Source organism: Spirillospora sp. NPDC047279 (genome assembly GCF_040643285.1).
Taxonomy (GTDB): domain Bacteria; phylum Actinomycetota; class Actinomycetes; order Streptosporangiales; family Streptosporangiaceae; genus Spirillospora.
Genome location: NZ_JBEYUA010000019.1, coordinates 1 through 110,237, shown reverse-complemented (window position 1 = coordinate 110,237; position 110,237 = coordinate 1). Strand labels below are relative to the sequence as shown.

At 71.4% G+C, this 110,237-nt stretch carries 112 protein-coding genes, 1 tRNA gene, 2 pseudogenes and 1 riboswitch (1 of these 116 running past the window's edge); of the genes and pseudogenes, 50 read left to right on the top strand and 65 right to left on the bottom strand.

What is annotated here, in order from left to right; all coding sequences use genetic code 11:
- Together ABZ810_RS38195 and ABZ810_RS38190 are read left to right on the top strand one after the other, a co-directional pair.
- Window positions 1-444, top strand: partial view of an ATP-binding cassette domain-containing protein gene (locus tag ABZ810_RS38195; RefSeq protein ID WP_358411727.1) — the 3' end only. 465 nt of this gene lie to the left of the window's left edge; the window shows 444 of its 909 coding nt (coding positions 466-909); the start codon falls outside the window, past its left edge; its stop codon occupies window positions 442-444.
- Window positions 444-1,223, top strand: a complete 780-nt coding sequence (locus ABZ810_RS38190; RefSeq protein ID WP_358411725.1) for an ABC transporter permease — start codon at window positions 444-446, stop codon at window positions 1,221-1,223. The genes ABZ810_RS38195 and ABZ810_RS38190 overlap by 1 nt, the downstream gene beginning before the upstream one ends.
- A 784-nt stretch (window positions 1,224-2,007) precedes the next feature.
- Here the strand turns inward: ABZ810_RS38190 and ABZ810_RS38185 are convergent.
- Together ABZ810_RS38185 and ABZ810_RS38180 are read right to left on the bottom strand one after the other, a co-directional pair.
- A complete protein-coding gene (locus tag ABZ810_RS38185; RefSeq protein WP_358411723.1) occupies window positions 2,008-2,322 on the bottom strand; it encodes a hypothetical protein in 315 nt (104 codons plus the stop codon).
- Window positions 2,323-2,447: 125 nt separating this feature from the next.
- A complete protein-coding gene (locus ABZ810_RS38180; RefSeq protein WP_358411721.1) occupies window positions 2,448-2,858 on the bottom strand; it encodes a PPOX class F420-dependent oxidoreductase in 411 nt (136 codons plus the stop codon).
- A 384-nt stretch (window positions 2,859-3,242) separates the two neighbouring features.
- Between ABZ810_RS38180 and ABZ810_RS38175 the strand changes: the two genes are divergently transcribed.
- The gene (locus ABZ810_RS38175; RefSeq protein WP_358411719.1) at window positions 3,243-4,109 is read left to right on the top strand and encodes a helix-turn-helix transcriptional regulator; all 867 of its coding nucleotides are present in this window, start codon (window positions 3,243-3,245) and stop codon (window positions 4,107-4,109) included.
- 257 nt (window positions 4,110-4,366) lie between these two features.
- Here ABZ810_RS38175 and paaI read toward each other — a convergent pair whose 3' ends face one another.
- A complete protein-coding gene (gene paaI / locus ABZ810_RS38170; RefSeq protein ID WP_358411717.1) occupies window positions 4,367-4,912 on the bottom strand; it encodes a hydroxyphenylacetyl-CoA thioesterase PaaI in 546 nt (181 codons plus the stop codon).
- Window positions 4,913-4,995: 83 nt separating this feature from the next.
- Between paaI and ABZ810_RS38165 the strand changes: the two genes are divergently transcribed.
- The 4 genes from ABZ810_RS38165 (at window position 4,996) to ABZ810_RS38150 (ending at window position 8,205) form a co-directional block, all read left to right on the top strand.
- Window positions 4,996-5,397: a nitroreductase family deazaflavin-dependent oxidoreductase gene (locus tag ABZ810_RS38165; protein ID WP_358411715.1), complete on the top strand. Its 402-nt coding sequence runs from the start codon at window positions 4,996-4,998 to the stop codon at window positions 5,395-5,397.
- Between the two features lie 115 nt (window positions 5,398-5,512).
- Window positions 5,513-6,109: a dihydrofolate reductase family protein gene (locus ABZ810_RS38160; RefSeq protein WP_358411713.1), complete on the top strand. Its 597-nt coding sequence runs from the start codon at window positions 5,513-5,515 to the stop codon at window positions 6,107-6,109.
- Between the two features lie 79 nt (window positions 6,110-6,188).
- The gene (locus ABZ810_RS38155; protein ID WP_358411712.1) at window positions 6,189-7,205 is read left to right on the top strand and encodes a phosphotransferase; all 1,017 of its coding nucleotides are present in this window, start codon (window positions 6,189-6,191) and stop codon (window positions 7,203-7,205) included.
- Between the two features lie 97 nt (window positions 7,206-7,302).
- Window positions 7,303-8,205 carry an NAD(P)-dependent oxidoreductase gene (locus ABZ810_RS38150; protein ID WP_358411710.1) on the top strand — a complete coding sequence of 301 codons (903 nt, stop codon included), beginning with the start codon at window positions 7,303-7,305 and terminating at the stop codon, window positions 8,203-8,205.
- Here the strand turns inward: ABZ810_RS38150 and ABZ810_RS38145 are convergent.
- Window positions 8,177-8,830 carry a histidine phosphatase family protein gene (locus ABZ810_RS38145; RefSeq protein WP_358411708.1) on the bottom strand — a complete coding sequence of 218 codons (654 nt, stop codon included), beginning with the start codon at window positions 8,828-8,830 and terminating at the stop codon, window positions 8,177-8,179. The genes ABZ810_RS38150 and ABZ810_RS38145 overlap by 29 nt on opposite strands.
- A 28-nt stretch (window positions 8,831-8,858) precedes the next feature.
- Here ABZ810_RS38145 and ABZ810_RS38140 point away from each other — a divergent pair, with 28 nt between their 5' ends.
- Window positions 8,859-9,275, top strand: a complete 417-nt coding sequence (locus ABZ810_RS38140; protein WP_358411706.1) for a VOC family protein — start codon at window positions 8,859-8,861, stop codon at window positions 9,273-9,275.
- A 58-nt stretch (window positions 9,276-9,333) separates the two neighbouring features.
- A complete protein-coding gene (locus ABZ810_RS38135) occupies window positions 9,334-9,936 on the top strand; it encodes a class I SAM-dependent methyltransferase (protein ID WP_358411704.1) in 603 nt (200 codons plus the stop codon).
- 101 nt (window positions 9,937-10,037) lie between these two features.
- Here ABZ810_RS38135 and ABZ810_RS38130 read toward each other — a convergent pair whose 3' ends face one another.
- Window positions 10,038-10,478: a CBS domain-containing protein gene (locus ABZ810_RS38130; RefSeq protein WP_358411702.1), complete on the bottom strand. Its 441-nt coding sequence runs from the start codon at window positions 10,476-10,478 to the stop codon at window positions 10,038-10,040.
- 159 nt (window positions 10,479-10,637) lie between these two features.
- Between ABZ810_RS38130 and ABZ810_RS38125 the strand changes: the two genes are divergently transcribed.
- Genes ABZ810_RS38125 through ABZ810_RS38110 form a run of 4 tightly spaced genes read left to right on the top strand, consistent with a single transcriptional unit; the run spans window position 10,638 to window position 15,398 of the window.
- A complete protein-coding gene (locus ABZ810_RS38125; protein WP_358411700.1) occupies window positions 10,638-11,447 on the top strand; it encodes a hypothetical protein in 810 nt (269 codons plus the stop codon).
- Window positions 11,447-12,592, top strand: a complete 1,146-nt coding sequence (locus ABZ810_RS38120; protein ID WP_358411698.1) for a hypothetical protein — start codon at window positions 11,447-11,449, stop codon at window positions 12,590-12,592. The genes ABZ810_RS38125 and ABZ810_RS38120 overlap by 1 nt, the downstream gene beginning before the upstream one ends.
- A complete protein-coding gene (locus tag ABZ810_RS38115; RefSeq protein ID WP_358411696.1) occupies window positions 12,589-14,064 on the top strand; it encodes a hypothetical protein in 1,476 nt (491 codons plus the stop codon). Before ABZ810_RS38120 ends, ABZ810_RS38115 begins: the two co-directional genes overlap by 4 nt.
- Window positions 14,061-15,398 carry an AAA domain-containing protein gene (locus tag ABZ810_RS38110; RefSeq protein ID WP_358411694.1) on the top strand — a complete coding sequence of 446 codons (1,338 nt, stop codon included), beginning with the start codon at window positions 14,061-14,063 and terminating at the stop codon, window positions 15,396-15,398. The genes ABZ810_RS38115 and ABZ810_RS38110 overlap by 4 nt, the downstream gene beginning before the upstream one ends.
- A 140-nt stretch (window positions 15,399-15,538) precedes the next feature.
- On the opposite strand, the gene ABZ810_RS38105 is transcribed toward ABZ810_RS38110, so the two are convergent.
- From ABZ810_RS38105 to ABZ810_RS38095, 3 genes are all read right to left on the bottom strand, one after another.
- Window positions 15,539-15,916: a nuclear transport factor 2 family protein gene (locus ABZ810_RS38105; RefSeq protein WP_358411692.1), complete on the bottom strand. Its 378-nt coding sequence runs from the start codon at window positions 15,914-15,916 to the stop codon at window positions 15,539-15,541.
- 183 nt (window positions 15,917-16,099) lie between these two features.
- On the bottom strand, window positions 16,100-16,921 hold the full coding sequence (locus tag ABZ810_RS38100; RefSeq protein WP_358411690.1) for an ATP-binding cassette domain-containing protein: 822 nt from the start codon (window positions 16,919-16,921) through the stop codon (window positions 16,100-16,102).
- A gap of 134 nt (window positions 16,922-17,055) precedes the next feature.
- Window positions 17,056-17,739, bottom strand: coding sequence for an arginase family protein (locus ABZ810_RS38095; protein WP_358411689.1), 684 nt, complete (start codon window positions 17,737-17,739; stop codon window positions 17,056-17,058).
- A 290-nt stretch (window positions 17,740-18,029) separates the two neighbouring features.
- Between ABZ810_RS38095 and ABZ810_RS38090 the strand changes: the two genes are divergently transcribed.
- The 3 genes from ABZ810_RS38090 (at window position 18,030) to ABZ810_RS38080 (ending at window position 19,919) form a co-directional block, all read left to right on the top strand.
- Complete coding sequence (locus tag ABZ810_RS38090) at window positions 18,030-18,545, top strand: hypothetical protein (protein WP_358411687.1); 516 nt, start codon at window positions 18,030-18,032, stop codon at window positions 18,543-18,545.
- Between the two features lie 291 nt (window positions 18,546-18,836).
- Window positions 18,837-19,526: a hypothetical protein gene (locus ABZ810_RS38085; protein ID WP_358411685.1), complete on the top strand. Its 690-nt coding sequence runs from the start codon at window positions 18,837-18,839 to the stop codon at window positions 19,524-19,526.
- Window positions 19,527-19,703: 177 nt separating this feature from the next.
- Window positions 19,704-19,919, top strand: a complete 216-nt coding sequence (locus tag ABZ810_RS38080) for a hypothetical protein (protein ID WP_358411684.1) — start codon at window positions 19,704-19,706, stop codon at window positions 19,917-19,919.
- A 22-nt stretch (window positions 19,920-19,941) separates the two neighbouring features.
- Here the strand turns inward: ABZ810_RS38080 and ABZ810_RS38075 are convergent, their stop codons facing one another.
- Both ABZ810_RS38075 and ABZ810_RS38070 read right to left on the bottom strand, forming a co-directional pair.
- Window positions 19,942-21,813 carry a chromosome segregation ATPase gene (locus tag ABZ810_RS38075; RefSeq protein WP_358411683.1) on the bottom strand — a complete coding sequence of 624 codons (1,872 nt, stop codon included), beginning with the start codon at window positions 21,811-21,813 and terminating at the stop codon, window positions 19,942-19,944.
- A gap of 177 nt (window positions 21,814-21,990) precedes the next feature.
- Complete coding sequence (locus tag ABZ810_RS38070) at window positions 21,991-22,506, bottom strand: MarR family transcriptional regulator (RefSeq protein WP_358411682.1); 516 nt, start codon at window positions 22,504-22,506, stop codon at window positions 21,991-21,993.
- Window positions 22,507-22,594: 88 nt separating this feature from the next.
- Here ABZ810_RS38070 and ABZ810_RS38065 point away from each other — a divergent pair, with 88 nt between their 5' ends.
- From ABZ810_RS38065 to ABZ810_RS38055, 3 genes are all read left to right on the top strand, one after another.
- Complete coding sequence (locus ABZ810_RS38065) at window positions 22,595-23,539, top strand: ABC transporter ATP-binding protein (RefSeq protein ID WP_358411680.1); 945 nt, start codon at window positions 22,595-22,597, stop codon at window positions 23,537-23,539.
- Window positions 23,536-25,137, top strand: a complete 1,602-nt coding sequence (locus ABZ810_RS38060; protein ID WP_358411679.1) for an ABC transporter permease — start codon at window positions 23,536-23,538, stop codon at window positions 25,135-25,137. The genes ABZ810_RS38065 and ABZ810_RS38060 overlap by 4 nt, the downstream gene beginning before the upstream one ends.
- A 120-nt stretch (window positions 25,138-25,257) precedes the next feature.
- On the top strand, window positions 25,258-25,482 hold the full coding sequence (locus tag ABZ810_RS38055) for a hypothetical protein (protein ID WP_358411678.1): 225 nt from the start codon (window positions 25,258-25,260) through the stop codon (window positions 25,480-25,482).
- Between the two features lie 10 nt (window positions 25,483-25,492).
- On the opposite strand, the gene ABZ810_RS38050 is transcribed toward ABZ810_RS38055, so the two are convergent.
- Window positions 25,493-26,431 (bottom strand): LysR family transcriptional regulator, encoded by a 939-nt coding sequence (locus tag ABZ810_RS38050; RefSeq protein ID WP_358411677.1) that lies wholly within the window; start codon window positions 26,429-26,431, stop codon window positions 25,493-25,495.
- A gap of 89 nt (window positions 26,432-26,520) precedes the next feature.
- Between ABZ810_RS38050 and ABZ810_RS38045 the strand changes: the two genes are divergently transcribed.
- Window positions 26,521-27,105, top strand: a complete 585-nt coding sequence (locus ABZ810_RS38045; protein ID WP_358411675.1) for an ATP-dependent Clp protease proteolytic subunit — start codon at window positions 26,521-26,523, stop codon at window positions 27,103-27,105.
- 22 nt (window positions 27,106-27,127) lie between these two features.
- Here ABZ810_RS38045 and hrpA read toward each other — a convergent pair whose 3' ends face one another.
- On the bottom strand, window positions 27,128-31,084 hold the full coding sequence (hrpA, locus tag ABZ810_RS38040; RefSeq protein WP_358411673.1) for an ATP-dependent RNA helicase HrpA: 3,957 nt from the start codon (window positions 31,082-31,084) through the stop codon (window positions 27,128-27,130).
- Window positions 31,085-31,434: 350 nt separating this feature from the next.
- On the opposite strand from hrpA, the gene ABZ810_RS38035 reads away from it, so the two are divergent.
- Complete coding sequence (locus tag ABZ810_RS38035; RefSeq protein WP_358411671.1) at window positions 31,435-32,898, top strand: serine/threonine-protein kinase; 1,464 nt, start codon at window positions 31,435-31,437, stop codon at window positions 32,896-32,898.
- On the opposite strand, the gene ABZ810_RS38030 is transcribed toward ABZ810_RS38035, so the two are convergent.
- The 5 genes from ABZ810_RS38030 to ABZ810_RS38010 form a co-directional block, all read right to left on the bottom strand.
- Complete coding sequence (locus ABZ810_RS38030) at window positions 32,899-34,371, bottom strand: NADH-ubiquinone oxidoreductase-F iron-sulfur binding region domain-containing protein (RefSeq protein ID WP_358411670.1); 1,473 nt, start codon at window positions 34,369-34,371, stop codon at window positions 32,899-32,901.
- The gene (locus tag ABZ810_RS38025; RefSeq protein ID WP_358411669.1) at window positions 34,368-34,967 is read right to left on the bottom strand and encodes a hypothetical protein; all 600 of its coding nucleotides are present in this window, start codon (window positions 34,965-34,967) and stop codon (window positions 34,368-34,370) included. The genes ABZ810_RS38030 and ABZ810_RS38025 overlap by 4 nt, the downstream gene beginning before the upstream one ends.
- Window positions 34,968-35,299: 332 nt before the next feature.
- The gene (locus tag ABZ810_RS38020) at window positions 35,300-35,530 is read right to left on the bottom strand and encodes a DUF397 domain-containing protein (protein WP_358411667.1); all 231 of its coding nucleotides are present in this window, start codon (window positions 35,528-35,530) and stop codon (window positions 35,300-35,302) included.
- A complete protein-coding gene (locus ABZ810_RS38015; protein ID WP_358411665.1) occupies window positions 35,454-35,642 on the bottom strand; it encodes a DUF397 domain-containing protein in 189 nt (62 codons plus the stop codon). The genes ABZ810_RS38020 and ABZ810_RS38015 overlap by 77 nt, the downstream gene beginning before the upstream one ends.
- Window positions 35,639-36,511 (bottom strand): helix-turn-helix transcriptional regulator, encoded by an 873-nt coding sequence (locus ABZ810_RS38010; RefSeq protein ID WP_358411663.1) that lies wholly within the window; start codon window positions 36,509-36,511, stop codon window positions 35,639-35,641. Before ABZ810_RS38010 ends, ABZ810_RS38015 begins: the two co-directional genes overlap by 4 nt.
- 238 nt (window positions 36,512-36,749) lie before the next feature.
- Between ABZ810_RS38010 and ABZ810_RS38005 the strand changes: the two genes are divergently transcribed.
- The 3 genes from ABZ810_RS38005 to ABZ810_RS37995 all read left to right on the top strand — a co-directional run bounded on the left by ABZ810_RS38005 (window position 36,750) and on the right by ABZ810_RS37995 (window position 38,779).
- On the top strand, window positions 36,750-37,172 hold the full coding sequence (locus tag ABZ810_RS38005) for an ATP-binding protein (RefSeq protein WP_358411661.1): 423 nt from the start codon (window positions 36,750-36,752) through the stop codon (window positions 37,170-37,172).
- A 35-nt stretch (window positions 37,173-37,207) separates the two neighbouring features.
- A complete protein-coding gene (locus ABZ810_RS38000) occupies window positions 37,208-38,077 on the top strand; it encodes a hypothetical protein (RefSeq protein ID WP_358411659.1) in 870 nt (289 codons plus the stop codon).
- Between the two features lie 432 nt (window positions 38,078-38,509).
- The gene (locus ABZ810_RS37995; RefSeq protein ID WP_358411657.1) at window positions 38,510-38,779 is read left to right on the top strand and encodes a DUF397 domain-containing protein; all 270 of its coding nucleotides are present in this window, start codon (window positions 38,510-38,512) and stop codon (window positions 38,777-38,779) included.
- 144 nt (window positions 38,780-38,923) lie between these two features.
- On the opposite strand, the gene ABZ810_RS37990 is transcribed toward ABZ810_RS37995, so the two are convergent.
- On the bottom strand, window positions 38,924-39,778 hold the full coding sequence (locus ABZ810_RS37990) for a helix-turn-helix transcriptional regulator (RefSeq protein WP_358411655.1): 855 nt from the start codon (window positions 39,776-39,778) through the stop codon (window positions 38,924-38,926).
- 699 nt (window positions 39,779-40,477) lie between these two features.
- Here ABZ810_RS37990 and ABZ810_RS37985 point away from each other — a divergent pair.
- Window positions 40,478-41,044 (top strand): hypothetical protein, encoded by a 567-nt coding sequence (locus ABZ810_RS37985; RefSeq protein ID WP_358411653.1) that lies wholly within the window; start codon window positions 40,478-40,480, stop codon window positions 41,042-41,044.
- A 51-nt stretch (window positions 41,045-41,095) separates the two neighbouring features.
- Window positions 41,096-41,380, top strand: coding sequence for a hypothetical protein (locus tag ABZ810_RS37980; RefSeq protein WP_358411651.1), 285 nt, complete (start codon window positions 41,096-41,098; stop codon window positions 41,378-41,380).
- A gap of 5 nt (window positions 41,381-41,385) precedes the next feature.
- On the opposite strand, the gene ABZ810_RS37975 is transcribed toward ABZ810_RS37980, so the two are convergent.
- Window positions 41,386-43,137 (bottom strand): ABC transporter ATP-binding protein, encoded by a 1,752-nt coding sequence (locus ABZ810_RS37975; RefSeq protein WP_358411649.1) that lies wholly within the window; start codon window positions 43,135-43,137, stop codon window positions 41,386-41,388.
- 93 nt (window positions 43,138-43,230) lie between these two features.
- Here ABZ810_RS37975 and ABZ810_RS37970 point away from each other — a divergent pair, with 93 nt between their 5' ends.
- A complete protein-coding gene (locus ABZ810_RS37970) occupies window positions 43,231-43,638 on the top strand; it encodes a MarR family transcriptional regulator (protein WP_358411648.1) in 408 nt (135 codons plus the stop codon).
- Between the two features lie 292 nt (window positions 43,639-43,930).
- Entirely contained in the window at window positions 43,931-44,959 is a 1,029-nt protein-coding gene (locus ABZ810_RS37965) for a teichoic acid biosynthesis protein C (RefSeq protein ID WP_358411646.1), read from the top strand.
- 90 nt (window positions 44,960-45,049) lie between these two features.
- On the opposite strand, the gene ABZ810_RS37960 is transcribed toward ABZ810_RS37965, so the two are convergent.
- Together ABZ810_RS37960 and ABZ810_RS37955 are read right to left on the bottom strand one after the other, a co-directional pair.
- Complete coding sequence (locus ABZ810_RS37960; protein WP_358411645.1) at window positions 45,050-45,958, bottom strand: SDR family oxidoreductase; 909 nt, start codon at window positions 45,956-45,958, stop codon at window positions 45,050-45,052.
- Window positions 45,959-45,981: 23 nt separating this feature from the next.
- Window positions 45,982-46,749, bottom strand: a complete 768-nt coding sequence (locus ABZ810_RS37955) for an SDR family oxidoreductase (protein ID WP_358411643.1) — start codon at window positions 46,747-46,749, stop codon at window positions 45,982-45,984.
- Between the two features lie 63 nt (window positions 46,750-46,812).
- On the opposite strand from ABZ810_RS37955, the gene ABZ810_RS37950 reads away from it, so the two are divergent.
- Genes ABZ810_RS37950 through ABZ810_RS37935 form a run of 4 tightly spaced genes read left to right on the top strand, consistent with a single transcriptional unit; the run spans window position 46,813 to window position 50,259 of the window.
- Window positions 46,813-47,562, top strand: a complete 750-nt coding sequence (locus ABZ810_RS37950; protein ID WP_358411641.1) for an enoyl-CoA hydratase family protein — start codon at window positions 46,813-46,815, stop codon at window positions 47,560-47,562.
- Window positions 47,559-48,440: a CoA-transferase gene (locus tag ABZ810_RS37945; protein ID WP_358411639.1), complete on the top strand. Its 882-nt coding sequence runs from the start codon at window positions 47,559-47,561 to the stop codon at window positions 48,438-48,440. The genes ABZ810_RS37950 and ABZ810_RS37945 overlap by 4 nt, the downstream gene beginning before the upstream one ends.
- Window positions 48,437-49,201 (top strand): CoA-transferase, encoded by a 765-nt coding sequence (locus tag ABZ810_RS37940; RefSeq protein ID WP_358411637.1) that lies wholly within the window; start codon window positions 48,437-48,439, stop codon window positions 49,199-49,201. Before ABZ810_RS37945 ends, ABZ810_RS37940 begins: the two co-directional genes overlap by 4 nt.
- The gene (locus ABZ810_RS37935) at window positions 49,201-50,259 is read left to right on the top strand and encodes a nitronate monooxygenase (RefSeq protein ID WP_358411636.1); all 1,059 of its coding nucleotides are present in this window, start codon (window positions 49,201-49,203) and stop codon (window positions 50,257-50,259) included. Before ABZ810_RS37940 ends, ABZ810_RS37935 begins: the two co-directional genes overlap by 1 nt.
- Window positions 50,260-50,281: 22 nt before the next feature.
- Here ABZ810_RS37935 and ABZ810_RS37930 read toward each other — a convergent pair whose 3' ends face one another.
- The gene (locus ABZ810_RS37930) at window positions 50,282-50,896 is read right to left on the bottom strand and encodes a TetR/AcrR family transcriptional regulator C-terminal domain-containing protein (RefSeq protein WP_358411634.1); all 615 of its coding nucleotides are present in this window, start codon (window positions 50,894-50,896) and stop codon (window positions 50,282-50,284) included.
- A gap of 72 nt (window positions 50,897-50,968) precedes the next feature.
- On the opposite strand from ABZ810_RS37930, the gene ABZ810_RS37925 reads away from it, so the two are divergent.
- Both ABZ810_RS37925 and ABZ810_RS37920 read left to right on the top strand, forming a co-directional pair.
- Complete coding sequence (locus ABZ810_RS37925) at window positions 50,969-51,553, top strand: peroxiredoxin-like family protein (protein ID WP_358411632.1); 585 nt, start codon at window positions 50,969-50,971, stop codon at window positions 51,551-51,553.
- The gene (locus tag ABZ810_RS37920; RefSeq protein WP_358411630.1) at window positions 51,550-52,281 is read left to right on the top strand and encodes a class I SAM-dependent methyltransferase; all 732 of its coding nucleotides are present in this window, start codon (window positions 51,550-51,552) and stop codon (window positions 52,279-52,281) included. The genes ABZ810_RS37925 and ABZ810_RS37920 overlap by 4 nt, the downstream gene beginning before the upstream one ends.
- Before the next feature lie 25 nt (window positions 52,282-52,306).
- Here ABZ810_RS37920 and ABZ810_RS37915 read toward each other — a convergent pair whose 3' ends face one another.
- The 3 genes from ABZ810_RS37915 to ABZ810_RS37905 all read right to left on the bottom strand — a co-directional run bounded on the left by ABZ810_RS37915 (window position 52,307) and on the right by ABZ810_RS37905 (window position 55,361).
- Entirely contained in the window at window positions 52,307-53,302 is a 996-nt protein-coding gene (locus tag ABZ810_RS37915) for a zinc-binding dehydrogenase (protein ID WP_358411628.1), read from the bottom strand.
- Between the two features lie 59 nt (window positions 53,303-53,361).
- On the bottom strand, window positions 53,362-54,372 hold the full coding sequence (locus ABZ810_RS37910; RefSeq protein ID WP_358411626.1) for an aldo/keto reductase: 1,011 nt from the start codon (window positions 54,370-54,372) through the stop codon (window positions 53,362-53,364).
- Between the two features lie 131 nt (window positions 54,373-54,503).
- Window positions 54,504-55,361: a helix-turn-helix transcriptional regulator gene (locus ABZ810_RS37905; RefSeq protein ID WP_358411624.1), complete on the bottom strand. Its 858-nt coding sequence runs from the start codon at window positions 55,359-55,361 to the stop codon at window positions 54,504-54,506.
- Window positions 55,362-55,565: 204 nt separating this feature from the next.
- Between ABZ810_RS37905 and ABZ810_RS37900 the strand changes: the two genes are divergently transcribed.
- Window positions 55,566-56,963, top strand: a complete 1,398-nt coding sequence (locus ABZ810_RS37900; RefSeq protein ID WP_358411622.1) for an MFS transporter — start codon at window positions 55,566-55,568, stop codon at window positions 56,961-56,963.
- Window positions 56,964-56,995: 32 nt separating this feature from the next.
- Here ABZ810_RS37900 and ABZ810_RS37895 read toward each other — a convergent pair.
- Together ABZ810_RS37895 and ABZ810_RS37890 are read right to left on the bottom strand one after the other, a co-directional pair.
- Window positions 56,996-57,154 (bottom strand): annotated as a pseudogene (locus ABZ810_RS37895) (CoA transferase); the annotation flags it as partial.
- Complete coding sequence (locus ABZ810_RS37890; RefSeq protein ID WP_358411851.1) at window positions 57,155-58,333, bottom strand: acyl-CoA dehydrogenase family protein; 1,179 nt, start codon at window positions 58,331-58,333, stop codon at window positions 57,155-57,157.
- An 84-nt stretch (window positions 58,334-58,417) separates the two neighbouring features.
- On the opposite strand from ABZ810_RS37890, the gene ABZ810_RS37885 reads away from it, so the two are divergent.
- Window positions 58,418-59,584 carry an acyl-CoA dehydrogenase family protein gene (locus tag ABZ810_RS37885; protein WP_358411620.1) on the top strand — a complete coding sequence of 389 codons (1,167 nt, stop codon included), beginning with the start codon at window positions 58,418-58,420 and terminating at the stop codon, window positions 59,582-59,584.
- Between the two features lie 77 nt (window positions 59,585-59,661).
- On the opposite strand, the gene ABZ810_RS37880 is transcribed toward ABZ810_RS37885, so the two are convergent.
- From ABZ810_RS37880 to ABZ810_RS37800, 17 genes are all read right to left on the bottom strand, one after another.
- Complete coding sequence (locus ABZ810_RS37880; protein WP_358411619.1) at window positions 59,662-60,111, bottom strand: SRPBCC domain-containing protein; 450 nt, start codon at window positions 60,109-60,111, stop codon at window positions 59,662-59,664.
- Between the two features lie 21 nt (window positions 60,112-60,132).
- A complete protein-coding gene (locus ABZ810_RS37875; protein WP_358411617.1) occupies window positions 60,133-60,588 on the bottom strand; it encodes a metalloregulator ArsR/SmtB family transcription factor in 456 nt (151 codons plus the stop codon).
- The gene (locus ABZ810_RS37870; RefSeq protein WP_358411615.1) at window positions 60,585-61,046 is read right to left on the bottom strand and encodes an SRPBCC family protein; all 462 of its coding nucleotides are present in this window, start codon (window positions 61,044-61,046) and stop codon (window positions 60,585-60,587) included. The genes ABZ810_RS37875 and ABZ810_RS37870 overlap by 4 nt, the downstream gene beginning before the upstream one ends.
- A gap of 73 nt (window positions 61,047-61,119) precedes the next feature.
- Window positions 61,120-62,583, bottom strand: a complete 1,464-nt coding sequence (locus ABZ810_RS37865; RefSeq protein WP_358411613.1) for an aspartate aminotransferase family protein — start codon at window positions 62,581-62,583, stop codon at window positions 61,120-61,122.
- Window positions 62,570-63,907 (bottom strand): MFS transporter, encoded by a 1,338-nt coding sequence (locus ABZ810_RS37860; protein ID WP_358411612.1) that lies wholly within the window; start codon window positions 63,905-63,907, stop codon window positions 62,570-62,572. Before ABZ810_RS37860 ends, ABZ810_RS37865 begins: the two co-directional genes overlap by 14 nt.
- Entirely contained in the window at window positions 63,904-64,497 is a 594-nt protein-coding gene (locus ABZ810_RS37855) for a TetR/AcrR family transcriptional regulator (RefSeq protein WP_358411610.1), read from the bottom strand. Before ABZ810_RS37855 ends, ABZ810_RS37860 begins: the two co-directional genes overlap by 4 nt.
- A 9-nt stretch (window positions 64,498-64,506) precedes the next feature.
- Window positions 64,507-65,346, bottom strand: a complete 840-nt coding sequence (locus ABZ810_RS37850; RefSeq protein WP_358411608.1) for a MaoC family dehydratase N-terminal domain-containing protein — start codon at window positions 65,344-65,346, stop codon at window positions 64,507-64,509.
- Window positions 65,343-66,485: a CoA transferase gene (locus tag ABZ810_RS37845; RefSeq protein ID WP_358411607.1), complete on the bottom strand. Its 1,143-nt coding sequence runs from the start codon at window positions 66,483-66,485 to the stop codon at window positions 65,343-65,345. The genes ABZ810_RS37850 and ABZ810_RS37845 overlap by 4 nt, the downstream gene beginning before the upstream one ends.
- Before the next feature lie 102 nt (window positions 66,486-66,587).
- Window positions 66,588-67,301 carry a DUF5995 family protein gene (locus tag ABZ810_RS37840; protein ID WP_358411605.1) on the bottom strand — a complete coding sequence of 238 codons (714 nt, stop codon included), beginning with the start codon at window positions 67,299-67,301 and terminating at the stop codon, window positions 66,588-66,590.
- A gap of 72 nt (window positions 67,302-67,373) precedes the next feature.
- Window positions 67,374-68,528: an acetyl-CoA C-acetyltransferase gene (locus tag ABZ810_RS37835; RefSeq protein ID WP_358411603.1), complete on the bottom strand. Its 1,155-nt coding sequence runs from the start codon at window positions 68,526-68,528 to the stop codon at window positions 67,374-67,376.
- A 12-nt stretch (window positions 68,529-68,540) separates the two neighbouring features.
- Window positions 68,541-69,170: a TetR/AcrR family transcriptional regulator gene (locus ABZ810_RS37830; protein WP_358411602.1), complete on the bottom strand. Its 630-nt coding sequence runs from the start codon at window positions 69,168-69,170 to the stop codon at window positions 68,541-68,543.
- Between the two features lie 16 nt (window positions 69,171-69,186).
- A complete protein-coding gene (locus ABZ810_RS37825) occupies window positions 69,187-69,969 on the bottom strand; it encodes an SDR family oxidoreductase (RefSeq protein WP_358411600.1) in 783 nt (260 codons plus the stop codon).
- Window positions 69,966-71,201, bottom strand: a complete 1,236-nt coding sequence (locus ABZ810_RS37820; protein WP_358411598.1) for an acyl-CoA dehydrogenase family protein — start codon at window positions 71,199-71,201, stop codon at window positions 69,966-69,968. The genes ABZ810_RS37825 and ABZ810_RS37820 overlap by 4 nt, the downstream gene beginning before the upstream one ends.
- Window positions 71,202-71,255: 54 nt before the next feature.
- Window positions 71,256-73,307: a SpoIIE family protein phosphatase gene (locus ABZ810_RS37815; protein ID WP_358411596.1), complete on the bottom strand. Its 2,052-nt coding sequence runs from the start codon at window positions 73,305-73,307 to the stop codon at window positions 71,256-71,258.
- A 142-nt stretch (window positions 73,308-73,449) separates the two neighbouring features.
- The gene (locus tag ABZ810_RS37810; protein ID WP_358411594.1) at window positions 73,450-74,733 is read right to left on the bottom strand and encodes a glycosyltransferase; all 1,284 of its coding nucleotides are present in this window, start codon (window positions 74,731-74,733) and stop codon (window positions 73,450-73,452) included.
- Window positions 74,717-77,644 (bottom strand): CDP-glycerol glycerophosphotransferase family protein, encoded by a 2,928-nt coding sequence (locus ABZ810_RS37805; protein WP_358411593.1) that lies wholly within the window; start codon window positions 77,642-77,644, stop codon window positions 74,717-74,719. The genes ABZ810_RS37810 and ABZ810_RS37805 overlap by 17 nt, the downstream gene beginning before the upstream one ends.
- Window positions 77,645-77,860: 216 nt before the next feature.
- Window positions 77,861-78,631: a CHAP domain-containing protein gene (locus ABZ810_RS37800; RefSeq protein WP_358411591.1), complete on the bottom strand. Its 771-nt coding sequence runs from the start codon at window positions 78,629-78,631 to the stop codon at window positions 77,861-77,863.
- Between the two features lie 12 nt (window positions 78,632-78,643).
- Window positions 78,644-78,795, bottom strand: a riboswitch (cyclic di-AMP (ydaO/yuaA leader).
- A 334-nt stretch (window positions 78,796-79,129) separates the two neighbouring features.
- On the opposite strand from ABZ810_RS37800, the gene ABZ810_RS37795 reads away from it, so the two are divergent.
- The 5 genes from ABZ810_RS37795 to ABZ810_RS37775 all read left to right on the top strand — a co-directional run bounded on the left by ABZ810_RS37795 (window position 79,130) and on the right by ABZ810_RS37775 (window position 84,041).
- Window positions 79,130-79,708 (top strand): DUF6069 family protein, encoded by a 579-nt coding sequence (locus tag ABZ810_RS37795; RefSeq protein WP_358411589.1) that lies wholly within the window; start codon window positions 79,130-79,132, stop codon window positions 79,706-79,708.
- Between the two features lie 3 nt (window positions 79,709-79,711).
- The gene (locus ABZ810_RS37790; RefSeq protein WP_358411587.1) at window positions 79,712-80,989 is read left to right on the top strand and encodes an ion channel protein; all 1,278 of its coding nucleotides are present in this window, start codon (window positions 79,712-79,714) and stop codon (window positions 80,987-80,989) included.
- 153 nt (window positions 80,990-81,142) lie between these two features.
- Entirely contained in the window at window positions 81,143-82,150 is a 1,008-nt protein-coding gene (gene galT, locus ABZ810_RS37785; RefSeq protein ID WP_358411585.1) for a galactose-1-phosphate uridylyltransferase, read from the top strand.
- 63 nt (window positions 82,151-82,213) lie between these two features.
- Complete coding sequence (locus ABZ810_RS37780; protein ID WP_358411583.1) at window positions 82,214-83,599, top strand: aminotransferase class I/II-fold pyridoxal phosphate-dependent enzyme; 1,386 nt, start codon at window positions 82,214-82,216, stop codon at window positions 83,597-83,599.
- Entirely contained in the window at window positions 83,559-84,041 is a 483-nt protein-coding gene (locus tag ABZ810_RS37775) for a GNAT family N-acetyltransferase (RefSeq protein WP_358411581.1), read from the top strand. The genes ABZ810_RS37780 and ABZ810_RS37775 overlap by 41 nt, the downstream gene beginning before the upstream one ends.
- Here ABZ810_RS37775 and ABZ810_RS37770 read toward each other — a convergent pair.
- On the bottom strand, window positions 84,023-84,583 hold the full coding sequence (locus tag ABZ810_RS37770) for a hypothetical protein (protein ID WP_358411579.1): 561 nt from the start codon (window positions 84,581-84,583) through the stop codon (window positions 84,023-84,025). The genes ABZ810_RS37775 and ABZ810_RS37770 overlap by 19 nt on opposite strands.
- Before the next feature lie 449 nt (window positions 84,584-85,032).
- Here ABZ810_RS37770 and ABZ810_RS37765 point away from each other — a divergent pair.
- Window positions 85,033-85,106, top strand: a tRNA-Pro gene (locus ABZ810_RS37765).
- A gap of 428 nt (window positions 85,107-85,534) precedes the next feature.
- A complete protein-coding gene (locus ABZ810_RS37760; protein WP_358411577.1) occupies window positions 85,535-86,059 on the top strand; it encodes a hypothetical protein in 525 nt (174 codons plus the stop codon).
- A gap of 46 nt (window positions 86,060-86,105) precedes the next feature.
- On the opposite strand, the gene ABZ810_RS37755 is transcribed toward ABZ810_RS37760, so the two are convergent.
- From ABZ810_RS37755 to ABZ810_RS37740, 4 genes are all read right to left on the bottom strand, one after another.
- Window positions 86,106-86,822 carry a recombinase family protein gene (locus ABZ810_RS37755; protein WP_358411849.1) on the bottom strand — a complete coding sequence of 239 codons (717 nt, stop codon included), beginning with the start codon at window positions 86,820-86,822 and terminating at the stop codon, window positions 86,106-86,108.
- Window positions 86,823-87,169: 347 nt separating this feature from the next.
- Entirely contained in the window at window positions 87,170-87,571 is a 402-nt protein-coding gene (locus tag ABZ810_RS37750; protein WP_358411575.1) for a VOC family protein, read from the bottom strand.
- 26 nt (window positions 87,572-87,597) lie between these two features.
- A complete protein-coding gene (locus ABZ810_RS37745; protein WP_358411573.1) occupies window positions 87,598-88,206 on the bottom strand; it encodes a dihydrofolate reductase family protein in 609 nt (202 codons plus the stop codon).
- A 471-nt stretch (window positions 88,207-88,677) separates the two neighbouring features.
- Entirely contained in the window at window positions 88,678-89,109 is a 432-nt protein-coding gene (locus ABZ810_RS37740; protein ID WP_358411571.1) for an ABC transporter permease, read from the bottom strand.
- Window positions 89,110-89,248: 139 nt separating this feature from the next.
- Here ABZ810_RS37740 and ABZ810_RS37735 point away from each other — a divergent pair, with 139 nt between their 5' ends.
- Window positions 89,249-89,953 carry a response regulator transcription factor gene (locus tag ABZ810_RS37735; protein WP_358411569.1) on the top strand — a complete coding sequence of 235 codons (705 nt, stop codon included), beginning with the start codon at window positions 89,249-89,251 and terminating at the stop codon, window positions 89,951-89,953.
- Between the two features lie 7 nt (window positions 89,954-89,960).
- Here ABZ810_RS37735 and ABZ810_RS37730 read toward each other — a convergent pair whose 3' ends face one another.
- Window positions 89,961-90,833: a M56 family metallopeptidase gene (locus ABZ810_RS37730; protein ID WP_358411567.1), complete on the bottom strand. Its 873-nt coding sequence runs from the start codon at window positions 90,831-90,833 to the stop codon at window positions 89,961-89,963.
- Window positions 90,830-91,195: a BlaI/MecI/CopY family transcriptional regulator gene (locus tag ABZ810_RS37725; protein WP_358411565.1), complete on the bottom strand. Its 366-nt coding sequence runs from the start codon at window positions 91,193-91,195 to the stop codon at window positions 90,830-90,832. The genes ABZ810_RS37730 and ABZ810_RS37725 overlap by 4 nt, the downstream gene beginning before the upstream one ends.
- 192 nt (window positions 91,196-91,387) lie before the next feature.
- Here ABZ810_RS37725 and ABZ810_RS37720 point away from each other — a divergent pair, with 192 nt between their 5' ends.
- The gene (locus tag ABZ810_RS37720) at window positions 91,388-92,467 is read left to right on the top strand and encodes a GNAT family N-acetyltransferase (RefSeq protein WP_358411563.1); all 1,080 of its coding nucleotides are present in this window, start codon (window positions 91,388-91,390) and stop codon (window positions 92,465-92,467) included.
- Between the two features lie 168 nt (window positions 92,468-92,635).
- On the top strand, window positions 92,636-94,018 hold the full coding sequence (locus tag ABZ810_RS37715; RefSeq protein WP_358411561.1) for a xylan 1,4-beta-xylosidase: 1,383 nt from the start codon (window positions 92,636-92,638) through the stop codon (window positions 94,016-94,018).
- Between the two features lie 54 nt (window positions 94,019-94,072).
- Here ABZ810_RS37715 and ABZ810_RS37710 read toward each other — a convergent pair whose 3' ends face one another.
- The gene (locus ABZ810_RS37710) at window positions 94,073-94,564 is read right to left on the bottom strand and encodes a chromate transporter (protein WP_358411847.1); all 492 of its coding nucleotides are present in this window, start codon (window positions 94,562-94,564) and stop codon (window positions 94,073-94,075) included.
- A gap of 35 nt (window positions 94,565-94,599) precedes the next feature.
- Between ABZ810_RS37710 and ABZ810_RS37705 the strand changes: the two genes are divergently transcribed.
- Entirely contained in the window at window positions 94,600-95,223 is a 624-nt protein-coding gene (locus ABZ810_RS37705; RefSeq protein WP_358411845.1) for an ABC transporter permease, read from the top strand.
- Window positions 95,224-95,267: 44 nt separating this feature from the next.
- On the opposite strand, the gene ABZ810_RS37700 is transcribed toward ABZ810_RS37705, so the two are convergent.
- The 3 genes from ABZ810_RS37700 to ABZ810_RS37690 all read right to left on the bottom strand — a co-directional run bounded on the left by ABZ810_RS37700 (window position 95,268) and on the right by ABZ810_RS37690 (window position 96,639).
- Window positions 95,268-95,558 carry an IS3 family transposase gene (locus ABZ810_RS37700; protein ID WP_358411560.1) on the bottom strand — a complete coding sequence of 97 codons (291 nt, stop codon included), beginning with the start codon at window positions 95,556-95,558 and terminating at the stop codon, window positions 95,268-95,270.
- A gap of 23 nt (window positions 95,559-95,581) precedes the next feature.
- Window positions 95,582-95,773 (bottom strand): helix-turn-helix domain-containing protein, encoded by a 192-nt coding sequence (locus ABZ810_RS37695; RefSeq protein WP_358411558.1) that lies wholly within the window; start codon window positions 95,771-95,773, stop codon window positions 95,582-95,584.
- Window positions 95,774-95,931: 158 nt separating this feature from the next.
- Window positions 95,932-96,639 (bottom strand): FCD domain-containing protein, encoded by a 708-nt coding sequence (locus ABZ810_RS37690; protein ID WP_358411556.1) that lies wholly within the window; start codon window positions 96,637-96,639, stop codon window positions 95,932-95,934.
- A gap of 102 nt (window positions 96,640-96,741) precedes the next feature.
- Here ABZ810_RS37690 and ABZ810_RS37685 point away from each other — a divergent pair, with 102 nt between their 5' ends.
- Window positions 96,742-97,098 (top strand): cupin domain-containing protein, encoded by a 357-nt coding sequence (locus tag ABZ810_RS37685; protein WP_358411554.1) that lies wholly within the window; start codon window positions 96,742-96,744, stop codon window positions 97,096-97,098.
- Here the strand turns inward: ABZ810_RS37685 and ABZ810_RS37680 are convergent.
- The 9 genes from ABZ810_RS37680 to ABZ810_RS37640 are packed head-to-tail and all read right to left on the bottom strand — an operon-like array spanning window position 97,039 to window position 107,602.
- Window positions 97,039-98,487 carry a carboxyl transferase domain-containing protein gene (locus ABZ810_RS37680; RefSeq protein ID WP_358411552.1) on the bottom strand — a complete coding sequence of 483 codons (1,449 nt, stop codon included), beginning with the start codon at window positions 98,485-98,487 and terminating at the stop codon, window positions 97,039-97,041. The genes ABZ810_RS37685 and ABZ810_RS37680 overlap by 60 nt on opposite strands.
- Window positions 98,484-99,680: a CoA transferase gene (locus tag ABZ810_RS37675; RefSeq protein ID WP_358411551.1), complete on the bottom strand. Its 1,197-nt coding sequence runs from the start codon at window positions 99,678-99,680 to the stop codon at window positions 98,484-98,486. Before ABZ810_RS37675 ends, ABZ810_RS37680 begins: the two co-directional genes overlap by 4 nt.
- Window positions 99,677-101,158, bottom strand: coding sequence for a CoA-acylating methylmalonate-semialdehyde dehydrogenase (locus ABZ810_RS37670; protein ID WP_358411549.1), 1,482 nt, complete (start codon window positions 101,156-101,158; stop codon window positions 99,677-99,679). The genes ABZ810_RS37675 and ABZ810_RS37670 overlap by 4 nt, the downstream gene beginning before the upstream one ends.
- Entirely contained in the window at window positions 101,155-102,012 is an 858-nt protein-coding gene (locus ABZ810_RS37665; protein WP_358411547.1) for a fumarylacetoacetate hydrolase family protein, read from the bottom strand. Before ABZ810_RS37665 ends, ABZ810_RS37670 begins: the two co-directional genes overlap by 4 nt.
- On the bottom strand, window positions 102,012-102,869 hold the full coding sequence (locus tag ABZ810_RS37660; protein ID WP_358411545.1) for a dioxygenase: 858 nt from the start codon (window positions 102,867-102,869) through the stop codon (window positions 102,012-102,014). The genes ABZ810_RS37665 and ABZ810_RS37660 overlap by 1 nt, the downstream gene beginning before the upstream one ends.
- Window positions 102,869-103,678 carry an alpha/beta hydrolase gene (locus ABZ810_RS37655; RefSeq protein ID WP_358411543.1) on the bottom strand — a complete coding sequence of 270 codons (810 nt, stop codon included), beginning with the start codon at window positions 103,676-103,678 and terminating at the stop codon, window positions 102,869-102,871. The genes ABZ810_RS37660 and ABZ810_RS37655 overlap by 1 nt, the downstream gene beginning before the upstream one ends.
- Window positions 103,678-105,234 carry a bifunctional 3-(3-hydroxy-phenyl)propionate/3-hydroxycinnamic acid hydroxylase gene (locus ABZ810_RS37650; protein WP_358411541.1) on the bottom strand — a complete coding sequence of 519 codons (1,557 nt, stop codon included), beginning with the start codon at window positions 105,232-105,234 and terminating at the stop codon, window positions 103,678-103,680. Before ABZ810_RS37650 ends, ABZ810_RS37655 begins: the two co-directional genes overlap by 1 nt.
- 44 nt (window positions 105,235-105,278) lie before the next feature.
- A complete protein-coding gene (locus ABZ810_RS37645) occupies window positions 105,279-106,235 on the bottom strand; it encodes a cyclase family protein (RefSeq protein ID WP_358411539.1) in 957 nt (318 codons plus the stop codon).
- Window positions 106,229-107,602, bottom strand: a complete 1,374-nt coding sequence (locus ABZ810_RS37640) for an amidohydrolase family protein (RefSeq protein ID WP_358411537.1) — start codon at window positions 107,600-107,602, stop codon at window positions 106,229-106,231. Before ABZ810_RS37640 ends, ABZ810_RS37645 begins: the two co-directional genes overlap by 7 nt.
- A 256-nt stretch (window positions 107,603-107,858) precedes the next feature.
- Between ABZ810_RS37640 and ABZ810_RS37635 the strand changes: the two genes are divergently transcribed.
- The gene (locus ABZ810_RS37635) at window positions 107,859-108,272 is read left to right on the top strand and encodes a hypothetical protein (RefSeq protein WP_358411535.1); all 414 of its coding nucleotides are present in this window, start codon (window positions 107,859-107,861) and stop codon (window positions 108,270-108,272) included.
- Entirely contained in the window at window positions 108,269-109,963 is a 1,695-nt protein-coding gene (locus ABZ810_RS37630) for a glycoside hydrolase family 43 protein (RefSeq protein ID WP_358411533.1), read from the top strand. Before ABZ810_RS37635 ends, ABZ810_RS37630 begins: the two co-directional genes overlap by 4 nt.
- Before the next feature lie 77 nt (window positions 109,964-110,040).
- Here ABZ810_RS37630 and ABZ810_RS37625 read toward each other — a convergent pair.
- Window positions 110,041-110,237, bottom strand: a pseudogene (locus ABZ810_RS37625) (xylose isomerase); the annotation flags it as partial.

Here is a 110,237-nt window from a genome sequence, read left to right as displayed (position 1 = left end):
AACGGCCTCGACCCGGACGGTGTGCGGTGGATCCGCGAGCTGATGCGGTCGCTGGCCGCCGACGGCCGCACGGTCCTGATCTCCAGCCATCTGATGACGGAGATGGAGCTCACCGCCGACCGGCTGATCGTGATCGGGCGGGGCCGGCTGATCGCCGACACCTCCGTGCGCGAGCTCGCCGAACGGTTCGGGCGCGGAATCGCCGTGCGCACGCCGCGGGCCGCCGATCTCACCGGCGTGCTGGCCGCGGCGGGCGCCACGGTGGGCTCCGAGCCGTCCGGTGGGTTGTCGGTCCAAGGGCTCGCAGCCGACCGCATCGGCGAGCTGGCCGCGGCGCGCGGCATCCCGCTGTACGAGGTGATGCCGCGCGCGGCCTCTCTGGAGGAGGCGTACATGCGGCTGACCTCAGGCGAAGCCGACTACCGGGCCGAAGGAGCCGCCTGATGTCCGATGTCATCGCGGCCGAGTGGCTGAAGCTCCGGTCGATCCGGTCCACCTATTTCACGCTCGCCGTCCCCGTCGGATTCGTGGCCATGGCGGTACTGCTGGCGATCTACGCGGTGAACGTCTGGGACGGTCTGTCCCCGGCCGATCGCGACCATTTCGCGCTCTCCTCGCTCGCCACGTTGAACGCCGAGGTCACGGGGATCTGCGTCGCCGTCCTCGGAGTGCTGGCGATCACCGGCGAATACCGCACGGGCATGATCCGGACGACGCTCACCGCCGTTCCGCGGCGCCGGGTCCTGCTCCTCGCCAAGGCGGGCGTGGTCGGCGCGGTGAGCCTGGTGACCGGCCTGGTGGTCGTGTTCGGCACGTTCTTCATCACCGTGGCGATCGTCGGCGGGCGGCCGATCCGCGGCCAGCCGTCCGGCGTGGTGAGCGAGCTGCCCGAACTCTTCGCGCGCGTAGGCGCGGTGCCGGTCTTCGCGCTGTTCGGGCTGGGCCTCGCCGTCCTCCTGCGGTCGACGGCCGGCGCGATCGTCACCGTCTTCATGCTGGGGTACGTGGTGCCGATCCTGACCTCGCATCTGCCCGGCCCCTGGAACGAACGCCTCGGATCGTTCCTTCTCGGCGCGCTGCCCGGCCAGATCGTCGGCGGTGACAACGAGAATTCCGTCTACGGAGCCGTCCTGCCGCCTCCGGTGGCGCTCCTCGTCCTAGCCGCGTACGCCGCGCTCCCACTGACCGCAGCCGCCCTAACCCTCACCCGCCGCGACGCCTGACCCCGGCCCGTGCACCCCGGCCCGTGCACCCCGACCCGCACACCCTCTGACCCGCGTATCTCAGCCCCACAGCCCTCGGCCCGCATGCCTCAACCCGCACCCCTCGGTCCGCATGCCTCAACCCGCACCCCTCGGTCCGCGCACCTCCAGCCCGGACTCTCAGTCCGCGCACTCCAGCCCGTGCCTGAGGGGCTCGCGCACCCCGACCCACGCACCCGAGCGCGCGTCCCGCCCCGCGCATGCCAGCGCGTACCCACTCAGCTCGCACGAACCTCAGGCCCGCACACCCCGACCCACGCTCCCCAGCGTGCACTGCCAGTCCACGCATCCCAAACATGTACCCCGGCCCGCGCAAGTATCCAGCCCCGCGCGGATCTCAGCCCTGTGGGCCCTGGACCCGCGCGGGCCCACCCCGTGCACACCCCAGGCGTCACCCCGCCAGCGCACACACCTCTGCGTACGTACTTTTTCATCTGTGCGCCCCAATGCATGCACAACTGCCGCACAGACAGCTGGCGTACGGACGGTTAGCGCGACGGGGCCACGCGAACGGCGGAACGCCGACAGCGGGGCGCAACCGGCGCGGCACGGACGGCGCAGCGCGGACGGGTGCGGCGCGGACGGGCGTTGGGGTTGCTGTGAGTGTCGGGGGCGGCGGGCGGGGGCTGGCGGGGTGTTTGTCAGCAGAAGGGCGCGTCCCTGGCTGGGCCAGGGACGCGCCGTTCAGGGGTGCGGTCCGTGGGCTGGTCGGTGCCAGGGGACGCGCTGTACTGGTCGGTCCGGGTCAGCCGGCGCGCCGGTGGGCGATGCGGACGGCCAGCCGGTCCTGGAGCAGGCGGACGGCTTCGGGCAGGGTCGGCCCGGCGGCCTGTGCGCGGAGACGCCGGCCGTCGAGATCGACGACGACCTGGGCGAGCGCGGGCCTGGGCAGGGACGGGTCGTCGACGAGGCTCAGCGTCACCTGCGCCGAGGCGGCCTCGCCGGATGTCTCCGACAACGTCGAACGGACCGCCTCTTCGGCCGCCGAACGGTCGCTGTCAGTGACGTCGCCCGAAGTCAGGAAACGAACCTCGGGGAGCTCACGGATGTTCGAGTGCATGTTTTCCCCCAGTAACACGGTGGTCACTTAGAACAGGCCGCACCGTCACCGCGCGGCACTTCAGTCCCAATAAATAAGACTTCGCCGTGATTCCCTGGGTTGACGTCAGAGAGACGAGAGCTTCGTCACCCCGAACGCAGCGGCCCCCGGTTGTAGATCACGTGCTCGGGCGAGACGCGCACGTTGATGCGCCGCTCCCCCGGCCGGCGCCCCGGGTAGGCGTCCAGGCCGAGGTACTTGCGGGCGAGCCCGTCGATGACGGCGTCGGCTCCCTCGGTCTCCAGCCGCGCGGTCCCCGACACGTTCACGAAGTGGAACGCGTCGTCGGGGTCGAGAACGCTGACGGACACGCGTGCGTCGGCGCGCAGGTGCCGTTCCTTCGCACGTCCGATGGCGGTGTTGAAGATGACCTCGTCGCCGTCGACGTCCGCCCAGACGACCGTGCCGTGCAGTGACCCGTCCGGGCGCACGGTGGTCGCCCAGGCGAGCACCGGCCGGCCGATCAGCGCCTTCGCCTCGTCGGAGAGCTTGCCCACGGTTTCCTCCTCCGCTAGTGATCGATCGACTCCTGCAGTGGCAACCCCGTCATCCGGCTGCGCGTTCCCGCGACGCGAAAAATCGGCGGACGCGGTCTGCCATGGTCTGCGGATAACGCGTACGGTTACGTCGTCGGCCCCGCCCGATTAGTGACCGCCCGGTCGTTCGAGCGTGGTCCGTTAACGGTGGCAGAGGCGCATACCATGGATGTGTCAAGATGCCGAGAGTAGTTTTTTCATTCTTCCCAAATAGAGGGGCTGATCCTCTAACATGAGGACCGTTCCTCCGCCCGCGTGCGGGCCCGTCGACTGGCCGGGTGAGCCTTGCCCCAGGACGTAGCAGCCAACATCCCTCGGACCGAGGGCGACCCCGAAACCGGTCAATTGATCGAGTATCCGCGCCGTGGCGGTCCCACCGTGCTGCGCATCCTTCTCGGTTCCCAGCTGCGCCGCCTGCGCGAGGCCTGCGGGATCTCCACCGAGGAGGCCGGGTACGAGATCCGCGGCTCGCACTCCAAGATCAGTCGGATGGAGCTCGGCAAGGTCGGCTTCAAGGAACGCGACATCGCCGATCTGCTGACGTTGTACGGCGTCGACGACCCGGCCGAACGCGCCCCGCTGCTGGAGCTCGCCCGCGAGGCCAACACGCCCGGCTGGTGGCACCGCTACGGCGACATCCTGCCGAGCTGGTTCGAGGTCTACCTCGGCCTGGAAGAGGCCGCCTCGCTCATCCGTACGTACGAGGTCCAGTTCGTTCCCGGTCTCCTACAGACCGCCGAATACGCTCAGGCGGTCGTGCGGCTCGGATTCGCGGAAGCCTCCGAGGACGACGTCCAGCGCCGCGTGCGAGTACGAATGACCAGGCAGGAACGTTTCACGGCGCCCGGGGCCCCCACCCTGTGGGCGGTCCTCGACGAGGCGGTGCTGCGCCGCCCGCTCGGCGGCGGCAAGGTGATGCGCGGCCAGATCGAGCACCTCATCACGATGGCCGAGCTGCCGAACGTGACGCTCCAGGTCGTGCCGTTCGGCGCGGGCGGGCACGCCGCGGCGGGCGGCCCGTTCACCATCCTGCGGTTCGGCGAGCCCGGCCTGTCCGACGTCGTCTACCTCGAGCAGCTCACCAGCGCGCTCTACCTCGACAAGCCGGCCGACGTCGACATCTACATGAAGGCCATGAACAACACCTGCATCACGGCCGCCCGCCCCGACGACACCGTCGACATCCTCACCGGCATCCTCCGCCAGACCTGACCCACCGGCCCTCGCACGCCGCCCCCTTCGTACGCCCCACTCACCCGTGTGTCCCTCACGCATGTCTCGTCGGCCGGTGAGCGTCCACTCCGCCCCCATGCGTAGCTGCCATGCGCGTTCGTGCGTGGCTGCCATGCGCGTTCGTCCGTAGCCGCCATGCGCGTTCGTGCGGCTTGCTGGCGTTGGTCCGGCTGATTGGCCTGCGGCCCCGTGTGTTCGTGAGGGTTGTACGGGCTTGGCGTGGGAGTGGGTGGTGGTCATTGCGGGAGAACGGGGGCGGGGCGGCTGCGGCTGGTGCCTCGGAACTCGGCTATGACGGCGTTGTCGGAGGTTCGGCGGACGGTGACGTCGTAGAGGCCACTGCGGCCGAAGCGGGTGCGCTCGACGGCCGTCGCCTCCAGGACGTCGCCGGCGCGGGCGGGGGCCACGAAGACGACGTCCGCTGCGGCGGCCACGGTCACCGCGTCGTAGGTGTTGCAGGCGTAGGCGAACGCGGTGTCGGCCAGCAGGAAGAGGTAGCCGCCATGAGCGACGCCGTGGCCGTTCACCATGGCCTCGGTGAGGGTCATGCGCGCCTGGGCGCGGCCCGGTGCCACGCCGCCGATCTCGATGCCGAGGTGGTGGGCGGCGGTGTCCCGTTCGTACATGGCCTCGGCGCAGCGCCGCGCCACGTTCGCTGCGTCCGCCACGTTCGCTGCGTCCGCCGCGTCAGCCGCGTTTGGCGTACCGGTGCCCGCGTCGGCGGCCCCGCCGTCCTCCCCTTCGGGCGCGTCGGTGGGCGCGGGGTCGGGTGGGTCGGTCATCTGGTCAGCGTATTGATCGACGGCTGGCGGGGAAGGACCTTCCGGGCATCCGTATTTCGGGACCACGAAGGGAACCACCGGCGATGTTGTTCGGGCAGGAGCACGTCAAGCGGTACCAGGAGACCGACGGCGCGGAGGGGCACGACTGGCAGGGGACGACGACCCTGCTGCTCACCACGACCGGCCGGCGCAGCGGCAAACGGCGGACGACGCCGCTGATCTACCAGGAGCACGGCGGCGAGAACCTGGTCGTCGCCTCCAACGGCGGCTCCGACCGGCCGCCGGCCTGGTACCTGAACCTCCAGGACGACCCGGAGGTCGAGGTCCAGGTGAAGGGCGACAAGTACAAGGCCCACGCGCGTACGGCGACGCCCGAGGAGAAGCCGGAGATGTGGCGGACGATGACCGCGACCTGGCCTGAGTACGACAACTACCAGAAGAAGACTAAGCGGGAGATTCCGGTCATCGTCCTCGAGCGCGACTGAGGCATCGTCGAACGAACCCGAGAAAAGTTCGGGAGGCGTGTCGAGAAGGTGAGGACGGCTCCGACCAAGGGGTGAGAGGCGCCGCAGGGGCGCCGATGCCGAAGGAGCGGTCGAAATGAGCAAGGTCACCTGTGACATGGGCGTGTCGGTGGACGGATACGTGGCGGGACTCGGCCAGAGCCTCGACACCCCGTTCGGCGAGGGCGTGGGCGACCGCCTGCACGAGTGGATGTTCCAGCAGCCCGAGGAGAACGCCGAGGTCATCACGGAGATCACGAACGCGGGCGCCTTCATCATGGGCCGCAACATGTTCGGCCCCGACCGTGGCGACTGGGACCTGGACTGGACCGGCTGGTGGGGCGAGGAGCCGCCGTACCACGCGCCGGTCTTCGTCCTCGCCCACCGCCCGCGCGAGTCGTTCGCCCTGAAGGGCGGGACGACGTTCCACTTCGTGACCGGCGGGATCGAGGACGCGCTGGCCCGGGCGCGGGAGGCGGCCGGGGAGCGCTCCGTGTCGATCGCGGGCGGCGCCCACACGGTCAACCAGTACATGGCGGCGGGCCTGATCGACGAGCTGCGGCTGCACGTCGCGCCCGTCGTGCTCGGCCGGGGCGAGCGCCTCTTCGAGGGCGTGGGCGACGTCAGCCTGGAGCAGGTCTCGGTCCAAAGCACCAGTCTGGTGACGCATGTGACTTACCGGCCCGCGCGTTGAGGCGGTTCTCTTTTGCCGGAGGCGCGCGGACGTGTACGGTCGGCTGGTGAACATTCGTTCGAACGGATGAGGTGCCGAGGTGCCGACGTCACACAACGCCCGCGTGCTGCGGCGCTGGGACATCGGGGAGCCCGTGGCGGTGACTCCGCTGGAGGGCGACCGCAGCTGGCGGGTCGACACCGCGGACTCCTCGTACTTCCTCCGGGAGTACGAGGAGTTCGACCGGCGCGGCCTGCTCTTCCGGCATTCGGTGACCGCGGCGCTCGACGCGGCGGGGCTGCCCGTGCTCGCGCCGGTGCCGACGCGGGCCGGGCGCACGCTGGCGACCTCGGACGGGCGCGGCTACGCGCTGCACCCGTGGGTCGCGGGACGTCGCCGGGACGGCCTTGAGCTGACGTTCGGCCAGTGCGAACGGCTGGGCGGGCTGCTGGGCGGCCTGCACGCGGAGCTCGACCGGCTGACGGCGCCCGTCCAGCAGAGCCTGCTGATCCCGACGCCGTGCGCCGGGGACGCGGTGGCCGCGGTGGACGAGATGCTCGGGTCGCTGCCGGGCGAGGGCACCGACTTCGAGGCGCTGAGCGAACGGCGGCTGCTGGAGCGGCGGGCGCTGCTGGAGGAGCTGGCCGACCATCAGCCGCCGGAGATCGAGATCACCACGGTCGGGCATCTGCACGGCGCGTTCGGCGCGGGCAACCTGCGCTACGGCGGCGCGGGCAACGTCACCGCGGTGCTGGGCTGGGACGCGCTGACGACCGGGCCGCTCGCGGGTGAGCTGGTGCGCGCCGCGGCGGGCCTGTTCGCCCACGACGACGACCGGGGGCTCGACCTCGAGCGCGTGCGGGCGTTCGTGGCCGGGCACCGCGCGGCGTTCCCGCTGGACGCCGGGCAGATCCAGGGGGCCGTGCATCGCGAGTGGTGGGAGCGGCTGTGCGACGTCGAGCCGCTCCGGCACCGCTACCTCGGCCAGGGCCGTCCGCCCGCGCCCGGCCTGGTCACCTGGTGGTCGGCGAATCTGGAGCTGACGCTGGACGTCTTCGCGGCGCCCTACACCGAGCTTCCCGCCGACAACGGCGCCCTCAGCCCCGCCTACGGCTGAAATGATCTTCAAGGACATGGCCGGTACGCCCGCATCTCTTCACGCGACGCGGGGAAGGGACAGCTGACGACAGGTCTCTCGTCAGGGGAGTGAGAACATGCCCACCGTCGCTCTGCTCGGCACCGGGATCATGGGGGCGGCGATGGGCCGCAACCTCCTCAGGTCCGGGCTACAGGTGCGGGCCTGGAACCGTACGCGCGCCAAGGCCGACGCGCTCGAGGCGGACGGCGCGACCGTGACCGGATCTCCCGCCGAGGCCGCCGACGGCGCCGACGTGGTGATCACCATGCTGAACGACGGGCCCGGCGTCCTGGCGGCCATGTCCGGCGCCGTGCCGGGCCTGCGCGCGGGCCAGGTCTGGGCGCAGATGAGCACCGTGGGCCTCCTCGCGCTGGAGCCGCTGGCGGGGTTCGCCGCCGAGCACGGCCTCATCTTCGTCGACGCGCCTGTTCAGGGCACCAGGCAGCCGGCCGAGCAGGGCGAGCTGCTCGTCCTCGCGGCGGGCCCGGAGGACGCGCGTGCCGCGCTGGCGCCGGTCTTCGAGGCCGTCGGCAAGAAGACGATGTGGCTCGGCGACGACGGCGCGGCGGGCAACGCCACCCGGCTCAAGCTCGCCGCGGTCAACTACGCCATCGCGCTGACCGGGATCATCGGCGAGTCGCTGGCCCTGACCGAGGCGCTCGGCCTCGACCCCGCGCTCTTCGGCGAGGTCGTCACCGGCGGGCCGCTCGACAACGTCTATCTCCAGGCGAAGATGCAGGCGATCCTGTCGGGCGACTTCACGCCGAGCTTCGCCGTTCGCAACGCCGAGAAGGACACCCGGCTCATCGCCGAGGCCGCCGCCGTCGCGGGGGTCCGGGTCGACATGACCGAGGGCGTGGGCGAACGGTTCCGGCGGGCGCTCGCCCTGGGCCACGGCGACGACGACATGGCCGCGGCCTACTTCGCCGGCTTCACGCCGGACGGCCCCGTCACGCCGGGCGGCCGCTCGGGGCGGTGAGGTGGACGGTGGACCCGATGACCACGCCCGCGCCGTGACCGCCCGCCAGGCGGAGCTCGGCGATGGTGCCGTTGGGCGTCGCACTGTTGATCATGAACGTCCGGAACGACTCCATGTCGGCGTGGTCCGGCGCGGAGACCCCCAGTTGCAGCGACCAGAGCAGAGCGCGCATGAAGATGCCGTGGGTGAACACGGCGACCAGGCCCTGCTCCGGGCGCGCGGCGAGCCGGTCGACGAACTCCCGGCCGCGCGTGATCAGGTCTTGGAACGACTCGCCGCCGCCGTTGGAGTACGCCGGGTCGCAGCGCGTCCAGTACTCCTCGACGTGCGGGCGGCGTTCCTCGGCGGTGGTGCTGGGCCCGTGCAGGCTGCCCAGATAGGTGAACTCCTGAACGGGCCACTCCTCGTACGGGACGTCGGGGAACCGCTCGCGGGTCGGCCGCGCGGTCTCCCTCGCGCGGACGAACGACGACGCCACGATGAGGTCGGGCGGCCCGTCGAACGCCGCCGCGACACGGCCGGCCTGCTCCCGTCCGAGCCCGGTGAGCGGCGACGCCCCCGGGCCGTTGGTGGGCAGTCCCGCGTTCGATTCGCTCTCGCCATGCCTGATCAGCCATACGCGCACGAGAGCCAGGTTACGAGAGGATGCGTGCATGGACGTACTCAGCAGCCGGATCCTGCTCCGTCCCCGCGATCTCGAGCGCAGCCGCCGCTTCTACCGCGACGTGCTCGGGCTGGCGGTCTACCGGGAGTTCGGCCCACCGGACTCCCCCGGCATGGTGTTCTTCCTCGGGCCGGGCTTCCTTGAGATCTCCGGTGGCCACTCCCCCGGAACGGACGCCGTCCCGGAGGCCCCGGCCGACTCCGAGGGGCCGATGATCTGGCTTCAGGTGCGCGACGTGCGGGCGGAGCACGAACGGCTGGCGGCGGCGGGCGTGACGATCTCCCGCGGACCGCGCGAGGAGCCGTGGGGGCTCATCGAAATGTGGATCACCGACCCGGAGAGCCTGCGCATCGTGCTGGTCGAGGTGCCCGAAGCCCACCCGCTACGCCGAGACCAGCGCACCTGACCCGCGTACGCAGCGCGCGTCCAGCCCGTGTCACCAGCCCCGCGTACCAGGGAGACAGATGTCCGGCGACTACTGGAACCACAACACGCACTACCACTCGGTGGTGCTCGGCGCGGTTCCGCGGGGCTGCGGCCGGGCGCTGGACGTCGGCTGCGGCGACGGGCTGCTGGTCCGCAGGCTGGCCGGGCGGGCCGCGCACGTCACGGGGCTCGACACGTCGCCGGAGATGATCGCCAAGGCGCGGGAGCTCAGCGCGGGGCAGGCGAACGTCGAGTTCGTCGAGGCCGACCTCCTCACCTGCGATCTGGAGCCCGCGAGCCACGACTTCGTGTGCAGCGTGGCGGCCGTGCATCACATGGACTTCGGCGCGGCGCTGCGCGCCATGGCGGGCACGCTGCGGCCCGGCGGCAGCCTGGTCGTGATCAGCCTCGCCGCCAACGCGGGCGTGCGCGACCGCGCGCTGAGCGCGGCCGGGCTGCCGGCGCACTACTACCACCGGCTGCGCGAACGCGGCCGGGCGGGCGATCCCGGCGCGCCGCTCGTCGACCCGGCCATGACCTGGAGCGAGGTACGCGACGAGGCCCGGCGGCTCCTGCCGGGCGCGGTGTTCCAGCGCCACCTGCTGTGGCGCTACTCGATCACCTGGCGCAAACCCCGCTGACCACGCGCCCCACGGTGGCGGCGCGCCCCTGCCGGCAGGGGCGCGTGGGCGGGCACCTGGGCGGCGCGGCCGGGCGACGCGGCCGGGCGACGCGGCCGGGCTTACCGGGCCTTGGCGCCGTTACGGCTGGGGGCGTAGACGTTCTCGACGAACCGGGCGAGCTGGTCCTCGGGCAGGTGCTGGGCCAGGTCCGCTTCGCTGATCATGCCGACGAGGCGCTTGTCGTCGATCACGGGGACGCGGCGGATCTGGTGGCGTTCCATCATCCGGACGACGGCGTCGGCGTCGTCGGTGGCGCTCACCAGGTGCAGCCGGTCGGTGCCCATCTCCCCGGCCTTGACCTGCGCCGGGTCGCGTCCCTCGGAGACGCACTTCACGACGATGTCGCGGTCGGTGATGATGCCGTGGAGCCGGTCGTCGTTGCCGCAGATGGGCAGCGAGCCGACGTCCAGGTCGCGCATCTTCCGCGCCGCCGACAGCAGGCTCTCGTCCTCGTTGATGCACTCCGCGCCGGCGTGCATGATGTCGCGTGCCGTGGTCATGGAAGGTTCCTCCCCCTCGAAGATTCCTCGCAGATCAGACAGTTCCCCAGGTCAGCGGGCACTACGGCAAAGACGGGACCACGGAATGCCTAGGTCGGGCAAAGCCTCCGAAACTGGAAATCACTGGAAGTGTCAGGAGCTCACGCTACAGTCGCGCGCATGATCGACGCCCCCACTCCCGACGCGCTCGAGGCGCACATCGGGGATCTGCGGGCGGCCGTGCGGCGGGCGATCGCGAGCGGCGACCGGGAGGCGGCGCGGGTCCTGCGCAGCCGCCTGCGCCAGGCCGAGGAGGCCTGGGACCGCGCGGTCCTCGGCTCCCCCGGGCCCCCCGAGGAGGCGCCGCGGGGGCTGGTCCCGGTGCGCGAGCAGGTCCACCAGGCGCTGACGCTGCTCGAGGTGCCCGCGGCGCCGCGGCTGATCTCCTCGGTGTACGCGGCGTTCTTCCCGGGTGAGATCCCGAACGCGCGGCTCACGAGCCTGCGCCGCGACGAGGAACGTTCGTTCCGCACGGCCCCCTACGCCCGCCCGTTCTACCTCTGCGCGGCGCTGACGGCCGACCTGCTCTCCCCCGCGCGCGGGCTCCTGACGGTGAGCACGTGGCCGGCGGCGCGGCGCGTCGTCGGGCCGCTCAGCGCGCGCACCGACTTCCTCACGGCCGCGATCCGGCTGGCCGAGCATGCCGGACGCGGCGAGACCGGCGATCCGGGCGTCCAGCGGCTGCTGTGGCGTTTCGCGGCCAACATTCCCGGTGCGGCGGAGGGGTCGGTCGGTACAGTCGATCCGGCGGTGCTGGCCGGGGCCGCGCGGGCGGAGCTGGACGTCCATCAGGAGGCCGACCGGCGGGAGCGGGACCGGGCCGCGGAACGTGCCCTGGCGCGGCTCGACGATGCGGGGCGGCTGTTCGGCAACCGGCTGCGGGCGGTCCGGCGGGCCGCCGGCGAGAGCGACACAGAGATCGAGCGATGATGCACGACAGCGATATGCAACGGCTGCGCGGCGGTGCGACGCCCCGCAACCACGACGCCCGGACGATCGCGGCGCTGACCGCCAATCCCGGCTGCGCCCGGCGCGGGGTCATGGACGCCGCGGGCGTCGACAAGGACGCGGTCGCGCGGCGCCTGGGGTTCCCCGCGCCGTTCGGCCAGTCGCAGTTCGCGATCACCCGCGGCAACGCGTTCGAGGCCCAGGTCAAGGCCGACGGCTGCGCCGAGCTGCTCACCCTGCTGCGCGACCGGCTCGGCCTGGACGTGCCGGAGGTCGCCTACGACGACCTCGAGGTGGTCGGCGGCAACGAGAGCCGCGAGGTGCGGCACGCCCGCACCCGGCGCCTGGTCGAACGCGCCCTCGGCGGCGAGGGCACGCTGTTCGACCATCCGCTGCTCCGGCTGGAGATCGCCGGACAGACCGCCTATCTCGAACCGGACGTCATCGCCTTCCAGCTGGGCGGCCGTTTCCACATCATCGAGATCAAGTCGTTCGCGGTCATCGACGGGCAGGCCGAGCCCGAGCAGGTCGCGGCCGCCGCCCGCCAGTCGGCGGTCTACGTCCTCGCGCTGCGCCGCCTGCTGGAGGAGCTGGGCGCCGACCCCGGCCGGGTGTCGCACGAGGTGTTCCTGGTCTGCCCGGAGAACTTCTCCAACCGGCCCGCCGCCACACCGCTCGACGTCCGGCCCCAGCTGGCGGTGCTCGAACGTCAGCTCGCTCGCCTCACCCGCGTCGACCAGATCGTGGGCGGCCTGCCCGACGACCTGACGTTCGACCTGGAGGACGCGGCGCTGCCCGAGGCGGTGCGCACCGTCGACGCCCGCTACGCGCCCGAGTGCATGGCGACCTGCGAGATGGCGTTCTTCTGCCGCGACGAGGCGCGGGCCTGCGGCGCCACCGCAACGCTCGGCAAGGCCGTCCGCGACGATCTGGGCGGCGTCGACGCGATCGGCACCGCGCTGGCCCTCGCCGACGGCTCGCTCACCCCGTCGGCCGACCTCGCCGAGACCGCCGAACGGCTGCGCACCGCGGCCCGGCTGCGCCGGGAGGCCCTGGCCGCCGCGACGGCCGCCGGCGGGCCCGCGACCGCCGAGTCCGCGTACGCCGTGATCCCTGCGACCGCATGAGCGCGCTGACCTCACTGGCACAGCTCGAGGCGGTGGCCACCGGCCGCGCCCAGCCGCTGGCCACGGTCCGGCACTGCCACCTCGCCGCCGAGCCGCTGGTCATGGTGCCGCTGAAGCTCGCCGGCGAGGCGGCCGCGCCGCTGGCGGTCATGCTCGGCACCCGGGCCGGCGACCCGGTCCTGCTCGCCGTCCCGCAGCCCCGCAACCGCGACCTGCGGTTCGCGTTCGCCGCCGACCTGGCCAAGCTGGTGCTGGAGCACGTCGAGGCGAGCCGCGGCCGGACCGAGGAGCTGCCGCCGGCCAAGGACGGCGAGGAGCGGATCCGCTACGGGGACGCCCCGCAGATCCTGGTGCCCAACCGCGCCGGGGTCGGGTTCCTGCGCATGCTCGGCCGGTCCACCCGGTTCCGGCGCACCGAGGGCCCGCACGCGGTCGACCCGTCGGTGCCGCGGCTCGGGCGGTGGCTCACCTGGTACGCCGACCGGCACGACAGGCCGGGTTCCTGCCTGCTGATGACGATGACCGAGACGTTGCGGCTGCACTGGGCGACCGGCCAGAGCTCGCTCGAGGACGGCAACCTCGCCGCGCTGCTGGGCTGGATCGACCCGCCCGAGGGCCTGGACGGGCCCGCGGCGGCGGCCCGCGCCGAAGACCCCGTCGAGTCCCCGCCGGCCGGGCCCGCCACCGACCCCACGTTCGACAACGAGGTGCTCGCCCCGGCGATCGCCGCGTACGACCGCGACGGCGGCGACGGCCGCGCCGAGGAGCGGGTACGCGACGTGCTGGCGGCCCAGCTCACCCCGACGTGGGACCTCATGTGGCGCGCGGTCGGCCTGCTGCGCGCGCTGCCCGAGGGCGCCGCCGTCGGCGGGCGCTGGGAACGCGACCGCGACGCGTTCACCTGGTACCACTCGACGTTCGACGACGGGCATCCGCAGGCGCGGCGCGACCCCGCCGTGCGGGCCGCGCGCCGCCTGCACGACCTCGAACGCGCACAGGACGCCTACGACGCGCAGCGGGCGTTCGACGACCCGCTGGTCATGGCCGAGCACCGGCTGTCGGGGCAGGCGTTCGGCGGCGTCGTCACCGAGAGCGACCCGGCCCGGCTGGACGAGTCGGGCAAGCGGCCCAAGCTCCGCCCGCTCCTGCGGGTCAGCACCGAGGACCCGCTTCAGCTGGACGTCGGCGCCGCCGTCTGCAACGCCGCGCGCCCCGCGCTCAAGGGCAAGATCGTCGAGATCGGCGCGGCCGGCGGCGTGCTGCTGGAGCTGACCGGCGGCATGGGCCGCAAGCTGGTGCCCGAGCCCGGGGTGGTGCCCGAGGTGGGCGAACGTGTCTGTTTCACCTCGCTCGGGGTCGGCTCGTGGGGGGCGGCGAAGTTCCCCGAGGCCGAGGACACGCCCTGGACGCACGGCGGGCCGCCCGCCGAGTACGTGCCCACCGACGACGACGCGGCGGAGGACTGGTCATGATCGACACCGGGGCGGCGCCCGGACCGGACACCGGCCCCGGGGCGGCGGCGGACGCGGTCGTCGGCGCCGTGCTGGCCGACCTGTCCCGCGGCCACCGCGGCGTGGTGGTCGACTCGCCGCCGGGCGCCGGCAAGTCCACGCTGGTCGTCCGGGCCGCCGCGCACCTGGCCGCGGCGGGCGAGCGGCTCATGATCGTGGCGCAGACCAACGAGCAGGTCGACGACCTCATCGAACGCATCGCCGGCAAGCACCCGGACGTGAGCATCGGCCGGCTGTCGGCCTCGACGTACCTGCCCGCGGCGCGCGTCACCGCGCACGCCTCGGTCCGCGTCGCGACCAAGGCCGACGATCTCGCCGACCGCACGGTGGTGATCGCCACCGCGGCCAAGTGGGCCACCCTCACCGACGGCACGTGGCCGTGGGCGATCGTCGACGAGGCCTACCAGATGCGCTCGGACATGCTGCTGCGCATCGCCGGGCGGTTCGAGCGGGCGCTGTTCGTGGGCGACCCGGGACAGCTCGACCCGTTCTCCACGGTCGAGGTCGAACGCTGGGCCGGCCTGACGTGGGACCCGATGCGCAGCGCCGTGTCGGTGCTGCTCGCGCACAACCCCGACCTGCCGGTGCACCGGCTCCCGGTCTCGTGGCGGCTGCCCGCGTCGGCGGCCCCGGTGGTGTCGGACGCGTTCTACCCGTTCACCCGTTTCCGTTCCGGCACGGGGCCGGGCGACCGGCGGCTGGAGTACGCCGCGGGCGGCATGGGCACCACCTACGACCGTGCGCTGGACGAGGCGGCGTCCTCGGGATGGGCGCTCTACGAGCTGCCCGCCCGGCACGCGCTGCGCACCGACGGGCAGGCGATCCAGGCGACCGCCGCGCTGGCGGTGCGCCTCCTGCAACGCGGCGGCGTCGCCCACTCCGAGCAGGGGTCGGCGCCGGTCGGCGCCGACCGGATCGCCGTCGGCGCGGCCCACCGCGACCAGGTCACCGCGATCCGCGCCGCGCTGGGCGAGCACGGCGCGAGCATCACCGTCGACACCGCCAACCGGCTGCAGGGCCGCGAGTACGACGTCACCGTCGTCCTGCACCCGCTGTCGGGGCGGCGCGACGCGACCGCGTTCCACCTGGAGTCGGGCCGCCTGTGCGTCCTGGCGTCGCGGCACCGCCACGCGTGCGTCGTCGTCGCCCGCGCCGGCATCCCCGAACTGCTCGACGCCCACCCGTCCACCGACCCGGTGCATCTGGGCGTCCCGGTGAAGTTCCCGGACGGCTGGGAGGCCAACCAGTCCATGCTCGCCCACCTGGCCCGCCACCGAGTCCGCGCGCACGATTAGCGCCGCCCGACGGGGCGGCTTGGCACCGGCCGGGCTCTGCCACGGCTCGGCCTCTTGCGAACGGCTCGGTGGACGGCGTACGCGTCCTGCCGGATGCCCCGGAACGCAGAGCGCACGCCGGAACGCAGAGCGCACGCCGGTCAATGCCCGTCAGGCTGGTCCGGGGCGAAGGGCCACTCCTCGAACCTGACGCAGCGGCCGTCGGCGTCGAACCGCAGAATCCACAGGTCGCGCCAGCGGGACGGGTCGTCGTGCAGGTAGTCGACCCAGATCCGGACCACCGCGGTGTCGCCGTCGACGGCGACGACCTCGGTCGTCAACGTGAACGGTTCCTCGGGGCCGTCGCGCTCGGCGTCCCACCACAGGGCGAGCCGGGACAGGCCCACGATCGGAGACGCCCACGGCGACGGCAGGTACGACACGTCCGACGAGAACAGCTCGGCGAGCGGCTCGGGACCGGGCGTGCGCCACGCCCGCTCGTACCCGGCGACCCAGCTTGCGACGGCATCCCTGTCCACACCGCCATGCTGCCAACCGCGCATCCGGCGCGCCAGCGCCCAACGCTCCCTGACGGTTCCGAGCCCCGGGGGCGACGGCGTTCAGCTCATCGTGGACAGGTCGCCGTCGTCGGAGCGGCGCTGACGATGCCGCCGTGCGACGGGACTGACGATGCGCCACCGTCGCCGTCCCTCCGGCCGGGCTCAGGCCTGCGCGCTGGGCCGGACGGCGGCGGTCGCGGTCCAGCGGGCGTTGGCGCGGGTGATCGTCACCGGGTGGTCGAAGCAGGCGCTGACGAGCTCGGTGGTGAGCACCTCGTCCGCCGGGCCCGCCGCGAGCACGCCGCCGTCGCGCAGCAGCAGGGCGTGGCTGGTGCTGGCGGGCAGTTCCTCCAGGTGGTGGGTGACGAGCACGGTCGTCAGCTCCGGACGGCTCTGCCTGATCTCGTCGATGCTCGTCAGCAGGCGTTCCCGGGCCGCGAGGTCGAGGCCGGTCGCGGGCTCGTCCATGAGCAGCAGGCGCGGCTCGGGCATCAGCGCGCGGGCGATCAGCGCCCGGCCGCGTTCCCCCTGCGAGAGGTTCGGCCACCGCGCGCCGGTGATCCTGGTGAGCCCCATCAGCTCGATCAGCTCGTCGGCGCGACGCAGCTCGTCCTCGGCGGGCGTCCAGCGCGGCACCAGCTCGATGGTGCCGGTCGCGCCGGTGAGGACGATCTCCCGGACGGTGCGCGCCGACTCCAGCGGATGCCGCGGATTGACCTGGCCGATCAGCGCGCGCAGGTCGTGCACGTTCACCCGGCCCAGGCGGTGGCCGAGGATCTCCGCCGAGCCGCGGGTCGGATGGGTGTAGGCGCCCAGGATGCCGAGCAGCGTGCTCTTGCCCGCGCCGTTGGGGCCGAGCAGCGCCCAGTGCTCCCCGGTGAGGACCGTCATCGAGACCTGGTCGAGCAGGAGCCGCCGCTCGCGGACGAGATCCACCTTGTCGGCGTTGAGCACGATGTCGGTCGGCGCGGGCGTGAGGGACAAGGGGACCTCCCGTTCGGGTTTCACGGCACGGGGCGGCGCGAACGGGGGTGGCGCGGCGGCCGGCGTGCGGCGGACGTGGCGTACGACGACGGCCGGGATCACCGGGACGCGAGCGTCAGAACGGCTCGTTCACGTTATCCGAGCCCGTGGAGCAGCCTGGGCACCAGGGTCCGCAGCGTGTCCTGGTCACGCTCCCGGAGCGGCCGGTACTCGGTGATGCCGAGCCCGGCGAGCTCGAAACGCGCGGTCAGGGCGCGTACGGCCGCCTCCAGCGTCTCGGGGGTGATGCCGCCGGGCTCGGGACAGCTCTGCGACCCGAACGTTCCCGGGTCGAGCACGTCCAGGTCGACATGGATGTAGACGGCCTCCGCCCCGGTCTCCCCGACCGCCGCCACCACGGCATTCGTGGCACCGTTCGGAGGTTGGGCGGTGAGGGTTCGGGGTGAGAGCCGGCGAAGGCCGGTTGCGGTGGCGTAGGACTGTTCGGCGGGGTCGAGGGCTCGGACGCCTGCCAGCACGACCTGGTCGGGACGGAGCGGGCGGGCGGGGAGGAGTGCCTGCGGGCCGTCGCCGAGCAGGGTCCTGAGGATCATGCCGTGGAACGCGTGGGACGGCGACGACCCGGGGGTGTTGAGGTCACCGTGCGCGTCGAACCAGACGACCGCGAGCCCGTCGCCGTACCGTTCGGCCGCCGCGGACACCGGTGCCAGCTCGACCCCGCAGTCACCACCGACGGTGACAATAAGGTCACCGGCACGCTCGGCCACCGCCCTGCGCGCCCCGTCCGCGATCTCGGTGAGAACGTCCAGACCGCGCACCTCTCCAGGGCCCGGAGCTGCGGGAACACCGGGGTTTTCGGGTACCGGCACGGTCCGGCGGCGGATCGCGGGTACGGTGTCGGCCAGGAGGGCCGCCCCGGTGGCGAGATCGCGAGCATGCGCAGGTGAACGGCTCGAGCCCTGCCATTGCGGGATTTTGATCACCGAGATGTCCACCATGTGGCTATCTTTACCATCTGTAACGGCCCTCCCTCGCGCGGGCCGGGTGTGAGGCGGGCCCGCCGCCGGATACTGTGAGATCCGGTGCCACAGCGATCACCGGAGGGGGCATGGAGGAGATCGGCTTCATGTGCGCCCGCTGCGGCGGTGAGGTGCACGACGTGACGCACAACCGGGAAGGCTCGCTGGACGGGGTGGGTTATCGCCACAACCAGCGGGTGGAGCCCTGGGACCACGAGCTCGAGCTCGCGGTGGGCACGGCCGCGCCGCGGGACCAGGGTTGCGACTTCTGCGGCGGCGAGGGCCCGAGCTGGCTCTACTACCCGACGCTCGACCCCGAGGACACCGACATGTTCGAGGTCGAGCTCGACACCACCCAGCTGTCCGACGACGACACGGCCGTGGCCGTGCTCAACATGCTCTACCCGTGGTACTCCTGCGACACGTGCTCGGTCCTGGTCGCCGACCGCAAGATCGACCTGCTGATCGCGCGCGCCCTGGAGCTCACGCCCGTGCCGGCGGAGGGGCCGGTCGACGAGGAGACCGTGCGCGCCCGCCTCAAGGGTTCCTTCTCGGTCTTCTTCACCACCCGCCCGGGACGGCCGCAACCGTCCCGCGCCCTCTGAGCGCCCGCCCCGCGCCGCGGCGTTCCGAGCACCCCGCCGTGTCGACGTCCGCGCCCGCGTCCGCGCTCGCGTCGGCGTCCGCGTCGATGTCCGCGCCCAGGTCGGCGCCCAGGTCGGCGCCCGCGTCGACATAACAATCCGGCGGATGTCCGGCGGGCCGGGCACTTCGGCTGCTTCGCTCCGTACACAAGGTGAGGCGCTCTGTTCGGCGGGGGCCGGGGAGTGGAAACGTCCGAGCGCCTCAATATGATCTATCGCGTTTTGGGCGGATTCAGTACTCCGGGGGTAGAGATGTTCATCGAGACGCGGTTCCACGGCCCTGACGGCTCGGCCAACGGCGGCTACGCCGCCGGGCTGCTGGCCGGGCACGTCCCCACCGACACGGTCACCGTCACGCTGCGGCTCCCGCCGCCGCTGGGCATCGGGCTCGCGGTCACGCAGGAGGACGACCGGGGCCACGACGTGCGGCTCTGGGACGGCGAACGGCTGATCGCCGAGGCCCGTACGGGGGCGATCGCGGTGCCTCCCGTGCCGCCCGTGCCGTTCGAGCAGGCCCTCGAGGCCGCCGAGAAGTTCCGCCGCAACAAGGAGCACCCGTTCCCGCGCTGCTACGTGTGCGGGCCCGAGCGCGACGCCGGCGACGGCCTCCGGCTCGAGCCCGGCCTGGTCGGGGACGGGATCGTCGCCTCCCCCTGGGAGCCCGTCGGCACACCGGACGAGGCGACGGTGTGGGCCGCGCTCGACTGCCCCGGGGCGTGGGCGTTCGACTCGTCCGGGCGCCCGATGGTGCTCGGCACGATGACCGCTCAGGTGACCGGTCTCCCGGCGGAGGGTGAACGCTGCGTGGTCATGGGGCTGGCGCGCAGCCGTGAGGGCCGCAAGCTGCATGCGGCGACCGCCGTCTACGGTGCCGACGGGCGGCTGCTGGGGCGCGCGGAGCAGATCTGGATCGAAATCGACCCCGAGCGCTTCGGGACGTGAGGCACAGGTCCCGGACTCCGCAGGACGGAAGTCCCGCTGATCTGATGCCGTTAGACCCATTTTGAGGTGCCGGCTCGAAAATGTGTCGCATGACGCGACCCGCCCGCGGGAGCATTGCCTTCAATACCTAGCGATGCCATCAGTCTGAGCACCCACGGCCAATGGAGGTCGGGTCAGATGAGCGGAAGCGGATTCCTCATCCTCGGCGTGGCGGCGCTCGCGGCGTACATGGGCACTTCATGGGAGCGTGCCCGCCGCGCCCTGTTCGACGTGCGCGTCGGACGGCAGCGTGTCTCCAACCTGCGGCAGGCCGCCGCACGGGAGCGCCTGCACGCCCTATTGATCGTCAGCCTGTCGCTGCTGGTGATCTACCTGATCGCCCGGGCCCGCTGAGCGGCGGTGCCCGGCGGCCCCGTCACGGGCCGGCGAAGAGCGGGTCCTCGCGGTCCAGCGTGAGGTCGCCCGCCCGGTCGGTGCGCGGGGCCGGGTCGCCGCCGCTCATCGGGTAACTCCCGCTGGTCGGGGGCTGCCCGAGAGCGGACGGCGCGTTCGACGGCGGGGGCGGCGGCGCCGGGAACGCCGTCGGCCCGGTCGACAACGGAAGGTCGCCCGGCCTGCCGTGCTCGCCGGGCTTGCCGTACTCGCCGGGCCTGGGGTACTCGCCGGACGGCGCGTAGTCGGCGGACGGGCCGCGGTCGGCGGCGGGCCCGTAGTCGCCGGGCTTCCCGTACTCGCCCGGCTTGTAGTCGCCCGGCTTGTAGTCGCCCGGCTTGCCGTAGTCACCGGGCGTGCCGTAGTCGCCGGAGGAGCCGTACTCACCGGGCTTCCCGTAGTCGCCGGACGGGCCGTACTCGCCAGGCCGCGGGTAGCCGCCGCTCTGCGACATGCCGCCGGCGGACGAAGGCGGGGGCGCTCCCAGCGGCGACATGGCGGTGCCGTGCGCGGGCCGGCCGGACGGCTGGGGCATCCCGCCGCCCTGCTGCGGCACCCCGTTGCCGGGCAGGCCGCCCGGCAGGCCGACGATCATCGGGCCGGAGGGCGCCGACGAGGGCGGCATGTTGGACGACAGGGTGTTGTGCGTCAGCTGGTCGATCTGGCGCCGGGCCCGGTCGGCCTCGGCGCGCGCCGCGTCGCGTTCCTCGGCGAGCGCGGTCAGGGCGGCCTGCTGCTCGGCGACCGACTGCGACAGCTGCCGCAGCTGGATCGCCTGGTCGTTGACCGTGCTCGACAGCTCGTCGCGTTCACCGGCGGCCTGCTGCGCGAGCGTCTGCGCGGCGTCGCGCTCCTTGACCGCCTCCTCGGCGCGGGCGACGGCGCGGGCCGCCTCGGCCTCGGCCTCCGACTTCGCGCGCACGGCGGCCGTGCTCTCGGCCTCGGCCTTGCTGGCCGACTGCATCGCCCGCTGGCGCTGCGCCTCGGTGTCGCGCATGGCGGTGCGCAGGTCCTCGGCGCCCTGGCGGGCGACCGCCGCCTCGACGCGCAGTTTCTCGGCGGCCCCCTCGGTCTCGGCGACCTTGGCGTGCAGGGTGACCATCTCGGCGCGGCCGGCCTCGAGGGCGGCGAGCAGCTCGGTCTCGCGGGCGGCGATGCGGTCGCGCTCGCTCTCGGCCGCGAGCTTGGCCGAGACCGCCTGCTGGGCGATCTGGTGCGCCTCTTCCCAGGCCTGCTGCGCGGCGTCCCGCTTGGCGGTCGCGCGCTTGGCCTCGTCGCGGGCGCGGGCGGCCTCCTTCTCGGCGCTCTCGGCGCGCTGCCGCGACGACGCGGCCTCCTGGTAGGCCTCCTCGGCCTGGCGCTGGGAGGCGTCGCGCTCGTTCTGCGCGATCGCCAGCTCGCGCGCGGCCTCGGCGCGCACCTCGGCGACGCGCTTCTCGACCCCGGCGACGCTCAGCTCGGACGTCAGCGACTCGGCGAGCAGGTCGGCCGAACGCTCCAGCCGTTCGACCATGTCCCAGGTGGCGGCCACCTGCCCGGTGAGGCCGGGCGCCTCGCGGCCGCGTTCGCGGCGCTCCATCGCCTCGCGGGCGCACGCGCCGTCGTTGTCCTGGCAGAAGCGGATGGCGCGGACGCTGCCCAGCGGCTGCGGCACCGGACGCCCGCAGTTGGCGCAGGGCCACACCGCGACGGGGTCGCCGACACGGGCCACCGCCGTCTCCTCCTTGGGCGACGGCGCGACGGCGTCCCGTCCCGGACCGCGGGGTGCGTGGCCCTGACCTGCGGATCCGTTCACCTGCGGGGGCACGGCCCTCTCCTTCGGGCCGTCATTGTCGCGCTCATCGCTGTTAGGCATGGAATGAACGATACGCACACTTAAGCGAGGCTGCAGTGACTTGGGGGGTATGTGGGGACCCCCACGCCGATATCTATCGTCAGGTGTCAATACCTGGCCCGGCCTCGGCCTCTCCCCGCGCAGACCTCGCCCTCACCCTGCGCAGACCCTCGCCCCCACCCCGTCCCGCCCCGCGCCTCACCCGGCCCCGGCGCCAGCGCCGCCCTGACCGTCCGTCGCCTTGTACTCGCGCCAGCGGTCCATCAGCCCGGCGAGTTCCGCGCGGACGAACTCGAAGAACTCGGACGCCTCGGCCAGCCGCCGCCCCGCCACCGTGTCCTCGCCGACGAGTTTGGACCCCTCCGCGAGGCCGGAGGTGTAGTGCGCGAGGAGCGCGTCGCGGCTGGCCAGCGCGTCCTGCCAGGCGTCGTTGCGCACGCGGAAGATGTCGCGCCGCGAGCCCGGCTCCCGTTCGCGCGAGGCCAGGCGGTACGTGGTCAGCCAGCGCACGGCCCCGGACACCGCCGCCGGGCTGACCTGCAACGTCCGGCCGATCTCGGCGGCCGTCAGCGAACCGGAGTCGGTGACCATCAGGACCACGAACACCCGGGCGGCCATACGCGGCCAGCCACTGTCGGCCAGCATCGCGGCGAACCTCTCGACGTACTGCAGGACCGCCACGTCGTCACGCACGTTCGGGCTCGGGTCGGTCACTCGACATCATCTCCCCAGGTAGAAGGCCTCCCATTTTAACGTATTCATAAGATTCACGAATTTATGAAACTAGTGTATGTTGTGAATCATGAACACCGCCATCTCGGTGCGCGGCCTCGTCAAGACGTTCGGCCGCACACGCGCACTCGATGAGCTCGACCTCACCGTCACCAGCGGCGAGGTGCACGGTTTCCTGGGCCCGAACGGCGCGGGCAAATCGACGACCATCAGGGTCCTCCTCGGGCTTCTGCGGGCGGACGCCGGCCAGGCGGAGCTGCTGGGCGGCGACCCGTGGCGCGAGGCCACCGAGCTGCACCGCAGGCTCGCCTACGTGCCGGGCGACGTCACGCTCTGGCCCAACCTGACCGGCGGCGAGGTCATCGACCTCCTCGGGCGGCTGCGCGGCGGGCTGAACCAGCGGCGGCGCCAGGAACTCTTGGAACGTTTCGAACTGGACCCCAGGAAGAAGGGACGCGCCTACTCCAAGGGCAACCGGCAGAAGGTCGGCCTCATCGCCGCCCTCGCCTCCGACGTCGAGCTGCTGATCCTGGACGAGCCGACCTCGGGCCTGGACCCGCTGATGGAGGAGGTCTTCCAGGAGTGCATCCAGGACGAGCGCAGGAGCGGCCGCACCGTGCTGCTCTCCAGCCACATCCTCAGTGAGGTCGAGGCGCTCTGCGACCGCGTCACCATCATCCGCAAGGGCCGCGCGGTCGAGTCCGGCACGCTCACCGAGCTGCGCCACCTGACCCGCACGTCCATCCAGGCCGAGCTCGCCTCGCCGCCGAACGGCGTGTCCTCGCTCCCCGGCGTGCACGACGTCGAGATCGACGGCAACAAGGTCAAGCTGGAGGTCGACACCGACCGGCTCGACCCGGTGCTGAAGCAGATCGTGCAGTCCGGCGTGGTGAGCCTCACCAGCCAGCCGCCGACCCTCGAGGAGCTGTTCCTCCGGCACTACGAGGACGACCTGCACGCCGAAGGCGCGGGCGCCGGCGCGGGGGGCGAAAGCGCGGAGGGGGCCGCGCGATGAAGCAGCTGACGGGCACCGGCGGGCTGGCCCGCCTCGCACTGCGGCGCGACCGGGTGATGCTGCCGATCTGGACGGCCCTCTTCGTGCTGACGGCCTCGTCCACCGCCTCGTCGACCAAGGGCCTCTACCCCACCGTCGAGGACCGGGTGGAGCTGGCCTCCAGCACCAACGACACCCCCTCGCTGGTCGCGCTCTACGGCAAGGTCTACGACCCGACGTCGCTCGGCGCGGTGTCGATGCTGAAGATGAACGTCTTCGGCTCGCTGATGGCGGCGATCCTGACCGTCATCATCGTCGTCCGGCACACCCGGCAGGAGGAGGAGACCGGGCGGCTGGAGCTCCTCGGCGCCACCGTCGTCGGCCGCCGCGCGCCGCTGACCGCCGCCCTGGTGGTCGCCGGTCTCGCCAACCTGGCGATCGGCCTGCTGGCCGCGCTGGGCCTCGTCGCCGCGGGCCTGCCCGTGGCCGGCTCGTTCGCCTCCGGCCTGGCCTGGGCGAGCGTGGGCATCGCGTTCGGCGCCGTCGCGGCCGTCATCGCCCAGCTGACCGAGAGCGCCCGTACGGCCGTCGGCTTCTCCATGGCGGCGCTCGGCGCGTTCTACCTGATCCGGGCCGTCGGCGACACGTCCGACGCGAACGGGCCGCAGTGGTTGTCGTGGTTGTCGCCGATCGGCTGGGGCCAGCAGTTCCGGCCGTACGCGGGCGACCGCTGGTGGGTCGCGGGGCTCACGGTCGTGTTCGCGGCCGTGATGATCGGCCTCGCCTACGGTCTGGTGGCACGGCGCGACCTGGGTGCCGGGCTGTTGCCCGACCGGCCGGGTCCGGCGACCGCGGGGCGGAGGCTGGGCAGCCCGTTCGGCCTGGCGTGGCGGCTGCAGCGCGGCTCGGTGATCGGCTGGACGATCGGCGGGTTCGCCGGCGGCCTGCTGTTCGGCAGCATCGCCACCAATGTGGACGACATGGTGTCGGGCGGCAACGCCAAGGACTTCATCGAGAAGCTCGGCGGCAACGCGCAGAACCTCACCGACGCCTTCCTCGCGACCGAACTCGGCTTCGTCGGGGTCTTCGTCGCCGCGTTCGGGGTGCAGTCGGCGATGCGCCTGCGCACCGAGGAGACCGCGCAGCGTGCCGAGCCCGTGCTGGCCACCGCGGTCGGGCGGGTCTCCTGGGCGCTCAGTCACCTGGTCATCGCCCTCGCGGGCGCCGCGCTGATCCTGGCCGTGGTCGGCTTCGGCGCCGGGCTGTCGTACGGCGGCGCGACCTCCGACATGGGCGAGGTGGGCCGCCTCACGGGCGCCGCGCTCGTGCAGATCCCGGCCGTCTGGGTCATCGTCGCGATCGTGATCGCCGCGTTCGGGCTCGTGCCGCGGTTCGCGGTCGCGGGCTGGGCGGCGCTGGTCGCGTTCCTGCTGCTCGGCGAGCTCGGGCCGCTGTTCGAGCTGCCGGGCTGGCTGATGGACGTGTCGCCGTTCGCGCACACGCCGCGCATGCCGGGCGGTGACCTGACCGCGGCGCCGATCGCCGGGCTGCTCGCGGTCGCGGCGGTGCTGATCGCGGCGGGCCTGTACGGCTTCCGCCGCCGGGACCTCACCGCCTGACCGCGCCTGAACGCGCCAGGGCCGTCCGATCGCGGGCGCGGCGATCCCTTGGGAGCGCCGCGCCCGGTTCGGCGTGTCAGCCGTCGTCCCGTCCGAGATTCAGGCCGCTATGCTCCGCTGATGTCTGACATGGCGTGCACGCAGTGCGGCTCTCCGGGGCTGGAGCCGGGGTTCATCGAGGACTCGGGCGAGTCCTCCCGGGGGTACGCGCGCTGGATCGCCGGGCCACTGCAACGCGGGATCTTCGGCGGGGTCAAGCGCATGGGCAAGCAGCGCTGGCGGGTCGACGCGTTCCGCTGCACGCGGTGCGCCCACCTGGAGCTCTTCGCGGGCGAGGCCGTCTGACCGGGCGTCCTCAGGCGAGGCGGTAGGGCTCGGGGAGCCAGTACGCGGGGTCGTCGCGCGCGGGCAGATCGGGCTCGCCCAGCAGCCGCAACATCCGCCGCAGCTGCGGGTTGCGGTTGTCCCGGTGCCAGACCACCGACCACGGCGCCAGCGGGACGGGGGCCACCAGGCGGATGCGGTGCAGGCCCGAGCCCCGCGGCACCTCGATGCTCTCCTCCCCCAGCGCCACCGCGCGCCCCTCGCGGCTGACGATCTCGCCGTAGTGGCGCTGCCCGACGGCGGGCTCGGTGAAGCGGATCGGGATGCCGAAACGGCCGGCGAGCCGCGTGAGGAACCCGCGCGCCTCGGTCGCGTCGCCCGGGTCGGGCATCACGATCCCGGCGTCCCTCAGCTCCTCCGGGCGCATCTCCTCGCGTCCCGCCAGCGGGTGCGCCGCGCCGACGAAGGCGTGCATGGGCCGGACGTGCGACAACCGGTGGGTCAGCTCGGGTGGCGGCGGCGCGCCCAGGTCGTGGACCTGCCCGAACGCGGCGTCGATCTCCCTGCTCTGGACCGCGGGCAGCGCGTTCGCCAGCCCCTGCCGCATGCTCGGCTCGATCCGGAGCCCCGGGTCGCGGTCGAGGAGCCCGCGCAGCACGCCGAGCGGGCTGAAACGTTCGTCGAAGACGTCGACGCGCAGCCGTCCGCCGCGTTCGCGGACGGCGTCGACCGCGGCGTCCACCGCCGCCAGCGCCTCCCGCGCCCTGGGCAGCAGCCGGCGCCCGGCGGGGGTCAGCTCGACCCGCCGCGTGGTCCGCTCGAACAGCGGCTGCCCGAGCGCCTCCTCCAGCCGCCGCACCCGCTTGGAGAGAGCCTGCTGGCTGAGGTACAGGCGTTCGGCCGCCCGGCCGAAGTGCATCTCCTCGGCGGTGGCCACGAAGGCGCGCAGGCCATGGAGATCCACGTCCATGCCCTCAGGGTGAATTAACAACCTCCGGTTGTCAAAACGGCGTCAACGGCTGTTGGACACCCCGCCTGAACAGCGGATTTCCTGAAGTCATGAGCAACGAGCCCCTCCCTTCGGCCGGCGAGCCCGTGTTCCAGCGGCTGCTGCGGCAGCGCATCGTCTTTCTCGGCCAGGAGGTCGACGACACCATCGCCAACCGGATCTGCGGCGAGATGTTGCTGCTGTCCGCCGAGGACCGCACCCGCGACATCCACCTCTACATCAACTCCCCCGGCGGCTCGGTCACCGCCGGGATGGCGATCTACGACGTGATGCAGTACATCCCGAACGACGTGGCGACGTTGTCGCTCGGCTTCACCGCGTCCATGGGCCAGTTCCTGCTCTGCGCGGGCGCCCCCGGCAAGCGGTTCGCGCTCCCGCACGCGCGCATCCTGATGCACCAGCCGTCCGGCGGGATCGGCGGCACCGCCTCCGACATCGCCGTCCAGGCGGAGAACATGCTCTTCACCAAGCGCACGATGCAGCGGCTGATCGCCCATCACACCGGGCAGGCGGTCGAACGCATCGAGGCCGACTCCGACCGCGACCGCTGGTTCACCGCCGAGGAGGCCAGGGACTACGGCTTCGTGGACGAGGTGGTCGGCAGCGCGCCCCGGATCCCGGCGGTCACGGGCTGACGTTCTCGCACCATGGCCGCCGTCACGGGGTGAGGGCGGCCATGGCCTTGCGGATGCGCTTGTCGGACACCGGGTAACGCGTGCCGAGCTGCTGGGCGAAGAGGCTGACCCGGTATTCCTCCAGCATCCAGCGGATCTGCCGGGCCGCCTCGTCGTCGCGCCGCGCCGGGTGCAGCCGCTGGAGCGTCCGCTGGTATTCCTCTTCGAGCACCGCGACCTGCTGCGCCAGCTGGCGGTCGCGGCCCGGGTTCTCCGGGAGCTTGTCGAGGCGGACCTGGAGCGCGCGCAGGTAGCGGGGCAGGTCCGCCAGGCGCTGCCAGCCGGTCTCGGTGACGAAGCCGGGCCGGATCAGCGCGTTGAGCTGCTCGCGGACGCCGGTCAGCGACGGGACGAGCGTGAGGCTGGTGGTGCCGCGCAGCCGCCGGTCGATCTCGTGCGACTCGGCCAGGACACGTTCCACCTGCGCCACGATCGCGGCCGTGGCGTCGTGCAGCTCGGCCCGTACGTGGTCGTGGAGGCGGGTGAAGCCCTCCTCGTCCCACGCCGGCCCGCCGGCCTCGGCGATCAGCCGGTCGGCCGCCGCGGTGACGCAGTCGTCGAAGAGCGCCTGGACCGAGCCGTGCGGGTTGTGGCTGAGTGCGAGCTTGCCCTGGTTGGACAGGCGCGCCTGGACGAGCTTGACCGGGGACGGCGCGTTCATCAGGATCAGCCGCCGCGTGCCCCGCCACATGGCGCGGCGCTGCTCGGCCTCGGTCTCGTACATCCGGACGGCGACGCTGTCGCCCTCGTCGGTGAGCGCCGGGTAGGCCCTGACCTCGTAGCCGGACTGCTTGCGCTCGTACGTGCGCGGCAGCTCGCCGATCGTCCACTCGCGCAGGCCGCCGCGTTCGAGGCCGCCCGCCGACGCCGCCTTGGAGAGCGTGCCGCGCACCTTGCCCTTGAGCGTGCGCTTGAGCGCGTCCAGGTCGCGGTCTTCGCCGAGCGTGCGCTCGCGGTCGTCCACGACGCGGAACGTGAGATGCAGGTGCGCGGGGAGCCGGGACTGGTCCCAGGCCTCGCGGGCGACGGTGACGCCGCTCATCGCCGTGAGCTCGCGTTCGAGCGCGTCCAGCAGCGGCTCGGTGCGCGGCGACACCCGTTCGAGGACGCGGCGCGCGAAGTCGGGCGCGGGCACGAAGTTGACGCGCAGCTGCTTGGGCAGCGACCGGATCAGCTCGGTGACCAGCTCGGTGCGCAGGCCGGGCACCTGCCAGTCGAAGCCGTCGGGCCGGACCTGGTTGAGCACCTGCACCGGGATGTGCACGGTGACGCCGTCGGCGTCGGTGCCCGGCTCGAACTGGTAGGTCAGCCGGAGCCGCAGCGGGCCGTGCTGCCACACGTCCGGGTAGTCGGCCTCGCTGACGTCGTCGGCGCTCTCGTTGATGAGCATCGACTTCTCGAAGCTGAGCAGGTCGGGATCGGTGTGGCGGGCGCTCTTCCACCAGGCGTCGAAGTGGCGCCCGGAGACGACGTCGTCAGGCACGCGCTCGTCGTAGAACTCGAAGAGCGTCTCGTCGTCCACCAGGATGTCGCGGCGCCGGGCGCGGTGCTCCAGCTCCTCCACCTCGTCCAGCAGCGCGCGGTTGTCGTGGAAGAAGTGGTGGCGGGTCTCCCAGTCGCCCTCGACCAGCGCGTGCCGGATGAACAGCTCGCGCGCCAGCTCGGGGTCGACGCGCCCGTAGTTGACGTTGCGCTGCGCGACGATCGGCACGCCGTACAGCGTCACCTTCTCGTACGCCATCACCGCGGCCTGCTTCTTGGACCAGTGCGGCTCGCTGTAGTTGCGCTTGACCAGGTGGCCGGCGAGCGGCTCGACCCAGTCAGGCTCGATCTTCGCGTTGATGCGCCCCCAGAGCCGGGACGTCTCGACCAGCTCTGCGGCCATGACCCAGCGCGGCGGCTTCTTGAACAGCGCCGAGCCGGGGAAGACGGCGAACTTGGCGCCGCGCGCTCCCAGGTACTCGTGGCCGCGGCGGTTGCGGGGGCCGTCGTCCTTCTTGTCGGTGTCCATCAGGCCGATGTGCGACAGCAGGCCCGACAGGAGCGAGACGTGCACGCGGTCGGGGTCGGCGTCGGTGCTGTTGAGCGTGATGCCGAGCGTCTTGGCGACCTGCTTGAGCTGGGAGTGCAGGTCCTGCCATTCGCGGACGCGCAGGAAGTGCAGGAACTCGTTCTTGCACATGCGGCGGAACGCGCCGCCCGACAGCTCGCGCTGCTGCTCGCGCAGGTAGTTCCACAGGTTGAGGTAGGCCATGAAGTCGGACGTGGGGTCGGCGAAGCGGCGGTGCCGCTCGTCGGCCGCCTGCTGGTGCTCGGCGGGGCGTTCGCGCGGGTCCTGGATGGACAGCGCGGCGGCGATGATGAGCACCTCGCGGACGCAGCCGTTCTTGTCGGCCTCCAGGACCATCCGGGCCAGGCGCGGGTCGACGGGCAGCTGGGCGAGGCGGCGGCCGAGCGGGGTCAGCCGCTTGCGCGGGTCCTGCTCGGCCGGGTCGATGGCGCCCAGCTCGTGCAGCAGGTCGACGCCCGCCTTGACGTTGCGGCGGTCCGGCGGCTCGACGAACGGGAACGCGGCGATGTCGCCGAGGCCGAGCGAGGTCATCTGCAGGATGACCGACGCCAGGTTGGTCCGCAGGATCTCGGGGTCGGTGAACTCGGGCCGGGACTCGAAGTCCTCTTCCGTGTAGAGCCGGACGCAGATGCCCTCGGACACGCGGCCGCATCGGCCCTTGCGCTGGTTGGCGGAGGCCTGGGAGATCGCCTCGATGGGCAGCCGCTGCACCTTGAGCCGGTGGCTGTAGCGGGAGATGCGGGCGGTGCCGGGATCGACGACGTACTTGATGCCGGGGACGGTGAGCGAGGTCTCGGCGACGTTGGTGGCCAGGACGACGCGGCGGCCCCGGTGGGCCTGGAAGACGCGGTGCTGCTCGGCGGCCGACAACCGCGCGTACAGCGGGAGCACCTCGGTGGCCTGGCCCTTGCGGCCGCGGAAGTGCTTTTCGAGGGCGTCGGCGGTGTCGCGGATCTCGCGTTCGCCGCTGAGGAAGACCAGCACGTCGCCCGCGGGCTCCAGGGCCAGCTCGTCCACGGCGTCCAGGATCGCCTGGATCTGGTCGCGGTCGGGGTCGGCTTTGGGGTCCTCGGGGTCGATGACGGGCCGGTAGCGGACCTCGACCGGGTACGTGCGGCCGGACACCTCGACGATCGGCGCGTCGCCGAAGTGCTCGGAGAACCGCTCCGGGTCGATCGTCGCCGAGGTAATGATGATCTTGAGGTCGGGACGGCGGGGCAGGATCTCCTTGAGATAGCCCAGCAGGAAGTCGATGTTGAGGCTGCGCTCGTGCGCCTCGTCGATGATCAGCGTGTCGTACTGGCGCAGCAGCCGGTCGGTCTGGATCTCGGCCAGTAGGATGCCGTCGGTCATCAGCTTGACCAGCGTGTCGTCGCTCGACCGGTCGGTGAACCTGACCTTGTAGCCGACCGCCTCGCCCAGCGGCGTCTTCAGCTCCTCGGCGATCCGGTCGGCGACGGTGCGGGCCGCCAGCCGCCGCGGCTGGGTGTGGCCGATCGCACCCTGGACGCCGCGGCCCAGCTCCAGGCAGATCTTGGGCAGCTGGGTGGTCTTGCCGGAACCGGTCTCGCCCGCGACGATCACCACCTGGTGGTCGCGGACCGCGGCCAGGAGGTCGTCGCGCTTCTGGCTGACGGGCAGCTCGGGCGGATAGGTGATCGCGGGCATCGCGTCCCGGCGCCGGGCGACCCGCCGCTCGGCCGCCTCGACGTCGGCGGCGATCTCGCCGGTGATCTTGTCTCGCCGCTTGGCGTCGCGCATCTGCTGCGTGCCGTCGATACGGCGGCGCAGCCGATGCTGGTCACGCAGCATCAGCTCGGGCAGGCGCGCGCGCAGATCGGCGAGCGGCGATTTCACAGGCGTCCTCATACGTTCGCTAAGGATAGGGTCGCGGGCCGTCAGGCCTGGTCGGCGGGCGGGGACGCACCGGCCGGGCGCCCTGGGCCCGGCACCGATCCCGCCGCAACCTACGCACCGTAGCCGCCGCGGGCGTCCCGCGGCGATTCATTTTCCGGCGGCACGGCCGGACGGAAAGAGCCGGACGGCCTCGGGCCTGATACGTCCAACATCGGCCGCCGCGAGTGAATTCCGAGGATATATCGGCGCTGGTCTTCTGCCTGACCTGGGGTGGTCTGGTGCCGAGGGTACGGCGGACGTGACAAGTCTGATCCCTCGAAAGGACTCCCGGAAAGGGACCGCATCATTCATCATGGGCGTCCATGGAGACTCCGCGGGCGGCCGGACGCTACCGGATCGACAGGCTCCTGGGCTCCGGTGGTTTCGCCGCGGTCTGGCTGGGCCACGATGCGGAGCTCGACGCGCCGGTCGCCATCAAGATCCTCGCCGAGCACTGGGCGCAGCGGGAGGACGTTCGCGAACGATTCGTCCAGGAGGCCCGGCTGCTGCGCTCGGTCGACTCGCACCGGCTGGTCGAGGTCTTCGACATCGGCGTGCTCGACAACGGGCGGCCGTACTTCGTCATGAGCTACGCCGACCGCGGCACGCTGGAGGAACGCCTCGCGGCCGGGCCGATGCCGCTGAACGACGCGCTGAGCGTGGCCCGGGAGGTCGCCCGTGGCGTCGAGGCCCTGCACGCCCGCGGCATCGTGCACCGCGACCTCAAGCCGTCCAACGTGCTGATCCGTTCGACCACCGACGGCGACGAGCGAATCATGATCTCCGACCTGGGCATCGCCCGGACCGACGACCGGCTGTCGAGCCTGACGCTCCCGGCCGGCTCGCCCGGATACATGGCGCCCGAGCAGACCACGATCGACGGCGCCCCCGACCGGCGTTCCGACGTCTACGGCCTCGGCGCGCTGACCTACCACATGCTCACCGGCGAGCCGCCCGGCGAGCGCCGGCCCATGCCGAGCGAGCTCCAGCCGACCGTGCCGCACTCCATCGACGCCGTGGTGGCGCGTGCCCTGGAGCCCGACCGCGAACGCCGCTGGCCCTCGGCGGCCGACTTCGCCCAGGCGCTCTCCCGGACGGTCGGCAAGGTCGACACCGACCCGATCCTCCCGTCCCGCCCCGCCGCCCAGACCCGCCGCAACCGCCGGCGCCGCCACCTGGTCCTCGCCGTCGGCGCCGTGGCCGCCGCGCTCGCCCTGCTGACCGGCGGCGCCGTGTTCGCGCTGGCGGGCGGTGAGGAGGGCGCGCCGGTCGCCGCCGGCGACGCCCGCAAGCAGCACGGCGCGTCCATGGGCGACCCCGACGGCCGCTGGCTGCGCACAGACCAGGACATCCCGCCGCAGTACCGGCGCTTGATCGTGCGCGCGGGCACCTGGTGCGAGCTGAAGGGCCTGAGCCCGGCGCTGATCGCGGCCATGCTCAAGACGGAGAGCGACTTCGACCCAGAGCTCTCCGATCCCCGGCTCAACGAGTACGGCATCGCCCGCTGGACGCCGACCGGCCTGATGCGCTGGCAGCCCGGCGGCGCCGGCAACGCGGCGCCGCGGCCCGCCGACATCACCCCCGAGCTGTCGATCGCGGCGATGGGCCGGTTCCTGTGCACGCAGGGCCGGCAGATCCAGAACGTGCCGGGCGACCCCGCCCTCAACCTCGCCGGGCTCTACCGCACCAGCGTCGGCAAGGTGAGGCAGGCGCAGGGCGTCCCGCCCGGCTCCAGGCCGTACACCCGGAAGGTCGACCACTTCCTGGACGCCTACAGCCCCCGCTGATCACTCGCGCGACTCCTTCGGGACACGCTGGACGAGCCGGAGCGCCAGCCCCGGGCACATCGCCACGGCCTTGCGCGCGTCCGCCTCGAGCCGCACGGGGATGGGGTCGGCCGGGATGACCGGATAGTTGTGCTCGTCCATCCGCACCGTCCCGCGCAGGATGTCGGCGCACAGCCCGTGCCCGTCGCAGCGGCTCCAGTCGACCTCCAGCCGCGACTGCGCCTCGGTCTCGGCGGGCAGCACCCCGAGCACCGGCCGCCCGCACCCCCCACGTTCAACATGCTCGGCGATGTCGGCCTCGAAGACGTCCAGCGCGGACAGCACGAACCGCGACACCCCGTCCGGGTGCGCGCACGCGCCCCGGCCGACCACCATCCCCGCCGACCGCCGTACCCCCTCCAGCGCGGCCGCCGCGTCCCGCCCCGCGGCCAGCGCCGCCAGCCCCCCGGCCATGTCGGGGAGCCCCAGCCGGCACGGCCCGCACTGCCCGGCGGACTCGGCCGCCATGTACCGGGCGACCCGCGCGACCTCACCGATCGGGCACGTGCCCCGGCCGAGCGGCATCACGATCCCCGCCCCCAGCGTCCCGCCCGCCTCCTCGAGGCTCGCCCGCGACACCTGCGTCCGGGTGGCGATGTCGCCGCTCAGCCAGGCCCCGTGGTAGCCGCCCACCAGCACCCCCGAGCCCGCCCGGCTCCCGCACAGGTCGAGCAGATGCGCCAGCGGCGCCCCCGCCGCCGTCTCCACCACCGCCGGGAACCGCGCCGAGCCGCCCACCGTCAGCAACACGGTGCCGGGCTCGTCCGCAGTCCCGACCTTCCGGTACCTCGCCGGCCCCAACCCGGCCAGCACGGCCAGCTGCGCGAACGTCTCCGCGTTGGACAACAACGTCGGCAACCCGTCGACCCCGCGCGTGGACGCGTGGCCCTTACGCCCCGGCGGGATCGGCCGCCGCCCGTTGATCCCCCGGACGAGCGCCCCGCTCTCCCCCGTGATGAACCGCTCCGGCAGCCGCACCACCCGGGCCCGCTCCCCGATCCCCCGTTCCCGGATCGCCAGCTCCACCGACGCGGCGGTCCCCGGATCGGTGACCCCGACCACGATCTCGACCGACCCCAGCGCCGTGGCGGCCAGCGCCGCCCCGTCCAGCACCAGATGCGGCGCGCGCCCCAGCAGCACCTTGTCCTTGGCGCTGCCGGGCTCCCCCTCCGTCCCGTTGACCACCACCACGGTCCGCCTGCCCCGCCGCACCGCGCTGTTGACCACGGCGCGCACCTTGATGGCGAACGGGAACCCCGCACCGCCCCGCCCGCACAACCGCCCCGCCTCCGCCAGCGCGATCAGCTGGTCCGACTCCAGCGGCCTCAGGACGGCATGCAGCTCCCGGTGCGCCCGATGGTCCAGGCGCCCACCGCCTTCGAGCCCCCGCGTGAGCCAGGGCGGCCCGACCTGCCGTACGGCGATCTCGGTCATGACGTCCTCCCCCGAAGGAACGGCCGCACGATCAGCGCCAGCGCCACCGCCACGAAGCACCCCGCGTACGCCAGCTTCACCCACACCGCCGCCTCGCGGCCGGCCGTGAGCCCATGCCAGATCCCCATGGGCCACGCCACATAGGCCGTCAGGTGCAGCACCCGCCACACCCAGGGCCGCCCCGTCAGCGCGAACCTCCCCCGCAGCACCCCGCTGGCCACCGCGAAGAGCAACAGGTAGAACGCCACCGTCCCCAGCGCGAACGTCAGGGACGACGGCATCAGGAACGCCCCCACCACGCCCACCCGATGCCGCAACATCTGCGTCGCCAGATGCGCGACGAGCATCGCCACCGCCACGAACGCCAGCGCCCGATGCACCACCTGCGCCCGCACCCGATGCCGCGCCGTGAGGATCACCCGATCGGTCGCCAGCAACCCCACCATCACCGCCAGCGACAACGCCACCAGCGCGAACACCCCGCAATAGAGATCAAGGAACCGCCCCACCGCACCGACGACCGGCCCGCCCCATCCCATCCCGATCGCCATCCCGAGGACCCACACCACGACCGCCGCCGGAACGAGCCCACCCACCAGCCCGCCCCGGACCCGCCGCCTCCGCCGCCCGGACCTCGACCCCGTACCCACACCGAACCCACGCGTGCCCTCATGCGCGAGCCTGCGATGGTCGGGGGCCATCTCGCCTCTCAAGTGGTACGTAGCGAACTGACTCTGGTCGGTAGGACGCCCACAGTCCAGAGTCAGTTCGCCGTACCGATCAGGCACTCCTTGATCGGCTGACCGTGACCGGCCCCGCTCGGTCCGTCATGGACACGCCCGCTCGGCGCTGGGCAGCTTCCCGGGCGGGCATCCGTTCGTCCACTCGGCCTTAAGGGTCACCCAGGAAAAGAGCGCCTGGCCCGGCTTCAGCCGACCGGTGGCCGGGCCCGTCTCGTGGGACCACCACCAGCATCCTTGCTGTCTCGGATGCCGACCACGCCGTCGACAGACCGACCTACTTCGACGCACTCACCGCCGACCTCACTGTGGCGAGACTTGCGCCAGCCCCCTCGTACCGAGTCAGCTGTTGCGGACCGCCCGTAGGAGTGCGGCCCACTCGCTACCGGTGAGTTCGAGGATGGGACCACCGTCGGCATCCTTGCTGTCTCGGATGCCGACCAGGCCATCGAGAGAGCATGCGACCTCAACGCAGTCCCCGTTCGGTGTGCTTCGACTGGACTTCTGCCAAGCCTCGTAACGGAGGTTCATGCCTCTGATCCTGCCAGGCGCTCGGCTGCCTCCTCCAGGTACGTGAGACTCCTGACGGCCGACAGCGAGGCAGCACGCAATCGCTCGTACACCTCGACGTAGCGCGCCACGTCAGGAGGTTCTGTGTGGACGACGTCAGCATTCACGGTGTCGGCTACCGCCATGGGCCGATCGTCCGGATCGGGGAACGTGTAGAGGACGAACGTTGACTTCGCCACAAATCCCCCCTCGATGCGCGCATCAAGAGGCAGGACACGCACAGCAAGCCTGGGCTCCGCGGACACCGTCCCAACCAGATGCCGAAGTTCTGCGCCCATCACCCCAGCTGGGACCGCCAACCGCCGCAGGAGATACTCATCCACGATGAGTTCGCAGGAAGGGCCTTCTGGTCCGAGCGCCACCTCCTGCCGCTTCAGTCGGGCCTCCACCATGCGTTCCGGCCGATAGTTCAGCGGACCGTCAGCCCTATCCAGGTCGATCAGCGCACGAACGAAATCCGGCGTTTGCAGAAGCCCGGGCAGGGCGACCTGGTAGTAGCCACGGATCGTCCGCGCACCAGACTCGATGTCGGCGTAAAGGCGCTGGCGGGCACCCATGGCGTCGCCGTAGCCGTCCCACCATCCGCGTTCGGCCGCGTCGCGGGCGATGAGGATGATCTCGTCCCGCTTGCGTCCAGTGACCCCCAGCAGATCGAGGATCTTCATGATCTCGGCGAGGTCCGGCCGGATGTGGGCGTTCTCCAGCTTCGAGATCTTCATCCGCGACTGATGCAGCAGCCCCGCCAAACGCTCGGCGGTCAGGCCTCGCTCCTCACGCAAATTACGCAGTTCGGCGGCCAGTCGGCGGCGTCGGACGAACGGGCTGGTCACCGGGTCCTCCTCAGGGGCGGATCGTCTACACCGTGTTACCACCCCGCCACAGGACACGTCCGTGGTTACGGAAGCCCTCGACACGCGTTCGGAAGGCGAACGTGCCACTCGTGAACGTTCGCGCCGAGCACGTGCCAATCACCGAACGGACCACCTCACCACCTTCAAGCCCGTGCCTGGTCGACCACCGGCTGTGACGATGAAGTCCCCCGAACCGTTCTGATCCCGCGAGGTGCCGATGCCGCTCACCCAGACGCCGCTCTACTGGCAACGCGACTTCCCCGGCACCCCGGCTCAGGCACGCACGGCCCGTGCGTTCGTGACCCATCTCCTCCCGCACCACCCACGCCTGGACGACATCCTGCTGGTCCTGAACGAACTGGTCGTGAACGCGATCCGGCACACCGAATCCGGCGAGCCAGGCGGCACGTTCACCGTGGAGATCCTCACCGGCGACAACGGCGTGGCCGTCTCGGCAGCCGACCAGGGCGGCCCCAACGAGCCGACCACCAACCCCACCCACGACCTCCAGGAATCCGGCCGCGGCCTGCACATGGTCTCCCTCACCGCCGAAACCTGGACCTGGCACGGCAACGAGGACGGCCGCCGCGTGACGGCCGTCTTCATGAACGATTCCGCGCCCCAAGAGCGTTCGATTTGACTACTCAAAGTGTCCATGGTGTAGCTTTCCGCAACATGCCATCCCCCCGGCACGATGCCCTCACCAATCTCATCCGCGACCGGCCCGGATTCGCGGCGGAGATCCTCACCGATCTCCTCGGAGTCGATCTGCCCGACCGCAGCGCGATCCGCCTGGGCGACACCGAACTGAGCGACCGGACGTCCAAGGACCTGAAGCCCGACGCCGTCGTCCTCACGGGTCCGCGACAGGCCCCCACCCACGCCATCGTGGTGGAGATTCAGCAGCAGACCTCTGAGAGGAAGCGCCGTCAACTGGCGCGGTACGCCGCCGCGGTGTGGCTGAGCTTCGACTGCGAGGTCACCGTCCTGGTCGTCTGCCCGACCAAGAAGGCCGCCGCCTTCTACGCCGAGCCGGTCCGCACGACGCTGGCCGACTACACGCTCCGGCCGCACGTGCTCGACCCCGACCACATCCCGGTCATCACCGACCCCTACCAGGTCGCCGACAACCCCTCCATGGGCACGCTGTCGGTCACGACGCACGGCCAGGACCCCGCCGTGCTCCAGGCGTTCCTGACAGGGATCCCCAAGGACGAACACGGTCCGGATTACTATGACTACGCATGCAGTATCGCCGCCCCACCGATCCGACAAGCCCTGGAGGCAAGGATGGCCGACTACACGACCTGGCCCAGCGACGCTCCCCTTGCCCGCCACTTCCACGGCCGGGGCAAGGCCGAGGGCCGGGTCGAAGGCAAGGCCGAAGGTGAAGCCAAGATGATCCTCATGGTGCTCGACGCGCGGGGGATCCCGGTGACGCCGGAGACCCGGGACCGCATCGCGAACTGCGGCGACGTCGAGCTGCTCGAGTTGTGGGGCCGGCGCGCCGCGACCGCCGAGACCATCGACGACCTCTTCCGCTGACCCCGCGCTGATCGCACCGCCGAGGTGTCTGGCCGAGTCCGGCCCGTGTCTCCGTCGGGCATTCCCTCACCCCTAGGCTCAGGCCATGGACGACGTGAGCCTCGACAACGTTCTCGTCGTGGCGCACACCCCGCACCGGGACGTCGAAGTGCCGCTCAACGTCATCCCTCCGCGCCCCCGCAACGAAGAATCAAGGGACGCCATCCGACGAGGCCTGCCCTCAGCACCCTGGGCCCCGCCCTCGCCCCATCCGGAACGTCTCTGATCACCGCCACCGGGCTGAGAATTTCACCGGATCGACATCGATCCCCACAAATTATCTGGATAATACACAAGTGCTGAATTCTCCGATCAAAAGGCTGGACTACCCTCCCGAGGTCACACCAGTTACTCGCCCTGGTAACAGATGCATGTATCCTTCACTCACTCAGAGTGACCATCGGGGGCGTAGTGGTAATGATTGAACCGGCCGGTATTCCGATCAAAAGGGTCGGTTACATGCGTTCGGCAGCAGGCGTCATCCAGGAAGTCGCCTGGCACAAGGCTTCCGCCAGCGCAAGCTCAGGCTGCGTAGAAGTCGCCGCGATCGGCACTGCCATCTTTGTCCAGGATTCGAAGAATCCTGACGGTGGGCCGGTTATCAATCTCTCGGCGCGGGCCTGGGCTGGGCTTCTCGACGCGATCCGTCACCGCCAGCCCTAACTCGGGGGAACCCCGGAAGGGGACCACGGGACGACCTCGGGCCGACCCGGTCGGCTCGGACGCGCAACACGCGGGGGCTCACCAGTGAACACCGGCGAGCCCCCGCGAAGATGGTTTCCCGGCGACCCGCTCGCGCGTACGCGCTCACCGCATGGAGTCGATGATGCCCTCGATGAACGGGATCGTCTCGTCCGCCGGAAGCACCAGGTCATGAAGGTTCTCAAAAGCGACCCGGTAGTCGGCGATCCTGGCCCCGCGGGCGCTCACCTCGTCCCCTGACAGCGCGTTCTCCAGGAAGAGAATCTCCTTGAGCCTGCTGTCGGTGAATTCCAGAATCGTGAAGTCCCCCTTCATGCCGAAATGGGCGCCCCGCGCAAAGGGGATGACTTCGATCGAGATATTCGGCTCCGACATCATCGCGATGATGTGACGTAGCTGGCGCGCCATGATAGTCCGGTCCACCTGACCCCCGACCTGCCGCCGCAATGCCGCCTCATCGACGATCACGAACATCTGAGGCGTGTCGGGTTCACCGAGGACGGTTTCCTGTCGATGCATGCGCACTTCGACGACGATGTCACGGTTGTGCGTCGAGTCTGTGATGAATTCGATGGTGAGCGCGTTGGCATAGTCTTCGATCTGAAGAAGCCCCGGTATCACCAGGGGCTCGAAGGTGCGGATGGTTGACGCACCGGCCTCGTAGCCGATGAACTCCAGATACTCCTGGGACAACTCGTTTCGGTAAAGGTCCCACCAACCACGCTGCCGACTGTCGCGGCCGAGCTGGGTCAGCATGCCCACCTGAGGGTCGTCATCGGGCATGCCGTAGAAGCGCAGGAGGGCGTGCAAATCGGTGGTCGATATCCGAACCACACCCCCTTCGATGCGGATGAGCTTGGACAATGACCAGTCGAGGGCCGCCGCTACCTGCCCCTGGGTTGATCCGTGCGCGAGACGGAGCCGCTGGAGTTCGCTGGTCAGAATCGCACGCTGGACCACCGGCCCAGGTCCGGGAGGCATGCCCATATCGGTCCCTAACTCTTGGGGTAAAGATCGACCAGGGTTCCTCTGCAGACGGACACTTCGCTGTTAGCCGCCTTTCGAGATGCCTTGATTAAATCAGCGACTTAGCAGGGTGCCAACGCCCACCATCAGGCCCAGGCAGACGGCGAGCAGGACATGCGTACATTGTCCGAACGCCATCTGGCAGATGTCCTGATCGCGTCAGGTCGGCCGCCCAAGGCGCACCGCCTCTCACCGAGACCACTCTGGCCACAATCAGGGAAATTCATCACAGAGATCACGCGCGCCATCCGGCGTATCACTCTTCACCGGCCTACCCGTGGAACGCGGCAGGACGCCGTCTATCACTGTGCCAGCTATCGAGGTGAGAGGTAATCGACGGCTTTTTCCCATCTGCTTTACGGCACATCAATCTCAGCGAAATGCCGCAAAAGTCCATCGGATAATACGGAGCAGTCGAGAAGAGCGCAGGAACAGCGCCGGCGGGAACCCCGTCGACAGGGGCCCAGCCGGGAGGAACGCCATGACCCGTCGTCAGGAGGGCTCCCGAGTGAGATGAGCATTCGACTCTCTGGTCCCCAGGCACCATCCGAAGCCGAGGCCTGGCCGCGTCCGCCGACGCGCGTCGGGCCGACCCCAGCGCCACAAGTGACCGCACCTCGTAGTTACACATGCATGCTCGGCGTGGACATAGTCTCGTTCGGCGCGCCGCAGCGTGACGAAGGGATCCAGCGCAGGCTGCGACAGGTCATGTACACCGCGATGCAGGACACCTTCGCGATCACCTGCCTGCCCTGGGCGGAGGCGCACAAAGAGGATCGCGGGGACGGCATCATGATCGTGCTGCCGCCTGACGTGCATTCCTTCCTGCTGCTCGATCCGCTGGCGCATCATCTGAACGCGGTGCTGCGGCGGCACAACATGATCCTCAGTGAGGCGGCGCGGCTCCGGCTGCGGGTGGCCGTGCACGCGGGATACATCTTCGTGGACGAGTTCGGGGTGGGCGGTCACGCACTGAACCACCTCTTCCGCCTGTTGGAGTCCCGGGACTTCAAAGAAGCGATCGCGCTTGAGGGAGCGGATCTCGGGCTCATCGTCTCCGACTCGATGTACGGGGACGTCCTGGGCGGGGGCGTCTACATCGATCCCACGGGCTATCGCTCGCTGCGGGTGAAATGCAAGGAGACCGTGGCGGACGCGTGGCTCTGGTTGCCAGGCCAGGGCCGGTGCGAGTGCGGTTAGGCCGGGACGGGTCCGGGAGTGCCGTCCGGGGAGCCGACGTAGCATCGCGGGATGGACGAGGGGGACCTTGATGATGTGATCGTGGTTGTCGGGCATCCGTATGCGGATGTCGAGGCGACGCTCAGGGCTTGGATGGAGATCGGGCCTGGGCCTCGGGCTCGTGTGCGGCCCAAGCGGGCGTTCCGGGAGTCCACGGGTGAGGCATTGCCGTTGGCGGTGATTCCGTTGCGGTACCGGAATGACGTGGAGTCGCGGAACGCGATACGGCGGGGGCGCGTGGAGGATCCTTGGCCGCATCTGCCGGGGCGGCCCAAGGTGGGCGAGCCGGACGAGTGACCTTCTCAGGCGGGGACGAGGGTGGTGTCTCGGGCTACCAGGGCGGCGTAGGGGCCGTTCTGGGCTAGGAGTTCGGAGTGGGTGCCCCGTTCGGCGACTCGGCCCTTGTCGAGGACGATGATCTGGTCGGCGTCTCTCACGGTGGAGAGGCGGTGGGCGATGGTGATGGTGGTGCGGCCCTCGGCCAGGCGGTCGATGGCCTCCTGGACGGCCTGTTCGGTCTGGGTGTCCAGGGCGCTGGTGGCCTCGTCCAGGACGAGGATGGGCGGGTTGCGCAGGATGGTGCGGGCGATGGCCAGGCGCTGCTTCTCGCCGCCGGAGAATCGGTAGCCGCGTTCGCCGACCATCGTGTCGTAGCCGTCCGGCAGGCTCATGATGTGGTCGTGGATCTGGGCGGCGCGGGCGGCCTCGTGGAGTTCGTCGTCGGTGGCGCCGGGCTTGGCGAAGCGCAGGTTGTCACCGACGGTGGCGTGGAAGAGGTAGGTCTCCTGGGAGACGACGCCGACGGCTGAGGAGAGGTCGGCGAACGAGAGGCCGCGGACGTCGGTGCCGTCGATGGTGATCCGGCCGGTCGTGGTGTCGTAGAGGCGCGGGACGAGGTAGCCGAGGGTGGTCTTGCCCGAGCCGGTCTCGCCGACGACGGCCAGGCTCGTTCCGGCGGGGACGGTGACGTCGATGTCGCGCAGGGCGATGGAGTCGTCGTCGTAGGAGAAGCCGACGTGGTCGAAGCGGACCTCGCCGCGGGGGCTGTTCAGGGGCGTGGGCTTCTCCGGCTCCTCGATGTCGGGGCGCAGGTCGAGGTACTCGAAGATGCGGGCGAAGAGGGCGAGGGAGGTCTGCACCTCGACGCCGGTCTGCAGGAGCTGGACCGTCGGGCGGAACAGGGCGCTCTGGAGGGTCGTGAACGCGACCAGGGTGCCGATGGAGACCAGCGGGGTGCCGTTGGACGCGGTCAGGCCGGCGGCGAAGTAGATGATCGCGGGCATCGCCGACATGACGATGCCGATGGTCGACTGGCGCCAGCGGCCGGCCATGTTGGAACGGATCTCCAGGTCGACCAGGCTGCGCGACTCGGCGGCGAAGTCGTCGGTGAGGGCGCGGGAGCGGCCCATGGTGCGGCCGAGGAGGATGCCGCTCACGGAGAGGGACTCCTCGACGATGGCCGACATCGAGGCGAGCTGCCTCTGGCGCTGGGAGGTGATCCGCTTGCGCTCCCGGCCGACGCGGCGGCTGATCCAGACGAAGATCGGCAGCATGGCCAGGGAGACGAGGGTCAGCCGCCACTCGAGGGCGGCCATGGCGATCACGGTGGCGACCACCGAGGTGAAGTTGGAGACCAGGGACGTCGCCGTGGAGGTGACGGTCGACTGCATGCTGCCGATGTCGTTGGCGATGCGCGACTGCACCTCGCCCGTGCGGGTCTTGGTGAAGAACGAGAGCGGCATGCGCTGCAGGTGGCCGTAGACGGCGGTGCGCAGGTCGTGCATGACGCGCTGGCCGACCCCGGTGGAGATGTAGGTCTGCAGGACGCCGAAGACGCTGGTGGCGACGGCGACGGCGATCATTCCGAGGACGAGGGCCGACAGGAGGCCGGTGCGGCCCTGCGGCAGGGCGACGTCGAGGACCTCCCGGAGCATGAACGGGGAGGCCAGCGCCACCAGTGACGACAGGCCGACGAAGGCCCCGACCAGGAGGAGGCGGGCACGGTACGGGCGGAAGAGCCGCAGGATGCGGCGTGTCTGTGCAGGGGCTTCCATGGGCGGCTCCTTAAGGAGGGATCCAGAACACGGACGTTATAACTGAGCCAAGCTCACAGTTATTCCATTGAACAATGAGCTAGGCTCGGGAATATGGAGCACGACCTGGTGGACCTGTTCGGCCGGGCCGCACGGAAGATCCGCCGCAACCAGATGGAACGGCTGGCGCCGCTGGGCCTCACGCCCGGCCAGTCGCGGGCGCTGCGAGTGATCACGGGGGCCGAGGAGCCCCTGCGCATGGGCGATCTGGCCGAGCGGCTGGACGTGGTACCACGTTCGGCCACGACGGTGGTCGACGCCCTGGAGGAGGCGGGCCTGGTCACCCGGGCCCCGGATCCGGAGTCCGGACGGTCGATCCTGGTCATGCCGACCGACAGGGGCAGGACGGTGCGCACCCTGATGGGCCAGGCGCGCCGGGAGGCCGTCGAAGAGGTCTTCGCCCCGTTGAACGCGGAGCAGCGCGAGCAGCTCCGCGCGCTCCTGGCCCTGCTCGACACCTAGGGCTTCCGCCGCCCAGCGCCCCGCGACCGGGCGGCCCGGCGCGCGGCGGCCCCGTCGTGGACGGCGGGGGCGGCCGGGATCGGCCACGACGCGGAGGGCGGTTGCCGCGGGCGGCCGGGGCGAGCAAGGTGGAGGCGATCATGAACTCCGCAGGCCCCGAGGCGATCCCCGGATGATCGTCTCGACCGCGTTCACGGTCGTCCCGAAGCTCACACCCGGGGATGACGCGTGGCCCCGCGAAGGCCGCTAGCGTTCCCCCGTCGGGGAGATCGCGTTGGACGAGGTGGTCCGGATGCACACGAAGCGGTGGAGCCGTCGCCGCGTGCTCACGGCGGGCGCGGGGGCGCTCGTCCTGGCCCCGCTCGCCGGCCGCGTCCGGGCCGGCGGCGGCCTGGACACGCCGGTCCTCCCGCCCGCGGGCAACGTCCCGGTCGCCAACACCGTCCCGCTCGCGGGGCGCTTCGACCTCACCGGGGCGGCGCGTCCGCTGTTGTGGAACGCGACCGTCCAGCCCGGCACCATGATCCAGTCCTTCGGGTTCGACGACGCGCGCGGCCACATCTACTTCGCCCAGGCGCTGGCCGAGAAGGGGGCGCCGGCGGCCGGGCGGCTGCGCCTGACCCGCACCGACCTGTCGGGCCGGGTGCTCGGCTCCATGGTCCTGCGCGAGGCGGGCGGGCGGGGCTGGGGGCACGGCACGACCATCGCGGTCGAGGCGGGCCCGGCGGAGGTCCGGCTGTGGGTCGAGGTGGACGGGCCGGTGCTGCGGCGCGGCGAGAGCACCGGCCGGGCGCTCGCCCGCATCCCGTTCACCGACGGCGCCACGCTCACCCCCGCGTCGGGCGTGGTCGAGCGGCACCGGCTGGTCCCCGGCGCCGCCCACGTCACCTGCGCGATCGACCCGGTCGAGGGGCGCCTGATCCAGCGTTTCCTGGCGGGCCGGCGGTGGCGCTACGCCGTCTACTCGCTCGCCGACGTGGTCGCGCACCGCTACCACCCGCTCGCGTGGTTCCCCGAGCCGCCGCTCGACGCCCCGGGTCGGCCCTTCGCCGAGTCCCAGGGCTTCACCGTCCACGGCCGCTACCTGTACGTGCTGGCGTCCGGCGCCGGCGGCGGAACGCACATCACCACGATCGACCTGCGCAGCGGCGGGATCGTCCAGCAACGCGACGCCGCGACCGGCCATCCGCGCATCTTCCAGAAGCCGGAGGGCATGGCGGTCCAGCGGGCCGGCGGCTCGGCGCGGCTCTGCTACGGCTACGCCGGCGGTGCGCTCGGCGCGCGCACGACGACCCTGATGTACCTGGGCGACCTGATCTGAACGCCGGGCACGCCGCCTCCGGACACCGGGCACGCCGCCTCTGAACGTCCGGCGGCGCGCCGGGCACGGCCGCCGGCGACGGCCGGGAGGTCAGCCCGCTCCGTACACCGGTTCCGGGTCGGCGGAACGGGCGAGCAGGTCGGTGACGACCGGGGTGAGCTCGGCCGGGTCCCAGCGTTCGCCCTTGTCGATGGTCGGGCCGTGCCGGAACGCGTCCATCACGCAGATCTTGCCGCCCTCGGCCTCGAACACCCGGCCGGTGATGCCGCGCGACTCCGCCGAGCCGAGCCAGACGACCAGCGGCGAGACGTTGTCGGGGGCCATGGCGTCGAACTCGCCCTCGGCCGGAGCCGCCATGGTCTGCGCGAAGACCTCCTCGGTCATGCGGGTACGGGCGGCCGGGGCGATCGCGTTGACGGTCACCCCGTACCGGCCGAGCTCGGCGGACGCGACCAGGGTCAGGCCCACGATGCCCGCCTTGGCGGCCGAGTAGTTGCCCTGGCCGACGCTGCCGAGCAGGCCGGCGCCGGAGGAGGTGTTGATGACGCGGGCGTCCACGGCCCGCCCGGCCTTGCTCTCGGCCCGCCAGTACTGCCCGGCGTGCTTGAGCGGCAGGAAGTGCCCCTTGAGATGCACGCGCATCACCGCGTCCCACTCGTCCTCGGACAGGTTGATCAGCATGCGGTCGCGGAGGAAGCCGGCGTTGTTGACCAGGACGTCCAGCGCGCCGAACGCCTCGACCGCGGTCGCCACCAGGGCGGCGGCGCCCTCCTCGGTGGCGATGTCGTGCGGGCTGGCCACGGCGGTCCCGCCGAGCTTCTCGATCTCCCTGACGACGTCCTGCGCGGGGCCCTCGGTGGCGTCGCCGCTGCCGTCGCGGGCGACGCCGAGGTCGTTGACGACGACCTTGGCGCCCTGGCGGGCGAACTCCAGCGCGTGCGCCCGGCCCAGGCCGCGGCCCGCGCCGGTGACGATGACGACCCGGTCCTTGCAGATCATTCGGTCCTCCGACTCTCTCAGCGTTACTCGCGGTTGGCGGTCGCGGCGTCCAGGAACGCGGGGCGTTCTCCCCCGCCGTGCATCAGCAGGGCCGATCCGCTGACGTAGCCGGCGAGATCGGACGCGAGGAAGGCGCAGGCCGCGCCGATGTCGTACGGGTCGGCCATCCGGCCGAGCGGGATCGTGCGCTCCACCGCGGCGATGCCCGCCTCGTCGCCGTAGTGCAGGTGGGACTGCTCGGTGCGGACCATGCCGAGGGTGAGCGAGTTGACCCGCACCCGCGGTGCCCATTCCACGGCGAGCGAGGTGGCGAGGCTGTCCAGGCCGGCCTTGGCGGCGCCGTAGGCGGCGCTGCCGGGTGAGGGCCGCACGCCGCTGACGCTGCTGATCATGATGATCGAGCCGCCGCCCTCCTGGGCCTGCATGCGCGCGTTGGCGGCCCGCGACATGATCAGCGCGGACGTCAGGTTCAGCTCGATGATCTTGGCGTGGGTGCGGATCTCGCCCTCCGCGAGCGGCAGGAACGGGGTGCCGCCCGCGTTGTTGACCAGCACGTCCACCCGGTCGAGACCGTCGAAGAACGCCTGGACGGCGGCCTCGTCCCGGACGTCCACCGAGGCGAACGTGGCGCCGCGCCCGGCCGCCTCGGGCAGCGACCCGGGCTCGCGGCGGGCGACCGCGACGACGTCGGCGCCGGCGTCCAGGAGCGCGCGGGTGATGCCCAGGCCGACCCCGCGCACGCCCCCGGTCACGACGGCGAGCCTGCCCGTCAGGTCCAGCGAAAGAGGCATCGGCCCTCCCTGTACGGCTCTGCTACGGTCTGTTCTAACAAATGTTTGGTGGAAAGGTAGCGCATGGGAATCTCCACCACGACCCACGAGGGCGGGGTCGCCGAGATCGTGGTCGACGCGCCGCCGGTCAACGCGCTGACCGTGCAGGGGTGGTTCGACCTGGCCGACGCCCTCCTCGCGGCGGGCCGCGACCCGAAGGTCGGCGCGGTCGTGCTGCGGTCCGAGGGGCGCGGCTTCAACGCGGGCGTCGACATCAAGGAGATGCAGAACACCGAGGGCCACACCGCCCTGGTCGGCGCCAACCGGGGCTGCTTCGCCGCGTTCGCCGCGGTGTACGAGTGCGAGGTCCCCGTGGTCGCGGCGGTCAACGGCTTCTGCCTGGGCGGCGGCATCGGCCTGGTGGGCAACGCCGACGTCGTCGTGGCCGCCGAGGACGCCTACTTCGGCCTCCCCGAGGTGGACCGCGGCGCGCTCGGCGCCGCCACCCACCTGGCGCGCCTGGTCCCGCAGCACCTGATGCGCGCCATGGTCTACACCTGCCGCAACGTGACGGCCGAGGAGCTGCACCGGCACGGCTCGGTGCTGGAGGTCGTCCCGCCGGACCGGTTGCGCGCCAAGGCGCTGGAGGTCGCGGGGAACATCGCCGCCAAGGACCCGTACGTGATCCGGCGTGCCAAGGAGTCCCTCAACGGCATCGACCCGATCGACGTCAGGCGCAGCTACCGCTTCGAGCAGGGCTTCACCTTCGAGCTCAACCTCGTCGGCGCCGGTGACGCCCACCGCGACGCCTTCGTCCGCAAGGAGGGCCGATGAGCGCGGGCACGCCCGCCCCGGGCAAGGTCACCACGATCGAGGAGATCGTCGCGTCGCTGGAGAGCGGCATGACGATCGGGATCGGCGGCTGGGGGTCGCGGCGCAAGCCGATGGCGCTGGTCCGCGCGATCTGCAACTCCCCCGTGGACGATCTCACCGTGGTCACCTACGGCGGGCCGGACGTCGGCCTGCTGTGCGCGTACGGCAAGGTGCGCAGGCTGGTCACCGCCTTCGTCACGATGGACTCGATCCCGCTCGAGCCGCACTTCCGGCAGGCCCGGCAGAACGCCGCCATCGAGCTGACCGAGTACGACGAGGGCATGTTCATGTTCGGGCTGTACGCGGCGGCGCACCGGCTCCCGTTCCTGCCCACCCCGGCCGGGATCGGCTCGGACGTGCTCAAGGTCAACCCCGGGCTGAAGACGGTCCGCTCCCCCTACGAGGACGGCCAGGAGCTCGTCGCCGTCCCGGCCCTGCGGACGGACGTCGCGTTCGTGCACATGAACCGCGCCGACGCGCGGGGCAACGCCCAGTACCTCGGCCCCGACCCCTACATGGACGACCTGTTCGCCAAGTCGGCCGACCGCACGTACGTCTCGTGCGAGCGGCTCGTCGACACCGCCGCCTTCCTCAAGGAGGGCCCGCTGCAGTCGCTGCTCATCAACCGCAGCCATGTGGCGGGCGTGGTGGAGACGCCGAACGGCGCGCACTTCACCGCCTGCGAGCCCGACCACGACCGCGACGAGGCGTTCCAGAGGCTGTACGCCAAGGCCGCGGCCGATCCCGGCGAGTGGGCGGCGTTCCGGGAACGTTTCCTGGCCGGGGACGAGGCCGCCTACCAGGACGCCGTCCGCGTGTGGCGGGAGGAGAACCGATGACCACGAGCACGACGGCCGGCGAGGCGGCCGGCGCGACGGCGACGCGCGCCGAGGTGTGCGCGGTGGCCTGCGCCGAGCTGTTCCGCGGCGACGGCGAGATCGTCGCGGCGGCCGTCGCGGGGTTCGTGCCGATGCTGGGCTCCCGCCTGGCCCGCGCCACGTTCGAGCCGGGCCTGCTGACCACCGACGGCAGGCCCGCCCTGAGCGCCGAGCCGGTGCCGCTCGGCCGGCCCGCGACCGAGATCGAGGGCTGGCTGCCGTTCCGCGACCACCTCTGGCTGGTCCTGAACGGGCGCCGGCACGTGATCATGGGGCCGGTGCAGATCGACGCGTTCGGCAACACCAACATCTCCTGCATCGGCGACTGGGCGCGGCCGTCGCGGCAGCTCCTGGGCGTCCGCGGCGGACCGGGCAACACCCTGCTCAACACCACCAGCTACTGGGTGCCCAAGCACTCCACCCGCGTGTTCACCGGCACCGTCGACTTCGTGAGCGGCCTCGGGCACGACCGGGGCGCGCACGAGATCCGCGCCGTCGTCAGCAACCTGGCGGTGCTCGACTTCGCGACCCCCGACCGCCGGATGCGCCTGCGGTCCGTGCATCCCGGCGTGACGGTGGACGACGTGGTCGCCAACACCGGCTTCGAGCTCGCCGTGCCCGACGAGGTGCCCGAGACGCGCCTGCCCACCGGCGACGAGCTGCGCGTCATGCGCGAGGTCCTCGACCCCAAGGGGCTGCGCGAACGCGAGGTCCCGTCGTGATGGAGCAGGTGCTGGACACCCCGCTCACCCGCCTGGCCGGGGTCCGGCATCCCGTCGTGCAGACCGGGATGGGCTGGGTGGCCGGGCCGCGGCTGGTGTCGGCCGTCGCGAACGCGGGCGGGCTCGGCGTGCTCGCCTCGGCGACGATGACGCTCGACCAGCTCACCGGCGCGATCCACGAGGTGAAGGAGCGGACGGGCGCGCCGTTCGGCGTCAACCTGCGCGCGGACGCCGGTGACGCGGGCGACCGCATCGACCTGCTCATCAAGGAGGGTGTCCGGGTCGCCTCGTTCGCGCTCGCCCCCAAGCGGGAGCTGATCGCCAAGCTGAAGGACGCGGGCGTGGTGGTGGTCCCGTCCGTCGGCGCCCGGCGACACGCCGAGAAGGTGGCGGCCTGGGGCGCGGACGCGGTGCTCGTGCAGGGCGGCGAGGGCGGCGGGCACACCGGCGCCGTCGCGACCACCCTGCTGCTCCCGCAGGTCGTCGACGCGGTCGACATCCCGGTCATCGCGGCGGGCGGCTTCTTCGACGGGCGCGGGCTCGCCGCCGCGCTGGCCTACGGGGCCGCGGGCGTCGCGATGGGCACGCGCTTCCTGCTCACCGCCGACAGCTCGGTGCCCGAGGACGTCAAGGACGTCTACCTCGGCACCACCGAGACCGTCGTGACCCGCCAGGTCGACGGGATGCCGCACCGCGTGCTGCGCAGCGACCTGGTCGACACGCTCGAACGGTCCGGCCGGGTCTCGGGGCTGGTCCGGGCGCTGCGCAACGGGGCCCGCTTCAAGAAGATCTCGGGCATGTCGTGGCGCGCGATGGTCGCCGACGGCAAGGCGATGAAGCACGGCAAGGACCTGTCGTGGTCGCAGGTGCTGATGGCCGCCAACACCCCGATGTTGCTCAAGGCCGCGATGGTGGACGGGCGTCCCGACCTGGGCGTCATGGCCTCCGGCCAGGTCGTCGCGCTGATCGACGAGCTCCCCACCTGCGAGGAGCTGATCGACGACATCGTGGCCCAGGCCGCCGAACGCCTCAAGGCCGGCCAGGCCCACCTCGTCTGACCGGTCGGGCACGGGCGGGCGGTCAGCCCTCGATGCCCGACAGCAGCAGGGCCAGGCCGCCGCGGAACTCCTCGTCGGGATCGATCCCGCGGGCGTCCGCGGCGGTCGCGGCCATGACCGGGAACTCGTCCTTCGGCAGCGCGGCGATCACGTCCGTGCCCTCGCCCGCCAGCGGTCCGAGGTGCTCGAGCTGCAGCGCGCCGATGACGTACGAGGTCATCCCGCGCAGCGCGATCACCCGCCGCCCGCCCTCGACGCCGCCGTCGGCCAGGATGCCGACCACGGTCTCCGACCAGCGCAGCAGGCTCACCGAGCCGTGCCGGTGCACGGCGGTCAGCGGCACCACCTCGGGATGCGCGCCCAGCGTGTCGCGCATGCGCAGCACCATCGTCTCCAGGCGCTCGCGCCATGGCGCGGCGGGATCGGGCGGCGCCGGGTCGACGCCGCTGAGCACCAGCTCGACGACCAGCCCCTCCAGCTCGCGGCGGTCCTCGACGTACCGGTAGAGCGCCATCGTGCTCATGCCGAGCTCCTTGGCGACCGCGCGCATCGACATGCCGGCGAGGCCGTCGCGGTCGATCACGGTGAGTGCGGCGGCGGCCAGCTGAGCCTGGCTGAGTGATCTTCTTCGTGGCATGGCGCTTGACAGCGTACGGCATACGCCTAAAACTTTAGGCGTATGCCGTACACCTACCCGAGGAGGTCGCTCATGCGACTCGAACCCGGCGCCGTGATCGAGACCCGCGAGCTCGCCCCGGTGATCGGCCGGCTGGTCACCGTTCCCGGCCCCGACCGGCTGGTCCACCTTCAGTTCCGGCGGTTCGCCGGCTGCCCCGTCTGCAACCTGCACCTGCGCTCGATCGCCCGGCGGCACGACGAGATCGAGGCGGCGGGGGTCCGCGAGGTGGTGGTCTTCCACTCCAGCGCCGACGACCTGCGCGAGTACACCGGCGACCTGCCGTTCGCCGTCATCGCCGACCCCGGCAAGCGGCTCTACCGGGAGTTCGGGGTCGAGTCCTCGCACCGCGCGCTGCTCGACCCGCGGGCCTGGGGAACGATCCTCCGCGCCGTCGCCCGCACCACCTGGGGCACCCTCAGGAGGCGCGAACGTTCACCGGACCTCATGCCCGCGGGCGGGCGGTGGGGCCTTCCCGGCGACTTCCTCATCGGGCCCGACGGCCGAGTCCTGGCGGTGAAGTACGGCGAGCACGCCTACGACCAGTGGTCGGTGGACGAGCTGCTCGCCCTCGCCGCCGCCGCGCCCGCCGCGCCCGCCGCGGAGGTGACCCGATGACCGGCTTCGACCGCGCCGCGGACGCCGAACGGTACGAGGTGGTGAGCGGCCAGTTCGACAACGCCCTCCTGGACGCCGCCGCGATCGGGCCGTCGGACCGGGTGCTCGACATCGGCTGCGGGTACGGCGGGACCGCGCGGAAGGCCGCCGCGCTCGCGTCCCACGTCCTGGGCAACGACATCGCCGAGCCGCTGATCGGGCACGCGCGGTCGGTGGCCGAGGCCGAGGGCCTGCGCAACATCGTGTTCGAGACGGGCGACGCCCAGACGCACCCGTTCACGACCGGCGGCTTCGACGTGGCGATCAGCCGCTTCGGGGTGATGTTCTTCGCCGACCCGGTCGCCGCGTTCGCCAACATCGGCCGGGCCCTGCGGCCGGGCGGGCGGCTGGCGTTCACCACGCTCGGGCCGCCGGAGGGCAACGACCTGCCGAAGGTGGTCGCGGCGGCGATGCCCGCCGCGGCGGCCGTGCACTCGCTGTCGGACGGGGCGCGCCTGGAGGCCGTCGTCACCAAGGCGGGGTTCGCCGCCGTCCGCGTCACGCCGGTGGAACGCACGATCCGGATCGGCGCGGACGCCGCGGCGGCGGCCGACTTCATCCTCAACTGGGGCGCGTTCGGCGACGAGAACGCGCGGCCGGTGCTGACGGAGGCGGCGCGCCCGTACGAGACGCCGGGCGCGGTCCGCCTCCGCAGCACCGCCTGGCTGGTGACCGCCGTCAAGCCCTGAACGGGCCGGCGACCGGTGGCCGCCGTCAGACCTTGAGGACGAGCTTGCCGGTGGTCGCGCCGGACTCGATGCGCCGGTGCGCCTCGGCGGCCTCCTCCAGCGGGAGCGCCGCCACCTGGACGCGCAGGTCGCCGGCCGCGGCGGCGGCCACCGCGCGCCGCAGGGCACGGCCCGCCTCGGCGGGGAACGCCGCCGAGAACGCGGCGAGGTTGAACCCCGACACGGTCTTGTTGGTGAACCACAGCTCGTTAGCGGCGATGCCGACGTCCTCGGCGCCGGAGGCGTTGCCCATCACGACCAGGCGGCCCATCGGCGCGAGGGCGTCGAGGCCGGAGCGCCGCGCCGGGCCGCCGACCATGTCCACGACGATGTCGAACCGGTCCTGGCCTTCGAGCTCGTCGCGCAGGACGACCTCGTCGTAGCCGAAGGCCTTCGCGGCCTCGATCTTGGCCGGGCCGCCGACCGTCCCGACGACGCGGCCGGCGCCGAGGAGGCGGGCGGCCTGGCCGAGCTGGCTGCCCACTCCCCCGGCGGCGGCGTGCACCAGTACCGACTCGCCCGGCTCGATGCGGGCCACCCGGTCCAGGACGAGGAACGCGGTGGTGCCGTTGGACGGGACGGCCGCGGCGACGTCGAGCCCGAGCGCGCCCCCGAGCGCTCCGCCGTCCAGCGACACGACCAGGTCGGCCGAGGTCACGGCCACCTCGGCGTAGCCGCCGCTGTCGACGATGGTCAGGGCCGCGACCGGCTCGCCGACGCGCAGGCCCTCGACGTCCGGGCCGAGGGCCCGCACATGCCCGGCGACCTCGATGCCGGGCACGAACGGCAGCGGCACGTCCACGACGCCGCGCCGGTAGAGCACCTCGGCGAAGTTGGCGCCCGCGTACGCCACGTCGATGGAGACCTGCCCGGGGCCGGGCTCGGGCACCTTCACCTCGTCCAGGCGGAGCACGTCCGCGCCGCCGAACGCGGGGATGGTGACCGCGCGCATCGTTTCCGTGCGCATGAGTTCCGTGCGCATGAGTTCCGTGCGCATGAGTTCCGTGCGCATGAGTTCCGTGCGCCTCAGTACCGGGCGCATCAGTACCGGCTCCCGACGGCGGCCGGGACGTCGTCCAGCTCGGTCAGGTCGGCCAGGGTGAGGTCCACCGCCGCGGCGCCGGCGTTCTCGTTCAGGTACTTGGACTTCTTGGTGCCCGGGATCGGCAGGACGTGGTCGCCCTGGGCGAGCGTCCACGCGAGGGCGACCTGCGCGGGCGTCGCGCCGTGCCGGGCCGCGACGGCCTTGACCACGTCCACGATCTTGAGGTTGGCCTTGAGCGCCTCCTCCTGGAAGCGCGGGTTCGAGCCGCGGAAGTCGGAGGAGTCGAAGTCGGCGGCCGTGACCGCGCCGGTGAGGAAGCCGCGGCCGAGCGGGGAGAACGGCACGAACGCCGCGCCGTTGTCCCGGCACCAGCCGACGACGTCGCCCGGCCCGCCCACCGGCGCGGACGTGCTGTCGCTGCCGGCGCCCGCGATGCCGCCCGGGGCGCCCATCGCGTCCCGCGTCCACAACGACAGCTCCGACTGGACCGCCGCGACCGGGTGCACGCCGTGCGCCTCCGCCGCCTGGTCGACCGTCACCTCCGACAGGCCCAGGTGGCGCACCTTGCCCTCGGCGACCAGCTCGGCCATCGCGCCCCAGGTCTCGGCCAGCGGCACCGCCGGGTCGACCCGGTGCAGGTAGTAGAGGTCGATGACGTCGGTGCGCAGCCGCCGCAGGCTCTCCTCGGCCGACCGCTTGACGTGCTCGGGCGTGCCGTTGCGGCTCATCGCCAGCGTCTCGCGGTCGTCGACCACCAGGCCGGTCTTGGTGGCGAGCACGACCTCGTCGCGCCGGGCGCCGAGGGCACCGCCGACCAGGGTCTCGTTGTCGCCGTCGCCGTAGACCTGCGCGGTGTCCAGGAACGTCACCCCGAGGTCGATCGCCTCGTGGATCAGCGCCGCCGAGGCACTGTCGTCACGCTCGGACGCACCGTAGGCCCAGCTCATTCCCATGCAGCCGAGCCCCACCGCACCGACCGGCTTTCCGGCGAAGTCGCGTGTCCTCATGTCAGGCTCCTCTCAGGCGAAACGGGTCCATGAACGGCTCCATGAAGCGTGCCTCGCTCATGCCGTCGATGGTGCCGGAGAGGGGCCCGGGAAGACAGAGGCGGCTTATCCTGGGTGTGCCACCACCAGGCTCAGCTCGCCTGGACGAGCCGGATCTCGCGCATCAGCCGCTCGAGCCGTTCCTCGGTCCCGGTGTCCGGCATCGGGTTGTGCAGCACCAGGGTGTGTCCCGGGATCTGTTCCAGCGGGAGCGCCAGCGCCTCGAACGCCATCTCCCCCACGTCGGGGTGGTCGATGGTCTTGGTCGCCGTGGTGGTCGCGGAGACCGCGTGGCGGGCCCAGATCTCGGCGAACTCGGGGCTGGTCTCGCTCAGGTCCGCCGCGATCCGGCCGAACTCCGGATCGTCCGGATACCGCGCGGCGTCGGCGCGGAACCGCCCCGCGACACCGGCCGCCGCCTGCTCCCACTGGGTCTCGCGCGCCCGGTAGCGCTCGTTGGTGAAGAACGTGACCACGCAGTTGTGGTCCCGTTCGTCGTAGCCGAAGACGATCTGCGCGGCCTGGTTGATGGCGGCGAAGTTCCAGTGGCGGTCGCGGACGTAGGCCGGGCGCGGCGCCCAGGCGTCCAGCACCCGCCGCAACTCGGGGCTGATCTCCACGGCCGCGCCGCCCTCGCTCCGCGGCGGGTTGAGCCCGGCCAGCAGGTAGAGGTGCTGCCGTTCGGCCTCGTCCAGCCGCAGCGCCCGCGCGATCGCGTCGAGCACGTCCTCGGACACCTTGATGTCGCGGCCCTGCTCGAGCCAGGTGTACCAGGACACCCCGACCCCGGCCAGCACGGCGACCTCCTCGCGCCGCAGGCCCGGCGTCCGGCGCCTGCCCGCCGCGGGCATCCCCACGTCGCCCGGCGACAGCCGGGCCCGCCGCGTCCGCAGGAAGTCCCGCAGCTCCGCGCGCCGCAACTCCTGCGGCGAACCACTCGTACCGGCCATGAACCCACAATATCGACAGCTTGGATCACCCCTTCGCGCACGTCCGCTCACCCATGGTGACGGCCGTGGACATGGATACGGGGCCGACCGAAACTGGGTCGTAAGCGGTCGATCACGGGGCGGCGTACAGCGTGGTGACGTGACTATGATCGTCCCCACCCACCCCCGCATCGCACGAGCCTGAGCCCCGAAAAGGAGCCGCCCGTGTCCTTCGAAGCCCCCGCCTCCGCCGCCAGCGCGCGCCGCGCCCGCGTCGTCCTCGCCCTGCTGATGGCGTTCATGGCGCTCAACTTCGCCGACAAGGGCGTCCTCGGGCTCGTCGCCGACCCGATCCGGGACGACCTGGATCTGACGGCCACCGAGTTCGGCACCATCGCGAGTTCGTTCTACCTGCTGTTCAGCATCTCGGCGCTGCTCGTGGGCTTCCTCGGCAACCGGCTGCGGGCCAGGCCCCTGCTCGCCGTGCTCGTGCTGATCTGGTCGGCGGCGCAGCTGCCGATCCTGATCCCCGCCGCCGGGTTCGCCACGCTGATCGCGACGCGCGTCCTGCTCGGCGCGGGCGAGGGACCGGGCCTGCCGCTGTCCAACCACACCGCGTTCGGCTGGTTCCCGCAGGAACGCCGGTCGCTGCCCGCGGCGCTCATCACGGTGGGCGGCGCGCTCGGCGCGGTCCTCGGCGCGCCGCTGGTCATCGTCATCGAGGGAACGCTCGGCTGGCGGGGCACGTTCGGCGCGCTCGGCGTCCTCGGATTGGTGTGGCTGCTGGCGTGGTGGCGCTGGGGCGGCGACGGTCCGTACTCGGCGACGGGCTCGGGCGCCACACCGGCGGCCGGCGCCACACCGGCGGCGGACGCCGTCCCGGCGTCCGAACCGGTGCCCGAGGCGGTCCCGACACTCGGCAAGGACGCGGTCGAGGCCGCCCCGGACGAGCGGATCCCGTACCGGCGGATCTTCCTGACCGGCACCTGGCTCGGCGGCACGTTCTCGATGTTCACGGTCATGTGGTCGCTGGCGCTGGCGCTGGCGTGGCTGCCCACCTGGCTGGAGGACCACGTCGGCTTGTCCGACGCCCAGGTGAGCGGTGCGGTCGGGCTGCCCAGCGTGACCGGGCTGCTGTGCGCCCTCGGCGCGGGCCTGCTGGCGCAGCGTCTGCTCGCCCGCGGCACGTCGGCCCGGCTCGCCCAGGGCGTCCTGGGCGCGGTCGCCGCCCTCCTCGCCGGCCTCTGCCTGCTCCTGCTGACCAGGGCCGGGTCGACGGCGCTCATCCTGGTGCTGATGGCGGTCGGGTTCGCGGTGGGCAACGCGCAGACGCCGCTGACCAACGCCGCCATCGCGCGGATCTGCCCGCCGGCGCAGCGGGCCGCCGCGCTCGCGACCGCCTACGCGATCGCGGCGACGTCGAGCATCCTGGCCCCGTACGTGACGGGCCTCCTGGTCGACTCGGCGGCGACCGAGGCGGCCGGCTTCGACAGGGCCATCGACCTGTCGGGATGGCTCCTGGTGGCGGGCGCCGTGGTGGCGTTCCTGATCGTCCGTCCCGACCAGGACGGTCAGCGCACCGCGCCGGCCGACCGCAGCCCCTCGACCGTGCCGGCGTCGTAGCCCAGCTCGGCGAGCACCGCCCCGGTGTGCTCGCCGCGCACCAGGGAGTCGTAGGCGCGGGCGAAGTCGTGGCCGTCCACCCGTTCGACCTTGATCACGCGGGCGCCGAGGTCGGCCAGCTGGCGGCTGGCGAACGGCGCGGCCACCGCCTGCTCCAGCGCGACGGCGGTGACGCCCTCCAGCGGCGGCATCTACGACTCCTCCAGGAGCCGCCGGCCGATGATCATCTTCTGGATGTCGGCCGTGCCCTCGCCGATGAGCAGCATGGGCGCCTCGCGGTAGAGCCGCTCGATCTCGAACTCCTTGGAGTAGGCGTAGCCGCCGTGGATGCGGAAGGAGTCCTCGACGACCTCCTTGCAGTACTCGCTGGCCAGGTACTTGGCCATGCCCGCCTCCAGGTCGTTGCGTTCGCCGGAGTCCTTGCGGCGGGCCGCCATGACCATCATCTGGTGGGCGGCCTCGACCTTGGTGGCCATCTCGGCGAGGCGGAACATGACGGCCTGGTGCTCGGCGATCGGCTTGCCGAACGTCTCACGTTCCCTGGCGTAGGCGAGCCCCAGCTCGTACGCGCGCCGCGCCACGCCGCAGCCGCGCGCCGCCACGTTCACCCGGCCCACCTCGACGCCGTCCATCATCTGGTAGAAGCCGCGCCCCGGCGCGCCGCCGAGGACCTGCTCCGCCGGGATCCGGTAGGAGTCGAAGAGCAGCTCGGTGGTGTCGACGCCCTTGTAGCCCATCTTCTCGATCTTGCCCGGGACGGTCAGGCCGGGCGCGACCTCGCCGAAGCCGGGCTCCTTGTCGACCAGGAACGTGGTCATGCCGCGGTGCCCGGCGGCGGGGTCGGTCTTGACGAGCGTGGCGACCAGGTTGGCGGTGCCGCCGTTGGTCAGCCACATCTTCTGGCCGGTGATCAGGTAGGCGTCGCCGTCGGGGACGGCCCTGGTCGTGATGGCCGACACGTCCGAGCCGCAGCCGGGCTCGGACATCGAGAACGCGCCGCGGATCTCGCCGGTGGCCATCCGCGGCAGGTAGTGCGCCCTCTGCGCGTCGGTGCCGTGCTGGGCGATCATCCAGGCGACGATGAAGTGCGTGTTGACGATGCCGGACACGCTCATCCAGCCGCGCGACAGCTCCTCCACCACCAGCGCGTACGTCAGCAGCGACTCGCCCAGCCCGCCGTGCTCCTCGCCGATCATCAGGCCGAAGAGCCCGAGGTCGCGCATCCCGTCCACGATCGCCTGCGGGTAGGCGTCGGCGTGCTCCAGCGCGGTCGCGACCGGCAGGATCTCCCTGTCCACGAACGCCCGGACGGTCGCCAGGATCTCCCGCTGCTCCGCGGTCAGCCCGTACGTCTGCTGCAGCCTGCCCACGCTCTGTGACCCCACGGCTGTGACCTCCCATGCGCCGGTCCTCTACCGTATTAGAACCACGTTCTGGAAAGGGAGGCCGCCCCGGTGTTCACGCTGACCGAGGAGGAGCGCGCCATCGTCGACGTCGTCGCCGGCTTCGTCGACAAGGAGATCCGGCCGGCGGCCCGGGAGCTGGAGCACGCCGACGCCTATCCCGAACGGCTCATCGACCGGATGAAGGAGCTCGGCGTCTTCGGTCTCGCGGTGCCTGAGCCCTATGGCGAGTCGTACGTGTCCAAGCGGTGCTACGCCCTGGTCACCGAGGAGATCGCCCGTGGCTGGATGTCGCTGGCGGGGGCGTACGGCGGCCACACGGTCGTCTCCCACCTGATCGCCACGTTCGGCACCACCGCGCAGAAGGAGCGTTACCTGCCGCGGATGGCGACCGGGGAGCTGCGCGCGACGATGGCGCTCACCGAGCCGTCCGGCGGCTCGGACCTCCAGGCGATGAGCACGAGCGCCCGGCGCGAGGGCGACCGGTACGTCGTCGACGGCTCCAAGATGTGGATCACCAACGCGCGCCGGTCCGGCCTGATCGCCCTCATGTGCAAGACCGACCCGGCCGCCTCGCCGCGCCATCGCGGCATCGGCATCCTGCTGGTCGAGCCCGGCCCCGGCCTGACGGTCTCGCGCGATCTGCCCAAGCTCGGGTACAAGGGCGTGGAGAGCTGCGAGCTGTCGTTCGACGGGTACGAGGCGCCGCTGGACTCGGTGCTCGGCGGCGAGGAGGGGCGCGGCTTCGCCCAGATGATGCGCGGGCTGGAGGTCGGCCGCATCCAGGTCGCCTCCCGCGCCCTCGGAGTCGGGCGCGCGGCCCTGGAGGACTCGCTGCGCTACGCCCAGGAGCGGGAGGCGTTCGGCAAGCCGATCTGGCAGCACCAGTCGATCGGCAACTACCTGGCCGACATGGCGACCAGGCTCCGGGCCGCCCGCCTCCTCACGCTCGACGCCGCGGACCGCCTCGACGCCGGCGAACGGTGCGACATGGAGGCCGGGATGGCCAAGCTGTACGCGTCGGAGGCCGCGATGGAGATCGCCCTCAACGCCGTGCGCATCCACGGCGCCGCGGGCTACTCCACCGAGTTCGACGTCGAACGCTACTTCCGCGACGCCCCCCTCATGATCGTCGGCGAGGGCACCAACGAGATCCAGCGCAACGTGATCGTCCGCCAGCTCATCGACCGCCAGCGGAGCGGCCGCCCCCGCCCCTGACGAACGGCGGCCCCGGCACGCCGAGCCGCCGGCGTCCTGCTCCCGGTAGAGGACGCCGGCGGCCCGGCATGCGCGCCTCAGTGCCAGTCGCTGATCTCCACGTCGCGCGGCGCGGGGGCGCCTTCACCGGTCTCCACCAGGGACTTCAGGCTCATCAGGAACGTGCCCCACTTGGTGCTGCAATGGTGCATGAACTCCACCGGCTCCTTCCAGCCCTCGTGTTTGAACAGCACGATCGTGTAGTCGCCGTCCTGGCGCAGCTCCCAGTCGACCGTCGTGCCGAGCCACTCGTCGGGCCCGCCGACCACCCGCCACGTCACGCGCTCGGACGGCCGCAGCGCGACGACCTCCATGTCGAAGCCGCCGACCGGCGGGAAGCGGAACCGGACGACGCCCTCGACCTCGTCGCCGGTGCCCTTGGTGTCGTCGGTCCACCAGCCCGCGAGACCCTCCACGGTCGTCAGCGCCTCGTACACCTTCGCCGGGGTCGCGCCCTTGACGCCGACCCTGTGCAGGATGTCCACCATTGCGATCTCTCCTCGGTCCCGTCAGCCCCGTGATTCGTTCTGAGCTTCGGTGTTCTGCCGTTCGCTGTTCTGCCGTTCGCTGTTCTGCCGTTCGCTGTTCTGCCGTTCGCTGTTCTGCCGTTCGGTGTCCTGGGCGTTCTGGGCGCGCTGGATCGTCTCGGCGAGCCGCTTGATCCGCTGCAGCCGGGCGTCCCAGGCCTGCCCGACCGACGTCAGCTGCGCGACCGCGCGGGCGAGCTGGGCCTCGTCCACCCGGTAGCGCCGCTCCCGGCCCTCGGGCGTCGCCAGGACCAGGCCGGCCCGGTCGAGGACGCCCAGGTGCTTGGCCACCGCCTGGCGGGTGACCGGCAGCCGCCGGCTCAGCGTGGTCGCGGTGCCGGCCTCGACGAGCAGCAGGTCGAGCATCCGGCGCCGGGTCGGGTCGCCGATCGCCGACCACAGGTCGTCGTCGACCTGGTCCGCCGTCGTGGTGGTCACGCCCGCGCCCCCAGCGCCGCCACGTACGGCGCGATCCGCGCCAGGTAGAAGTCCCAGCCGGAGCCGTGGTCCTTGTACTGGTGCTCGAGCAGGGCGGCCTCCCAGCCCATCTCGCGGAAGCCGGACTCGGTCATCTTCAGCAGCGTCCCGCCGCGCGAGGCGGTCAGGTCGAACGTGACCAGCAGCGAGTTGCCCTCCACCGCGGGCTCGCCGGCCGGGTGCGTCCAGCGGAACGAGAACGTGTGCGGCGGCCGGGCCTCGACCACGGTGAACGCCACCACCGTCCCGCCGTCGTCGCGGTCGCCGAAGACGATCTCCCCGGGCGCCCCCGGCGCGAGGTCGTACCGGGCGTCGTCCGGCCACCACTCCTTGACATGGCCGGGGCTGCTCACCACCTCGAAGACGACCTCGGGCGGCGCCTCGACGAAGATCTCACGCTCGATCGTGCCGAACTCCATGACTTCCTCCTGCAACCTTTGGTTGCATATGAAGATAGCCGCGGAGATGGTCGATGCGCAACCTTCGGTTGCGTTAGATGTGGGGCGAGTAGAGGGCCGAGAGGAAGCGGATGAGAAGGGCCTCGCGGGTCGGCGCGGGGAGGGCGTCGAGGATGGCGTTGACGACGGCCATCTCCGGGTCGCCGTCGCCGCCGAGGTCGACGCCGACCGAGGCCAGGAGCCCGGCGAAGTCGGCGTCGGTGAGAGCGTCGAGGTCGAGGGCGGACAGGGCCTCGGCCAGCTCGGCCGGAACGTCGGGCGGGCCGGACTCGCGGGCGGCGGCCGTGGCCTCGGTGAGCGCCGCCAGGAGCGGCTCGACGCGGAGCCCGCTCACCCCGGTGAGCGTCATGTGCAGGTTGGCGGGGCTGGCTCCGGACGAGAGCTGCACCTGGAAGAACCAGCCGCGCGAACGGGCCTCGTCGGCGATCGTGAAGACGTTCAGGGCGGGGTCGTCGGAGGCGATGGCGACCAGGGGCGCGTCGGGCTCGCCGAGCACGCGCAGGCCGGGGATCTCCGCGACGCCGGCGACGAGCCGTTCGGCGGCGGTCATGGCGCCCTCGGCGAGCTCGCGGTAACCCTCGGCGCCGAGGGCCTGGAGCGTCGTCCAGGCCGCGCCGAGCGGCCCGGCGCTGCGGCTGCTCTGCACCGTGGTGTTGATCACCGGGTAGCCGGGCCAGGAGGCCGCGGCGAAGTAGGCGCGGCGCCGCATGGCCTCGTCGGCGAACAGGACGACGGACGCCCCCTTGGGCGCGTAGCCGTACTTGTGCAGGTCACAGGAGATCGAGGTCACGCCGGGGACCGAGAGGTCGAACGGCGCGACCTCGCGGCCGTTCTCGCGGAGCCACGGCAGCACCCAGCCGCCGACGCAGGCGTCCACGTGGCAGGGCACGCCCGCGCCGGCGGCCAGGGCGGCGATGTCTGCGACGGGGTCGAGGACCCCGTGGGCGTAGGAGGGGGCGGACGCGACGACGAGGACGGTGCGGGGCGTCAGGGCGGCGGCGACCTGGGCGGGGTCGGCGCGGAAGGTGCCCGGGTCGACGGGCACGGAGGTGAGCTCCATGCCGAGGTAGCTCGCGGCCTTGGCGAACGCGGGGTGGGCCGTCACCGGCGCCACGAGCTGGGGCGTGCCGTCGACCGGGCGGGCGTCGCGGGCGGCTTTGACCGCCAGCATGATCGACTCGGTGCCGCCGCTGGTGAAGATGCCGGGCGTGGCCGCGGTGCCGCCGAGGCGTTCGGCGACGGCCGTGACCAGGCGGCGCTCCAGGGCGACGATGCTCGGGAACGCCGTGGGGTCGAGGCAGTTGACCTCGAGCATCTCCAGGTGGGCGCGGGCCGCGGCGTCGTGCACGTCGGCGCGGCCGGTGTCGTAGACGTAGGCCGTCACGTTGCCGCCGCGGACGGGCAGGTCGCCGTCCCGCAACCGCGCCAGCTCGGCCAGCAGGTCGGCGGCGGGCCGCCCGGTCTCGGGGAGGCCGGAGGGGGTCTCATGCGGCGACATGGTCGTCCTTTCGGGCGCCGGCGGCGAGCCGCCGGTAGGCGAACAGCAGGGGGACGCTGACCGCGAGCAGCAGCGCGGGAACGAGGGTGAACCCGGCCGACAGCCCGGCCAGGGCGGAGCCGGGCTGGGTGACGGGGTCGTCGAAGTCGGCCGAGCGGAACGAGGTCGCGGCGAGGATCAGCGCGAAGACGCCGGGGCCCAGGGCCAGCGCACCGGTCTCGGCCGCGGTCCAGAGGCCGGTGAACGCGCCGGACTGCGCGTGGCCGGTGCGCTCGGCGTCGGCGTGCACCGTCTCGGGCAGGAGGGACAGCGGCAGCAGCTGGGTCGCGGCGTAGCAGAGGCCGATCACGCCGGTGAGGGCCAGCACGGCGCCGGTCGCTCCGGCCGCGACCGCCGGACAGAGCCCGAGGGCCGCGATCGCGAAGATCACGACGGCGGCGAGGTAGCAGGGCACGATGCCGTGGCGGCGGGCCAGCACGCGCCACAGCGGCACGGCGACCGCGCTCGGCGCGACCATGCAGACGAACATCGTCGAGGTGAGGCCGTAGTCGCCGAGCTTGTAGGTCGCCACGTACGGCGCCCCGGCGAGCATCACCGCGACCGCGAGCGACTGGGCGGCGAACGAGCCGAGCAGGGCGAAGAACGGCCGGTTGCCGCGCGCCAGCCGGAACGCGGCGGCCAGGCCGAGCGGCCGCGGGCCGGGGCGGGACGGCACCCACCGGGTGGCGAGGGCGCTGGCCACCAGGGCGGCGCCGAGGAGCAGGCCGACGACCACGCCCATCACCGCGTAGCCGCGCCTGCCGTCACCGGCGGCGTCCACCAGGACCGGCGCCAGGCCGCCGGCGAGCAGGATGCCCAGGGTCAGGCAGACGACGCGCCAGGCCATGGCCCGGCCGCGCTGGTCGGGTTCGGGCGAGATCTCGGCGGGCAGCGCCACGTACGGCACCTGGAAGCAGGCGAACGCGCTGGCGGCGAGCAGGAAGGCCAGGCCCGCCCAGGCGGCGGCCAGGCCCGGGGAGTCGCCAGGGACGGCGAACATGGCCGCGAACAGGACCGGAAGCGTGAGGGCGCCGGCCAGCAGCAGGCGGGACCGGTGCCCGGTGCGGACGGCCTCGCGGTCGCTGGCGGCGCCGACGATCGGGTTGAGCAGGACGTCCCACGCCTTGGGGATCACCAGGACGGCCGCGGCGACGGCCGCCGAGACGCCCAGGACGTCGGTGAGGTAGTAGAGGAGGAGCAGCCCGGGGACGGCGGAGAAGACGCCGGTGCCGACCGAGCCGATCCCGTAGCCGAGCAGCCGCCCGCGGCCCAGCGGGGCGCTCATCCGGGCAGGCCGAGCAGGCGGTCGACCAGCAGGTGGAGGTGGGCGCGGAAACGCTCGACCTCGCGGGGGTCGCCGACGCCCTGGCGCCGTCCGTCGGGGTCCAGGACGCCGCCGCGGGCGAAGCCGTGGGTGCACCAGATGACCGTCATGACGGCGTACTCGACGTCGACGCCGGCGCCGACGGCGGGCTTGACCGCCGCGCAGATCATCTCGATCATCGGCCGCACGTAGAGGCTCTCCAGATGCGCGACGTCGGCCGCGTCGGAGAGCCACCGGTGCATCCACAACGCCGGGATCTCCGGGCGTTCGACGCCGAAGTCGAGGTAGGCGTCCAGGAGCCGGTGGATCCCGGGCCCGTCCGGGGTGAAGGTGGCGAGCACGTTCTCCAGGGCGGTGCGTTCGGCGTGGTGCGCACGTTCCATGACGGCCAGGTAGAGGTCGCGCTTGCCGCCCGCGTGGTAGGCGACGGTGGCGATGTTGAGCCCGGCGGCCTCGGCGATCATGCGGGTGGAGGTGCCGTCATAGCCGAGCTCCGCGAACAGCCGGGTGGCCACGTCCAGAACGCGCTCCGGGGTGGAGTCGCTGGTCATACCGCCACGTTAGGCACCGGGCGCTGGTTCCGTCAATCGATTGATGGAAACGTGGGCCGTCATGGCGGTGGTGTCGCCCGGAGCCCGGATGGCGAGGTCTCCGGCGGGCGAGCCGGTGACCGCGAACGGCTGGCGGGCGTACACGGGCCTGCGCGCGCGGAACGACAGCTCGCCCACCGCGTGGCCGGCCCTGCGCGGCGGCTCCAGGCACAGGATCGCCAGCAGCGGGCCGTGGACGACCAGGCCGGCGTGCCCCTCGACCGTGGTCGCGTACGCCTCGTCGTAGTGGATGCGGTGGGCGTTGTAGGTGAGGGCGCTGAAGCGGAACAGGGTCACGGGATCGGCGGCGAACGGCAGCAGCCACTCGGCGCTGGCCTCCGGAGCCTCGTAGGAGATCGCGGCGGGGGCGGCGGCCGGGTCGCCACTGCGGTAGACGAGGTCCTGCTCCTCGACGGCGATGGCGGTGCCGCCGCGCAGGAAGGTGTGCCGGACGGTGACGAAGAGCATCTCACCGCTGCGGCCCTGCTTGAGGGCGGTGCCGGCGAGCTCGGCGCGGCGGGTGACGGTGTCGCCGAAGCGGATCGGCTCGTGCACGGTGAGGCGCCCGCCCGCGAACATGCGGCGGCGGTCCGGGATCGGCGGCAGGAAGCGCCCCTCCCGGGGGTGGCCGTCCGGGCCCAGGTCGCGCCGCGGGACGCGGTCGAGGAAGTGCAGCCACTGCCAGAGCGGCGGGAGGTGGCCGGACGGGGGCTCGGTGTCCAGCACCCCCGCCAGGGCGAGCGCGGGCCCGGGGTCGATCGTCTCGGTCGTCTCCTCGGGCTCGGGCGCCCAGCCGGTGACGTCGATCACGCGACCGCCCCCTTGGCGCGCAGCTCGGCCGCGTCCAGGCCGAGGGACGCGAGGATCGTGTCGGTGTGCTCCCCCAGCTCCGGCGCGGGCACGGCGGCGCGTTCACCGGCGTCCAGCGGCGAGGCGGGGGCGCGGAGGCGGCCGACGCCGGGCTGGTCGATGTCGCCGAGCATCGCGCTGCCGTCCAGGTCGATCTCGCCGAAACGGCGGTACGGGGACCACAACACCGCCGTGCCCTCCAGCGCCGTCGCGACCTCGGCGAGCGTCCGCGCCTCGAACCAGGGCGCGATCAGGGCGGCGAGCGCCTCCCGGTGCCGGAAACGGTCGCCGTCCACCGCGAAGTCGGCGCCCAGCAGGCGCGCCAGCTCCGCGACCGTCTCCGCCACGCCGGTGACCTCGCAGAGGTCGGTGAAATGGCGCTCGGTCATCGCCACCACCATGACCCGGCCGTCGGCGACGGCGAAGTCGCGGCCGAACCCGCCGAAGAGGTAGTTGCCGACGCGCGGCCGTTCCTGGCCGAGCTGCGCCTCGGCCAGGAAACCGAGGTTGCCTGCGGTGGCGAGCGCGACGTCGTAGAGCGGAAGCCTGATCCGCGCACCCTCGCCCGTCCGGGACCGGCGGCGTTCGGCGGCGAGCAGGCCCACCGCCGCGTAGAGGCCGCACGCCACGTCCCAGGCCGGCAGGACGTGCGACACCGGCGCGGCGTGGTCGGCAGGGCCCGTCACCTGCGGAAAGCCCATCTCGGCGTTCACCGTGTAGTCGACGGCGGGCCCGCCGCCCGGGTGCCCCTCGATCTGGAGGTGGACGAGGTCGGGCCTGGCCTCGGCGAGCGCCTCGTACGACAACCAGCCGCGCCCGACCGCGTTGGTCAGCACGATCCCGGCGTCGGTGGCGAGCCGCGTCACCACGTCCCGCCCCTCCGCCGACCGGAAGTCCACGGTGATCGAACGTTTGCCCTTGTTCATGCCGGTCCACAGGAGGCTGGTGCCGGACGGGGCGAGCGGCCAGCGCCGGACGTCGGCCGCGCCGCCCAGCGGGTCGACCCGGATGACGTCGGCGCCGAGCTGGGCGAGCGTCATGCCGCCCAGCGGAGCCGCCACGAAGCTGGAGATCTCGACGATCCGCAGCCCTTCCAGCATGATCGGTCCCCTCTCACCGGTTGCGGGCAGTATGGCGGAGGGTCCGACGCGCCGATCGGCCGGGGCGGGCCGGATCGGCCGGAGCAGCAGGGGGCGGGCCGGTCAGCCGGGCGGCGGCACGATGGGGGTCACCAGCAGCCGTCCGATCATGACCACGGCCGCGGAGACCATCGAGAGGGTCGCCCGCCGCAGGATCGGGTCGTCGCGCTGCGCCCACAGGGTCAGCGCCGTCGCCCAGGCAGCGTCGCGGGCGCGGGCGACCGAGAAGGTGCTCAGGATGTGCTCGAGCGCCTCGGCGTCCTTGGTGGCCAGCCTCAGCAGCGGGGGCTCGTACGCCTCCCTGATCTCCGCCTCGACGCGTTCCAGCAGCTCGTTGACCTTGAGGTAGTCGGCGTGGACGGACCGCACGTACGGCGACCTCTTACGTTCCTCGCAGGTCGCGACGACGGCGAGCGCCAGGTCGTGGGCGATGTGCGCGTTCATGCCGGCGAGCGCGAACTGCGCGGGCCAGACCCTGCGGTCGCCGCGCCCGCCGAACACCGGGGTCCACACCGGGTGCGGGCGGATGCCGGCCAGGTCGGCGTCCACCGCGTCGAAGTAGAGCCCGGCGAAGACGACCGCCAGCCGCTCGGTGAAGGCGTCGTCGGCGAAGAAGCCCTCGGCCAGGCTGCCGCCGAGCAGCCGGGTGACGCTCAGGTACATCCGGTTGAAGCAGGCGACCCCGTCGCGCGGGTCGAGGCCGCCCTGGACGGCCTCCATGCGGTCGATGAGCTCCTGTACGGCCTGGGGCGCGTTCGGGGGCGGAGTGTCCTTCACACCCCAGGCGTACAACCGGTCATCGAGTCGGTCAACGGCCGATACCGGACTCCGGGTCGGCGGATGGCGGGGTCAGAGGCGTTCGAGGATGGTGACGTTGGCCTGGCCGCCGCCCTCGCACATGGTCTGGAGGCCGTAGCGGCCGCCGGTGCGCTCCAGCTCGTGCAGGAGGGTGGTCATCAGGCGGGCGCCGGTGGCGCCGAGCGGGTGGCCGAGCGCGATCGCGCCGCCGTTGGGGTTGGTCTTGGCGGGGTCGGCGCCGGTCTCCTTCAGCCAGGCCAGCACGACCGACGCGAACGCCTCGTTGATCTCGATGGCGTCGATGTCGGCCATGGTCATGCCGGTCTTCTTGAACGCGTACGCGGTGGCGGGGATGGGCGCGGAGAGCATGCGGATCGGGTCCTCGCCGCGCGCCGAGATGTGGTGGATGCGGGCCCGCGGCGTGAGGCCGTGGTCGCGCACGGCCTGCTCGGACGCGATGAGCAGCGCGGCGGAGCCGTCGGAGATCTGCGAGGAGAGCGCGGCGGTGAGGCGGCCGCCCTCGACCAGCGTCTTCAGGCCCGCCATCTTCTCCCGGGTGGTGTCGCGGCGCGGCCCCTCGTCGGTGGTGACCCCCTCGTACGGGGCGATCTCACGTTCGAAGCGGCCCTCGTCGATGGCGCGGATCGCGCGCTGGTGCGACTCGTAGGCGAACGCCTCCATCTCCTCGCGGGAGATGTCCCAGTCGCGGGCGATCCGCTCGGCCCCGGCGAACTGCGAGACCTCGCCGTCGCCGTAGCGGCGCACCCAGCCCTTGGAGCCGGCGAACGGGCCCTTGTCGAAGCCGAGCGGCTCGGCGGCGGTCATCGCGAACGCGATCGGGATCTGCGACATGTTCTGCACGCCGCCCGCCACCACCAGGTCGGAGGTGCCCGAGAGCACCGCCTGCGCCGCGAAGTGCACGGCCTGCTGGGACGAGCCGCACTGCCGGTCGACCGTCACGCCCGGGACCTCCTCGGGGAGCCCGGCGGCCAGCCAGCAGGTGCGGGCGATGTCGCCGGCCTGCGGCCCGACGTTGTCGACACAGCCGAAGACGACGTCCTCGACCGCCGCCGGGTCGACCTTCGTACGGTCCATCAGCGTGGACAGGACGTGGGCGCCCAGGTCGGCCGGGTGCGCCCCGGCCAGTCCGCCGCCGCGCCGCCCGACCGGCGCGCGGACCGCGTCGACGATGTAGGCCTCGGCCATTGGCATGTCTCCTTACGAGGGGGGTGAGCTCGCCTGGATCCCTTCCAGGACCATGGCGAGATACTGCTTGGCGATCTCTTCGGCGGACAGCCGCCCGCCCGCCTGGTACCAGTTGGCCGCGACCCACACGGTGTCGCGGATGAACCGGTAGACCAGGGTCCGGTCGAGGTCGGCGCGGAAGGCGCCCTCCTCGGCGCCCCGGGCCAGCAGCGAGGTCCACATCTCCTCGAACCGCCGCTGCGAGTCGAGGAGGTAGTGGAAACGTTCGCCGGTGGCCAGGTGCTTGGACTCGTTCTGGTAGATCACGACGGCGGGCCGGTGCCGGTCGATCGAGCGGAACGACTCGACGACGAGCGCCTCGAGCGTCTCGCGCGCGCCGAGCCCGGCGGCGAGGATCCGCTCGTAGGCGGCCCACATCTCGTCGAGGAACGTCGACAGGATCTCGTCGGCCATCGACTCCTTGGAGTCGAAGTGGTAGTAGAGGCTGCCGCCGAGGATCCCGGCGGCGTCGGCCACCTTCCGGACGGTGGTGGCGGCGTACCCCTGGGAGGCGAACACCTCGGCGGCGGTGGCGAGCAGCTCGGCCCGCCGTTCCGCCCTCGCCGCGGCGGTGCCTTCGGCGTCGCGCCGTCGTGGACTCATTTCCTGGGCTCTCTGATCAGGCTCGCTGGGAGGAGACGGAGACGACCTCGCCCGTCATGTAGGACGAGTAGTCGCTGGCCAGGAAGACGATAACGTTGGCCACCTCCCACGGCTCGGCGTAGCGGCCGAAGGCCTCCCGGCGGGTCAGCTCGTCCAGCAGCTCCTCCGACGTCACCTTGACCAGGTGCGGGTGCATGGCCAGGGACGGCGAGACCGCGTTGATCCGGACGCCGAAGTCGGCGGCCTCCAGCGCGGCGCAGCGGGTGAGCGCCATGACGCCGGCCTTGGCGGCGGCGTAGTGCGACTGGCCCTTCTGCGCCCGCCAGCCGATCACCGACGCGTTGTTGACGATCACGCCCGAGCCCTGGCCGCGCATGTGGCGGAGGGCGGCGCGGGTGCAGCGCATCGTGCCGTTGAGGGTGATGTCGAGGACGCGGCTCCACGCCTCGTCCTCCATGTCGACCAGGTCGGCGGTGCCGCCGAGGCCGGCGTTGTTGACCGCCACGTCGATGCGGCCGAACCGTTCGATCGCCAGGTCGTAGAGCGCCTGGACCTGCTCCTCTGACGTCACGTCGCAGGGCAGCGCGGCGACCCGGTCGGCGCCGAACTCCTTCTCCAGGGCCGCGGCCGACTCCCCCAGGCGCCGTTCGTGCGCGTCGGAGATCACCACGCGGGCGCCCTCCTCCAGGCAGCGGCGGGCGGTCGCGCCGCCGATCCCGGCGCCGGCCGCGGCGGTGATGACGACGGCGCGGTCCTTGAGCAGGTCGTGCCCGGGAACGTACGGGGGCGGCGGGGTCACGGGCGGGCCTCTCTGATCTTGGGCTCACGCGGAAGGCCGAGGACACGCTCGGCGATGATGTTGCGCTGGATCTCGTTGGACCCGGCGTAGATGGTGTCGGAACGCGAGAAGAGGAAGAGCCGCTGCCAGTCGTTCAGGTCGTAGGGCTGTGTCTCCTCCGTCCCCCTGTCGGGGGCCCGCCCCCGCCTCCCGTCCGCGACGAGGGCGGACGCGCCGAGGACGTCCATGGCCAGCTCGCCGAGGTCGCGGTGCCACTGGCCCCACACCAGCTTGGAGATGGACGACTCGGGGCCGGGCGCCCCGGCCGCCACGCCCGCCATCGTGCGCGTGGCGTTGAGGCGCATGATCTCCAGGCCCATCCAGGAGCGGGTGAGCCGGTCGCGCAGCAGCGGGTCGTCGATCGCGCCGGTGCGGCGGGCCAGCTCGATGACGCCCTCCAGCTCGCGGCGGAAGCCGACCTGCTGGCCGAGCGTGGCGACGCCGCGCTCGAATCCCAGGGTGGCCATGGCGATCTTCCAGCCGTCGCCGGGCGCGCCCACGATGTTGCCGGCGTCCGTACGCGCGTCGTCGAAGAACACCTCGTTGAACTCAGAGGTGCCGGTGAGCTGCACGATGGGCCGGATGTCGACACCGTCCTGCCTCATCGGGACCAGGAGGTAGGACAGCCCGTTGTGGCGCACCGAGCCCGGTTCGGTACGGCAGACGACGAAGCACCAGTCGGACTCCACGGCGAGGGAGGTCCACACCTTCTGCCCGTTGACGCGCCAGCCGCCGTCCTCCAGGACGGCGCGGGTCTGCACGTTGGCCAGGTCGGAGCCGGCGTTGGGCTCGGAGTAGCCCTGGCACCACAACTCCTCGACGGCGGCGATCGGCGGCAGGAAGCGGGCGCGCTGCTCGTCGGTGCCGAACGCGATGATCGTCGGGCCGAGCAGGTTCTCGCCGATGTGGCCGACCCGGGCGGGGGCTTCGGCGAGCGCGTACTCCTCGTTGAAGATGACCTGCTGCTCGACGCTCGCGCCGCGGCCGCCGTACTCCCGCGGCCAGCCCACGCACGTCCAGCCTGCCGCGGCCATGTGCCGCTCCCAGGCGAGCCGTTCCTCGAAGGCCTCGTGCTCGCGCCCGGGGCCGCCGAGCCCGCGGGCGTGCGCGAACTCGCCGGACAGGTTGTCCTCGAGCCAGTCGCGGACCTCGGCCCGGAAGGCCCGGTCCTCGGGGGTCTCGTTCTGGTTCACGGGGCGACTCTACCAAACACTTGTTAGAAAGAATCGTGGCCCCGGAGTGCGGGATCAGGCGACGCGCAGCGCGAAGAGCGTGGTGTCGTCGGCGAGGCGGTCGTGCCCCATGCGGTCGATGATGTCGTCGAGAACGTGGTGCAGGTCGTCGCCGTGCCCCTCCGCGGCGATCCGCGCCAGCTTGTCGATCTGGAGGTCCAGGTCGCTGCGGCGCCGTTCGACCAGCCCGTCGGTGTAGACCACGAGCAGGTCGCCGGTCTCCAGCCGGGTCGTCGTGGTCGCGTAGTCCATCCCGGGGAACGCGCCGAGCAGCGGGTCGGGCTCGCCGCGGACCTCCAGCCGGCGGGCCCGGCCGTCGCGGACCAGGATGGGCGGCGGGTGCCCGGCGGCGGCCCAGGTCAGCTCCCCGCTCTCGGGGTCGAACTGCGCGACCACCGCCGTGCCGGTGGTCGCGGGGCCCAGATCGTTGACCAGGTCGTTCAGCCAGCCGAGCAGGTGCCCGGCGCCCTCGCCGGTGTAGGCGAGGCCCAGCAGCCCGTTGCGCATGCGCGCCATGTCGGCGGTGGCGGACAACCCGTGACCGCTGGCGTCACCGATCGCGAACAGCGAGCGGCCGTCCGGCATCACCCGCGTCACGTACCAGTCGCCGCCGATGCGGGCGGTGTTCTCGGCCGGGATGCTCCGGACCGCGGCGCGCACCCCGGGCGCGCCCGCGAGCACCTGGTCGGGCGGCAGCACCGCGCGCCGCAGCGTCAGCGCCACCTGCCGCTCCCGGGCGCTCTCGCCCTGGAGGCGGAGCAGGTCGCGGCGGGTCTCGGCCAGCGCGCCCTCCATCGAGCGGCGGCTGGTGACGTCCTGGGTCAGCGCGCTGATCCCGGTCAGCATGCCCGCGCGGTCGAACGTCGGCTCGGCGTGCAGCCACAGATGGCGGTTCGCGCCCTCGGGGGTGCGGATCCGGTACTCGACCTGGACGGGCTCGCGGCGCTTGAGCAGGACGTGCACGGCCTGCTCGAACAGCGGCAGGTCGGCGGGGTCGACGATCTTCTGGAAGTCGTCGCCGCCGACCGGGCAGTCCTCCGGGCCGCGCCCGTAGTTGGCGAGCATCTGCGGCGACCAGTCCGTCTCGTCGGTGGCCAGGTTCCACTCGCCGAAGCCGATCCTGGCGAGCCGCTCGGAGCGGTCGAGCCGGCGCCGGATCCGCTCCTCCTCGTCATGGAACCGCCAGCTCACGCAGATGCCGGTCGGCACCCGGACGCAGCGCAGGCTCATCCGGACCGAACGCGAGGTCCCGTGGTGCACGGTCGTGTAGTCGAACGGCTCGCGCGCGTACGGGCGGCCGGTCTCCAGCACCTCCACGTACCTGGGGAAGATGCCGTTGAGAAGCGAGCCCGGATCGGTGCGCAGCAGCCGCTGCCCGATCAGCTCCCCGGGCGGGCGGCCGAAGACGTCCTCGTTGGCCTCGCCGTTCACCGCGTACAGGAAGTCGACCACGTGGCCGTCCTCCGCCCGGACCGGCACCAGGAGGCTGGCCGAGCCGAGCGCCGACTCGATCACCGCCCGTGCGGCCGGGTCGTCGGGGACGGCGGCCAGCAGGTCGGCGTCGCCGGCGGTGTCCTCCGCGGTCAGCCTGTTGAGCACCTCCTCGACGGCGGGCGGCGCGCCGTCGTCGTCGAGCGCGCCGGCTGCGGGCGCCGTGGCCGCGGCGAAGGCGCCGACCGAGGCCGCGGTGGCTGCCGGGGCCGCGTCACGATCCTCGGCGCCGTCGCCGCCCCGGCCCCCGGCGGCGTCCGCGGCCTCCTGCTCGGCGCTCGCGGGGTGCCCGGCGACGATCTCCTGGCGGGCCGCCGCGATGGACGACAGGAGGCTCTCCCGGGTCGGCAGTTGCTCGGGCGGGTGCGAGCCGCCCCGGCCGGCGGGCCCGTGCGCGACGAGCAGCTCCGCCGTCTCCTCCAGGCCCATGGCCAGGTCCCTGGCGAGCCAGATGAGGTGCTGCAACGCCTCGGCCTCGTGGCAGCCGAGCCGGTCCGCGAGCACCACGCGGGCCTCGGCCACCACCGCCCTGTCGCGCATGGCCGCCCGCAGCTCGTTCAGGTCGGGCATCTTCATCCCGGCTGACCCCGTCCGTCGGCATGCTCCAGCAGAATCCGCATCCCAGAAATATAGGACCGATTCCCGACACTCGCGTCCACGGACCACCAAATGGTTACACCGAGGAACAAGCTAGAGCATTGCTCGCTTAAAGGTCAGGTCACGAATCAACCCCGAGAATCTCTTCGTTGCGGGCCGGAGGGCCCGTCGCCGCCCCTTCGGGCAACGGCGCGGGAAATTCACCGTCGACCTGAGCCCTTCGACCAATTTGCACCGGAATGGCACCCGGATCACGGTGCAGGAGGGCGAAGAGCCGTTCCCACCGGTCGAGGACGAGATCGGGGTGGAAACGCAGCACCGACTCGCGCGCCCGCGCGCCCATCGTCCGCCGCGCCGCCGGGTCGTCCATGAGCCGGCCGAGCGCCGCCGCGAAGGCCGCGGTGTCCCCCGGCGGCACCAGCGTCCCGTCCGCGCCGTCGGTGATCAGCTCGCGGACGCCGGGCGCGCAGTCGAACGCGACCGACGGCAGCCCGTAGGCCATCGACTCCAGCACCGACAGGGGCAGGCCCTCGTCGCGCGACGGCAGCGCGAAGATCGACGCCCCGGCCAGTGCCGCCTCGACGTCGGCGGTGACCCCGCGGAACTCGACGGAGCCGGCGATCCCGGCCCGCTCGGCGCGTTCGCGCAGCTCGTCCTCCTGCGGGCCGCCGCCGTACAGCCGCAGCCGCCAGCCGGGATGCCGGGGCGCGACGTCCGCCCACGCCTCCAGCATCATGTCCAGGCCCTTCTCGTACGAGAGCCGCCCGACGCAGACCACGACCCGCTCGCCGAGCGTGGGGAACCGGCCGGGCGACACGTGCAGCGGGTTCGGCATGTGGTCGGCGTTGGTCATGCCGTCCCGCGCCCAGGCGTCGGCGTCCTCGGGCGTGAGCGCCAGCATCCGGTCGACGCCTGCGAAGTGCTCCCTGACCCGGCCGTACCGCGACGAGCGGCGGGTCGCCCCGTACGACTCGTGACTCATCCCGATGACCTTGAGCCCGGTCGTGTCGGCGAGCGCGACCCATTCCATCGCCCAGATCTGCGCGGCGATGACCACCGCGCCGGGACGTGCCGCGGCGAAAAGCGCGGTCAGCCGGTCCGCGCCCTTCCGCATTTCCCTGGTCCGCCGGTGATCACGCCTGCGCGCCGCGAGGTCGAGCCGTGCGGTCATCGTCCGCGGCCGCCATTTGAGGACCGGCGATTTCCATTCCTCGTAAAGGGTGACCACGCGGTAGGCGTCGTCGGGCCCGTAGTCGTGCGGCTCGGGCGCGTGGTGGACGCCGACGAGGGTCACCGAGTGCCCGCGCGCCGACAGCAGGCGGGCCATGTGGTGCGCCCAGCGTTGCAGCCCGCCCATGGTGTCGGTGTTGTTGCAGACGATGAAGACGTCACGAGGCTCGGCCACGCGGGCTCCTTTTCCTGGAGGTTTCCCTGGAGGTGCGCCGGGCGGTCCTGGCGCCCCGGAAGACCCGGTCGACCACCGTCCGGGCGGCGTCGCCCCGGTCGTGCTCGCCGAAGCGGCCGGCGAAGGCGTGCCGCCGTCCCGCCCCCGGGTCGCCCCCGGCCGCGAGCACGGACAGCTCGGCGAGCAGCTCGTCCTCCGTGCGGGTGATGGGGCCGGGCGCGTGCTCGGCCAGGTCGAAGTAACCGCGCCCCAGCTCCACCTCGTCCGGGAGGTGGAACACCATCGGGCGGTCGAGCAGCGCGTAGTCGAACATGATCGAGGAATGATCGGTGACCAGGCCGTCCGCCAGCAGCAACAGCAGCGTGACGTCGGGCACGTTCCCCACGTTCCGCATCGTGCCGCGGACGCCGGGCGGCAGCTGGACGGTGCACAGGTAGTGCGGCCGGACGAGCAGCAGCAGGTCGTCGCCCAGCTCGCGGGCGAACCGCGCCGGGTCGACCGGCGGCTCCAGGGCCCGGACCGGACGGCCGTCGGGTCCCGAGCGGAACGTCGGCGCGTACAGCACCACCCGGCGCGGGTCGCCGGTCAGGTCGAGCCGCTCGCGCAGCGCGGCGAGCTCGGCGGCCAGCTCGGGATCGCCCCGCCCCCCGCTGACCAGCGGGTCGTTGCGCGGGTAGCCGGCGGGCAGCAGCTCGGACCGCACGCCCAGCCCCGGCACGAGGGTGTCCAGGTCGTGGTCCGAGCGCACCAGGAAGCAGTCGTAGCGGTCGACCATGCGCCGCAGCCGCTGGCGCTGGCCGCGCGTGCCGCTCTTGAGCGCCGGCTGGTCGAACCCCATGGTCTTGAGGGCCGACCCGTGCCAGGTCTGGAGGTAGGTGGTCTCCGGGCGTTTGCGGATGCCGTCGGGGAAACCCTGGTTGTCGATCCAGAACTCGGCGCGCGCCAGCGCCAGGAAGTAGCCCCAGGAGCCGCGCCTGACCAGCGTCGCGTCCTTCGGGAATCCGCGGGCGGACGACTCGTACGACCAGATCGCCTTCACCGGCGGGCCGGAGCGCCGCAGCTCGCGGTAGATGTACTTGGGGTTGTCGGAGTACTGCTTGCCGAGGTGGCTCTCGAAGACGGCGCTGCCATGGCGGACGGGCAGCCTGCTGAGCACCCGGTTGAAGACCGCGATCTTGGTCTTGCGGCTGGTCAGCGTCCGCCGTACCGACCGTTCGGTCCTGCGGACGCCCGCCCAGGCGCGGCGGCCCGCGCCGGTGCGGGCGGCCCACTGCGCCGCGGCCATGGTCGCCCGGGTCAGCCGGCCGCCGCCTTCGAGCTTGAACGCCAGATGGCCGGAGTCGGTGACGTAGGAGCGCGCGCCGTCGGCGGCGAGCCTGGTCAGGCGCGGGCGCACGGGCAGCACGACGCCGTCGAACGCGGCGCCCCCGCCGGTCCCCTCCCCCGGCCGGGTGACGATCTCCTCGCCGTCGACCTCCAGCCGCAGCCGCACGTCCCACACCGGGTCGGCGAGCCCGTACGGGCGGAGCCGCTCCCGCGGGTCGAAGTCGGCGCGCCAGCGGATCCGGCCGCCCTCGTGCGTGACGGTGGCCGGGACGCGGCGCACCCGGGTCGGGCGGCGCCGGTCGTTCAGCTCCAGCGTGGCGGCGAGCTCGGCGCGCGCGGGCACCCGCTCCAGCGGGTTCAGCACCAGGCCCTCCAGGCCGGCCCGGCCGCCGCGCAGGCGCAGCTCGGTGATCGTGTTGGCGAGCGACATCTCGCGGAGCGGACGCTGGTGCAGGCCGAGGCCGGTGACGTCGAGGACGCGGCGGGCCAGGGCGCTGTCGGCGCGGCGCGTGCCCCAGAAGATCCGGCCGTCGTGCTCGCGCAGCTCGGTGCGCAGTTCCAGCCGCTTGCCGCGGCCGTACTCGGCGGCGGCCAGCGCCCCGTTGAGGTCGCGCTCGCGCACCAGGAACGCGGCGATCGCCGGCACCGGGTTGGCCTCGGCGAACACCCGCGGCTCCAGCTCGGCCAGGTAGGCGGCCGCGAGCTCCAGGAAGCCGGCGCGGTAGACGGTGTCGCGGTCGCGCAGGTCGCGCAGGTAGAGCAGGAGATCGTGGTTGACGAACTTGGCGTCCTTGGCCCGCTTCAGCTCGTACGCGCCGCGCAGCCGGAACAGCGCGTCGATCCGGCGGTGGATCTCCAGGCGGTCGGCGAAGTTGGCCAGCTCGGCGCGGCGGTTGGAGATCGACGGCGCGGTGGCCGCCTTGGGCTCGACGTACCAGTTGTAGACGCGGTGCGGGATGAGCGCGGTGCGCTCGGCGGCCAGGTAGGCCTCGGCGGAGAACAGCAGGTCCTCGTAGTGCAGGCGTTCGACGAAGCGCAGCCCGTGATCTTCCAGGAACTCGCGGCGGTAGGCCTTGTTGGTCGACAGCGTGTCGTACAGCAGGTTGGGGTTGTCCTCCAGCCCGCTGTAGACCGCGCGGCGCGCGTACAGCCACGGGTACCAGGCACGTTCCTTGGACGGGCGGTCGCGGCGGGGATCGAGCAGGATCCGGGTGCAGAGCCCCGACACCAGGTCGGCCCCGCTCTCCTCGCCGGCCGCCAGCAGGTTGAGGCACGCGTGCCGGTCCAGGCTGTCGTCGCTGTCGAGGAACATCACGTACCGGCCGCGGGCGTGCTCGACGCCGACGTTGCGCGGGACGCCGCAGCCGCCGGAGTTGGCGGGCAGCCGGACCGACCGCACCCGGTGCGGGTGCTGGGCCGCGAGGGCGTCGGCGAGCTCGCCGGTCCCGTCGGTGCTCGCGTCGTCCACGACGACCGCCTCGACACCGCCGAGCGACTGGTCCAGTACCGAGCCGACCGCGCGCGGCAGCCGGGCGGCGTCGTTGTAACCGATCACGACGACACTGACATCCGGCCGTACCGGCATCCGGGCGCCCCCTCCCACAACTGCACCATTTGCCGTGTTCCTTTCCAGAAACTCGGATCGTGGCGCTAAGGACGGGCAAAGCGTCCGAATGATTCGCATTACCCGCCCGCTCCCACCAGGGCGGATACGCCGGAAGGCGCCCGGCCGGGGAGCCGGGCGCCTTCCGGTGGGCCTTGAGGGCAGGCCCGTGGGGAGAAGCTTGGGTCAAGCCTCGGGTCAGGCCTTGGAGGGGCCCTTCTTGTAGTCGGCGTAGTCGGGGTAGCCGTAGCCGACGATCGAGGACTTGGACCGGGTCTTCTTCACCACCGAGTTGCTGATGTTGCCCTCGACGGTGGAAACGGTGCCGTCGCCGTTGTCCTTGACGACCATTCCGACGTGGTCGATGCCACCGATGCCGCCGGACGAGCCGTTCTGCCAGTCGAAGAAGACCAGGGCGCCGGGCTTGGCCGTCTGGCCCCAGCGGCCCTGCTTCTCCAGCCACTTGGCGTGCTGGACGGTGTAGGCGTCCCAGCCCATTCCCTTGACGCCGGTCTGCGCGCCGACCCAGGAGACGAACATGTTGCACCAGGCGGCGCCGTTGTACTGGGCGACCCGGCCGCCGTCGCGCTTGGCGGTCAGCTTGGCCTCGTTGGTCCCGATGTACCAGTCGTGGAACTTGGTCTGGCCGTTGCTGCCTTCCCTGATCCCCACCTGCTTCATCGCGAGCTTGATCGCCGCGGCGGAGCTGGTCAGCTTCTTCGGGGCCGACTTCTTCCCGGCCCCGGCCTTCTTGGCCGCCTCGGGGGCGTGCGCCGCACCGGCCGCGACCTGGGCGTCCGGCCGGGTGTCGGCGGTGGCGCCGACACCGAAGGGGTTGAGGACGGCGAGCCCGAGGGCGCCGACCAGGACGGCGCCCACGGCGACGCCCACGGCGGTGTTCGGGTCGTCCGACGCGAGCTTGGCCCGGACGGTGTCGGACGCCGTCTTCACGGTGTTGCGATCGAGCATGAAAGAGAACTCCCTAACTCCCATGTCGCCTACCGGGTTAGCTGACGGATTCGGGCATGGAAGAGCCCTACGGCGCACGCTGAGGAGCGCCGATTCACCCCTGAAAGTGGGTCCCCGGCTCCGCATCCTTGTGAGGGGGGATGCGGACTCGGCCAGAGGGTGCCGCGGACTGCGGCACCCGGCTATTCGGATGGATCTCGATATACGAGGGGGCGCGGATCACACGCCGCGCGGGTCATGGCCGGGTAATGCGGCCATGGTCGGGGGTCAAGGCCAGATGGGGCACGAGACCGTCGCAACGCATGGAGCGCGTCGCTAGATTCGGACAGAAGGTATCAAACTCTCACGAGATGGCAAACCAGTACCAAGAATTGGTCTCGCGAGGTCATGAGACCCCAACGTGGGCACCGGCCCCGGTCATTCCCGAGTCGCCCAAGTCCTGGTCAAGATTGTGGTCAAGGCGTCGCCGGGCCCCGGTCCGCCGGGAACCAACCGATCATGGCGTACAACTCAGGCGGGCAGTATCCGGACGCGGGAGGGCGCTATCCCGACGCCGGCGGGCAGTATCCGGAACCCGGACGGTATCCCGACCCCGGCGGACGGTATCCGGAGACCGCGCCGGCCGGCCCTCCGGCGCGCGGGTCCCGGCGGCCCCCGGTCAACGCGGGCCGGCTCTGGGCGGGCGGGGTCGCGACCGCCGTCGTGGCCGCCGCCGTCGGCATCGTGGGGCTCTTCATCGCCCGCGGGCTCTTCGACATCCCCGTGTGGCTGCCGGACGGGGAGTACCGGGTGATGGACGCCACGGCCGCCCGGATCGCCGGCATCGGCGCGCTCGCCGCGCTGGCCGCCACCGGGATCCTGCACCTGCTGCTGGTGACGACGCCCGCACCCCGGCAGTTCTTCGTCTGGATCGTGATGCTCGCCACGCTGATCGCGATCCTGTGGCCGTTCACCACGGGGATGAGCCTGTCCAGCAAGCTCGCGGGCGCGTCCATCGCGTTCGCGACGGGCCTGGCCATCGGCATGCTGCTCACCTCCGTGGCGGCCTCGGCCGTCCGCGGCCCCGCCAGGGCCTGACGGGTGGCCGTTCTCACCGGCCGGGCGCGGGCGCTGCTCCCGCTCGCGGTCCCCGCGCTGCTCGTCGGCATCGGGTCCAGCCTCGTGCTGCTCGCGCTGGACGCGGTCGCCGAGGGTCTCCAGGACGTCCTGTGGGACGGCCTCCCGGGAGTGTTCGGCGCCTCAGGCGAGAGCCCCTGGTGGACGCTGGTCGTCCTGACCCTGACGGGCATCGCGGTCGGGCTGGTGGTCTGGAAGGTCCCCGGGCACGCCGGTCCCGACCCGGCGACCGAGGGCCTGGTCGGGCCGCCGATCCCGGTCGCGGTGGTGCCGAGCCTGCTGGTGGTCACCGCGTTCGCGCTGGCGGGCGGGGTGAGCCTGGGGCCGGAGAACCCGATCACGGCCGTCAACATCGCGCTCGCGTTCGCCCTGGGCGTCCGGCTGGTGCCCGCGATCTCCGGCGAGAGCTGGCTGGCCATGGCCGCGGCGGGGACGATCGGCGCGCTGTTCGGCACACCGGTGGCCGCCGCGCTGATCCTGTCGGAGATGCCGCTCGGCAAGCCGGGCGTGCCCCTGTGGGACCGGCTGTTCGCCCCGCTGGTCGCCGCGGCGGCCGGGGCGCTGACGACGGCGTGGTTGTCCCATCCGATGATCGCGTTCGACCTGCCCGCGTACCGCGGCCCCGCGCTCGCCGACCTGCTGAGCTCGGTGCTGATCACGCTGGCCGCGTGCGTGATCGGGCTGGCCGCGGTGTACGCGTTCCCGCACGCGCACGCGCTCTTCCGGCGGATCCGCCACCCGTTCGTCATGATCGCGACCGGCGGCGTCCTGCTCGGGGTGCTGGGCATGATCGGCGGCCAGATCACGCTCTTCAAGGGCCTCGCGGAGACCGGGGAGCTGCTGGCCCACGCGCCGCCCTACTCCGCCGGGGCGCTGGTGCTGATCATCGTCGTGAAGCTCGCCGCCCTCGTCATCGCGGCGACCTGCGGGTTCCGGGGCGGCCGGATCTTCCCGGCCATGTTCGCCGGGGTGGCGATCGGCATGCTCGCGGTCACCCTCGTGAACACGATCCCGGTGTCGCTCGCGGTCACCTGCGGCGTGCTCGGCGTCCTCGTCGCGGTCACCCGGCAGGGCTGGCTGAGCCTGTTCGCGGCGCTGGCGATCGTCGGGGACGCGAAGCTGCTGCCGGTGCTCTGCGTCGCCATCCTGCCCGCGTGGCTGCTGGCGACCGGACGGCCCGAGATGCTGGTCGGGGGCGGGCACGAGCCGGCCGGGGCGAAGCCCGCCGCCGGCCTGGCATGAGGCGCGCCGTCCGGTGACGAGGCCGCCGTTCGCAGGTGGGGCCGCCCTTCGGAGGTGGGCCACCGTCCGGTGGCGAGGCAGCCGTCGCGGAATGCGCACGCGCCGCGACCGCCGTTCGTGGCAGGCTAGTTTCATGATCGAAGCAGGCGCGCGATGAGGCGCACCGTCACCCGCCTCGCCGACGGGCGCCAACTGATCTACTTCGACCGCCGCGACGACGCCGACCGGAGCGCCGCCGACACCCGGCCGCTGCCCGATCGCGCGCCCGCGTCCGAACTCCGCCACGACCCGCTGCTGGACGAATGGGTGGCCGTGGCCGCCCACCGCCAGAGCCGCACCTTCCTGCCGGCCGCCGACGACTGCCCGCTCTGCCCGTCATCACCCGGCCACCCCACCGAGATCCCCTCGTCCGGCTACGAGGTCGTCGTCTTCGAGAACCGTTTCCCCTCGTACGGCCCGGGGCGCGGGCGCTGCGAGGTGGTCTGCTTCACCGCCGACCACGACGGCTCGTTCGCCGGACTGCCGCCCGCCCAGGTGCGGACGGTCGTCGAGGCCTGGGCCGACCGCACCGCCGAGCTCTCCGCGCTGCCCGGCGTCGAGCAGGTCTTCTGCTTCGAGAACCGCGGCGAGGCGATCGGCGTCACCCTGCACCACCCGCACGGCCAGATCTACGGCTACCCGTTCGTGCCGCCGCGCACCCGCCGCATGCTCGACGTCGCCCGCCTCCACCCCGGCGACCTCTTCGCCGAGGCGCTCGACGCCGAACGCGCGGGCCCCCGGGTCGTGGCAGCGAACGCGCACTGGACGGCCTTCGTCCCGCACGCCGCGCGCTACCCGTTCGAGGTGCACCTCTACCCGCACCGCCGCGTCCCCGACATCCCCGCCCTCGACGAGGCCGAACGCGAGGCCTTCGGCCCTCTCTACCTGGACGTGCTGCGGCGCCTCGACCGGCTCTTCGGCTTCCCGCTGCCCTACGTCTCCGCCTGGCACCAGGCGCCCGTCCGCACCGACCGCGAGCTGGCCTGGCTGCACCTCGAGCTCTTCTCGGTCCAGCGCGCGCCGGGAAGGCTCAAGTACCTCGCCGGCTCGGAGTCGGCGATGGGCGCGTTCATCAACGACGTCTCCCCCGAAGAAGCCGCCCGGCGCCTCCGCGAGGCGTGAACGCGGGCCACTTTCCGGGATTGGATCGAGACACCGATGACCGAGCTCCCTAGCGTTCCTTCCATGGACCCCCGCCTCGCCGGCGACCTGGCGCGTACGCCCGACCTGCTCGAGGCCGTCCGCGCCCGCGCCGTCCAGATTCTCGCCGCCCTCCCCGACCGCCCGGCCGCCGTGCCGCCGCCGCCCGCCAAGCCCTCGCCGCTCCCCGCCGGCGCCGGCCTGGAAGGGGCACTGGCGGAGTTCTCCGAACGCTGGGAGCCGGGCTTCTCCGGCAGCGCGGGCCCCCGCTACCTGGGCTTCGTCACCGGCGGCACCACCCCCGCGGCCCTGGCCGGCGACTGGCTCACCGGCGTCCTCGACCAGAACGCGGCCCCCAGCCTCGACTCCGCCGCGTCCGACCTCGAACGCGAGACCGTCTCCTGGCTGCGCGAGCTCTTCGGCATCACCGCCGAGCACTCCGGCGCGTTCGTCTCCGGCGCCACCATGTCGAACATGGTGGGCCTGGCCATCGCCCGCGAATGGCTGGGCGAGCAGCAGGGGATCTCGGTCGCCGACGCCGGCGTCTCCGCCCTGAACGGGTGCCGGGTCTACTCCGCGACCCCGCACTCCAGCGCCTACAAGGCCCTCTCCATGCTCGGCATGGGCCGCGACAGCCTCCACCTCGTCCCCACCCTCCCCGACCGGGAGGCCATCGACGTCGACGCCTTGGCCGAGGCGCTCGCCGCCGCCCCCGGCCCCGCCATCGTCATCGCGAACGCCGGAACCGTGAACACCGTCGACTTCGACGACCTCGAGGCCATCGCCGCGCTCCGCGAGCGCCACCCGTTCTGGCTGCACGTGGACGCCGCGTTCGGCGCGTTCGCCGCCCTCTCCCCCGCCCACGCGCACCTCACCGCCGGCCTCACCCTGGCCGACTCGATCTGCGTCGACCTCCACAAGTGGCTGAACGTGCCGTACGACTCGGCCATCCAGCTCACCCGCCGCCGCGACCTCCAGGTGCGCGTCTTCCAGAACGCCGCCGCCTACCTGGGCCTGCCCACCGCCGACCCCGACTTCGTCCACCTCACGCCCGAGAACTCCCGGCGCCTCCGCGCGCTCCCCGCGTGGTTCGCCCTGCGCGCGTACGGCCTGGAGGGCCACCGTTCCATCGTCGAGCGCAACATCGCCCAGGCGCACCGCCTGGCGTCCCTCCTCTCCCCCGGTTGGCGGCTGCTCTCCCCCGTACGCCTCAACGTGGTCTGCTTCGCCCCCGCCCGAACCGACCCCGACACGGTCATCCGCTCCCTGACCGCGTCCGGCACGACGTTCCTGACCCCCACCGTCTACAAGGGAATCCCCGCCCTGCGTGCCGCGTTCAGCAACTGGCGCACCAGCGACGCCGACGTCGACCTCATCGCGAGGGAGCTCAATGCGCGAGACCGTCACCTACCTGGAGATGACCAGCCCTGACGACCTCGTCCCGGCAACGCCCCGCCCGCTGACGCTCACCCCGGCCACCCCCGGAACGCACCGCGCGCTCAACCTCCGCATCGGCACCCCGTACCGATGGGGCACGGTCACCTTCTCCGAGCCGCAATGGGCCGCCTACCTCCACGACCCCGACGCCCACGCGTACGTCATCACCTCCGGCGCCGAGAACGCCGGCCTCGCCCGCTACGCGCTGGCGTTCTCCGAGGTCGAGGTCACCACGTTCGGCCTCGTCCCCGAGTTCGTCGGCCGCGGCCTGGGCGCCTACGCGCTGACCCTCACGCTCCAGAAGGCCTGGTCGTTCTCACCGCGCCGCGTCTGGCTGCACACCTCGACGCTCGACCACCCGAACGCCCTGCCCAACTACCGCGCCCGCGGCCTGCGCCCGTTCCGCACCGAGACCCGTCAGCGCGACGCCCTGTAGAGGTCCCGGGTCAGCCTGTTCACCCGTTCGGCCGCCGCCCGGAACGAGCTCCCCGCGGGCTGCAACGTCAGCACCACGAAGATCTTGTCCCCCACGATCCCCGTCGTGTGCAGCACGGGCCGCCCCACCCCCAGGTAAGGCCCCGACACCCCCCGGAACGTCCCCTCCCTGCACCGGACCGCCGGCACGTCCCCGAACCCCGACCACCCCTGCTTGACCGCCCACGGCCGCGGAACCACCCGCGGAATCCCGAAGTACTGGTCGAACCCGTCCGTCCCGCACTGCGTCGCCCGCCGCAGCTGCCCGACCACGAACTCCCGATGCTCCTTGGGCGCCCTCTCCAGCAGGTACCGGTACGTCTTGAGCACGTCCCCCGCGCTCAACGCCGTGTACCCCCAGAACCCGGGCTTGTCCGCGGGCGGCGGCGCCGTCTCCGTCAGCCCCGCCTCGGCCCCCATCCTCCGGATGATCGCGCCCTGCCCGCCGGCCTTCCAGAAATGCGTGGCCGCCCCATCATCACTGGACCGGAGCATCCTCCCCATCAGCCCACGCTCGTCCGACCCCCGCCCCAGCGCGTCCAAAGCAATGAGGATCTTCACCACCGAAGCCGACCGCACCGTCTGCCGCGTCTGGTAAGCCTGCAAGACCTTCCGAGCCTTCCAGTCATAAACGACATAAGAAGCCCGCACCCCCGCAGGCACCACGACCTTCCGGGGAGCCACCGAAGGCCTGGCACTCGCCGTCGGGCTCTTCACCGGAGCCGCCGAGGACGTACCAGCCGAAACCGCGGGCCCCTCACCCCCACTGCACCCGCAGAGGAGCAGCCCTCCAGCTCCCAGCACCGCCACGAGCCGCCCACGCACCATCACCGAGATCACCCCGCATGCCTACCAGATCCACCGTGATCAGGTACGACACCCACCACGCCGTATCTCGGTACGCATGAGTGCGCAGACTGCGCTAGAGTAATCACGCCCGCTCAGCCGGGCACCGGGACGTAGCGCAGTTTGGCAGCGCACTTGACTGGGGGTCAAGGGGTCGTGGGTTCAAATCCCGCCGTCCCGACGTAAGCTCAGAGGCCGGATTCGACTGTTCGGATCCGGCTTTTGTTGCGTTCTGAGTAACTAACTGAGTAACTAGGCCTCCGATGGCTTAGGAGCGCGTCACTGGCTCATGTCTTCCCCCGGGCACACCTGGGCGCGGCTCCCTAGCCTCGATCTTTCGTGAGGTCGGCCGGGTCGCGTAGCGACCTGGCCGACTGACGTTTTCAGTGCCGGTCAGCGTTGGTGCCCAGCTGTCGCGCTGGGTGGGCGGAGTTCCACGGGCCCGGTGGTCTCCTTCCTTTGGTCGTCGGGACGGCTGGTGCTGAAAGCCCGAGGCTAACCTCCCCTGCTACGGGAACGCGTCGCCCCCAACAGCGCCAGAAGCCTGTACACAACCCCACGTTCGTCAAGCAGGGAGGGCAGGTCGTAGAGGATCTGACCGGCAGGCGGGTGGAGGCCGGCCCGCAGGAGGGCGACTACCCGACCGGCACGTGGGGCCTGGTGACCGGCGCGTGGGGCCTGGTGACCGGCGCGTGGGGGGTGGAGCGTCGCTGGTACCACATCTGCGTGGATCTGCCACCGGCCGCGACCTGCACGCAGTTGCCGGCGGGGGGCGTCGGCGAGGAGATACAGGTCGCGAGGGTGGAGCTGGTGCTCACCGCCGCCGGGCGCGAAGAGCAGCTGCTGGCCGCCGGCAGCGTGCTGGGCCAGTGGGCGACCCGCGAAATGCTGGATGCGACCTTGACCTGCGGGGATGGATGGTGCACGGCAGGGCCGATCGAAGGAGCACAGGCTGAGCGCTGGCGCGCCATCCGGGGCGCCCGGCAAGGCTGCCCGGTGGTCGTGCGGGCCGGCCCCGCTGGTTCGAGGTCATCAGAGCAGCCCGGCGGCGGCGTTGTCGTCCCACCTGTCGACCCGGTGCATGTAGGGGTGCCGGTAAAACCGTGTCATGAGCCCCAAACGAGCCCGCGGTAGCGGATCAGTACGGCCAAGGGCTGGTGAGCCCGGCGAGGCGGCGTGGTTAGTCGCCGGACGTCCTCTGCTGTTGAGCAGCTGTGATGCGGGTGGCGTACACCCGGTAGGCCTTGCGTTCGCCCGGCCCGGCGCCCTCGGCGGCGAGGGCTGCGCTCTGTTGCAGCGCGGCGTGGTGGAGTTCGAGCGGCATGGTGAGACGGATGGAGTAGCCCTTGCCACGGCGGATGATCCGCCCCCAGATGAGCACCTTGCGGATGGTGTCGTCGCCGGCGGTCCGCAGGTGGCCGGCGAGCAGGCCAGGCAGGTCGAGCGTCACGGGCGTGTCCGCGGCAGGGCCGGACGGCTCGTCGGGAACGGGCAGCGCGTCGAGCTGGTCGGGAAGTTGGCGGGCGTGAGCGGCGTCCAGGACGCGGCGGATGGTCTTGGGTGCGACGTGATGCTCGCGGGCCAGGGCCTTGACGGCGGCGCCTTGAGAGTAGGCGGTGACGACCTCGGCGGCCTTGTCCGGGGCAAGCGCGGTTGGGCGGCCGAGGGTCTTGCCGGAGGCATCGGCGGCGGCGACGCCCTGGCGGGTGTTCTCACTGATCATGTCGCGCTGGAACTCCAGCACCGAGGCCAGCACGTTGACCATCATCTTGGTGCCGGGATCGTCGGCGGCCAGGTCGATCCCCGACAGCAGCCCCGACTCCACTCGCAGGTGCAAGCCGCGGCGGATCAGCACGGGGCGCAGGGCGAGGACGTCGGCGACCGAGCGGAACCCGATCAGGTTCCTTCCCCGCAGGTGGCCCGGGGAGGTGTCCGGCGGGCTCTGATGGCCACTTCAGCGGGCGAAAAGGAGGGGCGGAAGTGGGCATCGGATCTGATTGGATCGGCGCCCGGTTTCGGCAGGTCGGGCGCTGAGTTCTGATTGGATCGAGCGAGGGGGCGTAGTCGGTCGGTTTCGCCCCCAGTAGTGAGCGTGGCCGGTCCATCATGCACACGATCCAGCGGCCGCTCGCGGTGGCCTGGACCTCGACCCGGATCGGGGTACGTAGCGGTGACGGGCGGGCGCCGGCCCGTCGCCGGGGCGCAAACGGCGGAGAGGCCGAGCTGTCGGCCCCACCGCAACGGTCAGGGCGTGAAGTCGGCGGAGCGCCACGGCATCTCCTGGAGCAGCCAGGTGTTGCCTTCGGGGTCCGCGAACGGCACGAACAGCATGGCGCCCTCGTGCTCGTCGACCTCACCCACGTCGACTCCCTTCGCGGCGAGCTCGGCGCGGGTGGCGCGCGCGTCGGCGACCACCAGATGCAGGCTGCGCAGTGAGCCCGGCGTCATCTCCGCGATGCCCGGGAGTCCGGTGCTCAACAAGATCGAGCACGCCGACCCCGGTGGGGTCAGTTGCACGACCCGCGTCCCCGACACGGGTTCGATGTCCACGTCGACCGCGAACCCGAGCTTGTCGGTGTAGAAGGCCTTGGCGCGGTCCACGTCGGCGACCGGCACCGGTACGAGTTCGAACTTCATCTGTGTCATCACGCACACTCCAGGTAGAAATCAGATCAGGTGGTGGGAACCGAACGCCGGTAGATCAGGTGTGTCACCCCGACGCCGGCAATCACCTCGGGGTCGCCGAAGTCGACCGGCACCGACCCGACGCCGTCCAGCATGCGTACACCGCCGCCGAGCACGACCGGCACCAGGTCCAGCCGCAACTCGTTCAGCAACCCCAGGTCCAGGGCTTGGCCGACCAGGCTCCCCGGGCCGACGCCGACATCGCGCGCGCCGGCGGCCGCGACCGCCTGCCGGACCGCCGACTCGACGCCGTCGGTGACGAAGGTGAACGGGGTGACGGTATTCACCCAGCCCTCCGGTGGCCGGTGGGTCACCACGAACACGGGCACGTCCCCGATCGGATGCGACCCGCTCCAGCCACCGGTCAGATCGAACTGGCCCCGGCCGACCACCAAGGCTCCGGTGCGCGCCATCGTGTCGCGCAGATAGCCTGCCGTCCCGGCCGAGGTGCGGTACGTGAGCCGGTCGGGTTGCGCCGACGGCGTCGCCACATCCCCCGCGGTGCACCACGCGAACAGGCGGTCGAATCCCGAACCGCCCGGCCCCGCGATGAACCCGTCCAGAGACACCGATGCCTGCGCAACAACCTTGCCCATTTCGCCTCCGCCTCGTCGATCATGCCGTTCTGCCAGGAGAGACCGCGGGCGGGCGGAGAACTCATCGGTCGCGACCGACCGTGATCCGTGAGGGTTCGAGCTCGATCGCCTCCTCTGGAGATCTACAGCCGCATGGCGCTCAGCAACGCCCGGCAGACCTACGACCTTGTGATCGACCGATCCCCGTGTAACCCCCGCGCGAGCCCGCGCAAGAGGTCATCGGGAATATCCCTCCAAGGGCTCTGGCACGATTCCGGTGGTGACGGTGGGTTACCCGGCGCAGGATGTTCCTAATGTGATTCGGACTTCGTGGCGATGGTGTTTCCTCCTCTGGTTGAGGCGGTGCTGGTCGACCGGGTGGTGGTCGAGGGCAGAGTCATCCGGGTGACGGCGAGGGCCCGTCCGGGAGCGGTGTCGTGCCCGACGTGCGGTGGCTCGTCGAGCCGTGCTCAGACAGATGATCCTGCTGAACTAACCCCCACCAGCACCACCGGAATCGTGCCAGAGCCGTTGATCGTATAGACCCGGGCCTCTCTCGCGGACGGTGATGCGGGATGCGCGGGTTGCGGCGGCGTCGGTGGCGAGGATGGCGCCGAGGATGACCAGGGCGATCCAGATCGTGACGGCGAGCGGGGAGACGCGGTAGGGCAGCGGTGCCTTCATGAAGAGGTTGCCGAGGCCGGTCCCGAGGACGCCGGTGAGGGCGAGGGCTGGTGCGGCCGCCACTATGCAACTGGTGACGGCGAGGAAGACGCCTTCGGCGACGACGATGCGGCGGACCGTTCTCGGGCTGGCCCCGATGGCGTGCATGACTCCGAATTCGCGGGGCCGGTCGAGAATGTTGGTGCTCATCGTGGAGGCCAAACCGATGGCACCGACCAGCCCCAGGGGCAGGGCGACCACGAGAAGGACCAGGAGCGCCCGACTGCGGACCCAGGACCATGCGCGAACAAGCGAATCTGATCGGCGGTGACCTCGCCATCGAACGGGCCGGCGGCGTCTTCCGCCTCAAGGCGCGGCTCCCCTACGGACGGCACGACACGTGACACGACTGCTGATCGCCGATGATGACGACCTGATGCGGGCGGGACTCATCGAGCTCCTGACGGCCGACCCCACCATCGAGATCGCCGGGCAGGCGTCGACCGGGCGCGAGGCCGTGCGGGGAGCACGCCGCCTCAAACCCGATGTGGTCCTGATGGATGTGCGGATGCCCGGTCTCGACGGGATCGGCGCCACCCGCGAACTCTCGCGTGAGGTCCCTGGCGTGAGGATCCTCATCCTCACGACCTTCGAACAGGACGACTACATCTTCGGCGCTCTGCGCGCGGGCGCGTCCGGCTTCCTCCTCAAGCGCACCCGGCCCGAGCATCTGATCGCCGCCGTCCACACCGTCGCCGGCGGTGCCTCGCTGCTCTCGTCCTCGGTCACCCGGCGCGTGATCGACCGCATGGCCCGGCAACCCGCCCCCGACCTCGCCGACCAGGCCAGGCTCTCCAGCCTGACCGTTCGAGAACGGGGGGTCCTGGAGCTCATCGCCCGCGGTCTGTCGAACCGCGAGATCGCCGCCGCCCTCGTCGTCGAGGAATCGACCATCAGGGCGCATGTGAAACGGATCCTGCTCAAGCTCGGGCTCCGTGATCGTGTCCAAGCAGTGATCTTCGCTCACGAGACCGGCATCAACCGCCCCCTCGATGACACGTCCGAGACGCCCCAGGGAACGACCGGCCGGCGTCATGCGGAATGACCCGTGTTCAGAGGAGGACGAACGCGAGCACGTGGTCCAGCTGAAGCGCGGTGGAGGCCAGGCCGCTGCCGGCGAGGCCGGTACCGCCGACCACGCAAGGGCCGGTGACCGTGTTCTTGCCAGGAGCGGAGGTGAGGAGGGCCTGGACCCGGCCGGGGACTCCCCAATCGGCGAAGGCGGCCTCTCCGGCGCTCGGCGATGTCTGGGCCAGCGCCACCTTGCCGATCGTTCGCGCCACCAGCTCGCGATCGTTCACGGCGTCGGCGGCCTCTTCGTCGGCCCACCGCTCGAGCGCATAGCGCAGGCGCAGGCTCAGCGGTTCCAGCGAAGGCAGGAGCGCCCGGGCGAGCGCACCCATGTAGAGGTAGTGGTGGTGGCGGTACCGCAGATGTGCGCGCTCGTGCTGGAAGACGACTTCGAGCTCGGGTCCGTTGAGGCCCTTGAGAAGCCCTCGGGAGACCAGAACTCCGCCCCGGCGCCCAGGCACGGCCAAGGCGAAGGGAATGTCGCTGTCCACCACCGTGGCCGCCGCGGCCTGGGCCGCCCTGAGCTCTCGCGCTCTCCTCACAATGACCATGACGATCGCCGGCAGGCGCAGGCACAGGAAGGCGACGGCTCCCAGGCCGAGGACATGCGGCACCCGGTAGTGGTCGCCGGGGAGCCACCACGCCGGCACGAGCCCGGCGGCCGGGGACGAGAAGCTCAGGACGTAACCCAGCGCCAGAATCCCCACGCTCCCCGCGAGGATGACGACCAGCGCACCTGCGACCGTCGCGAGGAGCCGCGCTGTCCACGAGGGATGCAACGGAAGCGTGACACGGCCCAGGACGACGGCGACCAGCATGGCCGCGGCGACCGGAGCGACGCTCAGCCAGCTCACGACTTCTCATCTCCCAGCCCGGCGAGGATCTCGCGCAGAGCCTTGGCCTCCGCCACGCTGAGGTTCTGGACGAACGCGCCCAGGGCGTCGGAGGGGTCGTGCGCGTACCGCAGGTGTTCGTGCATGCGGTCGGCCACCAGCTTCGACTCGTTCACCGCGAGTTTGTACTCGTAGTGCCGCCCGCAGAGCGTCCGTTCGACGAGCCCTTTGCGGAACAGGCGCGTGAGGATCGTGTTGACGGTCGTGTACGCCGGGTCCCCGTCCAGACGGTCCCGCAATGCCGACACAGCGATGAATCCATTCGCCGCCGCGAGCGAGGCGAGGACTTCCGCCTCGCGTTTGCCGAGCTGTCGTCTTGCCACAATCCGCCCTTCAGGGCGTCGAAGGGGTCCAGGGTGCTACGAGTGTAGCTGTCTGGTGGCGACGGGGTCCGGCCACCGATGGCCATGCGTTCCGGTCGCAGACCGAGACGGCGGCTACACGTGTAGTAGCATACTCCTACACGTGTAGTAGTGATCCTCCGGTCTTCTCCCGTTCGAGCATCTGGAGTCGTCATGAAGGTCTCCCTCGTGTCCCCCATGGAACTGCGCGACTCTGAGATGGGGGCCTGGCGGAAGATGCAGGCCGCCCAGCCTCATCTCGACAACCCGTTCCTCTCGCCCGAGTTCGCCATCGCCGTCGGCCACGCCCGCAAGGACGCGGAGGTGGCCGTGGTGTCCGACGGCGATGACCCGATCGCGTTCTTCCCCTTCGAACGTCACCGGCTCCGGGTGGGCAAACCCATCGGCGGCTGGCTGTCGACCTGCCAGGGAATCGTGTACGCGCCGGGGGCCGAACTGGACGCTCGCGAGCTGCTCAAGCGGTGCGGGCTGGACGTGTGGGAGTTCGGCTGCCTGGTCGAGGGCCAGCGCTGGTTCAGCGCCGGCGAACGCCTCCATCTCGACTCGGTGGTCATGGATCTCGGGCGCGGCTACGAGTCCTACCTGGCGGAGCTCAGAACACGCTCGGCGAAGCTGGCCAAGTCACTGCGCTACCAGGAACGCCGTCTTGGCCGGGAGATCGGTGAGGTCACCTTCGACTTCGATGTCCGCGACGAAGAGCAGTTGCGGCTGGTGCGCACGTGGAAGTCCGCGCAGTATCGCGGCAAGGGCAGGGCCGACCGTTTCGCCCAGCCCTGGGTCGTCGATCTCGTCGAACGCCTCCACCAGACCCGTTCGGACGGCTTCGCCGGTGTGCTCTCGATGTTGTACGCCGACGGCAGGCCGATCGCGGGGCATTTCGGTCTGCGCACCGGCGGGGCAATGATCAGCTGGTTTCCCGCCTATGACACCGACGTCGCCAAGTACTCGCCCGGCCTGGTGCAGCACCTGCACATGGCGAGGGCCGCCGCGGACACCGGCATTCGGAGCATCGACCTGGGGCCCGGCGTCGACTGGCATTACAAGCAGCAGCTCAAAAGCAGGACGGTGACCGTCTCGGAGGGCTGCGTCCGGCGCCCCACCGCCGCCGGCGCCGTCCATTGGACCCGGCGTACTCCTGCCGACCGGGCCAAAACGTTCATCCTGCGCAACGAGCGGCTCTATGGACTGGCCGACCGCACCCTCCGCCGCACCGCCAGGCTCCGAGCCCGGTGACCCTCCCCCGGCGTCCGTCACGGAACGCCGGGTGTTCGCGCAGCAAACTCTGGCGCGGCGGTGACATCTGTGGCACGGCTCGAACCCGGCCGAGCCGTCGCCCGTCTCCACTACTACACATGTGGCAGACCTTGCCGCCTCACCATGAAAGCCCACGGGGAGCCCCAGATGGAGAACTCGACTCGGCAGACGTCCCCCTTCCACGCAGGGCCTCCGGCGGGGACGCGCACGGCCGGCGTCTTCCCCGGCAGTCGCCGCAGGACCATCCTGATCGCGTTGGGATTCGCGCTGGCGGGACTCCTCATCGCGACCACGATGTACGCGGTCATGACACGGCAGTCGGGCGTGCGGGTAGGAGGGAACGCCCCCGAGTCCTGGCCCGCGTGGGGTTTCACCCAGACCCAGAACAGCGACGTCGGCCAGCAGGCTCCTGCGGTGCGAGCCGCCCTGCGCCAGCGGCCGGTCGTCCAGGCTCAAGCGATCATGGGGTGGGGCGCCGACAATCCCCAGCCGGCACCGGGCCCGATCAACTTCGCATCGCTGGACCGCCGGATCCAGCTCATCCGCGACACCAAGGGCACGCCGTCGATCACGTTGTGCTGCGCACCGGACTGGATGAAGGGCGGCCCCGCGGGAACGACCGACTGGTCGCGCCTGGAGATGGCGCCCGTACCTGAGCGTTTCGATGACTTCGCCAAGCTGGCGGCCGAGGTGGCTCGCCGGTATCCCGACGTGAAGCACTACACGGTCTGGAACGAGTTCAAGGGCTTCTGGAATCCGCAGCTCCAGCGCTGGGACTACGAGGGCTACACGACGTTCTACAACAAGGTCTACACCGCGCTGAAGAACGTCGACGAGGACATCAAGGTCGGCGGCCCGTACATGGCCATGAACAGCGATGCGCCCGGCTACGCAGGTCCGAAGTCCGAAGTCCGAGGCTCCTGGGGCAGCCTCGACCAGCGCGCGATCGACGCCGTGCGGTACTGGATGAAGCACAAGGAGGGCGCCGACTTCATGGTGGTCGACGGACACACCTTCCCAGTGCAGCGTGAGATCCGTCCCAACGAGTTCGCGCTCACCGCCAAGTTCGCTGACGTGACGCGATGGCTGCGCACTCTCGACGGCGACCTGCCGATCTGGTGGGCGGAGTGGTACATCGAGCCCGACGCGTCCGGCTGGACGGAGCAACGGCGGCGCGCCGTACAAGCGGTGGCGATGATGGAGTTCGTGCGCGGCGGAGCCTCCACGGCCTTGTACTGGGACCCGCAAACGACCGGTGCGGGCGCCTGCGCCGGATGCCTGTGGCCGAGCGCCACCGACGCGAACGGCGGTCGCCCTACCCCGGTCCTCGAGCTCCTGCAGAACTTCTCTCGGTGGTTCAAGCCCGGCAGCAGGCTCGCCGAGGTCACCTCCTCGAACCGCGCGGTCCGCGTGCTCGCCCAGGACGACCGCATGCTCGCGGTCAACACCACCGACCGGCAGATCAAGACCGAGGTGGACGGAGACGCCATCGAGCTGGGCCCGTACGAGGTCCGCTGGACGAAGCGATAGGCGGCACCCGCCGTCCAGGCGAACGCTCACGAGGCCTCCGCACACCCCTCGGGTTCAGATGAGCGCCGTCGCCAGACCGAGGGCGGCGCAGATTCCGAGGGTGCGCAGGACGCTCCAGCGAAGGCGAAAGATCATGACAACGGCGGCCACGGTGATGGCGAGGACGGCCGGCCGCCAGGTGGCGAGGTCGGGGATCTCGAAATGGAGGGGGCCCCAGTCGTGGGAGCTGGTGGTGCGGAAGAGGGTGTGGACGGCGAAGTCGAGGGCGAGGTTGGCGATGACGCCGACGACGGCCGCGGTGATGCCGGTGAGTGCGGCGGAGATGGAGCGGTTGCCGCGCAGACGTTCGGCGTAGGGGCCGCCGAGGAGGATGAACAGGAAGCAGGGCACGAACGTGCCCCAGGTGGTCAGCAGTGCGCCGAGGAGGGCTGCGACCCAGGGGTTGAGGCTGCCGGGGTCGCGGTAGGCGCCGACGAACGCGACGAACTGCACGACCATGATCAGTGGGCCGGGGGTGGTCTCGGCGAGGGCGAGAGCGGCGAACAGGCCGGTGATCAGGGTGCTGGTGCCCCAGCCGACAACTGCTCGCGATCGGCGCCGTACTGGCGGCCTTGTTCGCTCACGGGGGGCTCCTCGGGGACACCGGCTGGATCGTGGTGATGGTCATCGTCGCAGGCCAGGTCGCGGCGAGGCGGGCACGCGACATACCCCGGGCGAGCTCGGTCGCGACTCTTGCCGTCGCCACCGGCACCGCCGGAACCATGGCCACACTGACCGGCCTGGCCGTCATCGATCTGCGCCCACATGTGCTGGTTCCCGTGCGGGGCATGGTGGTTTCGACCGCCATGCAAGCCGCAACCCTCACCCTGATCCGGCTTCGCGACGAGGCCGCCACTCAGCGTCCGGCCATCGAAGCGAGCCTGGGCCTGAGCGCACGCGAAGCGTTCGCTCCCCACACCCAAGGCGCCTTGCGCACCGCGCTGATCCCCTCGATCGACTCCACCAAGGTCGTCGGGCTGATCAGCCTCCCCGGCGCCATGACCGGCCTCCTGCTGGCCGGCGTCGACCCGGCGACCGCGATCCGCTACCAGATCGTCGTCATGTACATGCTCCTCGCCGCCGGAGCCCTGGCAGCCTTCACCACGGCCCGCCTCGCCCACGCGGCCCTCTTCGACGAAGCCGAACGGCTACGCCGCCTCCCCTGACGTCGCCTCCACCGAGGTCGAGGCCTGCCGCATGGACTACCACCTCAACAACACAGGTACAAACTGTGAAGAGGGATCATGACGCAAGCCCAACGGATTCCTTGCTGGTTGGGGGCGTCGCGGTGGAAGTCGCGGTCGGTCAGGTCGGCGGCGGTGGGGATCTGTGGGACGGGGTGGCGGGTGCGGCTGTAGGGCAGGCCCTTGATGCCGACGGGGCGCATCAGTTTCTCCACCGTGCCGTGCCCGACGATGATGCCGCGGGCCAGCCGGAGTTCGGCGTGCACGCGGGGGCTGCCGTAGACGCCGTTGGAGGCGGCGTGGACCTGCGCGATCACATCGGTCAGCCACGCCCGCCGGGTCAGGTGTGCCGACGGTGGTCGGTCGACGTCACGCCGGCTACCAGCCCAGGGTCGATACGGTCCTGCCGTCGCCAGTTATAGATCGTCTGATCGCTGATCTGCAGGTCCTCGGCGATCTGCTGGACGGCCCGTCCGGCCCGCAGCAGATCGAGCACCTTGCGACGGAACTCGGGGGATAGCTCCCTGGGCATGCTGACCTCTCTTGAGGGCCAAGACAGGCAAGTCAACCAAAGTGACTCCACGGAAACTGGGGAAGATCATGAGTGGGCTCGAAGGGGAGGGCGCTGAGTTTTCCCCGGTTCCAGACTGGCCGCGAGGGTCACGCTCCGGATTCAGGCTGCTGCGATCGTCAGGCGGGTTGGTCTGTCGCCGCGTAGGAGGGTGAACGATGACTCTCGACCGCGGCCAGGGTCCGGGGCACGTCGCCTGAGGCGATGGCCTCGACCAGTTCCGTGTGGTGTTCCAAGCGAATGTTCATGTACTCGTCCGTTGGGGCTTCGCCATCGAAGGTGGCCCGTGCGGAGAGGTCCGTGATGCACTGCGACATGCTCAGGTAAACGGCCTTGGCCAGGTGGTTCTCACCGATTTGGGCGATGCGTGTGTGGAGCGCCCAGTTGGTGCGGAGAAAGCGGTCGTAATCGCTGGTGGCTCGGCGCATCGCTGTGAGGTGCTTTCGCAGGTCCGTGATGTCGGCGCGGGTGCGATGCAGAGCGGCCTCGGTCGCGATCAGCGGCTCCAGGGCGTCGCGGACGGCGATGGCGTCGGCGACGGTGGTGGGCTTCTCGCGGACCGTCAGAAGGGTGTGGCGGAGTCTGACGACGGGGTTGGCCTGAGCGACGAAAAGGCCGCCACCTCGTCCGGGACGGACCTCCGCGACACCGCGATCCGCCAGCAGACGGGCCGCCTCGCTGATCGTGGCACGACCGTAGCCCGAGCTGTCGCGGAGCTCATCCATCGTGCCGATGAGATCGCCAGGGGCCAGCGATCGCTCCCTGATCGAAAGCTCGATGCTCGAGGCGAGAGCCTCGGCTCGTGTCTGCGCTACCACGTTAACCACCCGAATGATTCTAGATGATCCGGTTCATTCGGACATCAGTTCCAGGGTAGTGTGCTCAGAGTCATAAATACACGAACCTTTAGCCTCTTTTGGAGGACGCCGATGCACGTCAACACCTGGTCGGACTCCCTTCCCTACGATCCGCCAGGACATCGCTCGGTCGATGCCCGAAGGCTTCAGGGGCTGGCGGCAGAGGGGCCGGACGACTTCTGGGTGGGACTTTCCCGGTATGTTCCGGGGGCCGAGGCCGAGATGGCACCGACCGCCGCTGACACCGTTTACGTGCTGCTCGAAGGCGAACTCGAGCTGACCTCTGAAACCGATGGGGTCACGGTCGTCCTGCGGCGTCACGATTCGGCGTTCCTTCCGCTCGGCGAAACCCGCAGGGTGCGCAACATCTCAGACACCGACTCCCTGTTGCTGGTGATCCTCAAGCCCGATGCCCCGGTAGCGCGCTAGCCGGCTCCGGAGCCGCTCGTCCGCCGTCTCGGCGCCGAGGTGATCGAGCTCAGCGCCGACGGCGGCTCCGATCCTCCTGCAGAAGTGGACGGGGTCATCGGGTCCGTACTCCTCCACGATGCGATCGGCGATGCCTGAAGCGACGAGGGTCGAGATCCCGATGCCCTGTGCAGCGGCCAGCTCGGACGCGTGGTCGAGGTCACGATAGACGATCGCGCTGGCGCCCTCGGGCGGCAAGGGGGCGAGCCACGAGTGCCGGGCTCCGATGACCCGATCAGCGGGCAGGAGAGCCAGCGCGGCGCCGCCCGAGCCCTGGCCCAGCAACACCGAGACGGTCGGTACAGGCAGGGCGACAAGGTCGGCGATGCATCCGGCGATCTCCCCGGCAAGGCCGCCTTCCTCTGCCTCTGCCGAGAGCTCGGCTCCGGGAGTGTCGATGACACTGACCAGTGGCAGACCGAGTTCCGCGGCGAGTCTCATCCCGCGACGAGCCGTTCTCAGCGCCAAAGGTCCCGGAGTCGCGTGTCGGTCCTGTCCGATGAGCACGCATGGGCGGCCGGAGAACCGGACGAGCGCCAGCACGACATCCGAGCCGGTCTGAACCACGTCGGTGCCCGCCCACCGCAGCAGTGACCGCACCCCAGGCCTGCCCTGCGAACGGGAACGTTGAACCGACTCCCAGATCGGCAGGTTGTCGGCCTGGTCGGTCCCGGCCGGCGGCCGGATCACCGAGCCGGACCGACCATCAGAGATCACCGAAAGCGCGCGGTCGAGGAGCGCCGGCAGTTGGTCGGGCGGGACGACCGCGTCCACCAGGCCAAGGGTCTTCAGGTTCTCCGCGGTCTGCACTCCCGGCGGAAAATCGGAGCCGTGCAACGCTCGGTAGACGCGAGGGCCGAGGAAGCCGATGAGCGCTCCGGGCTCGGCGAAGGTCAGCTGGCCGAGCGACCCCCAGGAGGCGTAAACGCCGCCGGTGGTGGGACTTCGCACGTACACCAGGTACGGCAGGCCGGCCTGTCTGTGTGCGACCACGGCAGCCGTGATCTTTACCATCTGGAGGAACGCCACGGTCCCTTCCTGCATCCGGGTCCCTCCGGAGGCCGGAAGGGCGATGAGAGGCAGGCGCTCGGCCGTGGCACGTTCCACCGCCCGGACGAGCCGCTCTCCCGCCGCGACCCCGATGGAGCCGCCCAGAAAGCCGAACTCGCACGCCATGACGGCGACCCGGCGGCCTCGGAGCCCGCCCTCCCCCGTGCGAACCGCCTCGTCGAACCCGGTACGTTCCCGGGCCTTTCTCAGGTCCGCCTCGTAGGAGGGCGCCGGATGCACGTCCACCGGAGCCTCGTCCCACGAGACGAAGGTCCCCTCGTCGAGAAGAGTCTCGATCATGAGGCGTCCAGCCAGGTGCGGAGTTCGGCGCCGTTCCCGTCGAGGACGGGTGGCGCGAGGTGGTGCCTTCGAGTGGTCTCGGCTCCGTCCGGGGCGAAGAATCGCAGCGGCGGTCCGGGCAGGGTGACATCGCCCAGCGTCTGGTGGCTCACGTCGATCAGCAGTCCCTGGCTGCGAGTCTGCTCCCATTCGTAGACCTCCTGGAGGTCTCGGACCCGTCCGGCCGGCACCCCCGCCTCGGCGAGCCGGACGAGCAGGTCCTCGGTGTCGAGGTCGGCGAACAGGCCGCCCACGAGCTTGAGGACGGCGGACCTGCTGGCCACCCGTTCCGGGTTGGTCGCCATGCCTTCGGCGTTCGGGTCGAGCGCGAACGCCGTGCAGAACCGTTGCCACAGGCCCTCGCTGCCGACCGAGATCTGAACGGCGCCGTCAGCCGTGTGGAAGAGCCCGTAGGGACAGATGGACGGATGCTGGTTGCCTTGGGCGAGACCGACCTCCTTGGCGACGGTCCATCGGGTGCCCTGGAATCCGTGGACACCGACCACCGCGGCGAGCAGCGAAGTGCGCACCACCTGGCCATGGCCGGTCCGTTGCCGCTCCAGCAGCGCCGCCAGCACGCCATAGGCGCCGTACATGCCTGCGAGCAGGTCGGCGATCGGAACGCCGGCGCGTTGCGGATCGGCCGGGCCAGAGCCCGTCAGTGACATCAAACCGGCCTCGCCCTGGGCGATCTGGTCATAGCCCGACCGGCCGCCTTCGGGGCCGTCATGTCCGAAGCCGCTGATGCTCAGCACCACCAGCCGGGGATTCAGCTGGGCCAGTCGCTGGGAATCGAAACCGAGCCGGTCGAGGACGCCCGGTCGGAAGTTCTCGACCAGCACGTCGGCGCGCCGGATCAACCGCTCCAGGGAGTCCTTGCCGACAGCCGACTTGAGGTCGAGAGCGAGGCTGTGCTTGTTCCGGTTGGCGGACAGGAAGTAGGTGGACTGGGGGCGTCCGTCGGTGCCGGTGACGAACGGCGGCCCCCAGCCGCGGGTGTCGTCGCCGCCGCTGGGGTTCTCCACCTTGATGACGGTGGCGCCGAGGTCACCCATCATCATCGTGGCGTGCGGTCCGGCGAGGGCTCGGCTGAGGTCGGCGACGACGATGCCGGTGAGCGGGCCGGCCGGGTGGTCTCCCGTAGGGGCTTTCATGCGTTCTCCGGGAAACCGAGGTTGATTCCGCCGTGCGAGGGGTCGAGCCAGCGGGCGGTGACGGCCTTGGTGCGGGTGTAGAAGTGCACGCCTTCGATGCCGTGGGCGTGGCTGTCGCCGAACAGTGAGTTCTTCCAGCCGCCGAAGGAGTAGTAGGCCATCGGCACCGGGATGGGCACGTTGATGCCGACCATGCCCACCTCGACCTCGTTCTGGAACCGCCGGGCCGCGCCGCCGTCGTTGGTGAAGATCGCCGTGCCGTTGCCGTAGGGATTGTTGTGGAGCAGTTCCATGGCGTCCTCGTAGGAGGAGACCCGCACGACCGACAGGACCGGGCCGAAGATCTCGTCCTTGTAGCAGTCCATGCCGGAGGTGACGTTGTCGATCAGTGTGGGCCGTAGCCAGAATCCCTCGCCTTCCGGCAGTCCTTCGCGCCCGTCCACGACCAGAGTGGCGCCCTGCTCTGCCGAGGACGACAGGTAGGCGGCCACGGTGTCCCGATGGGCTCGCGTGACCAGGGGGCCCATTTCGGACGCCGGGTCGTCACCCGGCCCGGTCACCAGCTTCGCCATCCGCTCAGTGATCTTGGCGATGAGCTCGTCTGCGACGGGTTCGACGGCGACCAGTACCGAGATCGCCATGCAGCGTTCGCCGGCCGAGCCGAAGCCGGCGTTGACGGCGGCATCGGCGGCGAGGTCGAGGTCCGCGTCGGGCAGCACCACCATGTGGTTCTTGGCGCCGCCGAGCGCCTGGACGCGCTTGCCGTTTCGGGCGGACGTCTCGTAGATGTAGCGGGCGATCGGAGTCGACCCGACGAAACTGACCGCCTTGACGTCCTTGTGCTCCAGAAGCGCGTCGACGGCGGTCTTGTCGCCCTGGACGACGTTGAAGACCCCCTCTGGGAGACCTGCCTGCGCCCACAGTTCCGCCAGGAACAGCGCAGCGCTCGGGTCCTTCTCCGACGGCTTGAGAACGAAGGAGTTCCCGCAGGCGATCGCAATGGGGAACATCCACATCGGCACCATGACGGGGAAGTTGAACGGCGTGATTCCGGCCACCACGCCGAGCGGCTGAAGGATCGAGTAGGCGTCCACGCTGGTGGAGACGTTCTCGGAGAAGCCGCCCTTGAGCAACTGCGGGATGCCACAGGCGAACTCGACGACCTCCAGGCCGCGGGCGACCTCACCGGCGGCGTCGGAGACGACCTTGCCGTGTTCGGCGGTGATGATCCTCGCCAGTTCGTCCTTGCGCTCGTTGAGCAGTTCCCGGAAACGGAAGAGGATCTGCACGCGCTTGGACAGTGAGGTGTCCCGCCAGGCGGGGTAGGCGGCCCGCGCGGAAGCGACCGCCGCGTCGACATCCTCGGCCGAGGCCAACGCGACATCGTCGGTGGTGACGCCAGTCGCCGGGTTGGTGACCGGCGCGTTCCGAGTACCGGTGCCGGCATAAGGTTTGCCGTCGACCCAGTGGTGGATCATGTGGTCTCCAGAGTGGTGCGGCCTTCGGGACCGATGATGGGCGTGCGCAGGACGCCGAGCTTGTCGATCTCGACCTCGACGACATCGCCGGGCCCCAGCAGCCAGGGCGGAGTGCGGACGTAGCCGACCCCCTCCGGTGTCCCGGTGGCGATGACGTCGCCGGGGCGCAGGGTGAAGGTCCGGCTGATGAGCGAGATCACGTCGCCGACTTCGAAGATCATGTCGCGGGTGTTGCCGTCCTGGACGGTCTGGCCGTTGACCCGGGTGTGGACCCGGAGCCCGTCGCGCAGGTCACCGACCTCGTCCGCGGTGACCAGCGGTCCCATGGGGCCGCTGCGGTCGCCGTTCTTGCCCAGCGTCCACTGCGCGGTCAGTTTCTGGGCACGGCGGGCGGTCAGGTCGTTGAAGGTCGAGTACCCGAGGACGGCGGAGCGGGCGGTGTCGGCGTCCACGTCGCACAATGGCTCAGCGATGTACGCCGCGACCTCACCCTCCCAATCCAGACCGCTCTCGCCTGCGGGCACCGGAGCGGGGTCTCCCCCGACGCTGAGCGACGCCGTCCAGCGGCCGAACAGCGTCGGGTGGTCGGGGACGGTGAAGCTGCCTTCGGCGGCGTGGGCTCGATAGTTCAGGCCGATACAGATGATCCGGGCCGACGGCGGGACCAGCGGGACGATCCGGACCTCTTCCAAGGCCGTCCCCGGACCGTCGAGCTCAGCGGCCTTGCCGGTCCAGCGGCGGGCGTCCTCCCAGAAACGGGAGACCTCCACGGCCGTCCTCACGAAACCATCCGGGTCGAGCCGGGCGACCTGCGTCGCGTCCTGCCCGCGCAGCCGGACTCCGATGAGCCGCATTACTCGGCGCTCCAATCCTCGGGGACGAGCCGTACGTCGAACTCGATCTCCTCGTGCGGCCCGTCCAGCCGCCATCGGTCGGAGCCTTCGGGTCGTCGCACCGGGTGGCAGATGATCTCTTCCTTGACCGCGAAGGCGGCGTCCGATGTCAGGTAGGGGTCTCCCGCGAGGAAGACATGGGTCGTCAGTGGCCGGTATCCGTCGGCGGTGACGCGCAGATGCAGGTGGGCCGGGCGCATGGGGTGTCGTCCAACGGCCTTGAGCAGACGACCCCCCGTCCCGTCGGTGGGGACCGGGTAACTGCTCGGACGGATGGTCCGGAACCAGTAATGCCCATCGGCGTCGGTGGTGAGCAGGGCCCGCAGATTGCCGAGATCCTGCGCCGGGTCCTGGGAGTCGTACAGCCCGCTGTCGTTGGCCTGCCACAGGTCGATGACCGCACCGGCCAGGGGTGTCCCGTCGCAGTCCAAGACCTTTCCATGGACGACCATGGGGGTGGCACGCGCACGCTCGGGCCCGAAGCTGATCCAGTCGCCCAGCTCTCGCGTCGGCGCGGGTGAGTGGAAGGGCCCCTCGACGGAGGACGGGGTCATGTTGGCCGGGCCATGGTGGTTGACGTCGTCGACGGCGGTCGTCAGGCCGAGCATGTCCGACAACAGGATGAACTCGTTGCGGTGCGGGGTGCACATCTGGCCCGTCTCGACGAGGAAGTCCAGGCCGGCGAACCATTCCCGCTCGGTCGGCTCGGCTTCTTCGACAAAGGCGTGCAGATGCTTGACCAGGAGACCGACGATGGTGTTCAGCCGTTCGTCGGGGCCGTCGATGGTCGCTTGGACCTGTGTGACGAGGTCGTTCATCAGGTCTCTCCGTTGAGGTGGTGGAGCAGGAACGCCGCGGTCATCCGCAGATGATCCGGGCGGTCGAATTCCGGGTCTTCGTGACCGGCTCCGCCCAGCAGGGCGAACATCGACTCGGCCCCCGCGCGCACGAGTGCGTCGTGGAGGGCGGCGCTCTCAGACGGCGGAGTGACCCGATCCCGGTCACCGTGAACGATGAGGAAGGGTGGCGCGTCGGCCCGGACGTGGTGGAGCGGGCTGGCCGCGCGTGCGGCGGCCGGGTCGTCGGCGGCATCGGCGAGCCCGAGCAGCGGCCCTTCGAAGGGCGGGTTGAGAATCTCCTTCTCCAGCCAGGTTCGGCGCGAGTTGGCCAGCAGATCGGTCTGGCCGAACCAGTGGACGACCGCGTCGACGTGGCTGGAGTGGTCTGTATGGGCCCCGACCGTGCCGTCGTTCTCGGTTCCGGTCAGCCCGAGCAGGCTGGCCAGCACCGCTCCGGCGGACGCTCCCCAGGCGCCGATCTTGCTGGTGGACAGACCGTGCTCGGCGCCGTTGGCGCGCAGCCATCGCACGGCTGCCTTGACGTCGTGCAGCTGGGCGGGATAGACGGCCTGGGCGGCGAATCGATAGTTGGCCGAGGCGACCGCCATGCCGAGGGCCGCCATGGTTTCGAGGCGTTCGGCGGCTCCGTCGGTCTTGTCGCCGACCTGCCAGCCGCCACCGTGCAGGTAGACGACGACCGGGACGCTCTCTGCGGCTTCGGGCCGATAGAGGTCGAGTTGAAGGCCTGGCGCGTACTCCAGGTCCTTGTCGACATGGACGCGCGCCATCAGATCGCTTCCTCCAGTTTCGCGGACAGTGATGCCAGCAGTTCGTCGACCAGACCGGGCAGTTCAACGGCGAGCCGGGCGACGCCGAAGACGTACCAGTCGGGCCGGGTGATGTAGGCGGTGGCGCCGTGCTCGTCAAGGAAGGCGGTATAGACGCCGTCGAGATCGGTGACCTCGTCCAGGGCCGCTACAGCACAGCCGATGGACTCCAGCGCCGCGAGCTGCGTATCGCTCAGATCTGGCCGGGTGCGACAGATGAGCTGGAATCCGTGGCCCAGCAGGTCGTCCCCACGGGCGACCGTGCCGTCTTGGGCGAGCAGGGTGCCCTGCGGGGACAGCGAGCCGGTGACAGGGGCGATGGAACCGTCGGCCTCGCGGTGCAGGACTCCGTGTTCGAGCTTGGGGAACGGAGGTGGCGGCGGGCTGAGGTGGTTGCGCATCGCCTGGTTGCGTTCCTCCGCCGTGGCCGGGTCGACGATGTTGACAAGCTTGGACAGGGCGTCGCTGGCGAACACGATCGCCGAAACGTGGGGTTCCCGTTCGGCCTGGTAGGTGTCCAGAAGGTCGGGACCTGCCTTGCCGGACAAGACCAGGTCGAGCTTCCAGCCGAGGTTGCGGCCGTCGCGGATGGCCGAGCAGCCTCCCTGTCCCATGTAGGGAGTCATGGTGTGGGCGGCGTCGCCCGCGATGAAGACCCGTCCAGAACGCCAGCGTTCGGCGACGCGCGTGTAGAAGTGGTAGACCACCTGGCGGCAGACCGCGAGGGCGTCAGGGCCCAGGCCGTGGGTCTTCTCCAGGAACTCCCAGGCGACTTCGGGGTCGCCCATCTGGGTCTCGTCCTCGGAGTCGTCCAGGCGGATCTCGAATCGCTGGCGCGTGGTGCCGAGCGGCATGTACATGTGCGGCCGCTTCGGATCCATGATCATGATGAGTCGGTTGAACTCGTCGGGCAGCTCGCCGAGCTTGTCCATGTCGAAGTTAAGCCAGCGTTCGTGCAGGCCGTAGTCCTTCATCGGAATTCCGGCCGCCTCGCGAACGAAGCTGTTGGTCCCGTCGGCGCCGACCACGTAACGGGCCGCGATCGTGCGTTCATCACCGGGATCGGTCGTTCCCTTGGGTCGCACGGTCAGCTCGACGTGGTCGTCATGCTGGATCAGGCGGATCGCCTCGGTGCCGTGGTGCACCTCGACGTTGGGCATGGTCTCGACCTTCTCGCGCAGCACGGCTTCCACATCGGGCTGGAAGATCGAGTTGTGTGCGGGGAACCCACACTGGACGCCGGCCCAGTCCAGGGTGAGCAGGGGGACGGCCGATGCGTCGCCGAAGTGACAGGCGTCCAGGGTGACGGCGGTGCTGAGGGCTTTGTCGACGGACGATCCGGTGGCCTGCACCGTGCGGCAGGCCTCGCCGTCGAAGGTGACCATGCGGGGCAGCGGGTAGAGCTCGCGCTGGCGTTCGAAGACGACCACACGATGGCCGGCGCCGCCCAGGGTGGACGCGGCGACCTCTCCGGCGGGGCCGTAGCCGACGACGGCCACGTCGTAGATCTCGGTCATGGCGGTACTGCTCCTTCAAAGGTGGTGCGGGGTGGGATGTCGCCCTACTTGACGAGGACCGCGTTGGGCGCGGCGGAGATGCCGCCCGGCGCGGGCGTGGGCGAGGAGACGAGCATCCCGACGTAGACGCCGGTCTGCGCACAGTCGGCGGCCAGGTCGGACAGGTGCCAGAGTTCACCGAGGGCCATGCCGAAGCTGCCGATGAGCATCTGGTGGATGAAGCCGAACGGGGCCGCCGATGGGCTGGTGTCGGCGGGCCACGCCTCGACGGCGAAGGTGTCCGAGGCGACGGCGGCGGCGTGGCTGTTCCACAAGTAGCGGCAGACGTCCTCAGAATGCGCGAGCCCGGGTGCTTTCAGATCCCGGGGCAGGGCCCGCCGGACCTCGAACGGCTGGCGGGTGTACCAGTCGGCGAACCCGGTGTGCAGGAGCAGGATGTCGCCCGGTTCGTAGGCGACCCCGGCGATCTCTCGGGCCGTCTCCAGCACCTCGGGGTCGAACTCGGCCGTAGTGCCGGGATCGTAGGGACGGCCGAGAGCGCGCATGGCGGCGGGCATGTCCAGCAGCACGCCGCGACCGACGATCCCGTGAGCCGCCCAGTGGCCGATCGTGTTACGACCCTTGGTCAGGATGTCCTCGGCGGTCGCGGCGTTGTAGTAGATCTCGCGGCTGTAGCCGATGTGGGCCAGTGAGTCCCATTGGCTTCCCGCCTGGGGGTAGAGGTTGTCCCAGACGTCGTCGAATCCGATCCCGCCGGGCTGGGCGATCACGTGGTGACGGGGGTTGCCGCGAGCACTGTTCAGCGGGGGCGAGAAGGTTCCGAGCGGAGCGTCGAGCGGGAACGTCTCGCCGCGCCGTACCAGGCCGGCCGCCGCGGCGGCACGTTCGGCCGTGAGCAGGTTGATCAGGCCGAGATCGTCGTCGGGACCGAACAGGTGCCAGCCGAGCCTGCCCCCGTCGGGAGCGGGCGGCAGGTCGTCGTAGTCGGGAAGGTTCACCATGGCAGGTCCATCGGGGGCTGAGGGAAGAAACCTCCGTTGGCCCCCACCAGATCCGCGACGTACGCTTTGGACTCCTCCAGCCGGCGCCGGACTGGGCCCCAGTCGGTGGTCAGCCGGCCTTCCCGCTTGCGGACCTTGCCCGCGACGAGCACGGTGTCGATGTTGCCCGGATGCGCCTGCGTGATGATCGTCGCGTACGGATCGTGGACCGGAGCGGTGTTGACCTGGTCGGTGCGGACGGTGATGAGGTCGGCCTGCTTGCCGGGGCGCAGCGATCCGATCCTGTCGGCCTGGCCGAGCGCTTCGGCGCCCCAGATCGTCGCGGCCTTGAGCATGGTCTCGCACGAGGGCGGAACGGCTTTGGGCGCGCGTCCGGCGGTCATCTCCTCGTCGGCGTCCAGGAGCCGCCCGACCTGCATCGCGGTCCGGGCCTGCTGGAGGAGGCTTCCCGAAACCGAGGTGGTGACATCGCAGCCGAAGGTGCAATGGCCGCCGGCGGCCAGGACGCGTTCGGTCGCGGGCCTGCCCATGCCCATCGCCATCTCCGCCTCGGTACAGGTGGCGACATGGCCGCCGGAGTCGGCGACCATGCGCAACTGCTCAGCGGTGGCGTAGTTCAGGTGCACCCACACCAGATCCGGGCCGAGCAGGCCGGCTTCATCGAAGACGGCGAGATCGTCGACCGGCTCGTGGAACAGGATGGCCAGGCCGTTGGTGGTCGAGCGCAGACCGAGCCGCCGGGCTCCGATCAGTTCCGCGCGGATCCGTTCCAGTCCGACCTCGGGCAGGTCTGACAACGCGACACCGAGCGTGACGAGCGCGTCGTCGGCGGACAGGCGGCCTTCCCGAAGCTTGGCCGTGAGCGCCAGCCGCCCCTGAGCGGTAGCCAGCTCCTCGTCCATGCCCGGGACGAAGCTGAACCCGAGAGCGAACTGGCTGCGGCCGCCCGAGGCGAGCGTTCCGTCGATGGCCGCCTCGGCGTGGTCTGCCGTGGAGATCGCGTGGGAGAAGTCCAGGACCGTCGTCACCCCTGCGTCGAGCGCCTCCAGCATCCCCGCCAGGTTGCCGACCTCGATGTCCTCCGGCCGGTAGAAGGCCGACGCCTGGAAGCGCACGCTGCGGAAGTAGTCCTTGAGGACGGAATCGGCCGTGACGCCTCTCAGTCCCGCCTGCCAGACATGCCGGTGCGTGTCGATCAGGCCGGGCAGTACCAGGCATCCGGCCGCGTCGATGACTTCCGCCTCGGCCGGAAGCCCCGCCTCGATCGCGACGATCCGATCATCCTCGATGAGGACGTCGGCGGGCCGGGGCCGGTCTCCCGGTTCCATCGTGAGAACGGTCCCGTTCTTGACGAGAGTCCGTGCCATAGCATTCCTCCTCGGCTGGTGACCGGTGCAGGTCAAACCATCCAGCACGGCGATTAAACACCCGAACCTTTCGAATGTTCAAGCCTTGAGGGGCAGGTTTTAACCTGCGAAACCTACGGGTGTTTTATGTTCCCGGGGCGACAGGCGGCACCCCTTGACCGCGGCCTGGTTGCGGGGCTTGGGCGGCAACCGAACGGCCGGTCACGCCAAGGGGTCCGGCGGGCTCGTCACCGAGCCCCGCGGTTCGCTCACCGCCATGGCCGAGGACCTGGCAAGCAGGGGGTACATCGTGGCCGGGATCGAGCACACCTATGAGAGCCGCGCCGGGAGCAACATGGACGGCACCACCTTCGCGCCGATCCACGACAGCGGGCCGCCACGGCCGTTCAAGTTCCTGGGCGCCCAGGCCGAACACAGCCCAGGAGGCAAGGACACCACCTGGGACCGCGACTGGGCGCACCTGACCCGACAGAAGCGCTGGCTGGTGGCCGCCGGCGCCGAGCACGCCTCCTTCACCGACAACGCACTCCTGGTAGAACAACTCGGCGTCTACCGCAACCCCGGCCTGTCCGCAGTCCGCGCGGTGGAGATCACCCGCATCAGCTCGATCATTCCGTCTCGATTCGGTTCCGAAATGTTTCGCAACTCGCAAGAACGCTGCTCTAGATGATCGGGCCAGATCTGGCAGTGACTTCTCTTGATTTCCTGCCGGGACTGGCCAAACTTGGAGCCAGTACTCCTGAAAGTTTGCGACAACATTCGGTTGATCCTGAGGTCGGCCTGCCCGGTCACCGGTTCCTCATCGTCCCAACGAAGGCGACACTCTCTGTGACGAAACGGTTTCAGAATCCCGTGCTCCCCGGTTTCCACCCGGACCCGTCCATCTGCCGGGTGGGCGAAGACTTCTATCTCGCGACCTCCACCTTCGAATGGTTTCCCGGACTTCCGCTGTTCCACAGCCGGGACCTGGTGCACTGGCGGCTGCTCGGCCACGCGATGGACCGGCCGTCGCAGCTCCCGCTCGACGGTGTACGGGCGTCCGGTGGGCTGTACGCGCCGACGCTGCGGCACCACGACGGTGTCTTCTACCTGGTGTGCACGCTTGTGGACGGGACTGATTGGTCGGGTCACTTCGTGATCACCGCTGACGACGCGGCCGGGCCCTGGTCCGAACCGCACCTCCTTGAGGGCGGCGGCATCGATCCGTCCTTGTTCTTCGACGACGACGGGACCGCCTGGTTCACCGCGACCAGGCTGACCGGCGAATACGAGGGCCACACCGAGGTCTGGCTACGCCGCTTCGACCCGGCGGCGCTCCGCCTCGTCGGCGACGAGCACGTGATCTGGGACGGCGCGATGAAGGGCGCGATCTGGTCCGAGGGTCCCCATCTCTACAAGATCGACGGCCGCTACTTCCTGCTGACCGCCGAGGGCGGCACCGCGCACGACCACGCTGTGATCGTCGCCCGTGCCGACCATGTCACCGGACCGTACGAGGGCTGCCCACGCAACCCGGTGCTCACCCACCGGCACCTGGGACGGGACTGGCCGATCCAGGCGATCGGGCACGCCGACCTGGTGACCACACCGGGCGGCCAGTGGTGGATGGTGCTGCTCGGCATCCGCCCCCATCATCTGGACCGCTCGGCGCTCGGTCGGGAGACCTTTCTGACGCCCGTTCGATGGGAGGACGGCTGGCCGGTCGCCGGACCGGTGGAGGACGGGCACGACTTCCCCGATCTTGATGAGCACCGCCGGCCCGTCGCCCCCGTCTGCGACCACTTCGAGGCGCCCGAGCTCGGCTCCGAATGGAACTTCCTGCGCACACCGCGGGAGCGATGGTGGAGCCTCAGCGAACGACCCGGCCATCTCCGCCTGCGCGTACGCCCAGAGAAGCTGGCCGACCTGGCCAACCCGTCGTTCGTCGGGCGACGGCAGCTGCACCGGCGGTTCGCCGCATTTACGGCCATGGACTTCACACCGCCGGGTGAGTACGCCTGGGCCGGGCTCGCCGTCATTCAGAACCACGATTTCCACATCCTGCTCGTCTCGACCACCCGGGATCTGCGTCTCGTCGTCCGCGAGCGCGGGGACGACTCCGTCGTCGCGACGGCTCCGCCCGCATCTGGGCGCGTCCACCTCGGTGTCGAGGCGAACGGCCACTTCTACCAAGCGTGGTACGCCGTCGAAGCCGGCCGGTGGCAGCCGCTCGGCCGACCCGTGGACGGCGACCTCCTGACCAGTCAGGTCGCGGGCGGCTTCACCGGCGCCTATGTCGGTCTCTACGCAAGCGGGAATGGCCACCCCCATGACGGCCACGCCGACTTCGCCTGGTTCGAATACGCCCCGCGCGACGACTAGCGGCCGTTGGGGAAACGGCCTCCGGCGGGTTTCGTGGGGGCAGCCGAAACGGGTGAAGCCGCGGACGAGACCCCCTGTCAGCGGATGCCGTAGAGGTGTTCCAGCGCGAGCTGGTCGAGCCGTTCGAACGCGCCCCCGCGGGCGGCGAGCGCCGCGATGTCGGGAGTGAAGCCGCGGACGTCGCGCCAGCCCTCACCCTCGCCGAGGGTCGGCACCGCCAGCTCCTCCACCCGGGCCGCGGCGAGCGCCTCGGCGACCTCGGGATCGGCGCGGA

Bases quoted from the DNA above. Each gene is read 5' to 3' on its own strand.
- ABZ810_RS37920 (WP_358411630.1), top strand. From the start codon at position 51,550: ATGACCGGCTTCGACCGCGCCGCGGACGCCGAACGGTACGAGGTGGTG.
- ABZ810_RS37910 (WP_358411626.1), bottom strand. From the start codon at position 54,372: ATGAGGACACGCGACTTCGCCGGAAAGCCGGTCGGTGCGGTGGGGCTC.
- ABZ810_RS38030 (WP_358411670.1), bottom strand. From the start codon at position 34,371: ATGACCGAGATCGCCGTACGGCAGGTCGGGCCGCCCTGGCTCACGCGG.
- ABZ810_RS38020 (WP_358411667.1), bottom strand. From the start codon at position 35,530: ATGCCGACGGTGGTCCCATCCTCGAACTCACCGGTAGCGAGTGGGCCG.
- ABZ810_RS37830 (WP_358411602.1), bottom strand. From the start codon at position 69,170: ATGAGTCCACGACGGCGCGACGCCGAAGGCACCGCCGCGGCGAGGGCG.
- ABZ810_RS37950 (WP_358411641.1), top strand. From the start codon at position 46,813: ATGGGAATCTCCACCACGACCCACGAGGGCGGGGTCGCCGAGATCGTG.
- ABZ810_RS37865 (WP_358411613.1), bottom strand. From the start codon at position 62,583: ATGTCGCCGCATGAGACCCCCTCCGGCCTCCCCGAGACCGGGCGGCCC.
- ABZ810_RS38065 (WP_358411680.1), top strand. From the start codon at position 22,595: ATGAACACCGCCATCTCGGTGCGCGGCCTCGTCAAGACGTTCGGCCGC.
- ABZ810_RS37715 (WP_358411561.1), top strand. From the start codon at position 92,636: ATGGAGAACTCGACTCGGCAGACGTCCCCCTTCCACGCAGGGCCTCCG.
- ABZ810_RS37930 (WP_358411634.1), bottom strand. From the start codon at position 50,896: ATGCCACGAAGAAGATCACTCAGCCAGGCTCAGCTGGCCGCCGCCGCA.
- ABZ810_RS37645 (WP_358411539.1), bottom strand. From the start codon at position 106,235: ATGGTGAACCTTCCCGACTACGACGACCTGCCGCCCGCTCCCGACGGG.
- ABZ810_RS37650 (WP_358411541.1), bottom strand. From the start codon at position 105,234: ATGACCGAGATCTACGACGTGGCCGTCGTCGGCTACGGCCCCGCCGGA.
- ABZ810_RS37680 (WP_358411552.1), bottom strand. From the start codon at position 98,487: ATGATCGAGACTCTTCTCGACGAGGGGACCTTCGTCTCGTGGGACGAG.
- ABZ810_RS37720 (WP_358411563.1), top strand. From the start codon at position 91,388: ATGAAGGTCTCCCTCGTGTCCCCCATGGAACTGCGCGACTCTGAGATG.
- ABZ810_RS37835 (WP_358411603.1), bottom strand. From the start codon at position 68,528: ATGGCCGAGGCCTACATCGTCGACGCGGTCCGCGCGCCGGTCGGGCGG.
- ABZ810_RS37945 (WP_358411639.1), top strand. From the start codon at position 47,559: ATGAGCGCGGGCACGCCCGCCCCGGGCAAGGTCACCACGATCGAGGAG.
- ABZ810_RS37860 (WP_358411612.1), bottom strand. From the start codon at position 63,907: ATGAGCGCCCCGCTGGGCCGCGGGCGGCTGCTCGGCTACGGGATCGGC.
- ABZ810_RS37795 (WP_358411589.1), top strand. From the start codon at position 79,130: ATGGCGTACAACTCAGGCGGGCAGTATCCGGACGCGGGAGGGCGCTAT.
- ABZ810_RS38045 (WP_358411675.1), top strand. From the start codon at position 26,521: ATGAGCAACGAGCCCCTCCCTTCGGCCGGCGAGCCCGTGTTCCAGCGG.
- ABZ810_RS37780 (WP_358411583.1), top strand. From the start codon at position 82,214: ATGGACCCCCGCCTCGCCGGCGACCTGGCGCGTACGCCCGACCTGCTC.
- ABZ810_RS37905 (WP_358411624.1), bottom strand. From the start codon at position 55,361: ATGGCCGGTACGAGTGGTTCGCCGCAGGAGTTGCGGCGCGCGGAGCTG.
- ABZ810_RS38125 (WP_358411700.1), top strand. From the start codon at position 10,638: ATGATCGACGCCCCCACTCCCGACGCGCTCGAGGCGCACATCGGGGAT.
- ABZ810_RS38120 (WP_358411698.1), top strand. From the start codon at position 11,447: ATGCACGACAGCGATATGCAACGGCTGCGCGGCGGTGCGACGCCCCGC.
- ABZ810_RS38055 (WP_358411678.1), top strand. From the start codon at position 25,258: ATGTCTGACATGGCGTGCACGCAGTGCGGCTCTCCGGGGCTGGAGCCG.
- ABZ810_RS37660 (WP_358411545.1), bottom strand. From the start codon at position 102,869: ATGAACGACCTCGTCACACAGGTCCAAGCGACCATCGACGGCCCCGAC.
- ABZ810_RS37635 (WP_358411535.1), top strand. From the start codon at position 107,859: ATGGCCGAGGACCTGGCAAGCAGGGGGTACATCGTGGCCGGGATCGAG.
- ABZ810_RS38115 (WP_358411696.1), top strand. From the start codon at position 12,589: ATGAGCGCGCTGACCTCACTGGCACAGCTCGAGGCGGTGGCCACCGGC.
- ABZ810_RS38050 (WP_358411677.1), bottom strand. From the start codon at position 26,431: ATGGACGTGGATCTCCATGGCCTGCGCGCCTTCGTGGCCACCGCCGAG.
- ABZ810_RS37925 (WP_358411632.1), top strand. From the start codon at position 50,969: ATGCGACTCGAACCCGGCGCCGTGATCGAGACCCGCGAGCTCGCCCCG.
- ABZ810_RS37815 (WP_358411596.1), bottom strand. From the start codon at position 73,307: ATGAAGATGCCCGACCTGAACGAGCTGCGGGCGGCCATGCGCGACAGG.
- ABZ810_RS37805 (WP_358411593.1), bottom strand. From the start codon at position 77,644: ATGCCGGTACGGCCGGATGTCAGTGTCGTCGTGATCGGTTACAACGAC.
- ABZ810_RS38005 (WP_358411661.1), top strand. From the start codon at position 36,750: ATGCCGCTCACCCAGACGCCGCTCTACTGGCAACGCGACTTCCCCGGC.
- ABZ810_RS37940 (WP_358411637.1), top strand. From the start codon at position 48,437: ATGACCACGAGCACGACGGCCGGCGAGGCGGCCGGCGCGACGGCGACG.
- ABZ810_RS38000 (WP_358411659.1), top strand. From the start codon at position 37,208: ATGCCATCCCCCCGGCACGATGCCCTCACCAATCTCATCCGCGACCGG.
- galT (WP_358411585.1), top strand. From the start codon at position 81,143: ATGAGGCGCACCGTCACCCGCCTCGCCGACGGGCGCCAACTGATCTAC.
- ABZ810_RS38150 (WP_358411710.1), top strand. From the start codon at position 7,303: ATGCCCACCGTCGCTCTGCTCGGCACCGGGATCATGGGGGCGGCGATG.
- ABZ810_RS38130 (WP_358411702.1), bottom strand. From the start codon at position 10,478: ATGACCACGGCACGCGACATCATGCACGCCGGCGCGGAGTGCATCAAC.
- ABZ810_RS38135 (WP_358411704.1), top strand. From the start codon at position 9,334: ATGTCCGGCGACTACTGGAACCACAACACGCACTACCACTCGGTGGTG.
- ABZ810_RS37800 (WP_358411591.1), bottom strand. From the start codon at position 78,631: ATGCTCGATCGCAACACCGTGAAGACGGCGTCCGACACCGTCCGGGCC.
- ABZ810_RS38165 (WP_358411715.1), top strand. From the start codon at position 4,996: ATGTTGTTCGGGCAGGAGCACGTCAAGCGGTACCAGGAGACCGACGGC.
- ABZ810_RS37880 (WP_358411619.1), bottom strand. From the start codon at position 60,111: ATGGTGGACATCCTGCACAGGGTCGGCGTCAAGGGCGCGACCCCGGCG.
- ABZ810_RS37775 (WP_358411581.1), top strand. From the start codon at position 83,559: ATGCGCGAGACCGTCACCTACCTGGAGATGACCAGCCCTGACGACCTC.
- ABZ810_RS37980 (WP_358411651.1), top strand. From the start codon at position 41,096: ATGGACGAGGGGGACCTTGATGATGTGATCGTGGTTGTCGGGCATCCG.
- paaI (WP_358411717.1), bottom strand. From the start codon at position 4,912: ATGACCGACCCACCCGACCCCGCGCCCACCGACGCGCCCGAAGGGGAG.
- ABZ810_RS37640 (WP_358411537.1), bottom strand. From the start codon at position 107,602: ATGGCACGGACTCTCGTCAAGAACGGGACCGTTCTCACGATGGAACCG.
- ABZ810_RS37970 (WP_358411648.1), top strand. From the start codon at position 43,231: ATGGAGCACGACCTGGTGGACCTGTTCGGCCGGGCCGCACGGAAGATC.
- ABZ810_RS37965 (WP_358411646.1), top strand. From the start codon at position 43,931: ATGCACACGAAGCGGTGGAGCCGTCGCCGCGTGCTCACGGCGGGCGCG.
- ABZ810_RS37915 (WP_358411628.1), bottom strand. From the start codon at position 53,302: ATGCGCACGGAACTCATGCGCACGGAAACGATGCGCGCGGTCACCATC.
- ABZ810_RS38015 (WP_358411665.1), bottom strand. From the start codon at position 35,642: ATGAACCTCCGTTACGAGGCTTGGCAGAAGTCCAGTCGAAGCACACCG.
- ABZ810_RS38075 (WP_358411683.1), bottom strand. From the start codon at position 21,813: ATGCCTAACAGCGATGAGCGCGACAATGACGGCCCGAAGGAGAGGGCC.
- ABZ810_RS37745 (WP_358411573.1), bottom strand. From the start codon at position 88,206: ATGGGCAAGGTTGTTGCGCAGGCATCGGTGTCTCTGGACGGGTTCATC.
- ABZ810_RS38190 (WP_358411725.1), top strand. From the start codon at position 444: ATGTCCGATGTCATCGCGGCCGAGTGGCTGAAGCTCCGGTCGATCCGG.
- ABZ810_RS38035 (WP_358411671.1), top strand. From the start codon at position 31,435: ATGGAGACTCCGCGGGCGGCCGGACGCTACCGGATCGACAGGCTCCTG.
- ABZ810_RS37960 (WP_358411645.1), bottom strand. From the start codon at position 45,958: ATGATCTGCAAGGACCGGGTCGTCATCGTCACCGGCGCGGGCCGCGGC.
- ABZ810_RS38085 (WP_358411685.1), top strand. From the start codon at position 18,837: ATGTTCATCGAGACGCGGTTCCACGGCCCTGACGGCTCGGCCAACGGC.
- ABZ810_RS37685 (WP_358411554.1), top strand. From the start codon at position 96,742: ATGCACGTCAACACCTGGTCGGACTCCCTTCCCTACGATCCGCCAGGA.
- ABZ810_RS37670 (WP_358411549.1), bottom strand. From the start codon at position 101,158: ATGATCCACCACTGGGTCGACGGCAAACCTTATGCCGGCACCGGTACT.
- ABZ810_RS37665 (WP_358411547.1), bottom strand. From the start codon at position 102,012: ATGCGGCTCATCGGAGTCCGGCTGCGCGGGCAGGACGCGACGCAGGTC.
- ABZ810_RS38060 (WP_358411679.1), top strand. From the start codon at position 23,536: ATGAAGCAGCTGACGGGCACCGGCGGGCTGGCCCGCCTCGCACTGCGG.
- ABZ810_RS38185 (WP_358411723.1), bottom strand. From the start codon at position 2,322: ATGCACTCGAACATCCGTGAGCTCCCCGAGGTTCGTTTCCTGACTTCG.
- ABZ810_RS37935 (WP_358411636.1), top strand. From the start codon at position 49,201: ATGGAGCAGGTGCTGGACACCCCGCTCACCCGCCTGGCCGGGGTCCGG.
- ABZ810_RS38080 (WP_358411684.1), top strand. From the start codon at position 19,704: ATGAGCGGAAGCGGATTCCTCATCCTCGGCGTGGCGGCGCTCGCGGCG.
- ABZ810_RS37955 (WP_358411643.1), bottom strand. From the start codon at position 46,749: ATGCCTCTTTCGCTGGACCTGACGGGCAGGCTCGCCGTCGTGACCGGG.
- ABZ810_RS37845 (WP_358411607.1), bottom strand. From the start codon at position 66,485: ATGCTGGAAGGGCTGCGGATCGTCGAGATCTCCAGCTTCGTGGCGGCT.
- ABZ810_RS37695 (WP_358411558.1), bottom strand. From the start codon at position 95,773: ATGCCCAGGGAGCTATCCCCCGAGTTCCGTCGCAAGGTGCTCGATCTG.
- ABZ810_RS38140 (WP_358411706.1), top strand. From the start codon at position 8,859: ATGGACGTACTCAGCAGCCGGATCCTGCTCCGTCCCCGCGATCTCGAG.
- ABZ810_RS38160 (WP_358411713.1), top strand. From the start codon at position 5,513: ATGAGCAAGGTCACCTGTGACATGGGCGTGTCGGTGGACGGATACGTG.
- ABZ810_RS37630 (WP_358411533.1), top strand. From the start codon at position 108,269: ATGATCGGGCCAGATCTGGCAGTGACTTCTCTTGATTTCCTGCCGGGA.
- ABZ810_RS38110 (WP_358411694.1), top strand. From the start codon at position 14,061: ATGATCGACACCGGGGCGGCGCCCGGACCGGACACCGGCCCCGGGGCG.
- hrpA (WP_358411673.1), bottom strand. From the start codon at position 31,084: ATGAGGACGCCTGTGAAATCGCCGCTCGCCGATCTGCGCGCGCGCCTG.
- ABZ810_RS37855 (WP_358411610.1), bottom strand. From the start codon at position 64,497: ATGACCAGCGACTCCACCCCGGAGCGCGTTCTGGACGTGGCCACCCGG.
- ABZ810_RS37975 (WP_358411649.1), bottom strand. From the start codon at position 43,137: ATGGAAGCCCCTGCACAGACACGCCGCATCCTGCGGCTCTTCCGCCCG.
- ABZ810_RS37870 (WP_358411615.1), bottom strand. From the start codon at position 61,046: ATGGAGTTCGGCACGATCGAGCGTGAGATCTTCGTCGAGGCGCCGCCC.
- ABZ810_RS37750 (WP_358411575.1), bottom strand. From the start codon at position 87,571: ATGACACAGATGAAGTTCGAACTCGTACCGGTGCCGGTCGCCGACGTG.
- ABZ810_RS37985 (WP_358411653.1), top strand. From the start codon at position 40,478: ATGCTCGGCGTGGACATAGTCTCGTTCGGCGCGCCGCAGCGTGACGAA.
- ABZ810_RS38090 (WP_358411687.1), top strand. From the start codon at position 18,030: ATGGAGGAGATCGGCTTCATGTGCGCCCGCTGCGGCGGTGAGGTGCAC.
- ABZ810_RS37770 (WP_358411579.1), bottom strand. From the start codon at position 84,583: ATGGGGAGGATGCTCCGGTCCAGTGATGATGGGGCGGCCACGCATTTC.
- ABZ810_RS37675 (WP_358411551.1), bottom strand. From the start codon at position 99,680: ATGAAAGCCCCTACGGGAGACCACCCGGCCGGCCCGCTCACCGGCATC.
- ABZ810_RS37655 (WP_358411543.1), bottom strand. From the start codon at position 103,678: ATGGCGCGCGTCCATGTCGACAAGGACCTGGAGTACGCGCCAGGCCTT.